Origin of the sequence: Enterococcus sp. DIV1307a (genome assembly GCF_050537425.1) — a bacterium.
Lineage (GTDB): Bacteria > Bacillota > Bacilli > Lactobacillales > Enterococcaceae > Enterococcus > Enterococcus faecalis.
In genome coordinates this window covers 572,974-688,316 of the sequence record NZ_CP172914.1, presented here as the reverse complement: position 1 = coordinate 688,316, position 115,343 = coordinate 572,974, and the positions used below count along the sequence as shown (strand labels likewise).

The 115,343-nt window shown below is 37.4% G+C and carries 101 protein-coding genes (2 of these 101 only partly in view); 24 read left to right on the top strand and 77 right to left on the bottom strand.

All coding sequences use genetic code 11. The features are described 5' to 3' along the window. From IGL90_RS03295 to opp1B, 11 genes are all read right to left on the bottom strand, one after another. A protein-coding gene (locus IGL90_RS03295) for a DUF6531 domain-containing protein (protein WP_240466842.1) crosses the window boundary here: on the bottom strand, positions 1-6,085 show its 5' portion. The gene continues 3,350 nt to the left of window position 1, outside the view; only the first 6,085 of its 9,435 coding nucleotides appear in the window; it begins with the start codon at positions 6,083-6,085; its stop codon lies off the left edge, out of view. Positions 6,086-6,093: 8 nt separating this feature from the next. After that, positions 6,094-6,747 carry a hypothetical protein gene (locus IGL90_RS03290; RefSeq protein WP_239660066.1) on the bottom strand — a complete coding sequence of 218 codons (654 nt, stop codon included), beginning with the start codon at positions 6,745-6,747 and terminating at the stop codon, positions 6,094-6,096. Next, a complete protein-coding gene (locus IGL90_RS03285) occupies positions 6,710-7,390 on the bottom strand; it encodes a class B sortase (RefSeq protein WP_010819806.1) in 681 nt (226 codons plus the stop codon). The genes IGL90_RS03290 and IGL90_RS03285 overlap by 38 nt, the downstream gene beginning before the upstream one ends. Before the next feature lie 360 nt (positions 7,391-7,750). Next, a complete protein-coding gene (gene rplT, locus IGL90_RS03280; protein ID WP_002355799.1) occupies positions 7,751-8,110 on the bottom strand; it encodes a 50S ribosomal protein L20 in 360 nt (119 codons plus the stop codon). A gap of 60 nt (positions 8,111-8,170) precedes the next feature. Then, complete coding sequence (gene rpmI, locus IGL90_RS03275) at positions 8,171-8,371, bottom strand: 50S ribosomal protein L35 (RefSeq protein WP_002355798.1); 201 nt, start codon at positions 8,369-8,371, stop codon at positions 8,171-8,173. A 113-nt stretch (positions 8,372-8,484) separates the two neighbouring features. Next, positions 8,485-9,006, bottom strand: a complete 522-nt coding sequence (gene infC, locus IGL90_RS03270) for a translation initiation factor IF-3 (protein WP_002355797.1) — start codon at positions 9,004-9,006, stop codon at positions 8,485-8,487. A 399-nt stretch (positions 9,007-9,405) separates the two neighbouring features. Further along, positions 9,406-10,476 (bottom strand): RNA-guided endonuclease TnpB family protein, encoded by a 1,071-nt coding sequence (locus tag IGL90_RS03265; RefSeq protein WP_002355796.1) that lies wholly within the window; start codon positions 10,474-10,476, stop codon positions 9,406-9,408. 40 nt (positions 10,477-10,516) lie between these two features. Beyond that, the gene (gene opp1F, locus IGL90_RS03260; protein ID WP_002361357.1) at positions 10,517-11,473 is read right to left on the bottom strand and encodes an oligopeptide ABC transporter ATP-binding protein Opp1F; all 957 of its coding nucleotides are present in this window, start codon (positions 11,471-11,473) and stop codon (positions 10,517-10,519) included. Then, entirely contained in the window at positions 11,473-12,531 is a 1,059-nt protein-coding gene (gene opp1D / locus IGL90_RS03255; RefSeq protein WP_002355794.1) for an oligopeptide ABC transporter ATP-binding protein Opp1D, read from the bottom strand. The genes opp1F and opp1D overlap by 1 nt, the downstream gene beginning before the upstream one ends. Positions 12,532-12,540: 9 nt before the next feature. Beyond that, on the bottom strand, positions 12,541-13,593 hold the full coding sequence (gene opp1C, locus IGL90_RS03250; protein ID WP_002355787.1) for an oligopeptide ABC transporter permease Opp1C: 1,053 nt from the start codon (positions 13,591-13,593) through the stop codon (positions 12,541-12,543). Continuing rightward, positions 13,593-14,534 carry an oligopeptide ABC transporter permease Opp1B gene (gene opp1B / locus IGL90_RS03245; protein ID WP_002381304.1) on the bottom strand — a complete coding sequence of 314 codons (942 nt, stop codon included), beginning with the start codon at positions 14,532-14,534 and terminating at the stop codon, positions 13,593-13,595. The genes opp1C and opp1B overlap by 1 nt, the downstream gene beginning before the upstream one ends. 90 nt (positions 14,535-14,624) lie before the next feature. Here opp1B and IGL90_RS03240 point away from each other — a divergent pair, with 90 nt between their 5' ends. Continuing rightward, positions 14,625-14,975: a DUF3899 domain-containing protein gene (locus IGL90_RS03240; protein ID WP_002355784.1), complete on the top strand. Its 351-nt coding sequence runs from the start codon at positions 14,625-14,627 to the stop codon at positions 14,973-14,975. A 78-nt stretch (positions 14,976-15,053) separates the two neighbouring features. Here the strand turns inward: IGL90_RS03240 and opp1A are convergent, their stop codons facing one another. Continuing rightward, positions 15,054-16,724, bottom strand: a complete 1,671-nt coding sequence (gene opp1A, locus IGL90_RS03235) for an oligopeptide ABC transporter substrate-binding protein Opp1A (RefSeq protein ID WP_048736928.1) — start codon at positions 16,722-16,724, stop codon at positions 15,054-15,056. A gap of 243 nt (positions 16,725-16,967) precedes the next feature. Between opp1A and IGL90_RS03230 the strand changes: the two genes are divergently transcribed. The 6 genes from IGL90_RS03230 (at position 16,968) to fni (ending at position 23,018) form a co-directional block, all read left to right on the top strand. Then, a complete protein-coding gene (locus IGL90_RS03230) occupies positions 16,968-18,041 on the top strand; it encodes an FUSC family protein (RefSeq protein WP_002355782.1) in 1,074 nt (357 codons plus the stop codon). Then, positions 18,038-18,673, top strand: a complete 636-nt coding sequence (locus IGL90_RS03225) for a pentapeptide repeat-containing protein (protein ID WP_048736929.1) — start codon at positions 18,038-18,040, stop codon at positions 18,671-18,673. Before IGL90_RS03230 ends, IGL90_RS03225 begins: the two co-directional genes overlap by 4 nt. A gap of 269 nt (positions 18,674-18,942) precedes the next feature. After that, positions 18,943-19,887, top strand: coding sequence for a mevalonate kinase (gene mvk, locus IGL90_RS03220; protein WP_048736931.1), 945 nt, complete (start codon positions 18,943-18,945; stop codon positions 19,885-19,887). Then, entirely contained in the window at positions 19,887-20,882 is a 996-nt protein-coding gene (mvaD, locus tag IGL90_RS03215) for a diphosphomevalonate decarboxylase (protein ID WP_002355778.1), read from the top strand. Before mvk ends, mvaD begins: the two co-directional genes overlap by 1 nt. A 2-nt stretch (positions 20,883-20,884) precedes the next feature. Then, positions 20,885-21,991, top strand: a complete 1,107-nt coding sequence (locus IGL90_RS03210; RefSeq protein WP_002355777.1) for a phosphomevalonate kinase — start codon at positions 20,885-20,887, stop codon at positions 21,989-21,991. After that, entirely contained in the window at positions 21,975-23,018 is a 1,044-nt protein-coding gene (gene fni, locus IGL90_RS03205; protein WP_002399734.1) for a type 2 isopentenyl-diphosphate Delta-isomerase, read from the top strand. The genes IGL90_RS03210 and fni overlap by 17 nt, the downstream gene beginning before the upstream one ends. A 44-nt stretch (positions 23,019-23,062) precedes the next feature. Here the strand turns inward: fni and adhE are convergent, their stop codons facing one another. The 5 genes from adhE to IGL90_RS03180 all read right to left on the bottom strand — a co-directional run bounded on the left by adhE (position 23,063) and on the right by IGL90_RS03180 (position 29,255). After that, positions 23,063-25,660, bottom strand: coding sequence for a bifunctional acetaldehyde-CoA/alcohol dehydrogenase (gene adhE, locus IGL90_RS03200; protein WP_002388933.1), 2,598 nt, complete (start codon positions 25,658-25,660; stop codon positions 23,063-23,065). 157 nt (positions 25,661-25,817) lie between these two features. Then, positions 25,818-26,123 (bottom strand): post-transcriptional regulator, encoded by a 306-nt coding sequence (locus IGL90_RS03195; protein ID WP_048736933.1) that lies wholly within the window; start codon positions 26,121-26,123, stop codon positions 25,818-25,820. 261 nt (positions 26,124-26,384) lie between these two features. Next, positions 26,385-26,783 carry a preprotein translocase subunit YajC gene (gene yajC, locus IGL90_RS03190; RefSeq protein ID WP_025189494.1) on the bottom strand — a complete coding sequence of 133 codons (399 nt, stop codon included), beginning with the start codon at positions 26,781-26,783 and terminating at the stop codon, positions 26,385-26,387. Between the two features lie 60 nt (positions 26,784-26,843). Then, a complete protein-coding gene (tgt, locus tag IGL90_RS03185; RefSeq protein WP_048736936.1) occupies positions 26,844-27,989 on the bottom strand; it encodes a tRNA guanosine(34) transglycosylase Tgt in 1,146 nt (381 codons plus the stop codon). Positions 27,990-28,148: 159 nt separating this feature from the next. After that, positions 28,149-29,255: an iron-containing alcohol dehydrogenase family protein gene (locus IGL90_RS03180; RefSeq protein ID WP_048736938.1), complete on the bottom strand. Its 1,107-nt coding sequence runs from the start codon at positions 29,253-29,255 to the stop codon at positions 28,149-28,151. A gap of 170 nt (positions 29,256-29,425) precedes the next feature. Between IGL90_RS03180 and IGL90_RS03175 the strand changes: the two genes are divergently transcribed. Genes IGL90_RS03175 through IGL90_RS03165 form a run of 3 tightly spaced genes read left to right on the top strand, consistent with a single transcriptional unit; the run spans position 29,426 to position 32,774 of the window. After that, positions 29,426-30,889 carry an ABC transporter permease subunit gene (locus IGL90_RS03175; RefSeq protein ID WP_002355770.1) on the top strand — a complete coding sequence of 488 codons (1,464 nt, stop codon included), beginning with the start codon at positions 29,426-29,428 and terminating at the stop codon, positions 30,887-30,889. Further along, positions 30,882-31,604 carry an amino acid ABC transporter ATP-binding protein gene (locus tag IGL90_RS03170; protein WP_002355769.1) on the top strand — a complete coding sequence of 241 codons (723 nt, stop codon included), beginning with the start codon at positions 30,882-30,884 and terminating at the stop codon, positions 31,602-31,604. The genes IGL90_RS03175 and IGL90_RS03170 overlap by 8 nt, the downstream gene beginning before the upstream one ends. A 15-nt stretch (positions 31,605-31,619) precedes the next feature. Then, positions 31,620-32,774 (top strand): pyridoxal phosphate-dependent aminotransferase, encoded by a 1,155-nt coding sequence (locus IGL90_RS03165; RefSeq protein WP_048736940.1) that lies wholly within the window; start codon positions 31,620-31,622, stop codon positions 32,772-32,774. A gap of 46 nt (positions 32,775-32,820) precedes the next feature. Here IGL90_RS03165 and IGL90_RS03160 read toward each other — a convergent pair whose 3' ends face one another. From IGL90_RS03160 to IGL90_RS03085, 16 genes are all read right to left on the bottom strand, one after another. Continuing rightward, a complete protein-coding gene (locus IGL90_RS03160; RefSeq protein ID WP_002355767.1) occupies positions 32,821-33,132 on the bottom strand; it encodes a hypothetical protein in 312 nt (103 codons plus the stop codon). Positions 33,133-33,147: 15 nt separating this feature from the next. Then, on the bottom strand, positions 33,148-34,008 hold the full coding sequence (locus IGL90_RS03155) for a hypothetical protein (RefSeq protein WP_048736942.1): 861 nt from the start codon (positions 34,006-34,008) through the stop codon (positions 33,148-33,150). Continuing rightward, positions 33,998-36,064 (bottom strand): cellulose biosynthesis cyclic di-GMP-binding regulatory protein BcsB, encoded by a 2,067-nt coding sequence (locus IGL90_RS03150; RefSeq protein ID WP_048736944.1) that lies wholly within the window; start codon positions 36,062-36,064, stop codon positions 33,998-34,000. The genes IGL90_RS03155 and IGL90_RS03150 overlap by 11 nt, the downstream gene beginning before the upstream one ends. A 14-nt stretch (positions 36,065-36,078) precedes the next feature. Then, positions 36,079-37,341 (bottom strand): glycosyltransferase, encoded by a 1,263-nt coding sequence (locus tag IGL90_RS03145; RefSeq protein WP_002355764.1) that lies wholly within the window; start codon positions 37,339-37,341, stop codon positions 36,079-36,081. Beyond that, entirely contained in the window at positions 37,338-38,921 is a 1,584-nt protein-coding gene (locus IGL90_RS03140; protein WP_053084800.1) for a hypothetical protein, read from the bottom strand. Before IGL90_RS03140 ends, IGL90_RS03145 begins: the two co-directional genes overlap by 4 nt. Continuing rightward, a complete protein-coding gene (locus tag IGL90_RS03135; RefSeq protein ID WP_002385037.1) occupies positions 38,911-40,431 on the bottom strand; it encodes a membrane protein in 1,521 nt (506 codons plus the stop codon). The genes IGL90_RS03140 and IGL90_RS03135 overlap by 11 nt, the downstream gene beginning before the upstream one ends. A 13-nt stretch (positions 40,432-40,444) precedes the next feature. After that, positions 40,445-41,653, bottom strand: coding sequence for a hypothetical protein (locus IGL90_RS03130; protein WP_002390400.1), 1,209 nt, complete (start codon positions 41,651-41,653; stop codon positions 40,445-40,447). 81 nt (positions 41,654-41,734) lie between these two features. Next, positions 41,735-42,664 carry a primosomal protein DnaI gene (gene dnaI / locus IGL90_RS03125; protein WP_002364725.1) on the bottom strand — a complete coding sequence of 310 codons (930 nt, stop codon included), beginning with the start codon at positions 42,662-42,664 and terminating at the stop codon, positions 41,735-41,737. Beyond that, positions 42,664-44,073, bottom strand: a complete 1,410-nt coding sequence (locus IGL90_RS03120) for a replication initiation and membrane attachment family protein (RefSeq protein ID WP_002361340.1) — start codon at positions 44,071-44,073, stop codon at positions 42,664-42,666. The genes dnaI and IGL90_RS03120 overlap by 1 nt, the downstream gene beginning before the upstream one ends. Before the next feature lie 15 nt (positions 44,074-44,088). Beyond that, positions 44,089-44,571, bottom strand: coding sequence for a transcriptional regulator NrdR (gene nrdR, locus IGL90_RS03115; protein WP_002381296.1), 483 nt, complete (start codon positions 44,569-44,571; stop codon positions 44,089-44,091). 179 nt (positions 44,572-44,750) lie between these two features. Further along, positions 44,751-45,350 carry a dephospho-CoA kinase gene (coaE, locus tag IGL90_RS03110; protein ID WP_002385031.1) on the bottom strand — a complete coding sequence of 200 codons (600 nt, stop codon included), beginning with the start codon at positions 45,348-45,350 and terminating at the stop codon, positions 44,751-44,753. Then, on the bottom strand, positions 45,347-46,189 hold the full coding sequence (mutM, locus tag IGL90_RS03105; RefSeq protein ID WP_002355756.1) for a DNA-formamidopyrimidine glycosylase: 843 nt from the start codon (positions 46,187-46,189) through the stop codon (positions 45,347-45,349). Before mutM ends, coaE begins: the two co-directional genes overlap by 4 nt. Before the next feature lie 99 nt (positions 46,190-46,288). After that, on the bottom strand, positions 46,289-48,937 hold the full coding sequence (gene polA, locus IGL90_RS03100) for a DNA polymerase I (RefSeq protein ID WP_048736947.1): 2,649 nt from the start codon (positions 48,935-48,937) through the stop codon (positions 46,289-46,291). Between the two features lie 187 nt (positions 48,938-49,124). Then, a complete protein-coding gene (locus IGL90_RS03095) occupies positions 49,125-50,036 on the bottom strand; it encodes an aldo/keto reductase (protein ID WP_048736949.1) in 912 nt (303 codons plus the stop codon). Between the two features lie 68 nt (positions 50,037-50,104). Then, the gene (locus IGL90_RS03090; protein WP_048736951.1) at positions 50,105-51,529 is read right to left on the bottom strand and encodes a helix-turn-helix domain-containing protein; all 1,425 of its coding nucleotides are present in this window, start codon (positions 51,527-51,529) and stop codon (positions 50,105-50,107) included. Positions 51,530-51,652: 123 nt separating this feature from the next. Next, positions 51,653-53,797, bottom strand: a complete 2,145-nt coding sequence (locus IGL90_RS03085) for a heavy metal translocating P-type ATPase (protein WP_048736953.1) — start codon at positions 53,795-53,797, stop codon at positions 51,653-51,655. A 125-nt stretch (positions 53,798-53,922) separates the two neighbouring features. Here IGL90_RS03085 and IGL90_RS03080 point away from each other — a divergent pair, with 125 nt between their 5' ends. Further along, positions 53,923-54,621, top strand: a complete 699-nt coding sequence (locus tag IGL90_RS03080; RefSeq protein WP_048736955.1) for a helix-turn-helix domain-containing protein — start codon at positions 53,923-53,925, stop codon at positions 54,619-54,621. A gap of 69 nt (positions 54,622-54,690) precedes the next feature. Here IGL90_RS03080 and IGL90_RS03075 read toward each other — a convergent pair whose 3' ends face one another. Together IGL90_RS03075 and IGL90_RS03070 are read right to left on the bottom strand one after the other, a co-directional pair. Then, positions 54,691-56,697, bottom strand: a complete 2,007-nt coding sequence (locus IGL90_RS03075) for a KUP/HAK/KT family potassium transporter (RefSeq protein WP_002381294.1) — start codon at positions 56,695-56,697, stop codon at positions 54,691-54,693. A 333-nt stretch (positions 56,698-57,030) separates the two neighbouring features. Further along, a complete protein-coding gene (locus IGL90_RS03070; RefSeq protein ID WP_002355749.1) occupies positions 57,031-59,676 on the bottom strand; it encodes a calcium-translocating P-type ATPase, PMCA-type in 2,646 nt (881 codons plus the stop codon). A gap of 822 nt (positions 59,677-60,498) precedes the next feature. On the opposite strand from IGL90_RS03070, the gene IGL90_RS03065 reads away from it, so the two are divergent. Beyond that, positions 60,499-60,804, top strand: a complete 306-nt coding sequence (locus tag IGL90_RS03065) for a helix-turn-helix transcriptional regulator (RefSeq protein WP_002355748.1) — start codon at positions 60,499-60,501, stop codon at positions 60,802-60,804. Positions 60,805-61,148: 344 nt separating this feature from the next. On the opposite strand, the gene queA is transcribed toward IGL90_RS03065, so the two are convergent. After that, on the bottom strand, positions 61,149-62,180 hold the full coding sequence (gene queA, locus IGL90_RS03060) for a tRNA preQ1(34) S-adenosylmethionine ribosyltransferase-isomerase QueA (protein ID WP_002355747.1): 1,032 nt from the start codon (positions 62,178-62,180) through the stop codon (positions 61,149-61,151). A 165-nt stretch (positions 62,181-62,345) separates the two neighbouring features. Between queA and IGL90_RS03055 the strand changes: the two genes are divergently transcribed. The 6 genes from IGL90_RS03055 (at position 62,346) to IGL90_RS03030 (ending at position 67,820) form a co-directional block, all read left to right on the top strand. Next, positions 62,346-63,236 (top strand): ring-cleaving dioxygenase, encoded by an 891-nt coding sequence (locus IGL90_RS03055; RefSeq protein WP_002355746.1) that lies wholly within the window; start codon positions 62,346-62,348, stop codon positions 63,234-63,236. A gap of 626 nt (positions 63,237-63,862) precedes the next feature. Further along, positions 63,863-65,056: a betaine/proline/choline family ABC transporter ATP-binding protein gene (locus IGL90_RS03050; RefSeq protein ID WP_002355745.1), complete on the top strand. Its 1,194-nt coding sequence runs from the start codon at positions 63,863-63,865 to the stop codon at positions 65,054-65,056. 3 nt (positions 65,057-65,059) lie between these two features. Continuing rightward, positions 65,060-65,695, top strand: coding sequence for an ABC transporter permease (locus tag IGL90_RS03045; RefSeq protein ID WP_002355744.1), 636 nt, complete (start codon positions 65,060-65,062; stop codon positions 65,693-65,695). A gap of 2 nt (positions 65,696-65,697) precedes the next feature. Next, positions 65,698-66,618: an osmoprotectant ABC transporter substrate-binding protein gene (locus tag IGL90_RS03040; protein ID WP_002355743.1), complete on the top strand. Its 921-nt coding sequence runs from the start codon at positions 65,698-65,700 to the stop codon at positions 66,616-66,618. A gap of 3 nt (positions 66,619-66,621) precedes the next feature. Beyond that, entirely contained in the window at positions 66,622-67,284 is a 663-nt protein-coding gene (locus IGL90_RS03035; RefSeq protein ID WP_048736958.1) for an ABC transporter permease, read from the top strand. 71 nt (positions 67,285-67,355) lie between these two features. After that, the gene (locus tag IGL90_RS03030) at positions 67,356-67,820 is read left to right on the top strand and encodes a GNAT family N-acetyltransferase (protein WP_002361333.1); all 465 of its coding nucleotides are present in this window, start codon (positions 67,356-67,358) and stop codon (positions 67,818-67,820) included. 36 nt (positions 67,821-67,856) lie between these two features. Here the strand turns inward: IGL90_RS03030 and IGL90_RS03025 are convergent, their stop codons facing one another. The 5 genes from IGL90_RS03025 to IGL90_RS03005 all read right to left on the bottom strand — a co-directional run bounded on the left by IGL90_RS03025 (position 67,857) and on the right by IGL90_RS03005 (position 75,255). Further along, positions 67,857-69,680, bottom strand: coding sequence for an APC family permease (locus IGL90_RS03025; RefSeq protein WP_002379167.1), 1,824 nt, complete (start codon positions 69,678-69,680; stop codon positions 67,857-67,859). A 297-nt stretch (positions 69,681-69,977) separates the two neighbouring features. After that, positions 69,978-71,147, bottom strand: a complete 1,170-nt coding sequence (locus IGL90_RS03020) for a cation diffusion facilitator family transporter (protein ID WP_002386999.1) — start codon at positions 71,145-71,147, stop codon at positions 69,978-69,980. 220 nt (positions 71,148-71,367) lie between these two features. Beyond that, entirely contained in the window at positions 71,368-74,073 is a 2,706-nt protein-coding gene (locus IGL90_RS03015; RefSeq protein ID WP_082153244.1) for a YhgE/Pip domain-containing protein, read from the bottom strand. 120 nt (positions 74,074-74,193) lie between these two features. Next, positions 74,194-74,424, bottom strand: coding sequence for a hypothetical protein (locus tag IGL90_RS03010; protein ID WP_002355737.1), 231 nt, complete (start codon positions 74,422-74,424; stop codon positions 74,194-74,196). 78 nt (positions 74,425-74,502) lie between these two features. Next, positions 74,503-75,255, bottom strand: a complete 753-nt coding sequence (locus IGL90_RS03005; protein WP_002355736.1) for a tyrosine-protein phosphatase — start codon at positions 75,253-75,255, stop codon at positions 74,503-74,505. A 173-nt stretch (positions 75,256-75,428) separates the two neighbouring features. On the opposite strand from IGL90_RS03005, the gene IGL90_RS03000 reads away from it, so the two are divergent. Next, a complete protein-coding gene (locus tag IGL90_RS03000; protein WP_048736962.1) occupies positions 75,429-76,907 on the top strand; it encodes a helix-turn-helix domain-containing protein in 1,479 nt (492 codons plus the stop codon). A gap of 54 nt (positions 76,908-76,961) precedes the next feature. Here IGL90_RS03000 and lepB read toward each other — a convergent pair whose 3' ends face one another. The 7 genes from lepB to acpS form a co-directional block, all read right to left on the bottom strand. Next, positions 76,962-77,711: a signal peptidase I gene (gene lepB, locus IGL90_RS02995; RefSeq protein WP_002385011.1), complete on the bottom strand. Its 750-nt coding sequence runs from the start codon at positions 77,709-77,711 to the stop codon at positions 76,962-76,964. A 57-nt stretch (positions 77,712-77,768) separates the two neighbouring features. After that, complete coding sequence (locus IGL90_RS02990) at positions 77,769-78,095, bottom strand: hypothetical protein (RefSeq protein WP_002364740.1); 327 nt, start codon at positions 78,093-78,095, stop codon at positions 77,769-77,771. Next, positions 78,076-79,371, bottom strand: coding sequence for a hypothetical protein (locus IGL90_RS02985; protein WP_002386995.1), 1,296 nt, complete (start codon positions 79,369-79,371; stop codon positions 78,076-78,078). The genes IGL90_RS02990 and IGL90_RS02985 overlap by 20 nt, the downstream gene beginning before the upstream one ends. Positions 79,372-79,395: 24 nt before the next feature. Continuing rightward, the gene (locus IGL90_RS02980) at positions 79,396-80,091 is read right to left on the bottom strand and encodes a hypothetical protein (RefSeq protein ID WP_002378072.1); all 696 of its coding nucleotides are present in this window, start codon (positions 80,089-80,091) and stop codon (positions 79,396-79,398) included. 319 nt (positions 80,092-80,410) lie between these two features. Further along, positions 80,411-80,788: a type II toxin-antitoxin system PemK/MazF family toxin gene (locus IGL90_RS02975; RefSeq protein ID WP_002355729.1), complete on the bottom strand. Its 378-nt coding sequence runs from the start codon at positions 80,786-80,788 to the stop codon at positions 80,411-80,413. Positions 80,789-80,803: 15 nt separating this feature from the next. Further along, on the bottom strand, positions 80,804-81,919 hold the full coding sequence (gene alr, locus IGL90_RS02970; protein WP_002355728.1) for an alanine racemase: 1,116 nt from the start codon (positions 81,917-81,919) through the stop codon (positions 80,804-80,806). A 29-nt stretch (positions 81,920-81,948) separates the two neighbouring features. Beyond that, complete coding sequence (acpS, locus tag IGL90_RS02965; protein ID WP_002379159.1) at positions 81,949-82,302, bottom strand: holo-ACP synthase; 354 nt, start codon at positions 82,300-82,302, stop codon at positions 81,949-81,951. A 304-nt stretch (positions 82,303-82,606) separates the two neighbouring features. On the opposite strand from acpS, the gene IGL90_RS02960 reads away from it, so the two are divergent. Further along, on the top strand, positions 82,607-82,873 hold the full coding sequence (locus IGL90_RS02960) for a hypothetical protein (RefSeq protein WP_002379158.1): 267 nt from the start codon (positions 82,607-82,609) through the stop codon (positions 82,871-82,873). A 60-nt stretch (positions 82,874-82,933) separates the two neighbouring features. Here the strand turns inward: IGL90_RS02960 and cshA are convergent, their stop codons facing one another. From cshA to udk, 21 genes are all read right to left on the bottom strand, one after another. Further along, positions 82,934-84,481 (bottom strand): degradosome RNA helicase CshA, encoded by a 1,548-nt coding sequence (cshA, locus tag IGL90_RS02955; RefSeq protein WP_002355724.1) that lies wholly within the window; start codon positions 84,479-84,481, stop codon positions 82,934-82,936. A gap of 302 nt (positions 84,482-84,783) precedes the next feature. Continuing rightward, positions 84,784-86,157, bottom strand: a complete 1,374-nt coding sequence (locus tag IGL90_RS02950) for a UDP-N-acetylmuramoyl-tripeptide--D-alanyl-D-alanine ligase (RefSeq protein ID WP_048736965.1) — start codon at positions 86,155-86,157, stop codon at positions 84,784-84,786. 78 nt (positions 86,158-86,235) lie between these two features. Further along, entirely contained in the window at positions 86,236-87,306 is a 1,071-nt protein-coding gene (locus IGL90_RS02945) for a D-alanine--D-alanine ligase (protein ID WP_002355721.1), read from the bottom strand. A 140-nt stretch (positions 87,307-87,446) separates the two neighbouring features. Next, complete coding sequence (locus IGL90_RS02940; protein ID WP_010775653.1) at positions 87,447-87,893, bottom strand: YaiI/YqxD family protein; 447 nt, start codon at positions 87,891-87,893, stop codon at positions 87,447-87,449. After that, complete coding sequence (locus tag IGL90_RS02935; RefSeq protein ID WP_002355719.1) at positions 87,890-88,918, bottom strand: hypothetical protein; 1,029 nt, start codon at positions 88,916-88,918, stop codon at positions 87,890-87,892. Before IGL90_RS02935 ends, IGL90_RS02940 begins: the two co-directional genes overlap by 4 nt. A 93-nt stretch (positions 88,919-89,011) precedes the next feature. Continuing rightward, on the bottom strand, positions 89,012-90,022 hold the full coding sequence (locus IGL90_RS02930; RefSeq protein WP_048736967.1) for a sugar kinase: 1,011 nt from the start codon (positions 90,020-90,022) through the stop codon (positions 89,012-89,014). Positions 90,023-90,031: 9 nt separating this feature from the next. Beyond that, positions 90,032-90,775, bottom strand: a complete 744-nt coding sequence (gene dagF / locus IGL90_RS02925) for a 2-dehydro-3-deoxy-phosphogluconate aldolase (protein WP_104859283.1) — start codon at positions 90,773-90,775, stop codon at positions 90,032-90,034. Between the two features lie 3 nt (positions 90,776-90,778). Next, positions 90,779-91,885, bottom strand: a complete 1,107-nt coding sequence (locus IGL90_RS02920) for a DgaE family pyridoxal phosphate-dependent ammonia lyase (RefSeq protein ID WP_104859282.1) — start codon at positions 91,883-91,885, stop codon at positions 90,779-90,781. After that, complete coding sequence (locus tag IGL90_RS02915) at positions 91,875-92,984, bottom strand: amidohydrolase/deacetylase family metallohydrolase (protein WP_002373486.1); 1,110 nt, start codon at positions 92,982-92,984, stop codon at positions 91,875-91,877. Before IGL90_RS02915 ends, IGL90_RS02920 begins: the two co-directional genes overlap by 11 nt. Positions 92,985-92,992: 8 nt before the next feature. Next, positions 92,993-94,081, bottom strand: a complete 1,089-nt coding sequence (locus IGL90_RS02910) for a DUF871 domain-containing protein (RefSeq protein ID WP_048736770.1) — start codon at positions 94,079-94,081, stop codon at positions 92,993-92,995. An 8-nt stretch (positions 94,082-94,089) separates the two neighbouring features. Continuing rightward, positions 94,090-94,389 (bottom strand): hypothetical protein, encoded by a 300-nt coding sequence (locus IGL90_RS02905; protein ID WP_002363233.1) that lies wholly within the window; start codon positions 94,387-94,389, stop codon positions 94,090-94,092. A 25-nt stretch (positions 94,390-94,414) separates the two neighbouring features. Next, complete coding sequence (locus IGL90_RS02900) at positions 94,415-95,728, bottom strand: PTS sugar transporter subunit IIC (protein WP_002358780.1); 1,314 nt, start codon at positions 95,726-95,728, stop codon at positions 94,415-94,417. Between the two features lie 130 nt (positions 95,729-95,858). Beyond that, positions 95,859-96,554 (bottom strand): DUF4310 family protein, encoded by a 696-nt coding sequence (locus IGL90_RS02895; protein ID WP_002355710.1) that lies wholly within the window; start codon positions 96,552-96,554, stop codon positions 95,859-95,861. A gap of 19 nt (positions 96,555-96,573) precedes the next feature. Next, positions 96,574-97,353 (bottom strand): DUF4311 domain-containing protein, encoded by a 780-nt coding sequence (locus IGL90_RS02890; protein ID WP_002355709.1) that lies wholly within the window; start codon positions 97,351-97,353, stop codon positions 96,574-96,576. Between the two features lie 15 nt (positions 97,354-97,368). Beyond that, the gene (locus IGL90_RS02885; protein WP_002355708.1) at positions 97,369-97,725 is read right to left on the bottom strand and encodes a DUF4312 family protein; all 357 of its coding nucleotides are present in this window, start codon (positions 97,723-97,725) and stop codon (positions 97,369-97,371) included. Between the two features lie 30 nt (positions 97,726-97,755). Then, positions 97,756-98,112, bottom strand: coding sequence for a glycine-rich SFCGS family protein (locus IGL90_RS02880; protein ID WP_002355707.1), 357 nt, complete (start codon positions 98,110-98,112; stop codon positions 97,756-97,758). Positions 98,113-98,126: 14 nt separating this feature from the next. After that, entirely contained in the window at positions 98,127-98,450 is a 324-nt protein-coding gene (locus IGL90_RS02875) for a PRD domain-containing protein (RefSeq protein WP_002386991.1), read from the bottom strand. Continuing rightward, positions 98,416-100,335 (bottom strand): BglG family transcription antiterminator, encoded by a 1,920-nt coding sequence (locus IGL90_RS02870; RefSeq protein ID WP_010706696.1) that lies wholly within the window; start codon positions 100,333-100,335, stop codon positions 98,416-98,418. The genes IGL90_RS02875 and IGL90_RS02870 overlap by 35 nt, the downstream gene beginning before the upstream one ends. A gap of 370 nt (positions 100,336-100,705) precedes the next feature. Beyond that, positions 100,706-101,671, bottom strand: coding sequence for a Gfo/Idh/MocA family protein (locus tag IGL90_RS02865; protein ID WP_010706697.1), 966 nt, complete (start codon positions 101,669-101,671; stop codon positions 100,706-100,708). Between the two features lie 101 nt (positions 101,672-101,772). After that, positions 101,773-102,114 (bottom strand): type II toxin-antitoxin system PemK/MazF family toxin, encoded by a 342-nt coding sequence (locus IGL90_RS02860; protein WP_002355703.1) that lies wholly within the window; start codon positions 102,112-102,114, stop codon positions 101,773-101,775. Positions 102,115-102,282: 168 nt separating this feature from the next. After that, entirely contained in the window at positions 102,283-102,912 is a 630-nt protein-coding gene (gene udk / locus IGL90_RS02855) for a uridine kinase (RefSeq protein ID WP_002355702.1), read from the bottom strand. Between the two features lie 174 nt (positions 102,913-103,086). Between udk and IGL90_RS02850 the strand changes: the two genes are divergently transcribed. Next, positions 103,087-103,542 carry a GNAT family N-acetyltransferase gene (locus IGL90_RS02850; RefSeq protein ID WP_002386989.1) on the top strand — a complete coding sequence of 152 codons (456 nt, stop codon included), beginning with the start codon at positions 103,087-103,089 and terminating at the stop codon, positions 103,540-103,542. Positions 103,543-103,718: 176 nt separating this feature from the next. Here the strand turns inward: IGL90_RS02850 and IGL90_RS02845 are convergent, their stop codons facing one another. Together IGL90_RS02845 and IGL90_RS02840 are read right to left on the bottom strand one after the other, a co-directional pair. Further along, entirely contained in the window at positions 103,719-104,399 is a 681-nt protein-coding gene (locus IGL90_RS02845; protein WP_002355700.1) for a YjjG family noncanonical pyrimidine nucleotidase, read from the bottom strand. Beyond that, positions 104,396-105,178: a pseudouridine synthase gene (locus tag IGL90_RS02840; protein ID WP_002361308.1), complete on the bottom strand. Its 783-nt coding sequence runs from the start codon at positions 105,176-105,178 to the stop codon at positions 104,396-104,398. The genes IGL90_RS02845 and IGL90_RS02840 overlap by 4 nt, the downstream gene beginning before the upstream one ends. Positions 105,179-105,508: 330 nt before the next feature. On the opposite strand from IGL90_RS02840, the gene IGL90_RS02835 reads away from it, so the two are divergent. Further along, complete coding sequence (locus IGL90_RS02835; protein ID WP_002358773.1) at positions 105,509-106,117, top strand: 50S ribosomal protein L25/general stress protein Ctc; 609 nt, start codon at positions 105,509-105,511, stop codon at positions 106,115-106,117. A gap of 251 nt (positions 106,118-106,368) precedes the next feature. Then, complete coding sequence (locus IGL90_RS02830) at positions 106,369-106,692, top strand: DUF960 domain-containing protein (RefSeq protein ID WP_002355697.1); 324 nt, start codon at positions 106,369-106,371, stop codon at positions 106,690-106,692. Positions 106,693-106,760: 68 nt separating this feature from the next. Here IGL90_RS02830 and IGL90_RS02825 read toward each other — a convergent pair whose 3' ends face one another. The 4 genes from IGL90_RS02825 to IGL90_RS02810 all read right to left on the bottom strand — a co-directional run bounded on the left by IGL90_RS02825 (position 106,761) and on the right by IGL90_RS02810 (position 112,416). Next, positions 106,761-109,775 carry a polysaccharide lyase 8 family protein gene (locus IGL90_RS02825; protein ID WP_010709263.1) on the bottom strand — a complete coding sequence of 1,005 codons (3,015 nt, stop codon included), beginning with the start codon at positions 109,773-109,775 and terminating at the stop codon, positions 106,761-106,763. Between the two features lie 114 nt (positions 109,776-109,889). Continuing rightward, positions 109,890-110,690 carry a PTS system mannose/fructose/sorbose family transporter subunit IID gene (locus IGL90_RS02820; RefSeq protein WP_002383066.1) on the bottom strand — a complete coding sequence of 267 codons (801 nt, stop codon included), beginning with the start codon at positions 110,688-110,690 and terminating at the stop codon, positions 109,890-109,892. Then, positions 110,683-111,474, bottom strand: coding sequence for a PTS mannose/fructose/sorbose/N-acetylgalactosamine transporter subunit IIC (locus tag IGL90_RS02815; RefSeq protein ID WP_002358771.1), 792 nt, complete (start codon positions 111,472-111,474; stop codon positions 110,683-110,685). The genes IGL90_RS02820 and IGL90_RS02815 overlap by 8 nt, the downstream gene beginning before the upstream one ends. A 48-nt stretch (positions 111,475-111,522) precedes the next feature. Continuing rightward, positions 111,523-112,416 (bottom strand): PTS mannose/fructose/sorbose transporter subunit IIAB, encoded by an 894-nt coding sequence (locus IGL90_RS02810; RefSeq protein WP_002383065.1) that lies wholly within the window; start codon positions 112,414-112,416, stop codon positions 111,523-111,525. A 260-nt stretch (positions 112,417-112,676) separates the two neighbouring features. Here IGL90_RS02810 and IGL90_RS02805 point away from each other — a divergent pair, with 260 nt between their 5' ends. Further along, complete coding sequence (locus IGL90_RS02805; protein WP_002355690.1) at positions 112,677-113,384, top strand: GntR family transcriptional regulator; 708 nt, start codon at positions 112,677-112,679, stop codon at positions 113,382-113,384. A gap of 24 nt (positions 113,385-113,408) precedes the next feature. Here IGL90_RS02805 and IGL90_RS02800 read toward each other — a convergent pair whose 3' ends face one another. Continuing rightward, positions 113,409-115,187 carry a glycoside hydrolase family 35 protein gene (locus tag IGL90_RS02800; RefSeq protein ID WP_011109466.1) on the bottom strand — a complete coding sequence of 593 codons (1,779 nt, stop codon included), beginning with the start codon at positions 115,185-115,187 and terminating at the stop codon, positions 113,409-113,411. Between the two features lie 12 nt (positions 115,188-115,199). Next, positions 115,200-115,343, bottom strand: the 3' end of a protein-coding gene (locus IGL90_RS02795) for a glycoside hydrolase family 88 protein (protein WP_002390979.1). Its footprint extends 1,020 nt past the window's final position; only the last 144 of its 1,164 coding nucleotides appear in the window; its start codon lies beyond the right edge, outside the window; the stop codon is at positions 115,200-115,202.

Sequence of the window (115,343 nt, the reverse complement as noted above, 5' to 3'; positions counted from 1 at the left end):
TAATTTTCGTTAAGCGGTCATCTTGGTCATATTGATAAGCCGTGACTTGTCCAGCGGTATTGGTTTCGCTTGTTAAGCGATCTCCTGTATCATAGGTCTTAGAACTTTTTTGACCTAATGCGTTAATGGTTTCGGTTAGATTACCGTTTGGATCATAGTTGTAGGTTTCTTTCCGTTGACCGTTAATGGTTCGTGTCGTCAGCTGACCGACTGGATCATACTCATAAGAAGTCTTGCGTCCGGTTGGTGTAGAAACGGTTTTTAATTGATCTAAAACATCATAACTGTAGTTGGTTTTGATGCCACTTGGACTGACGGTTTGCGCTAAATTCCCTGCTTCATCATAGGTAAACGTAGTCGTTAAGTCTGCTGGATTGGTCGTTTTCAGCAAGCGCCCCGCTTTATCATAATCATAAGTTGTAACCCGTTTTGATTGATCTTCTTGTTTGATTAAATTCCCAGCAACATCATAGGTATAGCTTTGCGATAAACCTTTCGGTGCCAATTGTTGGCTTAAACGTCCTAATTTATCATAAGCGTAACTGTATTTAGCGCCGTTCGGTAAAGTCCGTTTGATGGCTTGGCCGTAAAGATTATTTTCATAAGTTGTTTTGTGGCTGTTTTCATCTGTTTCTGATAAAAGTCCGCCTGCTTGATCATAGGTATATTTACTGATACCACCAGTCGGTTTCGTGATACTAGTAACACGGTTCATTGAATCATAGGTATAGCTAGTACGATTTTCTTCGCCGCTTGTTTCAGTTAAAAGGTTGCCTAAATGATCATAAGAATACTTTTGGACAGCACCTGTGGGACTAACTTTTTCAGTTAGACGATTCAGGGGATCGTATTTCAAGGCTGTTGTATTCTTTTTTGCATCGGTATAAAGGATCAAGTTTTGATTGGCATCGTAACCGTAACTGGTTTTTTCGCCCTTTTCATCTGTGATACTCGAGACATTCCCTAAAATATCATAGGTGTAAACCATCTTCCCGCCAGCTGGATTTGTTTCTGTAACAATTTGGTTGATTGCATCATACGTATAAGCCGTGCTACGTCCTTTTGCATCGGTTGTTTCGGTTAAATTGCCATTTTCGTCATAGGTATAGGTTGACTTCTTCCCTTCGACATCCGTGGACGTCAGCAGATTGCCCATGACGTCATACGTGAATGTTTCGCTGGTTTTGTCTGCATAAACAATTTTTGTAACGTTGTTTTGTTCGTCATATTCATAGGTTGTGACTTCCCCTAAGCTGTTTGTTTCTGTCAGCCTTTCACCCGACGCATTATACGTATAGGTTTCATCTAATCCCTGGTTGTCTTTTAAATGGACCACACGATTACTTGCATCATATTCGTATTCAGTGATTAAACCGTTAGAGTGTGTTTCTTTGACTAACCGATCTAATTCATCATAGGTATTCGTTAATGTGGAACCATCAGGATTTTCAACTTTTTCTGTTTGAGCAGTCGGTGTATATGAAAGCTTGTAGACATTGCCATTTTCATCGGTAATAGCGGTCGGATAGCCTAGTCCATTATATGCATAGACCTTTTTATTACCTAAAGCATCAGTTGCGCTGGTTATCTGCTCAATTTGACTGTAGGAATACTTTGTTTGGTTGCCTAAGCCGTCTGTAACTGTTTCTGGTAAATTATGACCATTATAAGTGGTGCTGGTGGTATAGCCCGCTGCATCAGTTACACTGGCTTGGTTGCCGTTGCCATCATAGGCAATTTTGGTTTGATTGCCTAGCGGATCCGTAATTGTCGCTAAGGCGCCACCTTTTGTATAGCTATAAATAGTTTCTTTGCCACGAGCGTCGATGAACGAAAGAACGTTGCCCATTTTGTCATAGGTGTACGTACTTGTTTTTTGATTTGGATACGTGACTTTTGTTACATTTCCTAACGAATCATAGGTATAGTTTGTTGTTCTGTTATTAGTTGTTTCACTTAATTTGTTACCATTTTCATCGTAGGTATACGTGGTGACAATTCCAGCTTCGTCTGTCCGTTTAATAATCCAGCCTAAATCGTTGTATTCATTTGATACTTGGGTGCCATCAGGTTTCTCTGCTTTGACCAAATTACCCGTGTCATCATAAGTATTACTGGTCACTTGTTTCAGTGGATCGGTCATTGTGGCGATTTGATTCGTAATGTCGTCATACGTGTAAGTCGTTGTTTTTCCCGCTTCATTCGTATCACTTAGCAAACGGCCTAATGCATCTCTTTGGTAGGTTAATGTTTGGCCAGCCGCATTGGTTTCACTTAGTAAGCGTTGATGTTGATCATAGGTATAGGTTGTCGTCTGTCCTTCTGGATTGGTCATCTTAATCTGATTACCCATACCGTCATAAGCATACGTATAGCTACCACCAGTGGCATTGGTCATACTCAACTTGTTGCCAACTGCATCATAAGTGAATGTCGACGTAAAGCCGTTACCGTCTGTTTGGGCTATTACTTGACCAGCACCATCGTAGGTATAACTGGTCGTTTGTCCGTCTGGGGTCGTTTCGCTGGTTTTGCGTCCTTCACCATCATAGGTCATCGTTGTGATGCCGCCTAATGGGTTTGTCATGCTAACAGGAAGTCCGTGAGCATTATAGGTGATACTAGTCACACCCTCTAGAGGATTGATAATTTTGTCCAAAAAGGCACCCGAATAACTATAAGTCGTTTGGTTACCCTCAGAATCAGTGGTACTCGTTATACGCCCTTGTTTATCAACAGCAAAGGTCATTTTGCCTTGCTGATTGATTTGGCTAGAGAGTAAATTCCCTGCTTTGTCATACGTATATAATGTCTTGGTTCCATCAAAATCGACTTCACTAGTGATGTGATTTTTATCATCATAAGTAGCTTTTTTAACAGCGCCGTCAAAACGCGTTTTCGTCAGCTGATTCCCCTTTTTATCATAGGTGTAGCTAGAAGTTTGTCCTAGTTCGTTCGTCTCACTGATTAGACGATTCTCGGCATCATAAGCTTTGACAACACTTGTGTCATCAGGATAGCTGATTTGAGTTGTGCGGTATTGTTTGTCATAGTGATACGTTGTGACCGCACCATTGCCGTCTGTTGTAATTGTTTGTCCGTTGCTGTACACCAACGTTGACACAGCGCCTGTTCCGTCAACTTGTTTGACAACACGAGCTTCTTTATCATAGGTATTTTCAATAATTTTATTGCCATTGCCGTCATACCAAGCAGTCATTAGACCTTCTTTGTTGTATTCATAACGTGTTTTGACCCCTATCGCATCAGTAAAACCAATCAAATGTCCTTCGTTATCGTATTCATAGGCTAATTTAGCGCCGTTGGGTACCGTAATATTGCTGATATAGCCCTCTTCGTTCATGGTAATGTTGTACATGGTGCCTGTTGGATCAGTAATAGCAGTTAATTGCGCATTTTTATTGTAATCAAATTTCGTTACGTTGCCTTTTTCATCTTTTTGGCTAGTTAGCAGACCAAAATAATTAAAGGTTTTCTCTTGGTTATCATTGTCTGTGATTTGATACTCTTTCACCTTATATTTTTCTTTGCCATTGCCAAAATCGGCTTCTTTCGTTTCTTTTTCTTTGACTGTCATCGTTAAATCATAACCTGCTGGCGCAAGGTATTTGTTGCCTTCTTTTTTAAATTTCAGAATACTGCCATCTGTTCGTGTATAATAAAGGTTTTCTTTTTCATCACTAGTGACTTGTTCATTGAAAGCAAAAGACCAACCACGTCCAAAAAGACTATTGATGTCCGCTCCTTTGGAATTGTACGTTCGCGTAATTTCAAAATTGCTAGTTAAGCTAGGAATCGTAACATCCGTCCGATCTAGATAAAAATTGCCTGTATTCAAATTAATCGGTTCAAAACCGAACTCGCAATGCAGACCACGTCCCATTAATAAGCTATCAATATCTTGTTTGGTTCCATCTGAAAGCTTCGGTGGATTATATGGCTTGTTCGCATTTTTCTTGGGATTGCGAATAAACAGTGTATTATTTTGTAAAAGCAACATGTCTTGTACTCGATTGTCATAAACAATTTGAGCTAATGGTACGCCATAATAAGCAGCGATTTTAGGTAACGTATCATATTGCGTCACTTTGTAAATGACAAATTTTTCACTACTCTTTTTCCCGCTAGAACGGCCATCTTTTTTACTTTCTGCATCAATCGTGTAAACCGTATTGTGGGTTGGCGCGGTAAACGGAATCCCTGTTTGCCAATTAGAAAGTTTATCTCGGTATTTCGTGGTTCCTTTTGGAAAATAAGAGTCAAATAGACTTGAATTAGGATACTTATAAGAATAACTAGCAAACGATTGTCCAGCAAAGTCTTTGCCTTTATCACTCAAGCTATAATCCAAAATCGCACCTGGTGTTGTTAATCCGTCTGCAAAAACACCTTGAAACTGCAATTTCCCTTTTTTATCCGCTGTCATCATGGATCGTAAAGCAACGGTCGTATCTTTAATTGGATAATGGATATCAACTGGATCAGGAATCGACCAATTAATCGTTAAACTTGGGCGTTTATCAGGTGTAAAATCAAATTGTCCTGGACCACCTGTTGAATAGGTCGTATAAAAAGCTCCACCATAATCATTTTCATTGGTTGCCTGAACGACTATCCCATAATTTTTGCTCGTTCCTTGTACCCAACTATTAACCGCATCACGAATATCAAATTGATGCAGCCCATATTTGGCACTACTAATTGCTTTTTCGCCTGTTGGCTCTTGTGATAAGCCGACTGAATTATCCCATGTCAATGTATCAATATTAAAGTCTTCTGTCAGTTTATAACTAGAAAACGTCGCATTGGTTTGCGGATACTGAATGTATTGATACAAATTATAGGTAGCACTATCAATCTTTGCCTCTTTAGGAATTTTCGAAAAGTCATAATTAATTTTTGAATAAATCCTTGTCCGTCCAACATCTTTTGCATTCCCGATTCCGGTCATTTCTTGCGTAATATAGCCAACATAGCCATAGCCGCGCCCTTGATAGGTTCCATGTACTGAACTAGTGACCGTATCAATTAAATTTTCGGTAGGAACGGTTACTGTTGGATCAATCCGAACAGGATAAACACGTGCTTCATCTGCTAACCATTCTTGACTGGCGTCAACCGTTAATTCATAATGATCTTCTTGTTTCTGAAGACTAAGTGTAATGTCTTCACTTGTTTCACCAGCTTGATCCATCATTTGTGGCGCCGATAAAACAAACAGCACTTCTTTTTGACCTTTTTTCCGAATTAGGACTTGATTACTCTCTAAAAAAGCTGAATACTTTTCAGTAGAAAACTGATACACAAATTGATGTTTTTCCCGCCATTTTTCTAAAATAATTTCTTCTTTGACACCTTTATCCGTCACCGTGTACTGAACATCATCACCTTCGTCAACATTGTTATAAAGAAGCGCATTTTCTTTAACTGTCACATTTTTATAAACCTTATCCTTTGGCATTAACTCTAACGTATCCTCGCCTTTTGATACTTGAACCCCTTGATTTTGATCCATTTTATCTGGTAAAACGACTGCTACAGGACTGCTACTCGGTTTAAAAATAGTTTTATCATCTTCGTTCACCGACACCAGACTTAAATCGACAGGAACCTCAATTTCTTCTTCATTTTTATATGTTTTAACGTCACTGTTAATATAGGTGATAAAATGTGTGTCATCTACTTTATAAATCTGTTCCTGACCATTTTCTAAAATCGGCTCACCATATTTTGTTTTTAACGATTCTTCCTCTTTATTAAGCTTCTTCTCTTCGACCTCGGGCAAGTGCAGAGCATATTCTTTGTTTCCATCGTCAATTTTTTTCTTGCCATCTAATTCTGAAGGAGAAGTTTCTGTTTCTTTGAACGATGTGTCCTCTGTTTGGTTCTGGGTCTCTGGAACGACTGACTCTTGAACATTCTCTACCGTTTCTTTATAATAATTTTTTGCCTTATTTTGTTCAACAGTATCCTGAATCTCTTCCGCATAAGCGAAAGGCATACTCCCCATTAATAAATGCACCAACACAACATACTTAATAATTTTTTCTATCCTTTTTTTCAATTTTACCCCTACTCCCTTTTTTTTGATTGAAATAGCTCTTTATAAACAATTCCAATTGAAATAACTATATCTGTTAGAAACATGACTATCGGATTAATACTCGGTAAAAATATTCGTATCCCTATAGATATACTTAATAAAAAGAAAACCCCCAACAACAATTGTCTAAATAACCGATTTTTCCAACAAAATGATTCATTTAAAAAGTTTTCTAAGCAATAGTAAAGAAAAATAAACCGTGCACTTCCTTGTATATAAGTCGTTAATATCCAAATTAAACGCTTTGTCCCTTCATAGGAAATTTCTGTTGTACGGTAGAGCATTTCTCCCAATAGCCCTAGAAGAACTCCTGATAGAAGCATCACCAACAAATAATTTTTTAAAGCTCGTCGTACTTTTTTCTTTGAAGATACCTTACGATAAAATAGATAAAATAAATACAGGAAAAGACCTACGCCTAGACTTACTAATGTTACACCAATCCCATAACTAATAATTCTATTAAATGAGTCTTCTAGTCTAGAAGTAACTATTCCATTTAAAAATAAATAACTTCCCATTCCATAAAACATTACTCCTACAACATACAGAGTAAAATAAAATTTCTTTATTCCTTCCCCTAGACTACTCTTCACTTTTGTTCCGTTCCCTTTCTCTTGCATGAACAACAAACCTTCTCTCCCCATCTTTTTCATCACAAGTCGACAATATCAAAAGTTTCCCGTGCGCTTGGGCAACAGATTTACGATAATGGCCTTGTGCTTGTTTTGAATATTCCTCAATCCTTTCCTGGTAATCATTCACAGCCTTTAAATCCCCTAAATGATACGTTTCAAACAAATGCTCATCTGTAAAACGATAGGCTGCAAAAACTTCATACTCAATCACTTCTTGCTGTGTTCGAATGGTAATTCTACGATTCGTCTCAAAAAAATTTGTATCTGCAAAATTCGATAGTGTTCCAAACATCGATCCATCTCTCGTAGAATGTCCATAAATAATCGTGACAGGGTCCTTAAAATCTTTCCTATTGACTCCCTCAGTAAAAACCGCACCATAAATGGTTTCATTATGATCAACATCATGCGTAAGATAATAACTATCCTCTGTTAAATGTTGTGCTACAGGATAATGAATACTTGTACCCTCAACATCTAACTGAGCATATACATCTGAATTACTATGAAAAGCAGTTTGGCTTTTATTAACACTTAATTCTGACTTTATATTTTCTACATCTAGAAATTTCAGCCAACAGATTCCTAAAACAAAAATTAAAACAACAAGCGTTAGAAATTGTTTCAACAAATCCCTCCTAATTAGTTATAAACTTCATACATCTCCAATAAAACATTATCATATAAAATTAAAAAAATAGAAATATAATCATTTAAAATATTATCACAATATTCAAAACAATGAAATAGTAATTAACCTTTAAAAAATAAGCTATAAAACCTTTGAAATAAATAAAAATATTTATTGATTAAAATTAACATCTCCTAGTTGTTTTTATTCGATAAATAAAAACAACAAACATTAATTATAATTAATTATTTATATAATTTTATTAAAATTATTTTTAAGCATGATAATATTTGGCTATTTAAATAAAGATAAAAAAACACCCTACTCAAGGAGTAGGGTGTGAAAGATTATTTAAGCTTATTTGCTTAAAGCGTCTTTTGCTTGTTCAGCTAACGCTGTAAATGCTGCTGCATCGTTAACGGCTAAGTCAGCTAACATTTTGCGGTTGATATCAATCTCTGCCAATTTCAAACCGTGCATTAATTTAGAATAGCTTAAGCCATTCATGCGAGCTGCCGCGTTGATACGTGCAATCCATAATTTACGGAAGTCACGTTTCTTTTGACGACGGTCTCTGAATGCATAGTAATAAGAGTTCATTACTTGTTCTTTTGCTGATTTAAATAAAGTATGTTTTGATCCGTAGTAGCCTTTCGCTAACTTAAGGACTTTTTTACGACGTTTACGGGTTACTGTTCCACCTTTAACACGTGCCATGTTGAATTCCTCCTAATATCTTGTTTCTCTTGACGGTAATCTAAAAGTCACCGAGTTGTTTTATTTCATTCTTGCTAATTGTTGGCGGATACGTTTGTAATCGCCTTTTGCAACCATGCTTGCTTTACGCAATTGACGGCGTTGTTTTTTAGTTTTACCGTGGAAACGGTGAGATGTAAAGGCACGGCCACGTTTTAAGCCGCCTCCACCAGTACGTTTTACACGTTTTGCTAATCCGCGGTGTGTTTTTTGTTTTGGCATGACTAATTTTCCTCCTCAAAATCTTTGCTTCAAGTGAAAGACTCTAACAGTCACAACTGTCGAATATCCTTCTTGTAGAAATTACCAAAAGTCCGAATGCTCGGTCTCTTCGTTTACTTGTCGTTTTTCGGTGCCAGCGTTAGAAACATGCTGCGTCCGTCCATTTTCGCTTTTTGTTCCACTGTGGCGATGTCCGCAGTTTCTTCAGCTAAGCGATCAAGAACTTTCTGACCAATCTCTTTATGGGTAATGGCACGGCCTTTGAAACGGATAGAAGCTTTCACTTTGTCTCCTTTTTCTAAGAACTTACGCGCATTACGAAGTTTTGTATTGAAGTCATTTACGTCAATTGTTGGACTTAAACGAACTTCTTTGACGTTGATCACTTTTTGTTTCTTGCGAGCTTCACGCTCTTTCTTTTGTTGTTCGAAACGGAATTTTCCATAATCCATAATTCGCGCAACTGGTGGTTTCGCTCCTGGCGCTACAAGTACTAAATCCAAGTTTGCAGATTCAGCGATTTGTAATGCTTCTGCTTTGGTTTTTACACCTAATTGTTCACCATCTTGTCCGATCAAACGTAACTCGCGTGCACGAATGCCGTCGTTAACCATCATATCCTTTGCTATGGTCATTCACCTCCAAAATTTTTAAGAGAAAATCCTAACGGAAGTCTGCTTTGTTTGCTAAATGCAATAAAAAAACAGGTTCCTATCCAGAACCCGCCAACAGTCTGCCTTACTTAAAAAAATAAGGAATACTTTATCTAGCCCAGCGATATACTCAACTAAGGCGAGAAGCGGGGGCTTCTGCTTTCATTTCTCAACTTCACTAGTTTACCTTAGATTATCCTAGTTGTCAATATATTTCCTCAAAAAAAAACGAATCTAGCACTAGATTCGTTTGAACTCGTATTTTGATCATTAATAATTAGTGGACTGTCCCAATGTGACTTCCTAGAAACAAATGGTTCAACACATGGTGTACATTTTCTATCCCCTAGGCGATCCCTGTAGTCCCTACAGTTCTTCTATTTATAAGGTTTCTCGTTTAGACAAGCCACGTTCTAAGATTTTTTGGCTTCTAAGATACTCTGAATTTTCTGTACTTTCAGAAAAAGACAACTCTGTTTCGATCTCCTCTGACTCAATACAAATGAGTTCTTTGCCATACCATTGTGCTTTATACAACAGTTTAGCTAAAAATAAAGACCAAGCTAGTTCAGAACGATCATGTTTTGGCGGCCGCTCATTACTGTGATGGGCTTTTTCAATACAAATAACATCGTAACTTGAAACCAATTCCGTTGTAATTTTGTTTAAAATATCCGTCCGTTGGTTGGCTATTTTTTCGCGAATTTTTGCGACTTTTATTTTTTGTTTTTGATAATTTTTTGCTTGCGAAAGATCGACACCTTTTTCTAAAGCAATCATTTTACGCTTGTTTAATTTTCGTTCTTCTTGACGTAGTTTTTGCTTTAAATGCTTTGAACAATAGCTTTTTTCGAAGCTTTCACCATTCGAAAGCAGCGCAAATTTTTCCCTACTGCTACAAATTCCCACCATTTTTTGTTGCTTTGTTTTCGTTTCAATCGGCGCTTCACACAAAATGGAAACATAATAATTGTGACTCGCACTCATAGAAATAGTTACAGATTTTATCTCCCCCAGCGGTTGGCGGTGTACCTTCATTTTAATTAAAGATTTCAATTTAGGTACTTTCAAATAACGATTATCCAAAATTTTGACCGTGCCATGTTGATTGTTCGTAGTGTAGGAATGCACCGTTTCTTTCTTTTTCTTTTTTGGAAATCCCATCCCTTTTTCCCGATAAAAATTTTTAAAGGCTCGATCCAAATAAACTTGTGCATTTGCCAAGGCTAAACTATCAACTTCTCTGAGGACAGGGTATTGTTTCTTATATTTAGCTGGCGTTGGCATTTTAAACGTTTGTTGAGGATTTTTTCGCATCTCTTTGTAGATATCAATCCGGTCTTGTAACATTAAATTATACACCAATCGAACACAAGAAAATGTTTTTTGAATAAACTCTTCTTGTTTTGAGGTTGGATAAAGTCTGTATTTATAAGCTTTCAGAGCCTTCATCTCATAACCACCCTACCAAGATAGTTAGAAAAGAAGCTGGTTATAAACCAGCTTTTCTTTTCTTCTCTTCAATTTTTTCACGGTACATTGCAACTTCGTCTTCAGCACAATAAACATAGTGTCCATTGAGAATTTCACGGAGCTCACGATCTTTCCCATCTGCCGCTGCAGGCTGGTAAACGATCCGTTTACGTGTGCGTTCATAGTCTGGATCTGGTAATGGAATCGCAGAAAGTAAACTTTCTGTATAAGGATGAACGCCGAAATTATAGACATCATCACTTGTGCCCATTTCCAATAATTTCCCACTGTGCATTACGCCAATTCGGTCACTGATATGTTTTACCATCGATAAGTCATGTGCAATAAACAAGTAAGTTAAGCCTTGTTCTTTTTGTAAATCTTGTAATAAGTTTACTACTTGAGCTTGAATCGACACATCCAAAGCCGAAATCGGCTCATCACAGATAATGAAACGTGGATTAACCGCTAAAGCACGAGCAATCCCAATCCGTTGACGTTGCCCACCAGAAAACTCATGAGGATAACGCGTACTGTGACTTGGATTTAATCCCACCGTTTTTAAAAGTTCATTGACTTTTTCTTCCCGCTCTTTTGGTGTTTTAGCTAATCCATTGACATCGATTCCTTCAGCAATAATATCATTGACTTTCATTCTTGGATTCAATGAAGCATATGGATCTTGGAAGATCATTTGAACATCGCGGCGGAATGCTTGCATGTCCGCTTTTGATTTAATTTTGCTAATGTCTTTTCCATCGAAAAGAATTTCACCAGCAGTTGGATCATATAAACGAATGACACTGCGACCAGTTGTTGATTTTCCACTTCCTGATTCGCCAACTAATCCAAAGGTTTCGCCTTCAAAAATATGAAAACTAATGTCATCAATGGCTTTTACTTCGTCTTTACGACCAACATTGAAATACTGTTTCAAACCAGTGACTTCTAATAGGACTTTTTTCTCTTCTGCCATTAATTACTACCTCCTGGATTTTTTTGACGCTCTGCATAAATTGCCCAACGACGAACAATCTCTGCTGGAGGCGTAACTTTTGGTGCTTGTGGTGCTAATAACCACGTTGCTGCTTTGTGTGTCGGTGATACTTCAAAATAAGGTGGTTCTTTTTCTGTATCAATTTTTAAAGCAAACTCATTCCGTGGATAGAAGGCATCTCCAGTTGGTGGATCTAATAAATCTGGAGGTGAACCTGGAATCGCATAAAGTTTGTCTTCTGTTCCTTCCATCGTTGGCATTGACCCTAAAAGTCCCCAAGTATATGGATGTTGTGGATTATAGAAAATTTCTTCTGCTGTTCCCACTTCAACCAGACGTCCACCGTACATGACAGCGACACGGTCAGCCACGTTCGCTACTACCCCTAAATCATGGGTAATGAAAATAATCGAAGTGCTAATTTTTTCTTGTAAGTCTTTTAATAACTCTAAAATTTGTGCTTGGATGGTTACATCCAACGCTGTAGTTGGTTCATCTGCAATTAGAACTTCTGGATAACAAATTAAAGCAATTGCAATGACAATCCGTTGACGTTGTCCACCAGAAAATTGGTGCGGATAGTTTTTCAAACGTTTTTCAGCATTAGGAATGCCGACTAATTTTAGTAATTCTAATGCTTGCGCTAAGCCTTCTTTTTTTGAGACTTTATTATGTTTGATTAATGATTCCGCCACTTGTTTGCCAATTGGCATCGTTGGGTCTAATGAAGTCATCGGATCTTGGAAAATCATTGCGATTTCTTTACCACGAATGGCTTGCATTTGTTTTTCTGTTTTATGAACAATATCTTGCCCTTTAAACAAAATTTCCCCGTTATCAATATTGGCATTACTGCTCAACAAACGCATAATACTGCGAGTTGTAACAGATTTACCACTCCCTGATTCACCTACGATGGCTAACGTTTCACCTTTATAAAGATCAAAACTCACACCACGAATGGCGTTGACTTTACCTGCAAACGTATCAAAGGAGATTCTTAAGTCTTTAACTTCTAATACTTTTTCCATAGTCATTCACCACTCTTACTCTTTCATCTTAGGATCAAATGCGTCACGTAAACCATCAGCTAACAAGTTGAAACAAATCATGATAACTGAAAGTGTTGCCGCTGGAATCCACATTAAATATGGAAGGAAACGGAAAGTTTTGTATCCTTCGTTTAACAAGGTTCCTAAAGATGCGGTTGGTGGACGTAAGCCTAACCCAATAAAACTTAGGAACGCTTCAAAGAAAATTGCCGATGGGATACTGAACATCATTTGGACAATAATGACACTTGAGATATTCGGTAAAATATGTTTAATAGCAATTTTCCAACGAGATTCGCCCAATGTTTCTGCTGCCATGACAAACTCTTGGTCTTTTAGTTTCATGGTCTGGGCTCGCACAATCCTGGCCATTGATATCCAGTTTGTAATAACCATGGCTAAAACAATCGAAACAATCCCTGGATCAAAGACTGTTAGCATCAAGATCATAACAACTAAGTTAGGAATACCAGAAAGAACTTCTAAAATACGTTGCATCACTGTATCGACACGACCGCCGACTAACCCGGAAATCAGTCCATACGTTACCCCAATCGTAATATCTAGAATTGCCGCGATAAACGCAATTAACAAGGAAATACGTGTTCCCATAAATAAACGACTTAGGACATCACGACCTAAACCATCTGTTCCTAGATAAAAGTTTACGTTATCTGGAACGTTTGCTTGTGCATATTTATCAACTAATTGACCAGCAACTGTTGTTTTACCATTTAAACCATTCACGCTTTCCAAGCCAGGAATTCGTGGTGGTAAGTTAATGTAAGAAACATTTTGTTTCGTTGGGTTATGTGGTGAAACCCAAATGGTAATAATAGAGATAAAGATAATAACTGCTAAGAAACTCATTGAGATAACTGCAGCTTTATTCTTTTTCAAACGACGCCATGAGTCTTGTAAGAAACTTAAAGACGGTGTGGCGATACGCTCTCTTTCTTTTAGAGTTGAAGTGTTTAGAGGCTGAAACTCATCTGCCGGAATATCTTTAATCGCTTGTGGTAGATTATTTTTATTGACTGTTTCCATTAGCCTTTTGCACCTCCTGATACGCGAATTCTTGGATCAATTAAACCATAAAGTAAGTCAACAATCAGAATTACAACAACTAACATTGTTGAATACAAAATAGTTACTGCCATAATTGTTGGATAGTCGTTTGTCATAATTGATTTTACAAACTGTTCCCCAATTCCAGGGATGGCAAAAATATTTTCTACTACTAAAGAACCTGTCATTAAACCAACGGCTAAAGGTCCTAATAAGGTAATCAATGGAATTAAACTGTTTCTTAACCCGTGGCGGAATGCAACTTGCCAGCGACTCAAGCCTTTTGCTTTGGCTAATTCGACATAATCACTATGCAAGACCTCTACCATCTCGGTTCGAATAAACCTAGCCGAATCGGCCATTGGACTCATTGCCAAGGCAATAGTTGGTAAAATTGTGTAGGCAAAACCATTCCACATAGCAATTGGTAAGATTCTTAATTTCATTGCAAAAATGTATTGTAATAATACCGCGAAAACAAAGTTTGGAATAGAACGACCTAAAATGGCTAACAATGTTGCCAACGTATCTACCCAAGTATTTTGACGCATCGCTGCGATAATCCCCAATAAAATACCGACTAACGTACCAAAGATAATCGCTTGTCCTCCCAGTTGAAGGGATGGCCCAATTCGACCAGCTAATAACTTAGCAACAGGTTGGTTTTTAAATTGGAATGAAATACCAAAGTCTCCCGTTACCAGGTTCTTTAAGTAAATTCCGTATTGAACAATCACTGGTTTATCTAAGCCAGATTGTTTATTCAACATAGCGATTGTTTCTGGACTAAGTTTTTCTTGGTTGGTATAAGGCGTACCTGGTAATAATTGCATTAAGAAAAACGTAATCGTTGCGATTAACCACAAAGTGATAATCATGAAAAAGATCCGTTTAAGAAAATATTTTCCAAAACTATTCAATAATGACACCTCCGAGATTTTTTTGACTTCCTCAGTTATTTTCGTTAAAGTAATGACTAGATAGACCACAATAATAGATAGGGTGAACACATGAAAACTTTTAAATGGCCAATTATTACAGCCGTTATTTCCAGTATCGGCATTTTTCTTTACTTATTAATAAGTAAAGAACCTATCACTACCTCCTCATTATCAGATACCTTCTTTATCGTTTCGCTTTTCTTTTTAATTATCGGCATTGCTTTATGGATTATGTCCTCTGGCTTTTTCGATAACTTTCAGCGCTCAATGAAAAACGCGTTTCGTTTTAAAAAGAAAAATGAACCGAAAGAGTTTATCCCGCTTTCAGTCATTGGCGATGCACATCGCTCTTTCTGGCTAAAAACTGGGGGCATCTTACTGATTCTGTCTTTAGGCTTTCTACTATTTTACTTGGTCTAAGACAAGATAGCAAGAGGACCGTTGCCTTTTATTCCATGGCAAAGGTCCTTTTTTGTTTGCTATCGATCTTTTGTCAGGTTATTCTGAAATGTATGCCCATTTGTAGTCATACGTTGCGCCAGCAGGATGAACTGCGACATCTTTGACTTTTTCAGCACGTAAATGCGCTTCTGATTTTTGGAATAATGGTACCACACCCATGTCTCCCATAATCGTTTTCTCTGCATTTAACATATCATCCCAACGTTTTTCAGGATTTGTCGCATCTGCACTACTTGCAGCTTTCACTAACTTGTCAAACTCTGGATTGTTATAACGTCCACGGTTATATGAGTTATCTGAAGCAAATAAGTCTAAGAAACTACTTGGATCAGCATAGTCAGCACTCCAACCACCGATTACTGCATCAAAGTCGCCTTTGTTTGAACGATCTAAACGAACAGAGAATGGAACCGGACTAACCGTTACCTTCACACCATCTAAAGCATCTTGAATTGACCCTTGAACAAATTCAACTGTTTTCTTAGAAGAATCTGCATCTGAAGAAAGAATATCCATTGTTAAGGTTGAAATCCCCAATTCTTTTTTCGCTTTTTCCCAGTATTCTTTAGCTTTTTTCGTATCATATTCAATTTGACTACCTGCTTCTTTAGCAAAGTCTTTGCCGCCACTTGGGTCTTTTGCCATATCTGCTGGTACTAAACCGTTTGGCTCGATAGAACCATCCCCTAAGATTGATTCAACTAACGCTTTACGGTCGATTGAGTAAGAAATTGCTTTACGTAAGTTCGCATTTCTAAATGGTGATTTTTCATCACGTTGATTTAGTTCCATATATTGTGTTGATGCTTCTTTTTGACTAACAAAAGCTGGGTCATTGGCCATTTGTTGGGCTAATTCACCAGAAAGAACGACATCGTCTGTTTGTCCATCTTGGAACAAGTTCAACGCAGTTGGTGATTCTTTCACGACATTCACATCTACTGAGTCCAGTTTCACTGTGTCTTTATCCCAATATTGATCGTTTTTCTTGAATGACCATTTTGTATCTGTACCAGGACCATCAAAGCCGTCTAAGACGAATGGACCATTGTAGACAGCACTTTCGCTGTTTGATGCATAATTTTTACCATATTTTTCCACAATATCTTGACGTTGCGGGAAGAATGATGGGAAAGCTAATAAGTAATCAAAGTATGGTGTTGCTTTTTCTAGAGTGATTTCTAATTCTGTATCACTGACTGCTTTAATTCCTAATTCTGATTTATCTTTTTCCCCTTTAGCAATGGCATCACCATTTTTTACAGAGGCATACAGATAAGCATATTCAGAAGCTGTCGCTGGATCAACTGTTCGTTGCCATCCGTAAACATAGTCATTAGCAGTCACTGGTTTACCGTCTGACCATTTTGCATCTTTATTTAATTTAATTTTGTATGTTAGTCCATCTTCAGAAACTTCTGCTTTTTCCGCTGCACCTGCAGGTTGGACTTTGTTATCTTTGTCTAAACGATAAATTCCTTCATATACATTATTTAATGCAATAAAACTAATTCTGTCTGTTGCTAGTGATAAATCAGCTGTTGGCATTTCTTGTTGTTCTGTGACACGTAAAACTTGTTCGCCACTTGCCTTACCGCCACCAGACGCGCTTGAGCTATCTGACGTTCCGCCGCCTCCACAAGCCGTTAAAGTTGTTACGCTAAATAATGTAATCACACCGAATGTTAATGACTTTTTCAATTTCATAGTGTTGCCTCCTAAAATAATACAATCTGTATTTTCTGAAAAATCAGAATTTAATAATTATTTATTGCTATGGAATATATCTTACATTTTTCATATTAAAATTGCAAGTCAAAATGTTAACTTTTTTTAATTTTTCTTCTCTTCCTATCAGAAACCACTCTTTTTCTTCCTGTCTTTTATTGCAATTCTTTTGTCAGTTTTCTAAACATTATGGTAAATTAGGAAGTAAAGGAGTGACAAAATATGAAAAATTCTACGTTTTTAAAGGATTTGTTTGCTATCGATAAAGCAAATGACGAATTATTTCGGTTAGTTGGTGTCGCAATTTGTATGGCAATTCCATTATTAATTGGTTATTTTTCCAATAATTTACTCATTGGGACCTTTGGCTCGATGGGCATTTATACGTTTATTTATTATCAGCCGCTTCCTTTGCCCCAATTATTGCGCAGACTGAATATTGTTGGCTTTTTTATTGTTCTGGGCAACAGCTTAGGAATGCTAAGTCACCATGTACCTTGGTTGATTCCCATTACAATTGCCATCGTCGCTTTTCTTGCACGCTTACTTTTTAGATTGTATGGCATTGAGAAGCCTGGTGCTTTGTTAGTTATCATGTCAACCGCAATGGGAACAAGCAACAATTTTCCTTTACATAAGATTCCCATCATGGCCAGTTTTGTTCTTTTAGGAGTAGTGACCGGCATTATCATGGGCATTGTGCTTCATTTCATCGACAAGCGCCCCTACGTTTTTCAAAAACGGATGTCTCTTCAAGAACGACTTTATATCGATCCCGCTTCTTTATTAGATGCTTTGCATTATGCGGCCATTTTATTTTTAGCGGCTTATTTAAGCCAATCGCTTCATTTAGTCAACGCCTATTGGATGACGTTTACTTGCGCAGCCATTTTACAAGGGGAAAATTTACATTCTGTGATGCAGCGAAATGTTCAACGGATTCTAGGTACGAGTCTTGGTTTGTTGCTTTCTGCAATTTTATTAATGATTCCCTTTACACCTTTACAAACAATCGGTATCATTAGTATTCTGTATGCAGCTTTTGAAGGATTCATTAACAGAAACTATGCGATTGCCAGCTTTTTTATTACCCCGATGTCCTTATTATTATCAAATCTTGCACGACAGCAAGTCATTAGTAATCTTTTAAACTATCGATTAGTCGGGATTGTGTTAGGTAGTTTGCTTGGTTTTGCCGGCGCTTATGTTTTCACAACTGCGCTACGTTTCTATAATCGGGCCTACTCAATTGATGAAACCTTTGAAAATCAACAAGAAGAAAGAGGCGTTTTATGAAAATAACTTATCCCTTACCACCAAATTTGCCAGAACAACTTCCTCTATTAACGAACTGTCAATTAGAAGATGAGGCAATCTTAGAAAATCATTTGTATCAGCAGATTGATTTACCGAATCAAGAAGTTCGTAACTTAGTCTTTCGGGATGCTGTTTTCGATCATCTTTCATTAGCAAATGGCCAGTTTGCTTCTTTTGATTGTAGTAATGTGCGTTTTGAATCTTGCGATTTTTCTAACGTCGAATGGCTGTCTGGTAGTTTTCATCGAGTGACTTTCCTTCGTTGCAATTTGACAGGAACGAATTTTGCAGATAGCTATTTAAAAGATTGTCTATTTGAAGATTGCAAAGCCGATTATGCTTCTTTTCGTTTTGCAAATTTTAATCTTGTTCACTTTAATCAGACACGTTTAGTCGAAAGTGAATTTTTCGAGGTCACCTGGAAGAAACTCCTGCTAGAAGCTTGCGATTTAACCGAAAGTAATTGGCTAAATACTTCTTTAAAAGGATTGGATTTTTCCCAAAATACCTTTGAACGCTTGACTTTCTCACCAAACTATTTATCAGGTCTTAAAGTCACCCCTGAACAAGCCATTTATTTGGCAAGTGCCCTTGGTTTGGTGATTACCTAAGAAAATTTTAAAAAAATAGCCGAATAACTGGTTCTGTCGGTTCTTTCTTATTAAATTGTTATTAATTTTTTGGAAAAACCAACGGAACCATTTTACTTGTGCCTTATTTTTAGGTAAACTATCTTAGGTTAAGCAATCTCTTTTTTTGGAACAAGAGAAACTTTTGGAATCATTTCCTATAAATCATGAAGAGATTATGACAAACGTTCTTCTAATCCAAGAACGTCTTTTGTCCTATACTCGATTCTACTCAAAAGGAATGTCAGTGAATGAATATAAAAAAACAAGGCCTCGGTCAAGCGACGGGAAAAATCATTTTAATGGGGGAACACGCCGTTGTTTACGGCGAACCAGCAATCGCCTTTCCTTTTCAAGCGACAGAAATCACAGCCGTCTTTACCCCGGCAAAAACTATGCAGATTGATTGTGCATATTTTACAGGATTGCTTGAAGACGTGCCCCAAGAGCTAGCAAATATCAAGGAAGTTGTTCAGCAAACCTTACATTTTTTAAAGGAAGATACGTTTAAAGGCACTTTGACCTTAACAAGTACGATTCCCGCTGAACGAGGAATGGGCTCAAGCGCAGCAACCGCTGTGGCCATCGTTCGAAGCCTTTTTGATTATTTTGATTACGCTTATACATATCAAGAATTGTTTGAGCTTGTTTCCTTAAGTGAGAAAATTGCTCATGGCAATCCTAGTGGTATCGATGCCGCAGCAACAAGCGGCGCTGATCCCTTATTTTTTACTAGAGGATTTCCGCCCACACATTTCTCGATGAATTTATCTAATGCCTACTTAGTAGTAGCTGATACGGGAATTAAAGGTCAAACACGTGAAGCAGTGAAAGACATTGCGCAGCTAGCTCAAAATAATCCCACAGCAATCGCTGAAACAATGAAACAATTAGGTTCTTTTACTAAAGAAGCGAAGCAGGCAATTTTACAAGATGATAAACAAAAATTAGGTCAGCTAATGACGTTAGCGCAAGAGCAACTCCAGCAATTAACCGTCAGCAACGATATGCTGGATCGACTAGTGGCTCTCTCTCTAGAACATGGCGCTCTAGGAGCAAAATTAACCGGCGGCGGTCGCGGTGGCTGTATGATTGCCTTAACAGATAATAAAAGGACCGCACAAACCATTGCACAGACTTTAGAAGAAAATGGAGCTGTTGCTACATGGATTCAATCATTAGAGGTGAAAAAGTAATGCTTTCAGGAAAAGCACGAGCGCATACAAATATTGCTCTGATTAAATATTGGGGAAAAGCCAATGAAGAATACATTTTACCAATGAATAGTAGTTTATCATTAACATTAGATGCCTTTTACACAGAAACAACTGTGACATTTGATGCCCATTATTCAGAAGATGTATTTATTTTAGATGGTATCTTGCAAAACGAAAAACAAACAAAAAAAGTCAAAGAATTTTTGAACCTTGTTCGTCAACAAGCCGATTGTACTTGGTTTGCAAAAGTGGAAAGTCAAAATTTTGTGCCTACTGCAGCCGGTTTGGCTTCTTCAGCGAGTGGTCTAGCTGCTTTAGCTGGGGCCTGTAACGTAGCTTTAGGATTAAATCTTTCAGCAAAAGACTTATCGCGTTTAGCGCGACGTGGTTCAGGTTCTGCTTGTCGTAGTATTTTTGGTGGTTTTGCTCAATGGAACAAAGGCCACTCTGATGAAACGTCGTTTGCTGAAAATATTCCAGCCAATAATTGGGAAAACGAATTGGCCATGCTCTTTATCTTAATTAATGATGGCGAAAAAGATGTTTCCAGCCGTGATGGAATGAAACGAACAGTAGAAACTTCTAGCTTTTATCAAGGTTGGTTGGACAATGTGGAAAAAGATTTATCACAAGTTCATGAAGCAATTAAAACAAAAGACTTCCCTCGTTTAGGAGAAATCATTGAAGCCAATGGGTTAAGGATGCATGGAACCACCTTAGGCGCTGTCCCTCCATTTACTTACTGGTCCCCAGGCAGCTTACAAGCGATGGCTTTAGTTCGCCAAGCACGGGCCAAAGGAATTCCTTGCTACTTTACAATGGATGCAGGTCCGAATGTCAAGGTTTTAGTCGAAAAGAAAAACTTAGAAGCATTAAAAACATTTTTAAGTGAACATTTTTCAAAAGAGCAGTTAGTCCCAGCTTTTGCTGGTCCCGGAATTGAATTGTTTGAAACGAAAGGAATGGATAAATAAGCATGATTGAAGTTACTACGCCAGGAAAGTTATTTATTGCAGGAGAATATGCCGTTGTTGAACCTGGCCACCCTGCCATTATCGTTGCTGTGGATCAATTCGTAACTGTGACTGTCGAAGAAACAACAGATGAAGGCAGTATTCAATCTGCACAATACAGCTCGTTACCTATTCGCTGGACACGCCGAAATGGTGAGCTTGTATTAGATATTCGCGAAAATCCTTTTCATTATGTTTTAGCGGCGATTCATCTAACTGAAAAATATGCGCAAGAGCAAAACAAAGAATTGTCATTTTATCATTTAAAAGTGACGAGTGAATTAGATAGTTCAAATGGACGAAAATATGGTCTTGGTTCAAGCGGTGCGGTAACCGTTGGAACTGTCAAAGCCTTGAATATTTTTTATGACTTAGGTTTGGAAAATGAGGAAATTTTCAAATTATCAGCATTAGCTCACTTAGCCGTTCAAGGAAATGGTTCTTGTGGAGATATCGCTGCCAGCTGCTACGGGGGTTGGATTGCCTTTTCAACCTTCGATCATGATTGGGTCAATCAAAAAGTAGCCACTGAAACATTAACTGATTTGTTAGCAATGGACTGGCCTGAATTAATGATTTTTCCGTTAAAAGTACCGAAACAACTACGTTTACTAATTGGTTGGACAGGTAGCCCTGCGTCCACTTCAGACTTAGTTGATCGAGTCCATCAATCAAAAGAAGAAAAACAAGCGGCTTATGAGCAGTTCTTAATGAAAAGTCGGCTTTGTGTCGAAACAATGATTAATGGCTTTAACACAGGAAAAATTTCTGTTATTCAAAAACAAATTACTAAAAATCGCCAATTACTCGCCGAATTATCTTCACTGACTGGTGTGGTAATCGAAACAGAAGCCTTGAAAAATCTTTGTGATTTGGCTGAATCTTATACAGGAGCTGCGAAATCTTCTGGCGCTGGCGGGGGCGATTGTGGGATTGTAATTTTCCGCCAAAAATCTGGGATTTTACCATTAATGACTGCTTGGGAAAAAGACGGAATTACCCCACTGCCACTTCACGTCTATACCTATGGTCAAAAGGAGTGTAAGGAGAAGCATGAATCGAAAAGATGAACATCTATCATTAGCTAAAGCGTTCCACAAAGAAAAAAGTAATGACTTTGATCGTGTGCGTTTTGTTCACCAATCGTTTGCTGAATCCGCTGTTAACGAAGTGGATATTTCCACTTCGTTTCTTTCTTTTCAGCTTCCCCAACCTTTTTATGTCAATGCAATGACAGGTGGTAGTCAGCGTGCAAAAGAAATTAATCAGCAATTAGGCATTATTGCCAAAGAAACTGGCCTTTTAGTTGCGACAGGATCTGTCTCGGCAGCGTTAAAAGATGCTAGTTTAGCGGATACGTATCAAATTATGAGAAAAGAAAACCCAGATGGACTCATTTTTGCCAATATTGGTGCAGGCTTGGGTGTGGAAGAAGCAAAGCGAGCGCTTGATTTATTTCAAGCGAATGCCTTACAAATCCATGTAAATGTGCCCCAAGAATTGGTCATGCCTGAAGGAGATCGTGATTTCACTAATTGGCTAACCAAGATTGAAGCTATCGTACAGGCCGTAGAAGTGCCTGTCATTGTCAAAGAGGTTGGCTTTGGCATGAGCCAAGAAACCTTAGAAAAACTCACCTCTATCGGCGTTCAAGCAGCGGATGTGAGCGGCCAAGGCGGAACGAGTTTTACACAAATTGAAAATGCCCGGCGGAAGAAACGAGAACTTTCTTTCTTAGATGATTGGGGGCAATCAACGGTCATCTCTCTTCTGGAATCACAAAATTGGCAAAAGAAACTAACTATTCTTGGCTCTGGCGGTGTGCGTAACTCTCTTGATATTGTTAAAGGACTCGCTTTAGGTGCCAAAAGCATGGGAGTTGCTGGGACTATCTTAGCTTCCCTTATGAGTAAAAATGGTTTAGAAAATACCTTAGCCCTTGTACAGCAATGGCAAGAAGAAGTGAAAATGCTTTATACTCTTTTGGGAAAAAAGACGACAGAAGAATTGACGAGTACTGCACTTGTCCTCGATCCAGTTTTAGTTAATTGGTGTCATAACCGTGGCATCGACAGCACTGTTTTCGCAAAACGTTAAAGAGACCAGAACATTAATGTTCTGGTCTCTTTATTTGAGTTCTTTTATCCTACATAAGCATCTAAGATAATTTGTTTTAGTTCACTAATTAATGGTTCTTTCGGATTTGCAGTTGTACATTGGTCTTCATATGCAAGTTCTGCCATACGATCAACTGTTGTGTCTAATGTTTCTTGTGAGACACCTTGGGCTTTCAAGTTCATGTCAATTCCGACTGATTTACCTAAGTCTGCTACTGCTGTTGCTAAAGCTTCTACTAATTCTGCGGTAGTATTTCCTTTTAAGCCTAAGAATTTTGCAATGTCTGCATAATCAGTATCGGCGCGGAAGTAATCATATTTAGGGAACATTGCGTGTTTTGATGGATCTTTCGCATTGTAACGAATAATATGTGGTAATAAAATCGCATTTGTACGACCATGTGGAATGCCATATTCCCCACCAATTTTATGAGCAATAGAGTGACAAATACCTAAGAATGCATTGGCAAATGCCATCCCTGCCATGGTTGATGCATTATGCATTTTTTCACGAGATTCCATATCTGGACGTTTCACTGAATTTTCTAAATGATCGAAAACTAACTTGATTGCTTGTAAACTTAAACCACGTGTGTAATCTGAAGCCATCACGGAAACATAAGATTCAATAGCATGTGTTAAAACATCCATACCTGTATCTGCAGTGACTGAAGCTGGCACAGACATTACGAACTGTGGATCAACAATCGCTACATCTGGTGTTAACGCATAGTCTGCTAACGGATATTTCACGTGTGTTTCACTATCAGTAATAACGGCAAATGGTGTAACTTCTGAACCAGTTCCTGAAGTAGTTGGTATACAAACAAATTGTGTTTTTTCTGGTTTGGCAATTTTATATGTCCGTTTGCGGATATCTAAGAATTTTTGTTTTGCACCAAAGAACTCTGTATCTGGGTGTTCATAGAACATCCACATGCCTTTCGCCGCGTCCATTGCAGAACCGCCACCCAAGGCAATCACTGTATCTGGTTGGAAATCAACCATCATTTTGGTACCTGCATAAACAGTATTTGTTGATGGGTTTGGTTCAACATCAGAAAATACTTCGATTTTCACATCATTTTTACGTTTTTGTAGCTCTTTACGTACGATATCTGCATAGCCAAATTGAACCATACCTGGGTCACAAACTAACATGACACGTTCAACATTTTCCATTTTTTGTAGATATTGTAAAGAATTTTTTTCAAAGAAAATTTTTGGAGGTAATTTAAACCATTGCATATTATTTCTCCGTTTCGCTACCGTTTTAATATTAATTAAGTTAATGGCTGATACGTTTTTAGAAACAGAGTTTTTCCCGTATGAACCACAACCAAGTGTTAAGGATGGAATCATTTCGTTATAAATGTTACCGATACCGCCTTCTGCTGATGGAGTATTCACTAAAATACGACAAGCTTTCATACGTAAACCAAAAGCAACTTGTAACTCTTCATCTTCTGTATGAATTACTGCTGTATGTCCTAAACCACCTAAGTTTAACATCGCTTCACATAGTTCAAAAGCATGCTCTGCATTGTTTGATTTCATCATTGCTAAAACTGGCGATAATTTTTCTCTTGATAATGGATATTCTGGACCTGCACCTTCTAATTCAGCGACTAAAATTTTTGTGCCTTTTGGTACGCTAATTCCTGCTAATTCAGCAATTTTTTCTGCAGAGTTACCGACAATCGCTGGATTTACTGCGTATTTGCCTTCATTCATCACTGCATCTTCTAGTTTTTGTAATTCATTCGGTTTCACGAAGTAAACATTGTGTGCTTCAAACTCAGCTTTGACAGAAGCATAAATTTCTTTATCCACAATGACCGCTTGCTCAGAAGCACAAATCATTCCATTATCAAATGATTTTGAAACAATTAAATCATTAACCGCACGTTTTACTTTAGCCGTTTTTTCAATATAAGCTGGTACGTTCCCAGGACCAACGCCTAGTGCTGGTTTACCTGTTGAGTACGCAGATTTTACCATGCCTGCGCCACCAGTTGCTAAAACAATGGCAATCCCTGGATGATTCATCAAAGCAGATGTTGCATCAATCGATGGTTGTTCAATCCATTGAATACAATTTTCTGGTGCACCTGCTGCAATCGCCGCATCCCGTACAATACGTGCCGCTTCTGCCGAACATTTTTGTGCGCTAGGATGGAAAGCAAAAACAATTGGATTTCTTGTTTTTAAGGCAATTAGTGATTTAAAAATAGTTGTTGACGTTGGGTTCGTTGTTGGTGTGACCCCACATACCACGCCAACTGGCTCAGCAATTTCCATTAAGCCGGTTTGTTCGTCTTTGTTAATTACACCCACTGTTTTATCATGTTTAATATTATTCCAAATGTATTCAGATGCATACATATTTTTGATTGCTTTATCTTCATAGATTCCACGGCCAGTTTCTTCGACAGCCATTTTTGCTAAAGGCATATGTTGGTCTAACGCCGCCATCGCCATTTGATGGACAATGTGATCTACTTGTTCTTGTGTAAAATCTTCCATTGCTTTTAAAGCGACATTCGCTTTTGTTGCTAATTCATCAATCATTGATGAAACATCAACTGTTTCTGTCTTTTCTTTTTTTACTGTTTTAACCATGTTCATCCTCCTAAGAGTTTCATTTTAAAAAAACTTTGTTAACTATTTCACATTCACATCATACAACATAAAATGAATCTTGTAAATAGTTTTTGTGATATTTTTCACAACTATTTATAATTTTTTTTATCTCAAAAAAAAAGACCTATTCTTTTTTCTAGAATAAGTCTTCAATATCATGCCAGTCCCTTAAAGGATTTTTTGATGTCTGTGCCAATAATTGTTGATAGTCAAAAAATTCATTCGGCTTAACCTTCTGAATGTCTTTGCGACAGTCTTTGACAGATAACTGGGTTTGTTTTTTCCAACGATAGGTGAGTAAATAAGTCAATAAATCTTCTTCGTTGATGGAAGAATAACCTAGTTCACGAAAATTTTGGCACTTCTTTTTAATACTTTTATTGAGCATTTTTTGTTGTAACCAACTTAATTTTTCCTTTGTCATGGGCTCTTCTCCTTCCAACCAAGCGAAAGATTGCTCACTTTTTAACTATCTTTCAACACTATAAAAAGGAACCTTTTTTGTAAACTTAATAGTTAAAAAGGACTTAGGGCGTAAGTCAAAATGACCTACCTTCCTAGTCCTACATTTTAAGATAAACGACACGAGCGGAATAGGAATTATCTCTTCTTATTGGCTTTCTCGTGTGACTACTGGTCACAGTTTCGCCTTTGAAAAGCCTGTTCCGCTCTCTTTAACCATTAAATAAATCAGTTGATTCGTTTAGTCTTTCTTTTCTTTTGAAGGATCTGATGTTTCAGGAACTTCAGTTACTTCTTCTGTGACTGTCTCTTCAACTTCTGTGACTGGTACACTAGTTACTGCTGAATCATTTGTAACAGCAGTTCCAGGTGTTACAGTTCGAATTGCTGCACGGTCAAATTCTAAGACAATACCTTCGCAATCGATTAAAACTGTTTTTTCGTTGATTTCACTTAAAACACCATGTAAACCACCAATTGTGACAACACTATCGCCAATTTTCATTGCGTTTAGTTGTTTTTGACGTTCTTGCTGTTGTTTCTTTTGAGAACGTGTCATGAAAAACATCATTCCTCCTAAAAGGACTAATGTAAAAATCATTGTAAATCCGCCACCCATTTGTTTCACCTCACTCTGCATTATTCACACTACTAACTGTATCAAAAAAATGCTTGAAGAACTAGTTTTTTCCTCTAATTTTTAGAAACTTTTTGCATTCGCTTTATTAAAGCCATATTCTTCAAAAAACGCTTGTCGGAATTCTAATAAATTGTCGTCCATAATTGCTTGACGGACGTTTTTCATTAAGTCTAACAAGAAGTATAAATTATGATACGATGTTAAACGGATTCCGAATGTTTCATCACATTTAATCAAATGACGAATATAGGCCCGCGTATAATTACGACAAACATAACAATCACATTTTTCATCAAGCGGACGAAAATCTCTTGCATATTGGGCATTTTTAACAACCAAGCGACCTTGTGAAGTCATACAAGTACCATTGCGCGCAATACGTGTTGGTAGCACACAATCAAACATGTCAATCCCACGAATCACTCCATCAATTAATGAATCAGGGGCACCCACACCCATTAAGTAACGTGGTTTATTTTCAGGAATTAACGGTGTCGTAAAGTCTAAGACTCGGTTCATTTCTTCCTTAGACTCACCAACAGATAAGCCACCAATCGAATAGCCAGGAAAATCCATACTCACTAAATCTTTGGCACTTTGACGACGTAAATCTTCAAATCCCGCACCTTGAACAATACCGAATAATCCCTGTCTATCAGGATTCGCATGGGCTTTTAAGCCACGCTCAGCCCAACGAGAAGTCCGTTCAATCGAGCGTTTGACATACTCATAGCTTTCATCAAATGGTGGACATTCATCAAAGCTCATCATAATATCTGATCCTAATTTATTTTGAATATTGATCGCTTTTTCTGGAGAAAGGAACATTTTTGAACCATTTAAATGATTTCTAAAATGCACACCTTCTTCTTCGATTTTCCGCATATCACTTAATGAGAAGACTTGGAAGCCACCTGAATCAGTTAAAATAGGTTGATCCCAGTTCATAAATTTGTGTAAACCGCCTGCTTCTTCGACTAAATCTTCACCTGGGCGTAACCATAAATGGTAAGTATTACTTAAAATAACACCGGCACCCATTTCTTTTAATTCTTCTGGTGAGATTGTTTTAACTGTCGCAAGTGTACCTACCGGCATAAACATTGGTGTTGGAAATGTGCCGTGAGGAGTAATTAATTCACCTAAACGCGCACCTGTGTGTTTATCTTTTTTGATTAAACGATAACGAATGGCTGGTTCCGTCATTCATTTCCCTACTTTCTACTATAATTTGTCCTCCCATCATCATACTTTTTTTTTATTGAATTTGCAAGGATTTCTCAAGGTTTCTTTTTTCAAAAAAGGATCCTTAAAAAAACAGCAACTAGTTCAAATAATTCAAATGAGCTAGTTGCTGTTTGGCACTTATTTTGTCGCTGTATATTTTTCTAAATCTTGCATCGCTGTTTTCACAATTTCAGGGGTAATTTTTTGTTTCATATAATGAATCGTTTCGCCTTCTATACAAGCACGTTCTGCTACTTCTTGATACTCGGCTTCAGTTAAGTCCATGTCCATTTCTTTTAAAGAAATAGGCAAACCTAGTTGGTGATAGAAAGGAATCAATTCAGCGATTTCTTGCCATTTCTCTTCAATGGCTAATTGAACAAACACACCATACGCCACTTTGTTTCCATGCAATTGTCGATGGCTAGCTGGCAGCAAAGTTAGTGCATCATGAATGGAATGGGCACCTGCTGTCCGACCATAATCATCGCCAAAGCCACCCACCATTCCACCAATAATTAAATTTGTTTCGATGACATCAATAAACGATTGATTTAATTGTTGCTCTTCCATCGCTTTTAAAGCATTGATACTTTCATTTAACAAAATATCGCGGCATTTTTCCGCGGCAAAATGAGAAACTTGAATAGGTAACACTTGGACGTCTAACTGCGAAATAATCGCATCTGCTTCGTACCATTTAGCTAATGTATCCCCAATACCTGCCACCATTAAGGACCGAGGCGAATGCAATAACACTCTTGGTTCTACCAACACCAAAGCGTTTGCTTGCGGAAAAACGTCATATCGTTCCATTACTCCATCTTCTCGATACATTACACTCAATGGCGTGCACGGTGCACAAGTAGCTGCTAAAGTGGGCAAAATAATTACCGGTAACGCCATTTTGTGTGCTAAGGCTTTGCCCAAGTCGGCCACTTTTCCTCCACCAACAGCGACGATGGCCTCTAAATGATTGTCCAGCACTTGCGCTTCTAACTCTTGCACACGTTGATCTGTACAAACACCTCCATAGTTTTCAAAAACAGCTGTTACTTTTTGAAACGTCGGAAAATACGGTTTTGCCGCTTGCCATGACTCAGTCCCGTGTAAAATGAATACACGATGAATATTTCTGCATAATAGTTGTCCTTCTAATAATTCCCACGAACCAATTTCGCAAAGATACTCTTGTGGTGTCCCTCTCACAATTAATGATTGTTCCATCTTGAAAATCCCCTTCATTTTTGACTTTTGAATTTTTTTTTGAAAAAGTTGTATTTTTTCAACTCTACTACTTTTCCTTTTACATATTCTATGATATGATAAACCACATCATAACACAATAAATTTTTATACATTTATTCGCTTTTTTTGAATATTTATAAAAATAATACAAAAAGGAGTTTACGCAAATGACCAAATGTAAAAAATGGCTACAGACGATTTTACCAATTTTATTCTTGTTGCTCTCATTATTACCTATTAAAGAAACTTTTGCAGCCGAAAACGATCCAGTCTATGACAAAATCATCCAAAAGGGAGAACTAGTTGTCGGCTTATCCGCAGACTATGCCCCTTATGAATTTCATGCAAAAGTAGATGGTGAAGATAAAATTGTCGGTTTTGATATTTCTATTGCTCAAAAAATTGCCGACGATTTAGGCGTTAAATTAAAAATCGAAGAACTAGGCTTTGATGCTCTGTTAGGGGCCTTAAAAACTGGCAAGATTGACATGGTCATCTCTGGCATGTCGCCAACGCCTGAACGATTAAAAGAAGTAGCTTTTTCTCAACCATATATGAACGTTCAACAAAGAGTCATTGTTCGGAAAGAAGACAAAGATAAATTTCATTCCACTAAAGATTTCGAAGGCGTTCGTGCAGGTGCCCAAAAGCAAACGACACAAGAAGAATTAATTAAAACCGAATTAACCGGTGCTGTCCCTACTTCTCTTCAAAAAATTCCAGATTTAATTATGAATCTAAAAAATAATAAATTAGATGCAGTCGTTATGGAAGAACCGGTTGGCGAAGCCTATGTTTCTCAAAATGAGGATTTAGCTTTTGCTGATGTTACCTTTGAAAAAGGCTCAAAAGATACTGCCGTTGCTTTTCCTAAAGATGCGCCCGTTTTGACGGAGAAAGTAAATGCCTCTATTAAACAAATTAATGATCAAAAATTAATGGACGGTTATAAAAAAGAAGCCAATCAATTAATGTTCCAAAAAGATCAAAGCTTTTTACAAAAGTATGGAAAGTTCTATCTTAACGGTGCAGGCTATACCATTTTCCTAGCTTTCATTGGTGTTTTGTTTGGTGCCATTTTAGGGGCATTACTTGCCTTAATGAAGTTAGCCAATTCCAAAATTTTACGTGGCATTGCCATTGCTTATATTGAATATGTTCGTGGCACTCCTTTGCTTGTTCAAATTTTTATTGTCTATTTCGGGACAGGCGTTCTTGGTTTAGACTTATCAAAAGTAGCAGCTGGTTGTATTGCTCTTTCTTTAAACAGTGGTGCATATGTAGCAGAAATTATTCGTGCGGGTATTCAGGCAGTTAATAAAGGACAATTGGAAGCTGCTCGTTCCTTGGGAATGAATCAAAACCAAGCAATGCGATACATCATTTTCCCACAAGCTATTAAAAATATTTTACCAGCGTTAGGCAATGAATTTGTTACAGTAATTAAAGAATCTTCCGTTGTTTCAGTCATTGGTGTTTCGGAACTAATTTTCCAAGCTGGCAACGTTCAAGGAGCAAGTTTTAAACCCTTCCTACCTTACTTAATTGTATCGTTGATTTATTTCGTCCTAACCTTTACTATCTCACGTCTATTAGGTGTTGCTGAAAGGAGAATGAGTACTAGTGATTAACATTAAAAACTTACAGAAAACATTCGGAAAAAATGAAGTACTTAAAGGAATTGACTTAGAAATTGAAGCTGGTGAAGTTGTCGTAATTATTGGCCCTTCTGGCAGTGGTAAAAGTACTTTTTTACGTTGCTTGAACTTATTAGAAACACCAACTGGTGGCAGCGTTGAATTTGAAGGAAAAAATTTATTAGATAAAAATACCAACATTGATCAACTTCGTCAAAAAATGGGAATGGTATTCCAAAATTTCAATCTTTTCCCGCATAAAAATGTCTTGGAAAACTTAACGATTAGTCCTGTTAAAGTAAAAAAAGAAGCCGCTGCCGAAGCCACAGAACATGCTCTTTCTTTACTGGAACAAGTTGGTTTATCAGATAAAAAAGAAAATTATCCCGCTCAACTTTCTGGTGGGCAACAACAACGGGTAGCGATTGCTCGTGCTTTAGCCATGCGCCCTGACGTGATGCTGTTCGATGAACCAACTTCTGCCTTAGACCCTGAAATGGTGGGCGAAGTGCTATCCGTTATGAAAAATTTAGCTATTGAAGGGATGACAATGGTAGTGGTTACCCATGAAATGGGCTTCGCAAAAGAAGTCGCGGACCGTGTCATTTTTATGGATGCAGGAATTATTCAAGAAGAAGGCACACCTGAAGAAATTTTTGATGCGCCACAAAACCCAAGAACACAAGATTTTCTAAGAAAAGTTTTATAAAAAGGAGCACCTGGTATGGATCGCAAGAATATCGCAACACGTTACCAACAACCTACTGAAAATTTACTCATGGATATTGCAACATTGGCGAAAAAGACCCCAAATTTAATCGATTTATCGATTGGTGACCCTGACTTAATTACCGATGAGCGGATTATCGAACAAGCAGCTAACGATGCCAAAAATGGGCATACAAAATATACCGCTTCTGATGGTAGCGAGGCATTCATTGAGGCGGTCATTCAGTTTTATCAGTCACATTATCAATTATCCTTTCAACCGAATCAAGTCCGGGCCACAGTTGGCGCTCTGCACGGAATGTACCTTGCCTTACAAGTGATTCTAAATCCTGGAGATGAAGTGATTATTCATGAACCTTACTTCTCTCCTTATAAAGACCAAGTCCTTTTAGCAAATGGTCTTCCTGTCTTTTTACCGACTTATGAAGAAGATGGTTTCCAAATTGATGTAGCTCTTTTGAAAGAAAAAATCACGCCTAAAACCAAAGCGATTATTCTAAATTCACCGAATAACCCGACAGGCGCTGTTTTCTCTGAAGAAACTTTCAGAGAAATCGCACAGGTAGCGATTGAACACAATTTATACATTCTTTCAGATGAAGTTTATGAAGCCTTTTGTTTCCAAGAAACGTTTACTCCCATGGCTACGTTTGCTCCAGAAAATACTATCACTTTTGGTAGCTTTTCAAAAGCCTTTGCAATGACTGGTTGGCGTATTGGTTATATGATTGCCCCAGACTATATTAACGAAGTAGCCAAATTAATTAATGAAGGCGTTACGTATTCTGCGCCTACGTTGTCACAGCAAGCAGGAATCTATGCGTTACAACATTTTGACGAATTTGTAGACCCAATCGTTGAAGTGTTCCAAACACGTTTAGAGTATGTGGCCCAACGAGTAGCAAAGATTCCTTTCCTTTCGCTTCATCCAGTCAAAGGAAGTATTTACGCCTTCATTAATATTCAAAAAACTGGACTAACTTCCGTTCCTTTTGTGGAAAAGCTTTTAAAAGAGACACAGGTATTAGTGATTCCTGGAAAAGCATTTGGTGAAACAACGGGCGATGAGTACATTCGTTTAGCCGCAACACAAAATTTAGATTTATTAAAGGAAGCGTTCGATCGAATTGAAAGAATGACCTTTGAATAAAAAAGCTTCTGCATTAGCTAATAATCATAGCTAATGCAGAAGCTTTTTAGATTTCTTCTATCAATTCAATCGCTTGCCCACCAACATGCGGTGGAATCGACATAGTCATCGGCGGCAAGCCCACGACTGTGAAACGGACTTTGGTCCCTTTTTTCAAGTGAGACAGTGGGATACTTTCCTCTAACTGTTCAACAAGTATGTTTAAAATTACCCCATGAGAAAATAAGGGAACAATGGATTCTGGATCACTTTCTGCTTGGATATTTTCTAAATGTAATCGCATTGACAATGGCTGCGTCTCATTTAACACACCAGCCTCTGCTAATTTCCCTGTAAAAACAGCAAGTTTTTCAGTCATTTGTTTGCCTCCTTTTTAAACATCATATTGAAGAGAATTAATTCCATCCCCTAAAAATTCTGAAGCGTTGTTAAATTCGGCAGGATCATATTTGGTATAGGAAACTTGTAATGTCAAAGTAATATTTCTTAAGGTTTCAGAATGGGCAAATTTCTCTTGAGCTTGTTGTTTGAATTCTTTTCTAGTAGTGTATCCGTCATCCCCATCGCGGAAAATTAATAACGCCCAAGTCGGCGGTGTGCCGTCGATAAAGTATGGTAAGAAGCGATCATCTGTTGTCTCTTTAATCGCCGCTGTCACGATTTGTAGCAATTCATTCTTTTGTTCAGGACTTAATAAGTTACGAATACTTTCCCAATAGGCCACTCGAATCACGACTAAATATAACGGCGCTTCATAACGTGTAGAAATATCAGAAAATAAATCAAATCCTTCTTCGTACATTTTTGCTGTTCTTAAATTAGTTACTGCATCTAACGCATTTAACTGAGAAGTTTCTTTACGTAAACGAATATTTTCTTCTTGAATCATACGAATTTGATAAGTCACTGCATAGATTGTTAAACAGTAGAGTGGCGGCATGATTAGCCAAAATAATGAGCCATAGCTAAACAAATCATGATAGACATACTGATATACAACATAAGTCAATTGTAGAAAAATAAATATAAGCGAAAATGTTAACCCCGCTGTAATTCCTACAAAATAGGTAACGATAATTAAGATAACTGAAATTAATAGACAACTTAAGTCCACAAAGAAATCATTCGTTCCTAAGGCCATAAAGATGGTTGTGCCGACAACCAAAACAATTCCTACCAACAAAGTTAAATCCAAAAGTAAGGTCACTCGTTTTTGATTCACTCTATTCCCCACCTTTCAAATTCTTCTTCACGATGAAGAACGCACTTAATCCAATAATGATCATACCAATTAAGAAGACAAATAGATAAATCATTAATTTATGATTATTGACAATTCGTTTACCTAATGATTCGTTGCTAACGTTGCTTACACGTTTTTTGAAACGATAATCATAGCGACGATAGTTCGGATCAACCACAATGGCATCTCCTTTGTACATAGAAGCATTCTTCTCTGTATTCACTTGTGTAGAGGCTAAAAAGACACCTTGTGATTTAGCTCCTGTTAAGATTAACGCCGCGGCTTTCGCATTATATGGAGAAAACATTAGCTGCGCCGTACCGATTTGTTTACCATAATCTTTTTCGATACTCAGTTTCTCGTTTGAAACAAAACGTGTGAAGTCCTTATCATAATGGAAATATAACTGATCGTTTAACTTACGAATCATCGGATTATCCTTAGGCGTACCAAAAATAATCAAGTTATGATTTTCTAATGCCGCATTTTTAGGCGCTTTTTTATAATACGTAATCTCACCGACATTACTTTCGGCATAATTACCAATTAAGTTAAATAAATTGGTCAACACTTTAAAATAGTTATCGTCCATTTTTTCTGGTAATAAAATCGCTAAATCAGCAAAAGAACGGCTTCTGATAAAAATGTTCGGATAGTTGTTAAATAATATGTCATTCAGTTCTTCTGTTTGAATAAACGCATTCGAATTATTTTCAATAAAGGCCCATGGAGTCTGACCATTTCGTAAAACTTCTGGTGATTTAACATTCAAATCAAAAGCGACTTTTAAAACAAAACTATCAGCAATTTCTAAGTTCTTTGGAAATTCGAGATTTAATTCATCACCGTTCGCACGAGTAGCGGTTAATTTCTTGCTGCCAATTGGTTTATCATTGGCATAGACCGTCACTAAAGAAGAATCAAAATCTAAGTTTTCAGCGTATTTAAAATGTAAATGCACGCGACTTCCATTGGCATTGTTTCGATCCACTGGTAAATTGACAAAGTACGTTTGTTCTTGGTGATAGGCCCCTTCTAGCTTGTCCCCCGTTGAGGTTAATGGATAATTTCCATCAAATTCTAAAGTTGAACTAAACGTATCGGTATTCTCATCAACTGTTGTCTCTTCTTTATCTGTTTGGGTCATTAATTCATAGTTGGCTAAATAACGTCCCGCACGAACAAGTAAGTCCTCATCTTTAGAAGTAGCTACTAAAACATGCTTATCTGGTTGATTGAAAAATTTTAAGACAGCCTGGTCCTCCACACGTTTGCTATCAATTTGACTTTTATACTGATCTGGTAATTTATCATAGCTGGCAATAATCAACTGATAGGGTGCTGACTGTTCTTTGTTCAAAGAAGCCATTGGCAACAATTCTTCTGAGGTAGTAATCAAACGAGCAGCACCAGCTAACGCATGGGTCGCTGCAGCTAATTCTTTTTCCGATGCATTTTCTGGTGTCAAAATAACACTGTGTTTATTCGCAATCGTGTCTGCTCCTACAAAATGATTATAAAAAGAATGAATTGTATTCTCTGGTAGTTGTAAATCGTATTGGAAGTTTACGTTAGATCCTTCATACATCGTTAACCAATTTGCCGGAGTTTCAATTAAATTATACATGTCGTTTCCTGCCTGATTAATAATTTGGCCCTCAACAGTCAATGTATTTGTCTCTTTAATCAGTTCCAAAGGGATTTCAATCGTCTTTTGTTGAATACCAGTCGTATTTTCAGGACGCCAAGAATAAAACTTCACACCATTAACTGCCACAGTTAAATCTGAGGTCTGATTATTTTTTAATTGTGTGATTTGGTAGGTCATATTGAATGATGCTTTTTTTACGTCCCAATAATCAATTTTTGTAAAATACATGGTGCTACGGACAGAAGTACCTGTTAAAGAGATTGTTTTATTTTGAAAAGGTTGTGTAAAGGTATGGTTGTCTTGTTCTTTGTTTTCGGCGTATACGGTCGGACTTGCGACACCAATCAGAATTGCCAGAAAGAACAACCCTATTAAAGTGACTGTTTTTTGTTTCATTGCACGTTTCCTCCTTATTTAAATCGTTCAGTTTTGTACCATTTTGTTTGTGTTTGTTTATGAAAAACATTTTCTTTAATATACATCACCATGCCATAAGCGGCGACTACTAGCCACATCTGACTGTATGTAATATACATCAAGGCAATAATTAAGATATTCTCTAAAGTCATTTCGCCTTTTTCGGTCGTAATACTGACAAAAGTACTGAAAATAAATAACAAAATCGCTAACAACCATAAGGAATTGCTAAATCCTTGTAGGGTCGTTGTTAAGTAACCAGACATTGATAAAACTAACATGATGTCTGACAAAACGAGCGATGTCATTAAGAGAAAATAAATGGACAAGAAATATAAAATATCAAAACGGATCCGACTCGCTTTAGGATTAAACAATAATTTAGCATTTTTAACAATGACATAAATATTGCCTTTGACCCATCGCGTCCGTTGTCGGAACCAAACTGACAAAGTTTGTGGCTCTTGCTCCCACGTCACTGCTTTTGGTTGAAACTTAATTTTATAGCCCATCATATAGATGCGAAAACTGATTTCTGTATCTTCGGCTAACGCTTTGTCATCCCAGCCGCCAATGGCTTCAATAATACTACGACGAACAATGAAATTTGTGCCAGGAATCGTGCATAACTTAAATAATTGAAAACGACCGGCTTGTGCCATCCATTGAAAGGCAAGTGTTTCGATATTAATAAAACGTGTCAACAAGCTTGCATTGCGATTTCTCGTTCTAAATTTACCAATAACCGCGCCGTATTCCTCACTAGCGATTAACTCTCCAACTAAATAACGGAGTGCATTCGGTTCAGGTGTATTGTCCGCATCATAAATGGCAATCACGTCCCCCTTGGCTTGCTTGAAACCAATGTTTAAGGCATTAGACTTACCTTTCCCACCTGTTATATTGTCTGTATTAATAATCTGCAAATTTCGATTAACCGCCTTTTTTTGGACATTCGCTAAAAGCTCAGCACTATTATCACTTGAGTTGTCATTAATCACAATAATTTCATAGCGATCTTGCGGATAATTAAAATTCAATAACGCTTCAACTGTCCGCACAATGACAATTCCTTCATTATGGGCCGGCACCATAATTGAAACAAACGGCGCGTCTTCGTCCTCTACAGGTGGCGGTGCGACAGGATCTGTTTTTAAATAATAAACATAGCCAAAAATAACTAAGAGAATATTTACAATTAGTAGACTCCAAATAATGATAGTTGCTGTTAACATTACAATGTCAGCAATGGTCATTTGTCTTCCTCCTTATTAATATATTTCGACCGATAATTCTTTCGTCCAATCATAAACAAAATAATCAGGATGATTAAAGTCAGCGTGACAACGCCAATCAAAATATTGTTTGTGATACTGAAAAAGAATGAAAATAACCCTGTAAATCGTTGTTTTTCAACTGTTGAGGCCCCTGTATCAGCCAAACCATTGACAATTTGATTGTTTAAGAAGAACCGATTATTCCGAAATTCGATTTTCTGCGTTTGTGTTTGAACAGTGAAATGTTGATCCGCTTCTGAAACACTAAACACTATTGGTGCTTCCTTGACTTCTTGAATTAGATGATCCACTTCTTTTTTAGAATTTGGAAATGAAAAACTAATGGTGGTCGGCATTGGAAATCGATAGTCATTCGGATTATCTTTATCCGTCCATTCAATCCCCGATAAATAATCATACGGTAAATCAAACAAAGCATTCTTATAAGTGATTGATTCTCCCGTTTGGTTCCGATAAAAAACGCGTTCAATCGGCGGATTTTCTCTTAGAATCACTGTATCACTAATTGCTAGACCATCCTCTTGGTATTGAAGGTCTTGATTCCAGTATCCTGGAGCAGAAATGCCTACTGGATAGACATGTCTGTCGACCAATAAACTAATCTGCTGCTCCATCAATTGTTTCAAGGCACGTTGGTCATTTAAATCAACATTGTTAACGACCGGTGTTTCTAAGAAAATGACCCCCGTCGAAGCAAACGCACGTAACGCATTCGTAAATAGTTTATAAGGTAAAATCGTATTGTTTTGTGAAACGCTCGTACTGGATAAAATATAAGGATACGTGGTTTTAACTAATTCTTCTTGCAAATAGGTTGCCACAGACATATCTCTTAACGGGTTAAAATCAGAAATCGTCAAAAACGGCCGTGACATTTTTTCACTTTCCAGCCATTGACTAATTACGTCCAAGCTTTCTAAAAAAACAGCGCCTTTGCGTTCAAACATTGGGAGAAAAGCATGCCCATTCTCAATTACACCAAATGGATATTCTTCTGGTGCTAATTCTTGTGTTTTTAATCGGCCAACCGTCTGACCTTGCGTATTTTCCAGCACAACTGATTGATCTTGAAAAGGCAATACTTGAGAAAAGCGGTTTTTTTCATCTTCTAACCGATATTGACGATGACTTAATTCTTTCCACGTACCGCTAAAATATTGTTTTTCATCGTCACGCATGTTTCGACCAATGTGTAATTGTTTGCCTTTAAAATGAACTCGATCTGCTAGAAAATCAGAGGCAATAACGCCGGCTTGTTCAGGCCAATTCACCATAGAAATCAAACTGTCATAGCCATCATTTAGCAATTTGCCAGGTACATAATCTGATACCGCCACACTCTGAACTTCTACTCCAAAACTCGTCAACACTCGTTGTAAAGCATCCACATCATTTTCTTTTTTCCCAGCAATATTCAAGCTGTCATAGACAAGTAAGACATGTTTACTTGGTGCAGCCAGCGCCGGTTTGGCAAAGCCACAAAAAACGAAAAAGAGTAAGAAACACACCCAGCCAATAAGATATTGTTTATTTTTCAATTCCCTCTACCTCCCCAATGACTTGTGGTGTTGTATCTTGCCACATTCGTTTACCAATAACATCAGAAACAATTTGTAACAAGAGAAAATCTAAAAATACTGAGACTAAAAACAAATGACGTACTAAGTCACTATCCCCATCAATAATAATTGTTGAAATGAAAACAACTAATAAATTAAGATAAATCCCTGTCATTAAAAAGAAGCGAAAAACTAATCTGGGTTCGTTTCTCTTGAGTCCTCTGTATAAACCAACGCCATATAAACCAAACAGAATCACGCCTAATAATAGATAGAAAGCAAAGTTTTTAGGGAAAAAACTGGCTTTAATACGGTTATACACCATAAAAAATTTAGATTGTTCCAGCGGTGCACGCCCCGTCGTTTTCTCAAAATTCCCAACATTATTAGGCTTTACTAAGTAAACATTTGGGACCGCTGAATTCAGTCCTTGCCATAATTCAGATGGATAATTTAAATAATTCAATAACACCCATCCAAAACTCGTTTTATCAAAAAAATCTTTTTTCATTTGTTCAGAAGTTGGTGACACGGGACTGTATTCTTCAAAGTAGGAACGTCCCTTTTGTAACCCATATTGCGGGTTGATTCCGCCCTCTGACATCCGTTTATCTGGAACCTTACTATCCTTCATTACACCGCGCGTCATACTGTGGTAGACATCACGTTCATAGATATCGTTAGGAACGATAAAAGCTGCTAACGTTGTAAAACCAATCAGTGCAATTAAAAAGGCCGTCATTGACAATCGTTGATAACGTTGTGACAAGTAGACAAAAAATCCTAATCCAGCAATAATTACACCAATAATCAGCAAATATTCTTGGCGTGTTGTTCCTATTAAAAGTACTACTGCTTGTGCCAAGATAACTAAAACTATTCTTCTGAGCCAAGTTCGTGGTTTCGTCACCCGATAAAAATAGACTGAAAATGCTAAGACACTCACAGAAAGTAAAAAACTCGTCGCTTCAGTATAAAAGGAATTAAAATAAATCGTATAGGAGGTATCCCCCAAGATGAAAATAACCAACAAAGAGATAAGATAACTTTTTTTCAAAGATACGCCTTCGGTTAAGCCTCGTACCAGAATATAAATTGACACTAAAAAACAACTAAGATAAACGAAACCTAAGAAACGAATATCGAAAAGTGTTTGACTATAAAAAAGTTTATTAAGCCAAATGGCAATGGTGATGAAAAATTGTTGAGTGGAAACAAAGTGCGTCGTTGTTTCATTAAAATAACGCATAATTGAAAAGTCCTTAACAAAATAGGCCACATTGTCGTAGCTATCACCATTGACACGATAAAGACTATTTGAATTTAACACACGAAAATACTCGCCATTATCTCCCAAGCCATTAATCGGATAAACAAATAACAAAATGCTTGTCACTAACCCAATCCCTAAAACGGCCAAAAGACTTGGAGAAATATAACGACTCAACCATTCAAAAGCCGAGTTCATGTATTTTTTGATCTTTTCCATGCTTTCACCTCATCTAGAAATCATAGGCCAAAAGAGCCATTAAGTTATTATAGGAATAGACTTGTTTCGTAACTTTATCACCAAACCCTCCATAAATCGGGCTGCTTGAATCCATAATTTGAAAATTATTAAGTACTGTAATTGCCGCACGATACAACTCTTTGTCATTTTCGGCAACACCAATTAAAGCCGCTATCGCATAACTGGCTGCAGATTGATTTTTATCCACAGGCGATCCATTTAAATCATACGAGTTAAAAAGCGTTCCTTGCTGAACTTGTTTTCGCACAAAATCAATACTAGTCTGCTTCGCCATACCCACTTCACTTAAATGGACAATCGTTAATAAAGATTCAATAATATTAAGTGTTCCGTTGTTTTCGTATTTATTTGTTTGATGATTAAACTTCGTTTGATAAAGAGGTAAATCATCAGAAATATAGCCATCGTCTATTAATTGGTAATGATACTGCAAGTAGTCTGCTGAAATCCCAAATTCTTTGTATAGATAACCCAGCGTAATTAAGTCAATATAAAACAAAGAAGTTTCTGAAGACTGTTGTTTTGATTTACTATCGTAAAAATCAATTAGAATATTATCTTTCATAGAGGTTTCCATAAAACTCTTGCCTAATTTTTTAATTTCTTGATCGTACTGATCTGTTTTAAAATGCCCCCCTGCTTCAATTAATGAACGAATGATCCGTAAATCATCAATCGAGGCATTGACATTGTATTTATTGCCTTGCTCGTCAATTCGGTAACTAAATTGGACGCCGTCGTAAAAGGTGTCTTTCGTCTGCTTGTAAAAATTATCAAAACGTCCCTGCGTATCAAAAGCTAAATTACGCAAATATAGACCCGAAGACTCACTTAGCAACTCATGTCCTGTGGCGACATCTTTGCGTTCAGCATCTGGTAAATAGTTGGTTAAAAAACCGCCGTCTGTTTTGAGCCGGGTTTCAATAAAAAACTTCAACAAATCTTTGCGTTCAGCTGTTTCTTTTGTGTGAAATTCATGTTTTGTTAAAAAATGTTGTTTGTCTGTCGACATTAAGCGTTGAATTTTTGGATTCACTTTTTCCACCTCTACTTTATAGGATTTTTCTCTAAACAAAAGAAAATATCCTCCCAGAAGCACCACGAATACCCCAATAAAAATCCAAAGTTTTCTCTTCATTGTTACGCCTCTTTTCCTCACTTCTTTATTGTCAGTGTACACAAAAGTACTTGTTTTTGCGAAACTTACGCTACCTCTTCAAACGCAAGAAAAAAAGCAATCCATAAAAATAAAAGGATTGCTTTAACCGTTTCGTCGATCATTTCCTGTCATCGTAATCTCTTTTGACAGATAACGCACACGTTCCATAATTCGTCTGGCTTTTAGCGGCTCTTGTTCTCCTCGTTGCGTCACGGTTAAATGCTCTTCTAAAGCTTTTAAATCTAGATTGGAAGAGAAAAAAGTAACTAATTGTTCTTGCATTCGGTATTGCAAGATTACGCTTAAAACGTCGTCACGAATCCAACTAGTCATGGATTCCGCACCAATGTCATCAATCATTAATATAGGGGATTTTTTTACTGCATCGAGCTTTTCACCAACTTGATCGCGACCAATGGCTTGCTTCATTTCTACTGTAAATGTTGGAAAATGAACAATTGTCGTAGTAAATCCACGTTCTGCTAAAGCATTAGCCATCGCACCTAATAAGAAAGATTTTCCTACACCGAAGGGGCCTTGTAAATAGAGCCCTTTATGAAATTCTTTTGGTGTCGCAGGATATTCTCTTAAAAATTGCATTGCTTCTGCTAACGCTTTGGCTCGACCTTGAGAAGATGGATCGAAATCTCGTAAATTTGCTTCTCGGACATCTTTTGGCATGTCCATTGCCCTTACTCGATTACGAATTTCTTCTTCCTTCTGACGGGCGATTAAATCAGCCGTTGGGACATACGTTACATCAATGTAATGAAAGTTCAACATTAATCTTGGCTCATAGCCGGGGGCAATCATTGCCGGATCGTTTAATTGAAATTTCTTTTTTTCTTGAACAAATTCATACAGCTTAGCATAACTTTTACGAATATCTTCATCGCTTAAACGCTCTCGGTTTGCTTGTATAAAGGCTTGAACATCTTGATCTTTCAATACTTCGTTAACCAGCTCTTCATATCGTTCATTGATGTCACGCTTCTGGATAATTTTTGACATTTCTTTTCCTACGTCTTCCATCATTGGTCACCTCCTTGGTTTAAAAATTCTTGAATTTGTCGATCTAACTCGGCTTGTTCTTCTGGGGAAAGTTTTGTTTCATCGTTTGGCTGATCTGCCCATTCTGGCAATCGCTCTTGTCGAACAGTTTGGCGTTTCCCTGAATAATTTTGTTGTCGCTGTTTTTGTTTGGTTTGGCTTTGTTTTGCCAATTCTCTGACATGTTCAATTGCTTTTTCTGGTGAATGAATGCCACTTTGTCCCCATTCATTCGCAATTCGATTCACATACTCCGCTTTTAAAGTCGGTTGTTGTTGAATATTGTAAACATAGTTAATCAAAATATTAATCACACTAGTCGGTAAGCCTGATTTAGCAACCAAATATTTCACTAATGAACGTTCTTGTGGTGTCGTATAGCCACCTCGACTATTTTTTAAAGCTTCTAAATATTGAATAGGCGGATTCTTTTCACTATCCATAATCATTTGGATATCCAGTTCAGAAAAACCATTCATTTTTAATGCGTTATATCGATACGTTTGTTGCTCTTCCACCGTCAATTGTGCTTGCTTGTTTGTCACTACGTTTGTTGGTTGTGGTTTTTTATCAGGATCAAACGCTTGATGAATCGTTCGCACTAATTCCTTAGGCAAAATTCGACTTGTATAATAGTCAAATGATTTCGAAGCAAAGTCTACCATATCTAACTCATTGATGCCATATAATTGATGAAAAACATAGACTTCTTCTTGAAAACTAGCCTCATCTTCAGGCAATTGTAAACCTAAGCGGTGCAAACCTTCCACAAAATAGTGCCAATCAAAAGAATCCGTTGATACAGAAATTTTCTTCGATTTTTCTTGTTGAGAAAAAGTTTCTTGAATCGTTGTCAATCGGTTCGCTTCGGAAACAATTTGTTCTTCTTTAAAGGCATAAACCTCTTGAAAGCTAGCGGAAACATTTTGATAGCCCTCTGTTTTAGTAGGATGCGGTTGGAACTTTTGCACTAATTGATCAAATTTCCGTTGTCCAACCCGATTAAATAACACTAAAGCTAACACTTCATCTTTAAAAAAACGAGCGGCTGTTTCAGGTGCTTTTAAATAATATAAATAACAATCTCCTAATTCCCGATCTGTTTTTTTATACGTTTCTAGCAACCCAATGCCCTCTAATTTGTAGCAAGCTTCTTCTAATTGTTGGCAACTCAAGTCCAGCAAACTAATTAAATCTGCATGAAACAGCGAGCCATCCTCCTCTGAGTCTGTTGTTTCAGATAACAAAAGCCAATATAAACTAAACGCATTGGCGCCGACAATTGGTTGATATAAAAAGGTTAAAACCTCTTTCTCTTGATCAGAAAGCGGTGAATCAATAACCGCTTGAAAAATATTTTTTGGTTGGATTCTTTGCCGATTTCCTTTCAAAGAAAGACCTCCTTTTTAATTTTCTGAGTCAGGAGAAGAAGATTTTGCTTTGTCGACAATGTCCTGTAACTCTTTCAAAAACACGCTCATATCTTTGAATTGTCGATAAACACTCGCAAAGCGGATGTAGGCAATTTCATCTAGATTGACTAAATCTTCCATCACATATTCACCGATAAGCGTTGTAGAGACTTCATTTTCCCCTAAACTACGCACTCGATTTTCAACATTATCGACAATTTGAACCATTTGTTCCATAGCAACGGGTCTTTTTTCCGCAGAGCGAATGAGCCCACGCAAAATTTTATCACGATTAAATTCTTCACGATCCCCATTTTTCTTGATTACAAGTAATGGCGCCGCTTCAATTCTTTCAAATGTAGTGAACCGATAACTGCAATTTTCACATTCACGACGACGGCGAATTGCACGTCCATCATCTGCTTGACGGCTATCAATAACACGGGAATTATTATGATGACATCTTGGACAACGCATAACGTTCACCTCTTCTATTCTGTATAATTTTTGTTGCCTATATTATAACATGAAATTGCGCTATTACTAGGTCTTTAGAACTGGTTCTTAGTTGAATCTTTGCCATTCTTTAATAAAAACAAAGACTTTCACTGTTTTTTCTGAAATTTTCAAAACATTTTACGCCATTTAAAAAATATTCACTTCTTTCCAGTTTGTTCCTCTAGCCACTTCTTCACTTGTTGTTCCGTTTCTTCTCTAGTTCCTTGATTATCAAACACGATATCTGCTCGTTCTTTTTTCATTTCAATCGGCCATTGGCTAGCAATTCGTTGTTGCGCTTCTTCTTCTGTTAATTGGTTTCGGGCCATCAGACGCTCTTTTTGAATCTTTTCTGGTACATATACCACAGCAACTTGATCCATAATCGCCTCATAATGAGCTTCATAAAGCAGAGGAATATCAACAATAACAAGGGCGGCTTTCTTTTTAGCTTCTTCAATTTGACGTAAAATTTCTTTTCTTAAAAAAGGTTTCAGCGTTTCATTTAACAGCTCTCTTTTTTGAGGACTAGCGAAAATTAATTGTCCTAACTTTTTCCGATCCAATTCACCAGTTGTTAATACTATTTCTGGTCCGAAAGTTTCAACGATTGCGGCTAAGGCTGGTTGCCCTTTTGCAACAATTTCGCGGGCGATAATGTCGCCGTCAACAATTGGATAACCCGCTTTTTTAAAAAGAGCAACAACCGTACTTTTACCTGTCGCAATCCCTCCTGTAATGCCTAAAACTTTTGTCATTTCAATCGACGACCTTTCAATTGTTGGCATTGTGGACAATAATGCGTACCACGTTGTGCCACTTTTGTTTTAACAATTGGCGTACCACAACGATTGCAAGGTAAGCCTGTTTGCCCATAGACATTCAACGCTACTTGAAAAGTCCCTGCTTCTCCTAACGCGTTTAGATAGGTTCGGATGGTGGTTCCACCTGCTTCAACAGCGCGTGCCAAGACGTCAATGATTGCTTGATACAACGTAGCAACTTCCGCAGGTTTTAAGGAATCTGCTGGTTGTTCTGGATGGATTTGCGCTTGCCAAAGTGCTTCATCTACATAAATATTCCCCAAGCCCGTCACTAGCTTTTGATCTAACAGCAATGGCTTAATTGCCTTATGATGCTTTTTCAAGCCTTGTTGAAAAGTAGCTAATTGGAAAACGTCTGGTGTTGGCTCTGGGCCCAAAGCTAAAATCCCTTTATATTGATGACCTTGATTCTTAGGAACCAATGTCATACGGCCAAATTTCCGTACATCTAAATAACGTAATTGCGTGCCATCTGTAAAAGTAAACATTACATGGGTATGTTTGGCAATTTCATCATCAGCCTGATGAAACTCATATTTTCCTTCCATCCGTAAGTGAGAAATCATATCATTATCAGACAATTTAAAAATCAGAAATTTTCCTCTTCGCTCAATCCCTTCAATCGTTTGACCAGCTAATTGACCTTGAAATACATCAACTTCTGGTGATTCAATAATTCTTGGCCAAAAAACAATGACTTCTTGAATGGTTTTTCCTACAACAAGTTTTTCAAGTCCTTTTCGCACTGTTTCTACTTCTGGTAATTCTGGCATTATTTTTGCTCCTTTATATAAAGAGGTCTGAACGCTTAGATATCAACGTCCAGATCCTACTTATCCTTATTTTATTCATCGTTCTTAATGGGTAAGCTATTATTTTGCTTCATACCATGTTTTTCCCCAACTGCTATCGGTGATAAGTGGCACATGTAAGGAAACTGCGTGCTCCATCACTTCTTTGACGAGTTGATTTAATTGTTCTAATTCTGATTCTGGTACTTCAAAAACTAATTCATCGTGCACTTGTAATAACATTGTCGCTTGTAATTTTTCTTCTTTTAAACGACGCGCCATTTCAATCATCGCAATTTTTAAAATATCTGCGGCACTTCCCTGAATCGGTGTATTAATCGCTGTACGTTCAGCGAACGAACGTAGATTAAAGTTTCTTGAATTAATATCACTTAAATAACGACGGCGATGATACAATGTTTCCACATAGCCTTTGTCTTTGGCATCGCGGACAATCTCTTCCATGTACTGTTTCACGCCTGGATATTTTTCAAAATAGGTGTCAATATATTGTTGCGCTTGCTTTCTAGTAATGCCTAAGTTTTGGGACAAGCCATAATCACTGATACCATAGACAATTCCAAAATTCACCGCTTTAGCTTGACGACGCATGTTAGGTGTGACATCTTCTGCTTTTTCAACACCGAAAACTCGCATTGCAGTGCTGGCATGGATATCTTGCCCTTCCACAAACGCTTCTTTTAAATGCTCATCATTAGAAATATGCGCGAGCACACGTAACTCAATTTGAGAGTAATCAGAAGAGAAAATCAACCAATTATCCTCTCTTGGTACGAAGGCTTCTCTAATTTTTCGGCCTTCTTCTAAACGGATAGGAATGTTTTGTAAATTAGGATCTACTGAGCTTAATCGTCCTGTTTGTGTCAGTGTTTGTACATACCGAGTATGAATTTTATTATCTGGCTGAATTACTTTTAAGAGTCCTTCAACATAGGTCGATTGAATTTTGGCAATTTGACGATAAGTTAAAATATCGGCCACAATTGGTGCTTGTTCTTTTAGTTGTTCTAAAACATCTACCGCTGTTGAATAGCCAGTTTTCGTCTTTTTGATCACAGGTAAGCCCATTTTTTCAAATAAAATAACGCCTAATTGTTTAGGTGAGTTCAAGTTAAATTCTTCGCCAGCTTCTGCATAGATTTTTTCTTCGATTTCTTTCAGACGTTCTGAAAATTCTACTTGCATTTCTTTTAAGCGCGTGGCATCAACACGGATACCAGTTATTTCCATATCGCCTAAAATACGAGAAAGTGGTAATTCCATTTTATAGAATAAATCAGCTTGATTTTTTTCTGTTAATTCGCTATCTAATTTGCTTGTTAAAAATTGAATTGCTTTAATCTTACGTGCTAAATGACCAAAGAAAACTTCTTCGTCCTCTGGCAAGCCTTTTTTGGCCCCTTTTCCATAAATGGCTTCATCAGATTGAATCGCATCATATCCGTAATGTTGTGCTACACCTTCAATATCCGCGTTATTGTCATTGGTATCAAGTAAATAAGCAGCCAATAAAACATCAAAGGCAATCCCTGTCATTTTTCCTACATAGCGATTTAGTGCAACGTACGTCCGTTTTGCATCGTAGACATTTTTTTTACGTGTCTCATCCATCAACCAGTCGATAAATGGCTGACTTTCAAAAACAGCTAAATTATTCGTGGTATAAATCTTCTTGTTGTTGCCCCAAGCAAGGCCGACAATCGGTGACGTATGATAGTTATCTTCCATCATCTCAACATAAAGAGCCATATCGTCTGTAAACATTTCATTGGTTAACTGATCTTCGACTACTTCAAATAAAATATCTTCCATTTCAACAGGTTCTTCTGTAATGTCCAACTTAGCTAAAAATTGTTTAAAGTCCATTTCTTTATAAAAAGGAACCAATTTTTCTAAGTCTTTCCCTTCATATGCCAAGTCTTCCACATTGACTTCGACTGGTGCATTGACTTCAATTGTCGCTAAACGTTTAGAAAGAAAGGCTTGCTCTTTATCATTAATCAAGTTTTCTTTCATTTTGCTTTTTTTCATTTCATCGATATTCTCATAAACCCCTTCAACTGAGCCATATTGTTTTAACAGCTTAATCGCGGTTTTCTCACCGATTTTCGTTACACCTGGAATGTTATCCGACGTGTCGCCAGCCAACCCTTTCATATCAATAATTTGCTTAGGCGTTAATCCATCATATTTTTCAGCAATATGCTCAGGTGTATATGATTCAATATCGCTAACTCCTTTAACAGTGATATCTACTTTGACAGTGTCCGTCGCTAATTGTGTCAAATCTCGGTCCCCTGATAACACAACAACATCAAATTCATCTTTATCAACTTTGTTGGCTAATGTACCAATAATATCATCTGCTTCATAGTTAGGTAGTTCATAATATTTTACGCCTAAACCTTCTAAAAGTTCACGAATATACGGCATTTGTTCTTTAAATTCCCCCGGTGTTTTTGAACGTCCGGCTTTATATTCTGAATAAAATTCTGTTCTGAATGTGGTTTTCCCTGCATCAAAAGCGACTAAAACATGAGTAGGCATTTCTTTTTGCATTACATTTTCAAACATATTGTTAAACGCATAAATAGCATTTGTATGCAAGCCGTTCTTATTTTTGAATCGTTCTAATGAGTTATGTAGCGCAAAAAATGCACGAAAGGCTACACTGTTTCCATCAACGAGTAATAATTTTTTTTTGGTCATTTTTTTCCCCTCATCTTTAGCAAACTAGTTTCCTTTCTATTTTAACAAAAAACTACAGAATTTGCAGTAGACGGCGATTGCAGAATGAAAGAAAAAGGTATTTGACATAGTTCCTTAGTGACAACTATATCAAATACCAAAATCAATCAGCAATACACGCTGGATCTTCACAAGTATGAGAATCTTTTTACGGCAAAACATTTCCCGCTGCACGATAAATATCGTACCAATCTTCGCGACTAATCACAATGTCTGCTGCTTTAGCAATTTCTTCAATTCTACCAAGATTCATACTTCCTGCGATGACTTGCATATTAGCAGGGTGGCGCAGAATCCAGCTGCTGGCTAAACCAGTTGGCGTTGTTTGATATTTTTCAGCCAATTCGCTTAATTTTTGATTTAACTCAGGGAATTTTTCATTTCCAATAAAGACACCTTCAAAATAACCATATTGGTACGGCGACCATGCTTGAATAGTCATTTGTTTCAACCGTGAATAATCTAAAATACCATGATCATAATCAATGCTTCCTGATATTTCCATATTTGTTTGTAAGCCTTGATCCACCATGCCAGTATGCTTGATGCCAAATTGTAATTGATTGGCTAATAACGGTTGTTTAACAGCTGTTTTTAAAAGTTCAATTTGTCCTGGCGTTTGGTTACTTACACCAAAATAGCGAACTTTTCCTTGTTTTTCTAATAAATGAAAAGCTTCAGCTACTTCTTCTGGTTCCACTAAAGTATCTGGACGATGCAACAATAATGCATCGACTGAATCTACACCTAAACGCTGTAAACTCCCTTCGACCGCTTCTAAAATATGTGCTTTTGAAAAGTCAAAAAAGCCTTGACGAATCCCACATTTCGTTTGTATAAAAATATCTTCACGACGAATGGTACTTTCTTTTAAAGACTTACCAAAAATGGTTTCGCAGTCGCCGCCACCATAAATGTCGGCGTGATCAAAAAATGTAATGCCATGATCATAAGCAGTTTCAATTACCTGTTGAGGATTTTCAGCACTATTTAAGCGCATACATCCTAAGATAACCGAAGAAACTGTTTCGTCACTTGTACCAAATTGCAGTTGTTTCATTTTAATATCCTCCTCATCCATTCCTCTTACTTCTTCATTTTAACACTATTTAGACAAAATTGGACTTCTTACGATAGATTCGCTTCGACTTTTTCAAAAAAAGCAGGAGATAATTCCTCTGGCAAATAAACCACTGTCTTAGAAGAAAGCGCTACGTTCATCTGAAACAAATGATTGACAATTAAGAGGTGTGCTTGGTGAAGTTGATACGTTGGTTTTCCATGAATAATTGTAATATTCTTTTTTTCACTGAAATAGCTTTTTATAGATTGCCCCAACGCTCGTTCCTTTTCTGGAGGAAAGTCCGTCAATAGGCAAATAATATATTTTTTTTCATATAAAATCGGGTTAAATAAATCTAGGATGTGATAAAAATAGCAACTCGTCAATTCCCTTTCTTTTACTGAAGTAAAGACTGGATATAGGCGCTTTAAAAGCCTAATTAGTTTTTGTAATCTGTGCCAGGTTTGTTGATAACGAGCAGCGAGTGTTTGTTCCTGTTTATGAGCTGGCAACCATGCTTGTCCGTCTAATAAACTATTCATATGCGTACTTAAAAATCGACATAAATGAATTTCTTGATAATTAAAATGATGTTGTGTAAAATTTCTCCTAATTTCTTTCATAATAAAAATAGCTGTTTTTAAGCATAAACTTTCTATTTTCATTTGCTCATGAATAAAATACTTTCGCGCTCTCTTGCCAAAACAACCACCAAAATGTGCTTCAAGAATCACAAATAACGCTTTTTGTTCTTTAAGAGACATAAAAGAAGTGCTCAACACTTCCACACGAAATAAATAAAAAAAAGCACTTGTTTGTTGAAATAAATTAGCATTTGGTACTGAAATTTCATGCCCGCCTCGGTATCGTTTCTCCCAAATATAAATTAGCCAACTAAGATGATTCTGTTGGGCCACATTTAAATCCAACTCAAAAAAGGTAATGATTTTCCGAGTCATTTCTCTGTTTTCTTCCAGACAGCTTTCTTGAAAAAACAAATAAAAACAAAGGATTAACTGTCGAATTTGCCATTCATTGCCAGTTAAATCGTAATGTTTTTGACGTACAATAATATCAAAATTAACTAGCCAACGTCGAATATTAGAAAGTTTCTTCCGAAGAGTTGATTCCTGTAATCCCAATACCTGGGTCAATTGTGCATAATTGATTCGCTCTTCAATTAGACAACGTAAAATATAAAATTCGGGAATAAAATAACAAAATTTTTGTCTAAATCGAGCCAAGCCACAAACGCATAATTCACGATATTTTACAATTCCTTTGGTCGTTGTATAAATCTTACAAAGCCCTTCTATCTTAAACGTTTCCTGCTTTTTTTCAAAACGTTGAATGTAACAATGGATGGTTTTGTCGCTCACCTTTAGTTTTTCTGCAGCCATCAAAACAGAAAATGTCTGCTCTTGTTGCAGTAAATCCAACAATTCCAACATATTTTTATGTTCAAAAGACAATAATTCCTTGAAATCCATATATCGTCCCCTTTCACTCCCTTGTTATAAGAATACGTCAAATAAGGCAAAAATTTTTTTAAGAAGAAAAAAATAGAGAACAAAAAGTATTGATTACTTTCCGCTCTCTACAATTATATCGAATTATTTTTTTGAAATATGCAGTGTCATAGCATTTGCTGCTACAATAATTGTACTTAATGACATCAAGACAGCACCTACAGCTGGATTTAAAACAATCCCAATTGGTGCAAGAACCCCAGCCGCTAAAGGAATGGCGACAATATTGTACCCAGCTCCCCACCAAAGATTTTGGATCATTTTACGTCGTGTTTGTTTGGCTAAATCTAAGAACCTTAAAATATCTTTAGGATCACTATCCGTCAGTACAACATCTGCCGAATCAATTGCTACATCTGTACCAGCGCCTATCGCAATGCCGATTGAAGCACGGGCTAAACTTGGTGCATCATTAATACCGTCTCCTACCATCATGACCTGATGCCCCTCAGTAAGATACTGTTGCACAATTTTTTCTTTATCTTCTGGTAAGAGCTCTGCGTAGTATTCCTTCATCCCTAAATAATTAGCAACTGCACTGGCAGCTGTTTGATTATCCCCTGTTAACATGACTGGCGTAATTCCTTGCGCTTGTAACTCTGCAATAAATGTTTTAGCTTCTGGTTTGACTTTATCTCCTAAAGCAAGCAGTGCGACTAATTGACCAGCGATGATTAAATAGCTCAAGGTGTTTCCTTGCTCTTGATAGTTTGTTTTAATTGTTTCATCGAAGGTTAACTGTAACCGTGCAACTTCTTTTTCATTGACTATTTTGACTTCTTGGTTTTGAACAGTAGCAACCAGTCCTACGCCTGATAAAGCTTGCAGATTATGGGCTTCATAAGGTTGAACGGCTTGTTTATTTAAATAATTCATGATCCCAATTGCCAACGGATGGTTTGCATTTTTTTCTAATGCTCCAATATATTTAAGTGCTTCTTCTCTAGTGAATTGCTTACTCATTAATTCTAAGCCAGTAACTGTAAATTGTCCTTCTGTTAAAGTACCAGTTTTATCCAGCAACACATATTCAACCTTATTGGCTTGTTCTAATGCGTTCCGATTTTTTAAAAGTAAGCCATTTTTAGCAGCAATGGAGGTACTTCTAGCAATCACTAAAGGAATTGCTAAGCCTAACGCATGGGGACAGGCAATAATAAAAACTGTAACCATTCGTTCAAATGCTAGCGATAAATCTTTCGTCGCCATTAACCAACCGATAAATGCTAACACACCTACGAATAAGGCAATATAGAATAACCACTTGGCTACACGGTCTGAAATGGATTCTAGTTTTGATTTTTCCGATTGCGCTTGTTTAACCATCTCCATAACTTTTGACAGGTAACTATTTTCACCCGTGCCAGTTACCGAAATTTCAATCATTCCGTTGCCATTGACTGCTCCACCAATCACGGAGTCGCCAATGTTTTTTTCTACTGTTTTTGATTCCCCTGTAACCATCGATTCGTCGACTGTTGTGCTTCCTTTCAAAATTTTACCATCTGTCGGAATTTTATCTCCCGAACGAACAATCAAGCGATCGCCTTCTTGGACATCTTGCAAAGGAATTTCTTCTTCCCCATGTTCAGTCATTCGCTTGACTGTGTCAGGCAACAGTTCAGCCATTTTTTTCAAGGCATCACCAGCATTAGAAATAGCATTCATTTCAATCCAATGACCTAAAAGCATAATAACAATCAGAGTGGCTAATTCCCAGAAAAAGTCCATCACGTGGGCCTGATTCGTAAAATGATTCATGTAAAACGCATATAAGCTGTAAAAATATGATACCGAAATCCCCATCGCAATTAACGTCATCATTGCTGGACTCTTTTGCTGTAATTCCATTTTAGCGCCACTTAAAAATGGTTGTCCACCATAAAAAAATAGCACTGTTGCTAAAATTAAGACCAACCAATCAGAACCTGGAAAAGTAAATTGAAAAGGTAATTGAAAACCCATCATTGGAGAAAGAACAATAATCGGAATAGCTAAAATCAATGACAGCCAGAATTTTTGTTTAAAATTCCCCATATGCATTGAATGATCCATTCCCTTCATTCCTTCATGTTGGTGTGACATAGCCATTTGTTCATGCGCCATATCATGATTCATGTGATTCATTTTATCGTGGGACATTGTTGGCTGTTTTTCCTGGTGTTGTTCATGATTATGTTTTGCTGACATATGATCCCTTCTCTTCTTAAGTATTTTCATCTTAAGCATAGCACAAGATGAAAATTGTTAGAAATAATTACTTTTTTTAGTTTAGAAAAAAAAAGAGCCGAATTTTGCGTATGTATATTTTAAGAACACCTTATCCTCATATTTATTACAAAAGGAGTGTTTCAATGAAAATTACTACAAAGCAAGTCGGGGCGCGCATGCGTGAAGCTCGAAAAAAGAAGAAGTACACTTTACGTTATTTAGCCAATAAAATTGGTTTATCTAGTGGAAGTACAATTAGTAACTGGGAATTAGGTTTGAATTTACCCAATAAACGATACTTAAAAAAAATCGCTAAAGCCTGTGACACAACAGTAGATTGGCTACTTTATGGTGATTTCGATCGATTTGTGCGCCAGCTATTAAAAGAAAATTTTCAAAATAAACAACTGCTAAAACCACCTTTTTTTACTCAGTTGATGGTACGTTTATCTGAAGAACAGCTATCCTATCACGATTCCTTAAAAATTATGATTCAAGCGCAAAAGTTACAGCAGTCCTTTTATGCTTTTCCTTTAACAGTAGAAGCCCCCTCTCATTCCCAAGAGAGTATTTCTATTTATGAACCAACAACTGCAGAAGAACAGTCTGACCAATCTTATTATCATCCGTTTATTTTGTCAGAACTCCATGAATTATTTACACATTCTCAAAATCCAGAATTGGATTATTCTCTGATTATCGCTTTTCTTCCTTTGTTAAAAGTAGATCAATTAACTGAACCTCAAAAAGAAGTCTTACTGGCCATCTTTAAGCGGATGAATTCCTTTAAAGACCAAACGTTTTTAAATGAATTCTTTGTGGAATTACAGTATTTACTCTGATTCTACAAAAAAGATTGAGCCATGTATCTCAAGGACTTAGGCTCAATCTTTTAGTTAAATTTTTTCTATTTATGAACGATTCTTTCGTTCGACTAAGTGCGTTTTCCGTTGTGGGCCAATGATTAAAGGAACGGATTCATATTTGACTTCACTGTATTCCAAGCCAAACCAACTTTCAGGAGAGGTAGTTAAGTTTTTGATAGCTAATTTTGCCTGCATAATTTGTCGATCCCATTTTTTCAGTTCAGAAACGTTAGATAATTCTTCTTGAATTAATACAAATTGGAAATCGCCAACTTCTCTTCCTGGCGTTAATGAATAACGTTGTGGCTGTTTTGGCAAGCGGCCTGTTTTCATCAAGTCATGAACAATTTGTCTTAAATATACATTCACTTCTTGAGAAATATGGAAGCCTAAATATAGCTGAACTTGCACAATAAAATCAGTCCCTAACATATCAACAGAATACTCTTGAGTAAAGGGTTCATCTGTTACCTGAACATTAACAAACCAATAAACATTCGCTCGTTTTGGCTGTTTGTCCAAAATCGAATAAATAATATTACGATTAATTTCGCCGTCCACTCGATCGGAGGTTAAAAAGACCACGTTGGTTTGATACATAGGTACAGATGTATCTTCTTTCAAAGCTTTAAGTTGTGGTACATATTTTTCCAACGACACTTGTTCCGCCGTCGCTTCCTTAATCTCGTTGCCGCGTTCCCAAATAATCATGATGCATAACAAGAAGACTGCCATTCCCACAGCAACATATCCACCATGGAAAAACTTCGCAGCACTTGAAAAGAAAAAGACAACTTCAATGGCAGCAAAGAACAAGGAAATTAGATACGCAGACCAAGCTGGAATTTTATCCAAAAGATAAAACAACAATAAAATGGTCGTCATTAACATCGTAATCGTAATCGATAGACCATACGCAGCTTCCATGTGTGTCGATGTTCTAAAAGCCAGCACGATTGCTGAACAAGCTAACCACAAAATTAAATTTACCGCTGGAATATACATTTGACCGATATTGCTCCCAGGATAAATAATTTTAAGTCTTGGTAATAACTTCAATTTAATCGCTTCAGAAACTAAGGTATACGAACCTGATATTAACGCTTGTGAAGCAATCACTGCGGCGATTGTTGCAAAAACAACGCCAAATACGAGAATACCTCGTGGAATCATTTGGAAAAATGGGTTAATTTCAGCTAATGCTTGCATTTCAGGGTTTTCTTTGACCGTTAACAACCACGCAGCTTGACCTAAATAATTAAGAATCAAACAAATCTTAATATACGGCCAGCTAATGCGGATATTCATTTTTCCTACATGCCCTAAATCAGAATATAAAGCTTCAGCACCAGTTGTAGCCAAGAAAATATTCCCTAAAATAAATAGACCTAATTTATTTTCTGGACTGACTAGTAATTGCAAAGCATAATATGGATTTAATGCACGAATAACCGTCCAATCTTGGCTAAAATTCATTAAACCAATGATGCCTAAAAAAGTAAACCACAAGAACATAATCGGTCCAAAAGCTTTCCCGACCAATTCTGTTCCAAATCGTTGAACAGAAAAAAGAATTAAAATAATCGTCAACGTAATAACCACTATAATCGTTTGGTCATTGCCAAAACGTTCAAAAAATGCCGGAATCCCCCGTAAGCCTTCAATCGCTGTCGTCACTGTCACAGCTGGGGTCAAAACGCCATCAGCCAGTAAAGCGGCGCCGCCAATCATTGCGGGAATAATCAAATACTTACTTTTTTTACGAACCAATGTATAAAGAGAGAAAATCCCACCTTCTCCATGGTTATCAGCATTTAAAGCAATAACAACATATTTAATCGTGGTTAAGATAGTCAATGTCCAAAAAATTAATGAGACCGAACCTAAAATAAACGATTCAGAAACCCGTGCCAAGCCACCATTATCTCCTACAATGGCTTTCATTACATATAAAGGGCTCGTTCCAATATCTCCATAGACAACGCCCATGGCAACTAAGATCCCTGCCATCGTAAATTTCCGACGATCAAACCCCTCTGCTTTGTGTAACACAATACTTTCCTCCTACAAAAGAAATGACTTCGTTTAGTTTAACCAACAGCTCCATAAAAACTTTTAAAACTCTTTATTATATAACGTTTTATATATCTTTTTCATTAGTCAAAAAGCGCTTTTTGACTAACGATGCTACTCACTATAATACGTTTTAAATCGTTTAGCAAGTCTTTTTATTAGAGAATATTCATCTTAGATAAGAAACCCACCTATTTTGAAAAAAGGAAAATCAAAAATAAGTGGGGCAGCAGTCGAAACGACTGCTGCCCCACTTGCTAACTATTAAGATAATTTTCTGAACAAAAGTAGCTTCTTTTATTCCTGTTAAATTTAAATCACTTCTTCTTCCTCTTCAACTTCAGAGAAATGGAACTTAATCATTTCATTGACGAAAATTGGCACAAAGGATAGGAAAATTGCTAACATCCAATGATTTAAACTAATATGCACTAATCCAAATAGTTCTTGTGTGAATGGTAATAAAGCAATGGTTGTGGTAATTAGTAATGCTAAAACGACCATTTCAAAGAGCGACTTGTTGCTTGATAATTTTACACGGAAAACAGAGTTCGCACTACGAACATTAAAGACATGTAAGATAGAGGAATAAGCTAAAATTAAAAATGCCACTGTTTGTCCAACTTCATAGCTGTTTGAAACATAGGCTGAAACACCTGGTACAAAGGCACCTAGGTAAAAACCAAACAAAGTAATGACTGTGAACACTGCTGCATTAATCCCAATCTTTTGCCATAAGCCTCGTGCAAAAATCCCTTCATTTTTAGGAATTGGTGCCTCATCCATAATTCCTTTTTCCGCTGGTTCTTTCCCTAATGCAAAACCAGGTAACCCATCTGCGACCACGTTAACAAACAACAGTTGAACCGCAGTAAATGGCGCACCCCAACCAAGTAACATGGCAATTAAAACAATAAAAATCTCAGAAATATTACAGCTTAACAAGAAGTTAATGGCTTTACGAATATTTCGGTACACGGCACGTCCTTGCGCCACTGCATCAACAATAGTTGCAAAGTTATCGTCCGTCAAAATCATATCTGAAGCGCCTTGGGCCACATCTGTTCCAGTAATCCCCATTGCGCAACCGACATCACTAGCTTTCAAGGCTGGCGCATCATTCACGCCATCTCCGGTCATTGCTACAACAGCGCCAGAACGTTGCCATGATTGAACAATTCGAATTTTATCTTCAGGGGTTACACGTGCATAAACGGATAAATCTTTAACACGTTTATCTAATTCTTCATCACTCATTTTTTTCAGTTCTGAACCAGATAAGGCTTCACTTTTATCTTTTAAAATTCCTAATTCTTTAGCAATTGCACTGGCTGTTACCACGTGATCACCAGTAATCATGACTGTTTTAATTCCAGCTTTTTTCGCACGAGCAATGGCGCCCTTACTTTCTGGACGTGGTGGATCAATCATGCCAATTAAGCCTAACAAGCGAAGATTTTTTTCTAAAGCCTCCGATGTAATTTCCTTGGGTGGTTCATCATATACGGCATAACCGACAGCAATAACTCGTAACGCTCGTTTTCCGAAACGATCATTAACAATAGCCGCTTGATCGACATCTCCGAAACCAAAACGAGGTAGTAACACATCAAAGGCTCCTTTAGTAATTGAGATGTACTTTTTCCCCCATTGATGGACCGTAGTCATCATTTTTCGTTCTGAATCAAAGGGAATTTCACCAATACGAGGATATTTTTCTTCAAGTTCTTCTTTAGTATGATAATTTTCTTCGACAGCACGAACAATTGCCGCTTCTGTCGGATTCCCTGTAACAGTTAGTTCATCGCCTTCTTTTTCCACAATGACATCTGTACATAAAGCAGCCATTTTCAATACTTCCATGGCTTCATCGGTCATGGCATCTTCCGTATCCGTTACTTCATCACCACGATGCCATACTCGGCGGACGCGCATTTTATTTTGTGTCAGTGTTCCTGTCTTATCAGAACAGATAACATTCGCAGTTCCTAGCGTTTCTACTGCTGGCAATCGACGAATAATCGCATGTTTCTTAGCCATTTTTTGAACACCATATGCTAAGGTTAACGTTACAATCACGGTTAGTGTTTCTGGTACAGCTGCCACCGCTAAGGAAACGGCTGTCATAAACATTTCAAGAAGCGGTTCTCCTTGCAGTTCACCAATAATGAAAACAATTGCTGCAGCCCCTAAGGCTAACAAACTAATACGTTTGCCTAATTGATTCAAGCGTTTTTGTAATGGTGTTTTTTGCTGATCGCTGTTATTCAGTAACCCAGCAATTTTACCCATTTCTGTATTCATTCCTGTTGCAGTTACTACTGCTCGTCCGCGGCCATTCACAACGGTACAGCCTTTGAAAATCATATTTATTTGATCTCCTAAGCCATCATCGTCATGCCCCACGTATGTAGGATCTTTTTCAACAGGTTCACTTTCACCTGTTAGTGCTGACTCTTCTACGCGCATTTGAGAAGCTTGAATAAGTCGTGCATCGGCTGTAATCATTGAACCAGCTTCAAGAACTAGAACATCTCCTACTACTAGTTCTTCAGCATCGACTTCGATTACCTTGCCATCTCGTAAGACTGCACTACTTTGCTTGTTCATGTCTTGTAAAGCCGCCAGAGATTTTTCAGCATTTCCTTCTTGAACAATGGCTAAAACAGCATTGATAATCACAATTGCAATAATTAAGATTCCTTCAAAATATTCGCCATGTTCTGTTACGATTGCTGTATAAAACGAAATTGCCGCAGCAACTAATAAAATAATCGTTGTAAAATCAGATAAACTGTGAATAAATTTCTTTAACACAGAATCCTTCTTAGCCTCTTCAAATTGATTGCGGCCATTTTCTTTCAGCCGTTGTTGGGCCTCTTGTTGTGTTAAACCAGTTTCAGTATTGACTGAAACTTCTTTTGTGACAGTATCGACAGATTGCTTGTAAGCTTCCATCCTATTCCCCCTCTAATTTTTTCTTCCTATATAATAGTGTCTCTATTAAATATAACATGATTTTTTTTGAACACGCAACTTTTTTCATCTTTGGCTTAGCGTTCTCTCATATGTCCAGAAAAAACTGGTATTTTCGTTGTTGCTACAGCAATGTTTCTATTTGATTATGGGAATTTTATGAAAAAAGAAACGAATTCAGCCAAAAAGCAATGGACATTTTTTTCATTTTGTCTGATAAAAAAATAGTTTATTTCTATATATTCAACACAAAAACAACAAAAAATACAATGTTATTTGGTTCGCATGATTATTTATTTTACATGTTATAAAATAACCAGAAAAATATTATATTTAATCTTATTAATAAGTGTTATAATTTGCAAACGCTTCCAAAAAGTGCTATTCTTTAAGTGTAAGGAGGACATGCAAATCAATTGGTTGAAGATTTTCTCAGTAGATAAAAATCGGTAAACTCAAAGTTGTTAGAATTGCAAGATTCACCTGTAAACAATACGTGTAGAGTAATTGTTAGTGATAACTCGTATCGGAAAATAGGGAAAGGTTATAGAAGGATGGAGTTTCTATAAAGCATTTACCCTATCTGTTATCACCTAACGCAAGTTATCCACCATCCAAGCGTCGAAACTGTATGAAAACAAGGTTTTAGTTTCACCACATCACGTTCACCTTTTGCTTTACATGTATCGCGAAATGTAAACACTTATTCAACCAATTGATGTCTTCCCGTTAACAAGGCCGAGCTTAAATTTAAGCTCGGTTTTTTCTTTTAGGCAATAAAATATATTTGTATCAAATAATCATATGTGTTATATTCAAGGTGCACATTCTATTTTATCTTCTTTTAAAGGAGGGAATGCTATGCGAAAAAAGAAAAAATCTTCGTTTGAAAGTTCAATTCATGTTTATCGTGCTATGGCTCGTATGACCCAGCAAGATTTGGCCAATCGAGTCGGTGTCTCTCGACAAACAATTATTCAACTGGAACGAAACAAGTACAATCCTTCATTACTTCTTGCGCATGACATCGCGAACGTCTTTGGCGTAACCATTGATGATGTGTTCACCTTCAAAGAAACACTGAATGACGATGTAGAACAAGAAGCCTAAACAGTATAAGCTGTACTTAACAAGACAATTTTTCTGATTGTACTTGGAGTTGCCGAGGTACAACTTAGTACCGGCAATACGAAGAAAGCATTTCTTCGTATTGTTGTTTCAATAATTAATCTTTTCTTACATAAAAAAAGAACGGCGCAACCGTGGTTGCGTCGTTCTTTTTATTCTAAGATTGTCTACTAAGCATTTTTGCTCTAGTAGCGTTTTGGTTTCTAACTTTATTATTTACAGGGGAAGAAAAAATAAAGCACACCTTTACTGTGATTCCAAAAATCACGTGTTTATCATAATATATTTTTGTTTCAATCCCAAGTATTCTGCTCACAAAGTGTCGCTTATTTAATAAACATTGCATCGCCAAAACTAAAGAAACGATATTTTTCCTCAATAGCATGTTGATAAGCAGCCAATGTTAAGTCTTTTCCTGCAAAAGCACTCACAAGCATCACTAACGTAGACTTTGGTAAATGGAAGTTCGTTGAAAAAGCCTCTACGACTTTAAATTGATACCCTGGTGTGATAAAAATATCGGTCCAGCCACTGTCAGCCTGGATTTCACCATTAAATTTTGTGCCAATTGTTTCCAACGTACGAATAGAAGTTGTTCCAACGGCAACAATCCGACCGCCTGCTTGGCGCACTTCATTTAATTGCTTAGCCGCTTCTTCAGTTAAACGATAGAATTCGCTATGCATATGATGTTCTTCTATATTATCAACGCTCACGGGACGGAATGTTCCTAAACCGACATGTAAAGTTAAATAAACGAGATGAACACCTTTTGCTTTGATCTCTTCTAATAGTTCTTTTGTAAAATGCAAACCCGCTGTTGGTGCTGCAGCTGAACCATTTTCTTCAGCATAAACCGTTTGATAACGATCTGGGTCATCTAGACGTTCTTTGATATATGGCGGCAATGGCATTTCTCCTAACGATTCTAAAATTTCTAAGAAAATACCATCATATTTAAATTCAATGATTCGACCACCATGTTCCAACTCTTCTTTAACCACCGCTTTTAGGCGACCATCGCCAAATTGAATTTCCGTGCCGACTTTTGCACGTTTCGCGGGTTTAATCAAGGTTTCCCATGTATCGCCTTCTGTATTTGTTAAAAGTAAAACTTCCAAATGACCGCCTGTTTCAGGTTTTTCTCCATATAAACGGGCCGGCAGTACCCGTGTATTATTCATGACTAATGCATCCCCAGGCTGTAATTCATCAAGAATATCATGGAAATGTTTATCCTCCATGTCCCCTGTTTCTTTATTTACAACTAATAATCGTGAACTAGCGCGATCTTTTAGTGGGGTTTGAGCAATTAATTCTTCTGGTAAATCAAAATCAAAATCTTCTGTACTTAGCATTTCCGTCACTCTTTCTACTAGTTTTTATCTTGGTTATTCTAACACTTTTTCTTGTTTCTGGCTATGTCAGCCTTCTGAATCAAACTAAATAGTTGTCAAAAAATGTCAGAAGCACTATACTTACTTTAAGTAAGTATACATAGTTATTTAGAGGAGGAACTCAAAATGCATGCTCAATTTCATCATGTTTCACTATTAGCGCGTCATGGTCAAGAAAATCAATCATTCTATACAAAATTGTTAGGCTTACGTTTTGTCAAAAATACCGTAAATCAAGACAACAATCGCATGCCTCATTATTTTTATGGCGATTATCAAGGCACACCGGGAAGCTTAGTAACTTTTTTTATCGTGCCCTTATTAGGCAACCGCTATGAAGAAAAAAATTATTTAGCCACGATTGGCTTAAAAATTCCCCAAAACAGCCTTTCCTTTTGGGAACAACGTTTAACAGAAAACAAAATTCCATTTAATAAAAAAGAAAAGAGCCTCCATTTCAGTGATCCAGATGATACGCATATTATCCTGACAGAAGTTCCTGAAAATCCATTAAAAGAAACACTCGTTGTTTCTAACGACATTCCAGCAGCGGTTCAAATTATCGGTTTAGCCTCTACTGAATTTCATGTGCCAGATTCTGAAAAAACCTTGGCCTTTTTTGAAACATTTCTTGGTTGGCAAGCAGTTGGCAATACGATTATTTTAAGTGAGACGGAAAGCTTTTCTGTTCATCAAACAACGTCGGATAAAACAAGCCGAATGGGGCGTGGCAGTATGGATCATATTGCTTTTTCTGTGGCTGATGATGAAGCATTACAAGAACTACACACGCGCGCTTTAGCACAAGGCTGGGAAATTGAAATGTATGTAAGTCGTGGATATTTTAAAAGTTTATACATTCGTGAACCAGGCGGGAATCGGGTTGAATTTGCTACTTTGACTCCTGGCTTTACATTGGATGAGCCTCTGGAACATTTAGGGGAAACATTGGCTTTACCGCCTTTTTTAGAACCAAAACGGACTGCAATCGAAGCCAACCTCTACAAAGACATGTAACCAACGCTTTAGAAAACAACGGAAGACGGACGTAATAATCGGTGACAAAATTACGTCCGTCTCTCTTCCCCTATGTTTGAATGTTTGAACAAGAGAATAAAAAATGACCTTCAGATTTTTCTGAACGTCATTGCACATTCCATAAAAAGCATCCTTCGTTCTTCCACTTCTTACTTCTTAAAAAAACTGGTAATTTTTTCAAAAATTCAGTAAAATAAAAGTGATCAATGGTTTCCATTGATTGAACGGGCAACTTGATGGTCCACTTGCACAGGTGACTATTCAAGGCTTCGTGATTTAGTTGCCGCTAAATCATGAAGCGCCTTTTTTTATTTTATTCCCTTGTTCTCTTTCCATTCTAATGAAAAACTCAGCTCCCGTCAACTTGCTACAAAGGACACTTTTCTTTGTTATAGCGGCTTTTCCCCCTTCTCAGAACACTCTTTTTAACATCTTGTTTCGTTCAGACAACTTTTACTAAACAATAGTTGTCTTTTCTTTTTTTTAGAACGAATTAAAAAAATTTTACCGCCTTCTTTTTCCCATTAAAAATAGATTACATTTGTCGAAATCGCATTTTTATAGCATACTAGTAATAAGATACATTTTCAAAATATTTAGTTGAGGTGAGTAAGTTGATAGAATTTCAGCATGTATCAAAATTTTATAAAGGCGGAAAAGTCGCCGTTGATGACATTAATTTGTCTTTCGATAAAGGTGAATTTATCTGCTTCATCGGAACAAGTGGTAGTGGAAAAACAACATCAATGCGGATGCTTAACCGCATGACCGACCCTTCAAAAGGAAAAATTTTAATTGATGGCCAAGATATTCAAAAAATCAATCCTGTAGAGCTACGTCGCCAAATTGGCTATGTCATTCAAAATATCGGCTTGATGCCTCACATGACCATTCGTGAAAATATCGTTTTAGTGCCTAAATTATTAAAAGTACCTGTGGAAGAACGCAATAAGATAGCCGAAAAAATGATTGATTTGGTTGAGTTACCACGAGAAATGTTGGACCGCTATCCCAATGAACTTTCTGGGGGACAACAACAAAGAATCGGCGTTGTGCGGGCTTTAGCTGCCAATCAAGATATTATTCTAATGGATGAACCTTTTGGTGCTTTAGATCCTATCACCCGTGATTCATTACAAGATTTAGTGAAAGATTTGCAAGAACGTTTAGGAAAAACTATTGTCTTTGTTACCCATGATATGGATGAAGCGTTGAAATTAGCAAATAAAATTGCCATTATGAGCGAAGGCAAAGTAATTCAATTTGACACACCAGATAATATCTTACGTCATCCAGCCAATGAATTTGTAGAAGAACTCATCGGAGAAGATCGCCTATTACAAGCCAAACCTGATTTCACCACTGTTGATGAAGTCATGTTAAATTCAGCTATTACTATCACGCCGGAAAAATCTTTACAAGAAGCGATTAAATTGATGCGTGAAAAACGGGTTGATACCTTATTAGTTGTTGATAATTCCCATGTGCTTAAAGGCTTTATCGATGTTGAAACATTAGATCAGCAACGTGGCAAAGCTTCTAGTGTCGGTGATATCTTGAATAAAGATGTCTTCTTTGTTCAAAAAACCGCTCTTTTACGTGATGCTTTACAAAGAATCTTAAAACGCGGCTTAAAATATGTGCCAGTCGTTGATGAACAAAAACGAGTGGTGGGCATCTTAACACGTGCTTCCCTTGTTGACATTGTTTATGATGTTATCTGGGGCGATGAAACAACGATTAGTGAAGCTGTAGAAGCAAAACAAAGCGAGTCCGAAACTGATAAAGAGGAGGCGTAAGCAATGAGTAGCTTCTTTCAAGAATATGGATCAGAAATGATTTCAAAAAGTATTGAACATATTTATATTTCATTCTTTGCACTTTTATTAGGGGTCGCTATCGCTGTGCCCGTTGGCGTTTGGTTAACACGTTTGCCCAAAGTAGCCAATATTGTCATTGGTTTAACAAGTGCCTTACAAACGGTTCCTTCGTTGGCTTTATTAGCTTTGATGATTCCAATTTTTGGTGTCGGCAAAACACCCGCTATTATCGCGCTATTCATCTATTCCCTTCTACCTATTTTAAGAAACACGTATATCGGAATGAAAAATGTCGATGAAAATTACCGAGATGTTGCTAAAGGTATGGGCATGACCAATTTACAGTCTATTTTTAGTGTTGAATTACCCATTGCCATGCCAACAATTATGGCCGGCATTCGTTTAGCTGCTGTCTATGTCATTGCTTGGGCTACACTGGCTTCTTATATTGGTGCAGGTGGTCTTGGTGATATGATTTTCAGTGGATTAAATAACTATCAGCCAGAATTAATCTTTGGCGGGACTATTCCGGTAACTATTTTAGCGCTTTTAGCAGATGTTCTTCTTGGATTATTAGAAAATCGTTTAACGCCAAAAGCTTTAAGGGAGGGCGAATAATGATGAAAAAGAAACTCAAGTTAAGCTTACTCTTCTTAAGCAGTTTACTTTTATTGGCAGGTTGTTCTTTACCTGGTCTCGCTTCAACTTCTGATGATAACACTGTTGCCATTACAGGTGGGATTACTTCAGAAGCGCAGATTTTAGGGAGCATTGTAGCGGATATGGTGGAGCATTACACAGATAAAAAAACAAATGTGATTAACAACTTAGCCACTACTACCATCAATCACCAAGCAATGTTAAACGGAGATGCCTCAATTTCTGCAGCTCGTTATACTGGTACTGACGTGACTACTACGCTTGGCTTACCAGCGGAAAAAGACCCTAAAAAAGCGTTCAATCTAGTTCAATCAGAATTTGAAAAACGTTATCAACAAACTTGGTTCCCTTCATATGGTTTTGAAAATACTTATGTATTCTTAGTTACAAAAGAAACGGCTGAGAAATACAATTTAAAAACAGTCAGTGATTTAGGGAAAGTCGCAGACAAATTAGTTGCTGGTGTCGATACTGCGTGGATCACACGTGAAGGCGACGGTTATGAAGGCTTTAAAAAGGAATACAACTTCCAATTTAAATCTATTTTACCAATGCAAATTGGCTTGGTGTACGATGCAGTCAACGCTGGAAAAATGGACGTCATCTTAGGTTACTCAACAGATGGCCGGATTGGTAGTTACGATTTAGTCATGTTAAAAGATGACAAGCGCTTCTTCCCGCCTTATGATGCCGCTCCTGTGGTTAGTGACAAATTATTAAAAGAAACGCCGGAAATTAAAGATGTCTTAAATCGCTTAGATGGTAAAATTTCTACCAAAAAAATGCAAGAATTGAACTATCAAGCAGATAATGATTTAATTGAACCTGCTGTCGTAGCCGAACGTTTCTTAAAAGAAAATAACTATTTTGAGGGGGAGTAACAGATGAATAATATGAATTTATTCCAACAATTTATCTACTATTTCCAACAAAATGGCGGCTACGTCTTCCAACAATTTTTACGTCACTTTTTAATTTCGATTTATGGCGTAATCTTTGCTGCAATTGTCGGGATTCCTATTGGGATTATGATTTCACGTAAACGTAGCTTAGCCAACTGGATTATCCGTTTAGCGAACACTATCCAAACAGTACCAGCTTTGGCAATGCTTTCGATTTTAATGTTGGGAATGGGCTTAGGCGTCAACACGGTGGTTGTAACGGTCTTCCTTTATTCTCTCCTACCAATCATCAAGAATACGTACACTGGCATGATTCAAGTGGATCGCAATATTTTAGATGTTGGTAAAGGAATGGGTATGACAAAAGTACAACTTCTTTATATGGTCGAGTTACCTTTATCTGTTTCAGTAATCATGGCAGGTATTCGAAATGCGTTAGTCGTCGCAATCGGGATTACTGCGATTGGTGCTTTCGTTGGTGCTGGTGGTTTAGGGGATATTATTATTCGTGGAACCAATGCCACAGATGGTGCTTCTATCATTTTAGTCGGTGCCTTACCAACGGCCTTTATGGCGATTATCACAGATTGGGTTCTAGGGATTATTGAACGGCGTTTAGACCCAGCTAGCAAACATTCCAATTAATAAAAAATACAGAGCAGATCCAACATTGTTTCTTTTCAATGGGATCTGTTTTTTTATCTAGGAGATCAATAATGTCTAACTATACTATTATCGATTTAAACCAACAACCACACTTAATTCCGTCAGCTGCTCAATGGTTTAGCCAAAAGTGGCAAATCCCCGCTGAAGCGTATCAAGCAAGTATGCAGGAAATGCTAACTAGCGAAAACCACGTACCACATTGGTGGGTCTGCTTGAATAAACAGCAGGACATCGTTGCAGGCGTGGGCGTAATTGATAATGACTTCCACAATCGTGCAGACCTTACGCCAAACCTTTGTGCATTGTATGTCGAACCAACATTTCGTCACCAAGGCTTAGCAGGAATTCTTTTAACAACAGTTGGTGATTTTCTAGCTAATTCTGGATTTAAAAAGCTTTATTTGCTCACAGACCATACTACTTTTTATGAAAGATATGACTGGGAATTTTTGACAATGGTAACCACCGAAGAGCAGTCTTGCGCTAGAATTTATCAAAAACAATTACGTCAATAAAAAAATCTGCCATCAAAAGATGGCAGATTTTTTTATTTATTTTTTCAAGTGATAACTATAGGTAGCCACGATGATATTTTCCCGCCACGCTAGACGAATCCGCAAGCGTAAACTTGTTTGGTTATGCAAAATATTTTGCCAACGTTTATTTGGTACAAATTGTGGCACTAAAACCGTTGTACTGTAGTTATGCTTCGTGGCATTTTTACTAACCAAATCAACATAACGTAAGATAGGATTTTGCAGTGAACGATACGAAGAATGGACAATTGATAGACGAACGTCCGGGAAGTGTTTTTTAAACTCTTCCTGAATTTCTTTTTCCTTCTCAACATTTTCATCCATTGAGACATGCATGGCAACGACATAATCGCCAATGGAACGCGCATAATTCAAGGCGCCGACATTTGCCTTGGTTACGTTCCCTACTAAAACAATAACTGTATTCCCGTCAAACTCATGTAACTGTGCCCCATCTTCTAAACGTAGCTGTTCCGCCACATTTTTATAGTGAGTATTGACCCGATAAAATGCATAAATCAACACTGGCATAATAATAAAGAACGGCCAGATGTCCCCTAATCGATAAATAAACAAAATGGCGATAATCGCGAAAGAGATAAAGGCGCCGACAATATTAGCAATTGATTTTGGCAACCAATTTTTAGTTTCTTTTCGCCATTTTACAACCATCCCCGATTGAGACAAAGCAAACGGAATAAACACACCAATTGAATACAATGGGATTAAACGTTCTGTGGAACCTTGGAAAATCAATAATAAAACAATCGAACCAGCAGCTAAAGTTAAAATACCATTTGAATAGCCTAAACGGTCGCCACGATCCATATACATATGCGGCATAAACTTATCTTTGGCTAAGTTATAAGCCAAAACTGGAAAGGCTGAGAATCCTGTGTTAGCGGCAACCGCTAAAATTAAGGCTGTCGCAAACTGTAATAAATAATATAAAATATTTTGACCAAAGACCGCTTTCCCAATTTGTGAAAGAACTGTCACTTCTTCTTTGGGCACAATCCCATACCAATAGTTAATAAATGTAATCCCCACGAAGAAGAACCCTAAAATCGTTGCCATTAACGCTAACGTCCCAGCAGCATTTTTTGCTCGTGGTTTCTTAAAGAATGGCACTGCATTACTGATTGCTTCGACCCCTGTTAAGGAAGAAGAACCAGATGAAAACGCCCGTAAAACTAAAGCAATAGAAATTCCTGGAACCACGGCTCCTGGTAAAGCTGTCGCATTCAATGGCTGTGCGCCAGTCACAATTTTAAATAGCCCAACAACAATCAGTAATGTAATAATTGCGATAAAACTATACACTGGCAACATTAAGAACGAAGCAGATTCTCGCAGGCCTCTCAAGTTCATTAAGGTAATCAATATCACAATCCCAATAGAAATTGCTACTTGATGACCATATAACGCCGGAATCGCCGATATAATCGCCTCTGCGCCCGCTGAAACTGAAACGGCTACTGTTAGCATATAATCGACTAACAACGAACCACCAGCCAATAAACCGGCATTTCTGCCGAGGTTTTCACTACTAACAACGTATGCGCCGCCGCCATGCGGATACGCATGAATAATTTGTCGGTACGACAATGTTAAAGAAATAAGTAAAATAATAACAAATGCAGCAATTGGTAATGAATACCAAATCGCAGCCGCCGACAAAGTAACCAGAACCACCACTATTTGTTCTGTACCATACGCAATGGATGAAAGTGCATCAGAAGATAACAACGCAAGCGCTGCAAATCTGCTTAATTTATGTTCATCATTTTCGGCTGATTTCAATGGTTTCCCAATGAACAGTCGTTTTAAATCCGCCATTTTTTTCTACTCCTTTTCTCTAGAGTGACCCGCTCACTTTTTTCATTATTTTTTATCAAACAAATCCATATGCTACGCTTCTCACAATGAAAAGTCAATTGATTTTTGTTACTGAAAAAGATAAAAAAATCACCATCTTTTTTTAATCAGACACTCATTTAAAGTCCCCCGCTTCCTTTATCTTATCAAGAGAATCCAGATAACAAAAGGATTTGCATTCTCTAAACAAAAAAGCGAGAGCTAAAAGTCTATTTGACCTTTTGGCTCTCGCTTAAAAACTTAGTTAATTATTCCCTTTTATTGTAACAAGTACGTATGATCGAAGGTAATTTCCACTTTATAACGACCAATTTTTTCATAAACTTGCCGTTGAATTTCCACACCCAGTTCAAATTCAGATAATTTTGATTCTGTAGGTAAAACCAAGTCGAACAAAATCTTCGGTTCTTCGCCATGGGTAACTAAGCGGATATCATGGACTTTTAAAGACGCATCAAAAGAACGAATAATCTTTTTGATTGTTTGATGAACAAATTGTTGTGTTGGGTCATACAAATTCACTGGATCAATATGACAAACAAGGTTAACATCTAATTCTTCTTTAAACTTCGCTTCAATCGCATCGATTGTCTGATGGGCTTTATTTAAATCCCAGCGATCATCAATTTCAATGTGAACAGACGCAAACGTTTGGCTGGGACCATAATTATGAATCAGTAAATCGTGATACCCTACAATTGTTTCCATTTTTGATAAGACATTTTTCATTTCATCAATTTCTGTTTGGCTCGGACGCATGCCCATCAACTCATTAATAAATTCGCGAATTAACTGCAAGCCACTATAAATAATATATGCAGCAATTAAAAAACCAATATATCCATCAATTCGCAAACCAGTGACGCCTTCAATAAATGCAGAAATCAAAACAGCTAATGTAGTATAAACATCATTAAAGCTATCCTTAGCAGAAGCAACTAATGCTTGAGAATCAATTTTTGCTGATACTTTTTTGTAAAACAGCCCTTGCCAAATTTTAATCCCAATTGACAAAGCTAAAACAGCAAATAAAATGGGGGTCACCTTGATTGATTCTGGATGCAGGATACGATCAACGGAGGTCGTTAGAAACTCAAACCCAATAAACGTAATCACTAATGATACAAGCATTCCACTAATATATTCAAAACGTTCATGGCCATAGGGATGTTCTTTATCCGCTGGCTTACCAGCAATATAAAAACCGACTAATGTTAAAACTGAAGAAATAGTATCGGACAAGCTATTAATGGCATCTGCCATGATTGAAACACTACCTGAAAGCAAGCCAATCATAAATTTACTAACGAATAAAAATAAATTAGAAACAAGCCCAATCCGCCCGGCAAAAGCACCGAATGCTGTTCGTTTTTCCAATTTACGACGTTCAATTTTTTTCTCATATCGTTGAAGCAATGCTTGAATCATTTTACAACCCCTACCCACTTTTTATTTCTTAAAAAAATACTATAAAACCTTTTTATACATTTGTACACAAAAAACCTCACTTTCTGAGGGAGATTTTATTATTTAGCATTGCCAAAAAGTCAAAAGCAAGAGCCCCCAAAACTTCTTTGTTAGGGTTGCCTTGAAAATAAAGAAAAACAAAAAGCCGAAAACGCTAGAGATGTTTTCAGCTTTTTGTTTTTTAATGGAATAAATGGCTCTTTTGTGCTAAAGCCGCAAATTTTTTCGATCTGTGTTCCAGATGTGGATAAAGAATTGCGCCGCCAATACTAAAGACGACTGAAATCCCCACCATAATCCAAATGGCAAACCAAGCATTTGGCCAGTAAATGCCTCCTGCTGATTCCCTTAGCAAGTTCACGGCATGCGTAAACGGCAAGAACGGATTAATCATTTGGAAGAATTTACCTGAGACTTGAATTGGGTAGTTCCCACCCCCACCAGAGATGGATAGTACCAAGATTATTATCGCAATTCCTTTCCCTACATTGCCAAAGAGAGCAACGAGCACATAAACCATTATCATAAACGTAATGGCAATCAATACCGCAAACCAGACACTATACGCTGGATTACGAACATCTACGCCTAACGCAAAGTAATTACCTAAGGTTACAATCAGTGCTTGACCAATCCCCATGACAATGAAGGTAAACATCCGTGCTGAAAATTGTTCCCGTTTAGAAAAGCGTTTTTTATCTTTTCCTTCAAGATAAACATCTGTTGTCGCAACACTTGAGAATAACACAGCGCCAACCCATAAACACAAAGCTGTATAGAATGGCGTACTTGCCGAACCATTATTAGCAATCGGATAAACAGCATGTTCTTTGACTTCAACTGGTTGTGTAAAGAAGTCACTTTCTTTATTGGCATCTAATTTTAGTAATTTAAGAATTTCACCTAAATCAACTTCTTTTTCACCTTTACGGATTGCATTCGCTGCTTTGTGTAATCCTGTTTTGATATTTGGCCAATCATTAATAATCAGCTCGTTGGCTTTGTCTAAGGCCGCTTCAACATCTGGCATTTTCTCATTGACTGTTTTCAAGGTATTCGTTAAATCTTTTCGGATACCTGGATAGTCATTTTGCATAAAGGCTGCCGCTTTGCTGACTTTGTCTTGAATGACTGGTAAATCGTTTTTATACAAATCAGCACCACGATTAATGCCATTGACAATGGTTTCCATATTGCCATTCAACATCGTATTCGCATCATGAATTTCTTGTTTAATTGCCGGCATTTCGGCTTGATATTTTTCTAATAAAGAAATCGCATTAGTGACCGTTTGACTTGTTGAGCTCAATAAACCTTCAAAGTCAATTTGTTGCGCTTTGTTTAGTTGACCTTGAGCGTTTTGGATGGTACTAATTAGTTTGTTTAAAATGGTTGAAACGGTATTACTAATTCCGTTTACATCAACACTACCCACAATCTTAGAAATATTAGTTGCCATTGCGTCAATCTCATTTAAATAATTTTGTACTCCAGAGATATCACCCGCTTGGACTAAAGCATTTAATTGATTCAAGCGATTGCTAAAATCTGTTAATAAATCATTTACATGGCTTAATTGAGCAATCGCACCATCTAAGTCATGATTACCAGCATTTTCTTGGAGTTGTTTCATAAACGCAATAATGTCGTTAATTGCTTGCTGTTGCCGTTGGATATTAGTTGTGAAATCTTGTACTACTTCATTAATATGTTGTTTTTCTTCTGGCGTTAACTGTCCATCATCTAACGCTTGACGAATAGTCGCGACTACAGAAGTTGTTGTTGTAGCAACTTGCTGGATAGATTTCAAAGTCACTTCAACGCTATTCGTAATGCTTGGTAACGCCTCTTGCAATTTATTGGCGCCATCTAATGTAACATTCCCTAAATCATTGGCTTGATCACCTAGTTTACGAATATCTGGTAACGCCGTTTGGACTTGTTGAATGATTTCTAATCCTTGTTTTGCTTCTTGGATTCCTTCGCTCATTGTTTGTTCCACAGAAGCAAAGTCTTCATCAATCATAGCAATTTGTCGGCCAGCGTTTTGAATTTCTGGAATTTTTTCTTGTAACGTCAAAATAACACTAGCTTGTTCTTTGATGCTTGGCATTTTACCATTTAGCTCAACAATCTTCTCTCCTAAAGCATCAACTTCAGGTAAATATTTCATCGCATCGTTGGCTTTCGCTAATTTTTCTTTTAGCTCAGGCATCTTACCATGTAAGTCTGTGACTTGTTTTGCATACGTATCAATGGTTCCAATGTTGGCATCTGTATCTAAAATCATGCTCTTAACTTTTTGAATGCTGACCATGTTTTTATCAATATCATAGCCAATATCATTGAATGTTTTGATTAACGTACTACTTGCCGTTTTGATGAATTCTTCCGAAATTTGTGACTGAATGGAAGAAGCGCCTTTTGACGTAATTTTCGGCGCAATTGCATTAATTTTTTCGTTAATTGAGTATTCAATTTTAGGTTTATTGATATCACCAGAAGTAAAACTTAGCAAATCTTTGGAAAAATCTTTAGGTAAATAAATCCCGGCAAAATATTTTCCTGATTGGACCCCTTTGTCTAATTCCTTTTTCGAATCAACAAAACGCCAACCCAATTGCTTGTTTTTCTTCAAGTTTTTCAAGACTTCATCACCAATATTGACCGATTTATCTTGAAAAGTTGCTGTTTGGTCATCACTATAGACCGCTATTGGTAACTCTCCTGTATTTGAATACGGATCCCATAGTGCTTTAATGTTAAACCATGCATATAATGATGGAATAATCATTAAGGCAACAATCAAAAATGTTGCTACTGGGTTTTTAAAAATTCTTTTCCAATCTAAAATAAATAGTTCCCATGTATTTTTTATATGTTTCATAAAATCACCTGCTTTTTTTTGTGCCTGAATAACTTTAGCATAAAATACAAGAGAATAACAAACAAAAGCTTGAATGTTACGACACATTTTTAAAATGTCGTAAGTTCAAGCTAAGATTGTTTATTTCATATTTTTAGAAAATTCCGAAACGACTTGTTTAACTTCATCAATGGCTTCTGGTTTTAAATAAGCCAAAAGTTTTGGTGCTTTTGTCATCAAGTACATTTTATCTAATTTGCCTGTTTGTTGGCGTTCAAACATTTCTGCAAGTAGCGCTTGCATTTTTTCTTTTTTATCTTCTTTTGTTCGATCTAGTATGAACGTTAAGAATTGTTCTTGTCCTTCTTTCATTCCCTATCCCTCCTTACAAACAGATTCTTTTCTATTATAAAACTTCTTTTTTAGAAAGGATAGTCCTTTTTTTAGGATCTATGATTTTGTGTACAGACTTAGCATGTCTTTTTTGGCGGATAAAGGTAAGCCGAGTCCCTCTTTTAAATAGCCCTCTACCGAACCAAATTCTTTTTCAATCGCCTGTAAAGCGGTCGCTAAGTACTCTTTTTTCACATAAAGTAGCGTTTCTAATTGTTGAATTTCTGCTGGAGGCGTTCCATTTGCTTGATATTGCGCAATAATTTGCTCGTTAGCGGTTTTTCTTTGCTCATTCGTCTTTAAATAATCTTCTAAAATATAAGAATGTTCCACACCTAAAGCACTTAATATCAAGGCTGCGCCGATTCCTGTTCGATCTTTTCCTGCGAAACAATGAAATAAAATAGCTTCCTGTGGATAACTTAAAAAGTTTTCAAAAAATGTTTGGTAACCTTTGCGCCCCGAATTGGAAAGAACCATTTCTTTATAAGCCATGTCCATTGCTTCATCGGGTGAACCAACCGTTTTAAGCATTCCTTCTAATGAAGCAGTCTGCGCCTGAATATCGGCCAAAATATCTATATGTAGATAGTTGGTTCCTTGAATTGAATCATCTGGTCGTTCTTGCGTTTCCGCTGCACTTCTAAAATCATAGATTCGTTTAATTTGATAGTCCTCTACCAGTTTCTGTTGATCCGCTTGTGCAACATTGACGAGTTCACCACTCCGAAAAAAATGCCCTGTCTTGACAACTGTGCCTTGTTGCGTTGGAAATCCTCCAATATCTCTAAAGTTCACCACGCTGTTCATGTTCTATCGCTCCTTCATTTTAATTATTTTGTTATCATTTAAATACTTTGTTTTTTCTTTTTATTTCTTTTTCTCAACGATAATAAAAAACACCTCAAAAAACAATCTTTTTATCAGTTGTTTATTGCCATTTTATCATAGATACAGTATTCTTAAAAGAGAGGTGAGTAACGATGCTAAAACGAGATTTTTTAGAAAAGCCTTATGATTATATGAATGATATTTTATTGTTCCTATATAATAATAAAGGTCAAGCGACACGAAATGAATTAGTAGATTTTTTCAATATTAGTTTACCAACATTGAATGAGTATCTTTCTTTTTTAGAGCAATTTTTGAAAGAAGAGCAACTTCAAGAAAACCTCACCTTAACAGTATTAGGTGACACTCTATATCTAAATAAAGCGCCTACCTTTTCCATGAAAGCAATGATCATGTTGTTCTTAGATAAATCTATTAAGTTTCACATGGTCCAGCAACTCTTCCATAAAAATGAAATAAATGGCGGGTATTTCCAACAGAATTATGCCATTAGCTCTGCTACCTATTATCGAAAAATTGTTGAATTAAATGACTTACTCAATGAGTTTAATTTACGTATCAAACGAGGAAAACTTGTCGGCGAAGAAAAACAAATTCGCTTTTTCTTTTTTAATTTTTTCTGGTTTATCTTTGAAGAAAAAACAGATTTAGAAAAAGAACTGGCCAATCAATACCTAGGATTAATCGAGATATTACAAGAAATCCCCAGAATTACCTTTGACCATACAGAAATTCTCCAAATTAAACTTTGGATGAAAATTTCTTTTCGTCGCATGGTTTTAGAACCCCTGCCAACGATTAGTCCACATGATGTCCAACTCGATCGACCTTTATTTGAAGAAATTAATTTATCTATACATACATATATGAAAAGAATCGACCGTCCATATACAATCAACGAAGCCTATATGTTTTATGACTTTTTTTGTTCCATGCATAATTATTCTGCGAATGCTGCTTTCGCCTTTCGTTTAGCAAAACAACAACGAATTGAAAAAACGTATCTTAACGAAATGAACCGGGTCATTTTAACGTACCTTAAAGCACGTGGTTATTTATCCCATTACGTACTGCCTATTCGGCTACTTTATATTGAAAATTTACTTTTCCAATTACATGCGCAACTCTATTATTTTTCAGGATTTATTTTACCCTTTGATTATTGGACGATTCAGTCACTTTTGAAAGTCTTACGTCATCCTTTTAGTGAAAGTGAAGTTTACGAATTAGTGGAAATCGCTACAACGAACTTTGCCACAAAAGCCACTACTTCTAAGTACCAAAATCAATTTACTGAAATTAATTATACGCTTATTTTGAATCACATTGCTGAATTAAATGAAAAAAAAATAACCATTGGCGTTTATCACTCACTGAGCAGTGCTTATAGCGAGTTGGTAGCACAAAAAATACAACAGAGTATCGCTGGAAAATATCCGCTGAAAATTGAGCCTTACAACGCAGAAAACCATTATGATTTGCTTTTAATGAATACCAATAATGAACAGCTCGTTGCCCAGTATGACCATTACTATATTTTTTCAGATATTAGTAATCGTTACGATCTACAATCAATTGAAAAAATCATTCAATTGTTATTTGGCAAATAATCTCTAATAAAAAAAGCTTAAGTGCCCTACTCTCAGATGGCTGACTTAAGCTTTTTATTTTACTTTCCCTATTTCCTTAAACGGCGCCATTTTAAATACCACGATTCCTTCAATCGCTTGTATCTCGACAAAGCCGAACGTACGACTATCACTTGAATGCGTACGATTGTCCCCTAAGACAAAGTAATGACCAGCTGGAATCTTCTGAAACAGGCGAAGTTGGGCTGCCGCTTCTTCTGATAAGTCAAAACGACTGGCATTCTCAGGCAGTGCCTCATTATCGCTTGCTATAGGTTCTTCTGAAAGATAAAGTTTTCCCTCGTTTACCCAAATTCGATCACCAGGAACCCCGATGATTCGCTTGACGTACGTACCTTTGCTAGCTAGCGGTGCTTTAAATGCAATCACATCGTACCTTGCTACTTGCTTCGTCCGTTGTACTAAGACTCGTTCCCCTGCGTTAAGTGTCGGCTTCATGGATTGCCCAGCAATTGGGTAGCTAGATGTCTTTAACACAAAAAAGAACACAAAAATGGCGAAAAGAATAGCTGGCATAAAAAATTTAACGACTTGGACGCGTTGTTTCTTTTGGTAGGCTTGCCGCTTTTTTTTAATCTCTTCAGCGGTCATTTTTCTTTTCGGTCCTCTTATTGATTGATGGTTATCTGTTTGCTCAAGCAAATATTCCATTGCTGTGTTAGCCTTTTGCTTTTTTAGCTGATATGTCGCAGGCAACTTTTGCTTCAAGAAGGCGCGCTTAATGTGGCGAATTGTTCGCATAACGGGCTTTATCCATTCTTCCATCGTTTTCTTAAAAGGAAAAGCTTCTTAAATAAACTTTTCCTTTCTTGCTCCTTTTTTCTATTTAACTAATTGCGTTCCTTTTTTTATATAACTACTACGTAACTGGTTTTCCTTCATAAACTGATTCAATGGTTTCTGCGCATCTTGTGCCAGCTCCCAAATACTTTGATTTGCTTCTACAAGATATTCGCTCTTCTCTGTTACTATGTTTTTCCTGATAAGCGGTTGCCTTAGCGACTGCTCTTCCTTTGAGACAGCAGCAGCCTGTAATCTTTCTGCGGAGCTACTTAATGTAACAGCTAAAAAAAGGACCCCAAGACAATGTAGTTTCCTTGCTCCCGTTAACTTTTTACTGACCATTTTATTAATAGTTATCTTGTTCAAGACGTGTCAGTTTAGTTAAGCGTTCCTCTAATTCGCGATAAATCTCAAGTACTTCTACTTTTGATGCTTCGACTTCATTCGAAATACTTTTCGCTCGGTTACCAATATTTAACATTTCTAATTCTGCAGAATTGATTAGATGTTTTGCTTCTACTTTCGCTTCATTAACAATCCGATTGGCTTCTTTTTTGGCAGAAACCATCACTTCGCCAATTTCTTGTTGCGATTTTAAAGCCTCTTCTTGTAATTGCTGATTTTTCATTAATAAATCGTTAATTTGCTGTTTTGCGCGTAGCAGTTCTGTTAACTGCTCACTACTCGGTTCAATATTTTTTGAAACGGCTTGTAGTGTCTTCAATTCTTTTTGAACTTGTTCTAAATTGTCTTCTTTGGCCTCTACTTCTTTTCTTAGAGCAGCTAATTCTCCTTCGTAAACTTGCTTTTCAGCAAGATGTTTGTCATTGACACCTTGTAGTCGACCTAGTTTTACTTCTGCTTCATTTTTTTGCTGTAAACTATTTTGAAGCTCATTCTTTAACTCCTCCATGCGCTGTTTCACAATCACTTCTTGTTGGACAGCCTCTTGTAAGGTTTGTTTTTCGGCTTCTACTTTTTGTAATTGTACAGTTAGTTTTTCAATTTGTTCCTGCAATGCTTGTTGAGTCGTTGTGCTTTCTTCTAATTCTGTCGTTAACGTTTCTACTTGCTTTTCCATTCCTGTAATATCTCCTTTTTTCTCCAACTTTCCTTTTTCTTCTGCTAACTGGTTGTGTAATGTCTGGATATGTTGTTGCTGTTCAGCCGATTCTTTTTCTAATTCTGCCACTTGCTGCGTTAATTCACTTTCTAAACGTTCCATTTGATTATGTACAGTGGTTAATTGTTTTTCTGCATTTTGCAGATTTGTTTGAAGAGTGGTAGCCTCTGTCGTGGTTTCACTGTTCGTTTCCAGTTGCTCTTCCAATTCAAAAATTTCATGTTCCTTTTGATTTAGTGTTTCAAGTAATGCCTGATTTTTTTCTTCTAACGCTTGTTTTTCCGTTTCTTGTTGGTTCTTTAATTGCTCATTTTCTTCTTGAAGTTTTTTAAAGGCTGTTTCTTTTTTCTGATAGTAGGTGAGCCTTTCTCTTAACGTCGCCATTTCTTTTTCCTGTTGTTCTGGTTTGATTCCGCTAATTATTTTTTCTGGTTCGAATCCTGGCTGAAAAAAGACTTCTTTTTCAAGCGTATCATCCGAAATATCTTTAATTTTTTTGATTAAACGTCTTTTTGTCATTTATATGTCCTTTCTCTCGTCCTTTTAACTAATCACGACAGGCTCCAAATTTGTTTCCAACGTCTCACGAGCATACGTATCAATGGATTTGACAAGGGTTTGCTCTTGATCTCGATAAGTAAAATTAAAATCAATCATGGTAATTTCTTTAACTGAATTCAACGCTGCAATAAGTGCTACAATATTGTCTTGGCCTGTTTGAAATTCATGGTAACTTAAGCCAACTGAAAAAACAGACAGTGTCAAGGTTTGTGTTTTTTCACTTCTAATCATTGTGATACTCGTCTCTCCGAGGTAAGGACGCCATTCACGCGCTAATTGTAATTCATAATTAGTCAAGACAGCGGCCGATTCTGCCGAAACAGCTTGCTTCCAGGGAAACTGATTTAAGGCTGTTTTTTTAATCGCTTGTTTTTTTATTTTGTCACCTTGAGTAGCTTGGCCCTGTGCCAAACGCTCGATCCGTTGTTCCATGCGGATATTTCGTTGATTTAATTGATAATATGTATAAACAATTCCTAACAATAATACGCTAAGTAGACAAACACTAAACAATAAATAAATCATTAAACGACTATTTTTCTGATACTTATAGAAATTTATTTTCCTCTTTAATGTCCGGTCCTCTGAATCCAGTTTTTCGACAAGTAATCGCAAATACAATTGATAGCTTACAAATAAAAATAAGCAACTACTCATTAAAAGTACAACAATCATCATACAAATATAATCTCCTTTATGTCATCGCTCGACAATCAAAACTTGTAAAATCACCTGTTACGCTCTTTAAAAACTCTATATAGTATTGATTGTAACATTCCGTTTGAGCCTTGCCAACAACTTTATTTAAAATACAGTGATAAAATTTTATATTTTATATTTATATTTTAATTTTTAAAATATAAAACAAAAAAAAGAGAGATGCCACTTGGCCATCTCTCTCGCTTTTACTCAAACTATGTTTAGCGAACCGAACTAGATCAGTCGCTTTTTAAAAAATCCAATTAGTCTTTGTTGATTTCATAGTAGCTATCGTTCTTTATGTAGCTGAATTTGCTTTTGCTGGGGCTGAATCGCTACTAAGTCCAACACTGATGCCTAAGGCACGATCAACTTCTTCCATAATATCAAGTCTCAAATGACAAACTTTTTCTTTCAAGCGGCCCTTATCGATTGTTCGAATCTGCTCTAAAAGAATCACTGAATCTTTTTCAATGCCTGTTTCATCAGAATTAATCCCGATATGTGTTGGCAATTTTGGCTTTGCCATTTTGGCTGTGATCGCCGCAACGATAATCGTTGGGCTAAAATGATTACCTAAGTTATTTTGGACAACAAGGACAGGTCTGACGCCACCTTGTTCCGAGCCCACTACTGGGGAAAGGTCTGCAAAATAAATATCTCCGCGTTTGACCATAGTGGAACCTCCTATCTAGTTATATTCTCTGGGGATTCTTTGTGAGAAAGTACATGCAACTTCATAATGAATGGTTTCTAATTTTTCGGCTACCATTTGTAACGTATTTTCTTCATTGCCATCTTTTCCAACTAATGTAACGACTGAGCCGACAGGAACTTCTTCTGCTAAACGAATCATACATTGATCCATACACACTCGTCCGACGATTTCGCAACGCTTACCATTCACGAGCACTGTAAATCCTTGGAGATGACGCAACCAGCCATCTGCATAGCCGATTGGCACTGTCCCAATCCATTCTTCAGCTTCAGTTACGTAGGTTTCGCCATAGCCAATCCCTTCACCAGCCGCTAAGCGTTTTACATGGATGAGTTCACTGGTCAACCGTAAGGCCGGCTTTAACGCATAGCTTGGGGCCAGCTTATTACCTGAAGGGTTCAATCCATACATGGCTACCCCATAGCGAATCATGTTTCCTGGCACATCAGGATGCCATAACGCTGTCGCACTATTGCTAACATGGACATACCGAGGTAACTCTTCTAAAACTGCTAGAACAGCCTTAAAACGCCCTGCTTGTTTTTCAAAATAGCTTGTATCGATTTCATCAGCTGTTGAAAAATGAGTAAAAATCCCTTCCCATAAAAATTCTTTGTGGGATTGAACAAACCGCACTGCTTGCTTAGTCTCTTCCGGGGTTAAAAAACCAATCCGTCCCATGCCAGTATCGACTTTTAAGTGAACACGTAATGGCGTGTTACTCTCAGGCGTTAGTTGTTGAAGAGCAGCTTCTAACCATTCTTGTGTAGCTACCGTTACAGACAAATCATATTGAATCAACAAAGGCACATAAGCTAAGTCTACCACACTCAAAATTAAAATGGGGTCCTGAACACCTGCTTCTCTCAATTCAATTGCTTCATCCAATAAGGCGACACAAAAACCTGTCGCGCCACCTTTTTTCGCCGCTTTGGCGGATTCTACGGCGCCATGCCCATAGCCGTTCGCTTTTACAACCGCAAATAAAGCGGTTCCTTCTGGCAAACGTTGACATTCCTTTTGGACATTTTCAGTAATTGCTTGCGTATCGATATGTAACCGTGTAGGACGATGCCATCCAACGACCATTGTACATCCTTCTTTCTTCGTTGCTTCTATTATTCGCTTTCTAAAACAATTTGTGCAATCGCCATAGTTTCTGTGTGCGTAATCGAGACAAACACTTTACCATTATGGGGCGAGTTTGCTACGTATGGTGCACCTGTTTTTTCAGTCAGCACCTCAATATCTTGTAAACCAACCTTGCCAATCCCTGTGCCCCATGCTTTAGAAAACGCTTCTTTACAAGCAAAACGACCAGCTAAAAATTCTATTTGACGTTTTGTAGATAACTTTTCAAAAAGGGTCAATTCGTTAGGTGTTAAAACCCGTTGAATAAACGATCCTTGTTTTTCAACAATCGGTTTTATCCGACTTAATTCTACTGCGTCAATACCAATTCCCTTTATCATTTTCCGCCTTACTTCCTATTTAATATAGTTACTCCGAATTACCTTTCATTTTAACAAAATTTCAAAATTTTTCCACTGATTCGCTAAAAAAATAAAGAATGTTTTACAAGATCCTCACACAAATTGAAGTACCATACGTTTTCTTCCTATTTACATTTTTATAAAATTTTTCTGAATTTTTATAAAAGTAAGACAACAACTAAGAAGTATCGGAAAAAAATCAGGAAACTAAGCGGATGTTCTGATATTTTATAGCAAATTTTGGCTACTTATGGGAGAATAAAAAGAAAAAGGAGAAAAATGTATGACTTTAACTTCTCGGCAAAAAAAGTTACTTCGTTGCGCCCTATTTATTTTTACTTTGTTGCTCTACATATTTCCAATCTTCTTTAAAAATCCCAGCCTATTTTTTCTCTTGCAACTGGTTTGGATTCTAACCATTCATTTGCTACAACAAAAACTGAAGCTTTTCAATCTAACTTCCCCGTTGAAAACTTGGATAATTTTGGCGTTTTTCTTTTTCTATATCATTTTGATGCCTTTTTTACTTTTTTTAAGTTTTTCTATTTAACGATTATCTACCAAAAAAGAGCGAGTGTTCCGTTCATAGACGGAACACTCGCTCTTTTGATTATTTGGCGTTTTCGCGAATGACGAAACCACGTTTTTTATCGTTATGACGTTTGCCGCCACGTTGATCTTTATTTTTGCGGTCGCTATTTTTGTAATTACGGTCGCCATCTTTATGGTTTTTGTTGCCACGATAGCTGCCACCTTTACCATTGCCACCACGGTTGCGATTACGGTTGTTCCCACCGCCACCACCACGGCCATTTTTGTTAAAGCCTTTTTTATTTGAAGGCAATGGTCGTTCTGGGGTAATTTTTACAGGAACCGCATCTGCTGGATCTTTCGCTACTGTTTTTAATAATAACGCAGCTAAGTCTGTCGCTGAATATTTTTCTAATAACGCTTCAGCAGATTCTAGATATTTGTCTAAACCATTTTCTTCTAGATCACTTTCGATGGTTTCAACAGCTGCACTTAATTGTCCTTTAAATGCTTCTTTTTCGGTTGGTGGACGTAATGGTGTCATCCGTTTTTTCGTTAGGTTTTCGATGACATGTAAGTAACCCATTTCGTTTGGTGTTACAAACGTCACAGACATACCACCTTTACCAGCACGACCTGTCCGACCAATACGGTGAACATAACTTTCTGGATCTTGTGGAATATCGTAGTTATAGACATGGGTGACACCTGAAATATCTAACCCACGTGCTGCTACATCTGTTGCCACTAAGATATCTAAGTTACCATTTTTGAATGAACGTAAAACGCTCATCCGTTTTTGTTGTGATAGGTCGCCATGGATGCCTTCTGCTTTGTAACCACGCGCTTCTAACCCGCGGGCAAGTTCATCAACACGGCGTTTTGTCCGACCAAAGACAATGGTCAATTCTGGGGTTTGCACGTCTAGTAAACGTGTCATAATGTCAAATTTTTCAAAGTCTTTTGAACGTACATAATATTGATCAATTAAATCAGCCGTCATTTCTTTGGCTTTAATCTTCACATGTTCTGGTTGTTTCATGAATTTCACGCCAATATTCTTGATTGCTGGCGGCATAGTTGCTGAAAATAGAAGTGTTTGACGTTGTTCTGGCACTTGTGAGATGATTTTTTCAATGTCTTCCAAGAAGCCCATGTTTAACATTTCATCTGCTTCGTCTAAAACTAATGTTTCAACAGTTTCTAATTTCAAGGTACGACGATTAATATGGTCTAGTAAACGTCCTGGTGTACCTACAACGATATGTGGACGATCTTTTAGTCCACGGATTTGGCGACCGATATCAGCCCCACCGTAAACGGCTTGGACGCGAATCTTTTTATCGCGGCCTAAACGGAATAACTCTTCTTGTGTTTGGATAGCCAACTCACGGGTTGGTGCAATGACTAATCCTTGAATAACGCGGTTGTCTGCGTCAATTTTGTTAAGCATTGGTAAGCCAAAAGCAGCGGTTTTCCCTGTTCCTGTTTGTGCTTGTCCGATTACGTCTTTTCCTGCTAACGCTAACGGAATTGTTTCTGATTGAATAGGGGTTGCTTCCTCGAAGCCTGCGCGTTCTACCGCTGATAATAATTCTGGCGCTAAACCAAGTTCTTTAAATTTCAAATGATATCCTCCTAGATTTTGTTTCGGAAAGAACGATTTCTTCCTAGTTTCAGGTGTCTTCACTTTCAGTTGTTAAAAAGAAATCCATTATAGTGTGCCAACTATTTCTTCTTTCCTGATTTCACCGAAAAATTCACCTTATGGCATTAGAAAAGCCAAACGTGGTCGTTCAGCTTCACATTTATTATTAAACATAGAAATAGATCTATTTTATTTACTACGATTCAATTTTTCTCGTCATCTTCCGGCAATAGGTCATTCTATCATAGAATCCTATTTTCAGCAAGTTTTATGAAACTTATTTACTTTTCCAAAAGTGCATCGATGACTTCACGAAGTCCCATCCCGTTACTTCCCTTTAAAACCACCATATCTTCTGGCTGTAAAACTTTTTTGACAGCTTCAATCAACTCATTTTTTTCTTCTTTTTTAAAAGAATGAATGTTAGCTGGTGCATAGGTTTCTTGCAATTTATCAGCTAAATAAGCCATTTCAGAACCATATAAAAAGACTTCTTCAATCGCATCTGGGGCTAAATGCTGCGCCATTGCTTGATGCATGGCAGCAGAATCAGGACCTAATTCTAGCATGTCTCCTAAAACAGCAATTCGTTTTCCTACTTTGGACATTTTGCTAAAACTGTCCAGAACAAGACCCATAGCTGTCGGATTGGCATTGTACACGTCACTTAAAATTTCAGCACCATTCGCTGCTTTCAGCCATTCTGTCCGATTCTTTGTTAGTTTCGCTGTAGCCAACCCTTTTTGAATCTCACTATCCGTTAATTGGAAATAACGACCAATGCCAATTGCGATTAATGCATTGGTGACATTATAGGTTCCTGGCACTGGAATCGTAAACGTCATTTGTGTATCACTGATTTTGAATGAGGTTTGCTCTTTGGCTTCATTTGTGACGATTCCTTGAAGTTGACTTTCCTGGCTAAAACCAAAAGTAATCACTTGTTGCGTGACTTTTTCCACCAATGGTTCTAGCAAAGGTTCATCGCTTGGCACAAATAAACTACCGTCTTTGGCTAAACCATCTACGATTTCCATTTTTGCTTGTGCAATGCCTGCTCGTGAGCCTAAATTTTCCACATGGGCTTCGCCAATCATTGTGATGGCGGCAACTTCTGGCTGAGCCAGATTGGAAAGGAAAGAAATTTCCTGAGCATGATCCATGCCCATTTCTAAAATCAGTTTTTCTGTTTCATCAGGCATGTGTAAAATAGTATAGGGTAAGCCAATTTGATTATTGTAATTGCCTTGCGTTTTGTAAGTCACAAACTTTTCAGATAACACAGCAGCAATTAAATCTTTAGTGGTGGTTTTTCCATTACTACCAGTCACAGCGATGACATTCGGTTGCATTTTATTTAAATAATAGGTAGCTAATTTTTGCATAGCAACCAGTGGATCAGTAACATGCAAAACAGGCAATTGTTGCGGTGCATCGACTAAATCCTGTCCCCAAAAAGCGGCCTGACAGCCATTAGCCATGGCACTCTCAATAAAATGATGACCATCATTTTCACCTTGTAAAGGAACAAAGAGGTTTCCTTTCACAATTTTACGACTATCAAATTCAATGCCTGTTAAAGGAAAATCAGGCCATTGTTGCCAATCATTACTGGCTTCAACCGCTTGCGCTACTTCCCAGAAGGTTAATTTCATTATGTTTTGCTCCTCTGACACAGGGACTGGGACATGCCAAAGTCTTGTCATGTCCCAGTCTTGTGTGATTTTTTCTTCTTAGTTATTATAAAATTCTTGGCGTTGTTTAAAACGATTCAAAGCTAACTGAATCAGTTCCTCAATTAAATCACTGTATTTCAAGCCCATATTTTCCCATAGTAAAGGGTACATACTAAAGTCAGTAAAACCAGGCATGGTGTTCAATTCATTCAGGAATAATTCGTTTTTGCTTGTTAAGAAGAAATCACAGCGACTTAAGCCACTTCCATCTAACATAATATACGCTTTTTTAGCGTATTCTTGCGCTTGATGAGCTACTTCTTCTGGAACATGTGCTGGGATTTGCATTTCAATCGTGTTATTGATGTATTTTGCATCATAATCATAGAAAGCGACATCTTTCACCACTTCACCAGGTAAAGTCGTACGGACATCTTCATTTCCTAAAATGGCTACTTCAATTTCACGTGCTTCAATCCCTTGTTCAACAATTGCTCGAGCATCATAACGGAAAGCTTCTTCCAATGCTTCTTGCAATTCTTCACGATTTTCCGCTTTGCTAATTCCGACACTAGAACCCATATTGGCAGGTTTAACAAAGACTGGATAGATTAAAGAACCTTCACATTTTTCAAAGACTTCTTTTGGATTTCCTTTCCAGTCACTTCTTAAAACTGGCACGAATGGTACTTGTGGAATGCCAACAGTTTGTAAAAGATATTTCGTCATGATTTTGTCCATTGCGTTAGCACTAGCTAAGACACCTGCGCCCACATAAGGCATATTAATGGTTTCCATGAATCCTTGAATTGTTCCATCTTCACCATTTGGTCCATGTAAAACAGGGAAAACAATCGCTTCTTCTTCATAAATTTCCGAAGGACTGATTCGTTTTCCTGAAAATTCGCCTGTTTCTTCAGGTGTTTGTGCCCAAGTTAAATGTAAAACTTCTTTATTTTGTGGTCGTTCAGATAAGAGAGGGCCTTTTACCCATTGACCGTCTTTACTAATAAAGACTAACTGTACTTGATAATATTTATAATAGATTGCATTTAAAACGGAATATGCAGACAAAACAGACACATCGTGCTCTTCACTTCTGCCGCCATACAACAAAATAATCTTCAAATGCTTGTCCTCCTAGTTTCTTTCCTGTCTTTTAGAAAAAATTATTTTTCAAATTATCCTTACTTATTTTAGCATAAAACCCAGTTTCATAATAGAAGCAAATTTAGTGAAGGCAAAATTCTTTGCTTGCCTTTTCCTTGCTAAAGACTCCGTTCCACCAGCTCAATAAGGGCTTGTTTAAACGTTGTTCTATCTTTGTCTGTAAAAGGTTTAGGTCCTTTCGTTCGGCCACCTTTTCGCCGAATTTGGCCACTAAAATAGCGTTGTTCTAACAAGCCATCAATATTTTCTTTCGTATATTGATAACCCAGTTGATGTAAAACCGACACTCCTTTTGGCAAAACCAAGGAAGCTAAGCCATAATCTTGTGTAATTAAAAGATCTCCTTTTTTTATTAACTGCACAATTTTAAAATCAGCAGCATCCGCTCCTTTATCAACATACACAAAAGAGACATTTTCTGGATAATCTTTTAAGGAATAATGATCTACACTAGTAACAATCACCACATCCAAAGCTTTCTCTACAGCGACTTCAATAACCGTCTCTTTCACAGGTGAACCATCGCCATCGACAAAAATTTTCATTCATTTCCCTCGCTTCTTCCTTGCTCTAACCATTTGGGATGACGTTGAAAGTAGTGTTGTAATTCGTCAAAAACGACTTCTTTAACCACTTCATATAACTCTGTATTTCTTAAAATGGTTTTCGTTGCATCAGTGTAGCGGGGCTTTGGTATCGTAATGGCTAAAACAAAATCAAATTCTGCTAAAAAACTATCTGCTGTCACAGATAATGAGTAATGTTGTTCCTCTAAAAATTGATTAAAGGCGGCCACTACGCCATCAAGAAAACCCTCATAGTGGGTTCCACCAAGACTGGGATAATGCCCATTAACAAATGTTTTTTGCACTTGCGGTGCATGATTTTTACTCAAAATAAATTGAACAAGGGCCAATTCTGTTTGCTTGGCTTGAATAATCGGTGCAGCTTTTCTAGTTAATGGATTATCTTTTTCAAATAAATAATTACTTAAACCTTTAGGGTAATAACAAAGATTTTTTTGTTCCTCTTCTTGTGTTAAGAGAATTTTTAAGCCTGGATTCAACATGGCAATCTGTTGACATTGTTGTAAAACACGCATATAAGAAAGTGATTCTGTACCAAAAATTTGCGTATCTGGCCAAAACAAGACTTCAATTCGTTCCTGGGTTTCTTCAATAGGTAATAATAATCGTTTTTTCAATTGCCCTTGATGATAAATAAAAATAGTCCGCTGTTTTTCTTGATCGATACTGATTCCTACTTGTTTTGAGAAGGCTTGTAAAACAGATAAATACAGAAAAGGTGGTTCTAAATCGACTTGCTTTTGTTCAAAAACAAGCGGTCGTGTGGAAGATACCTGAAAAGAGATTTGTTGACGCGATAACTGTATAGCAATTTTCCCTTGATTCTTTTCAATGAAAAACTCTAATAAACCGTTAATTGTCTGAACAAGTAAATTCTCTAAGCCGACTAAGCCAGTCGTTCCAATGAACGCTTCTGGTCGTTTTTGAATCCGTTCAATAAATTCATCATTTTCTAAAACTGTTAAAAGATGTGCAACACTCATCCTGCTGCCTCCTTTGCAATCTGTTTCTTTTAATTATAATGAAAAAAAGACCAGAAGAAAAGCCACACACGACTTTTCTTCTGGTTTTCTTCTTTAACGAATTAAATCAAGATTCGGATGCTCAAGAACGTGATTCACTTGTTTGACCGTTGTCAAAGGAATATCTCCTTGAATCGTATGTGCAAGGACCCCATTGACTGTGGCAAAGATAACTGCCTTTTCTAACGACCAATTTTGGCTATAGCCATATAAAATCCCCGCCGCATAAGCATCACCAGCACCAATTCGATCAAGATTAAGAAGCGGTCTTTTTTCACTCCGTTGGTACTCATTTTGGGTATATAAATACCCACTTAAGTAGTTTTGATTTTGGGAATGACTTCTTGTTGTCCCAGCAAACCATTCCAAATTGTATTGAGACATGAAGCGCTGAATCAGTTCAGTTTCTTGTGCCTCACCTTCTAAATCTTCTCGCGGAATGAAACCTAATAGCTCGACCAAATCACGACGACTGCCAAAAACAATATCACAATAAGGTAAAATGCGTTCGTACTGTTGACGCATAAAGAGTGCGCTATTTGCTGTATTCAAACTAGGTCGATAATTAAAGTCAAAACAAACTTTCTTTTGACAGGCATGCGCCTTTTGCGCAAGTATCAAAGCAGCATCACGAGTTTTTTCAGTTAAACTTAACGAAATACCACAAATATGCACCATATCTACTTCCGCTAAAAAGGCCTCAAAATCGTAGTCCTTCGCCTCGCTGATGCCAAAAGCACTCTGATGGCGATTTTGATAAGTTACTTGTGTGGGGCGGATTCCATAACCCATTTCTGCAAAAAAACTACCAATATGATCGCCCTTTTCTCCTACCCATTGATCTGAAATTCCTAACTTCCTTAACGCTGCTTTGCCAGCTTCACCAAGACGATTGGCAGGTAATTTCGTAATCAATGCTGTTTCTAGTTGAAAATGAGCCAAATTTGCTAAGAGATTTACGCCAGTCCCTACAAAGTTCATTCTTAACTGCTCTGTTTGTTCTAACATTAGATACTCTGGCGGAGTGAAACGAAGCATGACTTCACCAAACGCAGCAATTTTCATCTTTGCCACCTACTTATTCAATGTGTTTTTCATCATGGTTAGTAACGTTTTCACGTCTTCTGTTCTAGTGTCCCCTGTTTCTTGATCGATAATTGAGCTGTAGACATGAGGAATGATTTTTTTAACGCCGGCATCCACCGCAATTTGAACAATTTCTTCAAAGTTTTCTAAATCAATGCCCCCTGTTGGCTCTAAATAAAAGTCATACTTGGCACAAGCTGCTGCTACTGCTTGGTATTCTTCTTTGTGAGCCAAGCCTTTCATCGGGAAATATTTAATGGAACTGCCTCCCATGTCTTTCAACAATTTGATGGCGGTTTCGATAGGCACTTCCGCCGCTGGCGCACCAGAGCTTAACGGACCTGTCGCTATGTTGACATAGCCAACTTTGCCTGTGGGTGAAACCAAGCCATTAATCACTGTTTCGTCTTGACCAAGTAAGGCCCGCGAAGCGCCGACACCTGTGAAGACTTGGTTCACGTGTTGCGGTTGTAGAACTTCTGATAAGCGAGCCACCATTTGACTTTGATTAGGATCGCCAGCCCCTAAGCCGACAGATAAAGCGTTGTTGGTTGCTGCTTGGTATTTTTTCATATCGTCAATGGCTGCTTCATCGGTTTCATAGTTTTTTGAAAGAACGCCTAACACAACATGCCCTTCTGCTGCTTCATAACAGGCTTGGGCATTTTCTACTGAATTGGCTAAGACGTTTAAACAAATGCGTTCTTCTAAATAATTAGGTTTTAATGACATGGCTTATTTCTCCTTTGTGTCCATAATTTCTTGTAATCGTTGCACGATTTTGTTCATTTCTTCTTGATTGACAGAACGAATGTCAAATTCAATGATGCCATTGTTGGCTTGATATTCACGCGTATAAATGGCTGGACTTTCTGCTTTTAACGCTTGGATGACTTCCTTAGCGTTTTTTCTGCCGTCCACTTTGACACTGGCGCGATAAATGTCTCGGCCAGCGCCATCTTGGACAATTTTGGCGGTTAAATCTGACAAGTTGTTGATGGCTTCAACAAACGGTTTTAAGCGCTCTTGCATCGAAGCCCCTGATTCACTGCCATGTGCCAAGTATTCTTCCACTGCTTGCGTAAAGCCCAAGATATTGTCTTTGCCAATTTTCATTGCTCGACCAATGCCTTTGCCTTGTAGGCGCACCCAGTCAATGTATTCTTTTTTCCCGACCACTAAACCGGCACTTGGCCCTTCAATTGCTTTGGCGCCGCTGTAAATCACCAAATCAGCGCCTGCTTCAGTGTATTTGAAAAGATCTTCTTCTGCTGCCGCGTCAACAATTAGCGGCACCTTGTGGCGTTGCGCCACTTTGGCCGCTTCGGCCACCGTCAGCATACTTTTTTGCACGGTATGGTGGCTTTTGATGTATAGAATGGCCGCTGTTTTTTCAGAAATCATCATTTCCACGTGTTCTGGACTGCACATGTTGGCGTAGCCAGCTTCCACCACTTGGCCGCCGCCTTGCGCTACCATAACTTCTACAGGCGTGCCGTAGTCCACGTTGTGCCCTTTAGGTAAAACAATCTCCCGCTGTTCGATTTTTTCTGTATAAGGATGATACGCGTGGTACAAGCTGCCTTTTCCAATCAAGGCAGCCACCGATTGGGCAATCCCCGCCGAAGCCGAGGAAACGATTTGTGCATCTTCTGCCTTCAACAAGTTGGCTAAAAAGGCCCCTGTTTGTACACTAAGTTCACTCATTTCAAAGAAATGTTCACCACCGAATCGTTGAGCCGCGAGGACTGCCTCCGAAACTTTGGAGACACCTAGAATGGTCATTTTGCCAGAAGCATTAATGACTTCTTTTAAGTGGAATTTTTCGTAACTAATTGTCATAGATTTGTCCTCCAATAATTGTTTTGATTGGGCGAATTTGCTCTTTGGCTACTCGTGTCAATCCATTAGAATCAGTCAATGTTTTTTCTTCTGCTTGAATCGTGAAAATCGTTAAATCAGCATCTTTACCTATTTCCAACGTGCCTTTTTGAGCTAAATGGAAATTCTCAGCAGGAGCCTTGGTTACCTTTTCAATAATTTCTGGCCAATCATAGCCGACTACACGGAGTTTTTCCATCGTTGTGGCTAAATCATAAACAGGACCATTTTCTCGGTTACGAATGTAGATATCTGTGCTAATTGATGCAGCTTTCATTCCCTCGCGCAACGCTGTTTCAGCTACGTGAAAATTGAAACTATCCGTACCATGCCCGATATCAAATACGACCCCTTTGTTGTACGCTTGCCAAGCGAAGTCTTTTATTTTATCCGTTGCTTGGTCTAAGATACCATTTTCTTTCCCATTAAAACAATGGGTTAGGACATCCCCTTTTTCCATCAAGGCTAAAATTTCATCTAAATGAGGCGGTGCTGATCCAATGTGAACCATTAAGGGAATTTCTTGGTTCTCTTGCTGAATCTGTTTGGCCAATTCTAAAGGCGTAATGCCGTTATCGCCAATAACGGTCCTACTCATACGGGCTTTAATCCCTACAACAAAATCTGGTAATTCTTGAATCGCTTTTTTGACTAAACTCGCTTGTACTTTACTTAAATCTGCGAGTTCGTCCTGAGCAACGATGCCCCATTTAGAAATATTGACTAATCCAAAAACATTTGTTTTTGCTTGTTGCGCTAAGTCATAAAATTCATGAATGTTTTCAGCACCTGTTGTCCCAGCATCAATCACTGTCGTAACACCCTTTTTGACCCCAATTTCATCTGGATAATCATAATAAAGAGCCATTTTTTCAAAACAATGAACGTGATCATCTATCCAGCCTGCGGATACATAAGTACCTGGTTCTAAGTGGATAGTTTCTTTTGCAGAACCTGAAATAGTTGCTGCAACAGCAGCTATTTTTTTCTCTTTAATTGCAATTTCAACAGGCATACCATCTACTGTCTGTCCATTTTTTATAAGTAAATCGTAGTCCATATTCTTCCCTACTTTTCTATAAATCTAAATTTTGTCCAAGGCTTAATGAATTCTAATAATACAAGTTCTTCTTCTATAATACGCCCTACTCGGTTTTTGCGTGAGTCTTGATGTGGCTCTAAAACGACTTGTAATTCATTTTTGTATTTTCCAAATGCATCATTTCCCACAACAACATCTCCAGGTTGTAGCATTGCTTGATTATCATGTGGGGGATTAGCTTCATTTTTATATTTTTTACGCACTTCTGTGGAACGAATCATCTGCTGAGTGATATCTCCACGGCGAAAATGTTGATTTTTTGTTACGATTTCTTTTTCAATTTCAGAAGTCGCTTCTGCAAAAACAATGGTCAATTCTGTTTGATAACGATTCAACTGACCCAATGCTTCTAATTCTTCGTTGGAAGCATAAGCATTTCCAATAACAACATCATCAATTAAATTTGTTGCAAATAAATGTTTAGCTTGAACAGTGACTGGTAACTGTCTATGCATTTCTAAAGTAGGTAGCCCATCATTCACATCCCAAGGACCAATTTCACCTACCTGTGATGAAATAAAAGCAGCTGTCCGAATACCTTCCTTTTTAAAGCGGATGCTACATTTTTCAAAGAAATCATACGGCAATGCAGTTCCCGCTTGTGGATAAAAGTTATGACAACCATATAAGAAAGGTCGATTCGCTTCATACGTCAAAATGTTATCAAGATAAGCAACATCATTACTCATATTCAGCTCAATAGCCACGCCGAATGGATTAAACGTCAACATGGCTTCTTTATTTCCATCAAAACCTGTATCCAATCGAATCCCATCAGCTCCTAATTCGCTGAAAAAAGTCAAATCATCATATGAAATTTCCAATTCATCAAAGATACTTGGAACGACATCTAAAATTGTTTCAAATCCTAAATTTTTCGCATAACTAATTAATTCTTTAAATTTTTTCTGAACCGCTTCTTTGCCATCGGTCACTTCTAACATACTCATAAAAATTCGAGTAAACCCACATTCGCTGGCTTTTTTTAAATACGCTTTATCTTGATTGATATCACTATGATCTGGATAAACTGATACACCTAATGCTCTTTTCATCTTCGTTCTCACACTCCGCTATTTTCAAATTTATTTCGAAATTTCCAAGCAATCACCGAGCTACACAGGATTGTTGTAGAGCCAACGAGCAATACTGGTTGATTTAGAAATCCGCCAATTATCATGGAAAGAGTAATACAAACTGCCGTAAAAACCAACGTCTTTACCAAACCAAATTGATAAACAACAGTAGGCAACTGCCCTTTTTCTATAATAATTTGACTAACGATAAAAAAGAAAATGAACCAAATAATCATCTTATACGCTCCTGACTTTCTTCTCTGACTTAGAAGGGGCAGGATATTCATATCAGAACACCCGCCCTAACATTTTTTAATTTTTTGCTGCTTGTTCAGCTGCTAATTCTTCTGCTTCTTTATCCAATTGTTGTTTTTCATAAACTTTGAAAAATGGATAGTAGATAGCCATTGTAATTAAGAAGTTAACAATCACTAATACTGCGGCCGAGAAACTCCAATTGGTACTCATCCAAGCAGCAATTGGTGCTGGAATTGCAAACGCTAAGCGTGCAGCCATCATCGGAATTATATTAGCGACTGTTAAGAAATAAGATAACGTTGTGGTAATTAACGGTGCCACGATAAACGGAATACCTAAAATAGGATTCATTACGATCGGCGTTCCGAAAATAACTGGTTCATTAATATTAAACAAGCCTGGTAAGAACGATAAACGGCCAAGACTTTTCAGATACGTTGATTTAGAAAACATCATTAAAACAACTAAAGAAAGCGTAGTTCCAGCGCCACCAATCCAGATAAACCATTGTAAAAACTGTTCTGTAAAAATATTAGGTAACTGATGAACGTTTGCGCCATTGGTAAAAGCTTCAAGGTTTTCTGCAATCGACATATCCCAGAAAGGACGAATAACTGGGCCCATAATCGCTGGACCATGAATCCCTAAAACCCAGAAGAAACAGATTAAGAAGACTGTTAGTAAGCCGCCAAATAAACTGTTACCAGCAAGGATACCTTTAAGTGGCATTAATAACGTACTCAAGAAACCATTCAAATCAAAACCAATTACGTGGCGAATAACCCAGAATAATAAAAGAATAACTGCTCCTGGAATTAACGCAATAAATGAATTTGACACTTCAGGCGGTACGCCATCTGGCATCTTAATCATAATATCTTTTTCAATAAAGAAGCGATAAATTTCAACAGATAACAGCGCTGTTACAATCGCACCAAATAAAGAAGCTGAACCTAAATTTGCTAAATTAATATAGCGCCCTGCTGTAATGACGTTGTCAACATCTTCAAAGACACGTGTTGGTGGTGCCGCTGTTACTAAAAAGGCCATTAATGCTAAAATTCCACACGTCAAAGAGTCAAGCTTATAACTTTTGGCCAATGATGAAGCAATCCCAAATGTTGCATAAAGTGCAAGTAACCCCATCGTATAGCGGGAAGGAATATCTAAAATTGCTTGATAAGGTTCAATCAATTTTGTGTATGCCTCAATTGGAATATTTTGAAAAATTGTAAAGAATGAGCCCACAATTGTTAAAGGCATCGTTGCAATTAATCCTTTTCTAATCGCTGTCATATGGCGTTGCGAACCAAATTTATTCGCAATCGGCATTAACTTAACTTCCATCCACTGTACAAAACCATTCATTTGTTAATTCCTCCGTTCAACTAATAAAAATAATAATTATTTCGCATTTATAATAACATAGTAACATTATAATGTAAACGCTTATTCTTATTCATGACAGAGAAAGTGCAAAACAAAAGGCTTTTTCTTATTATAAAGAAACCGGGAATATTGCACCAAAAATCATTGCGCCTAAAATTGCGCCCCCAGCAATTGGTTTTTTCCAAATGTAAAAACCTAAAGCTCCTAATGTGGCACCAATCCCAATAGGAATCGAAGCACCCGCCGCACTCAAAATAATTAACGGGCCTAAGAAACGTCCTGAGGCATTACCAGCACCCATCATCACATCCGCACCAAAAGTGGAATTTCCTTGATTGATAGTAAATTTCCGAATCAACACAATTACGCCGCCAACTGCTAACCCTAGTATCGCACCCGTTAAAAGGGCTAAGCCAAAGTTTTCTACAGGCGCTTTAATTCCCATGCTGAGGAAAATTGCAGGTACGCCAATCCCGATCCCCGTTAAAATTGAGCCACCTAAATCTAAAATCCCGACTAAAGAACCTTCTAAAATTCGTGCAAACAGGAAACTTGCACCAAATGCTGCGGCAGCGCCATAAGAACCACCATCTAAACCAGCTTTTAGCATCGCAACAATTGAAACTTCATTAAAGGCGCCCACACCATAAACTACATACATATGTGTTCCTGCAAAAATTGCCGCTGACATAATCCCGACTAAAATGGGAAAGCCCCAATCAGCATACCAAAAACTTTTGCCTTTTAAACCTTCTTGAATTTCTTGTTCTTGTTGTGCCCATTCATTTTTTTCTTGCTGTTCCATCTATGAGACCTCCTTTTTTCTATTTAACGGTGAAGACATTGTGTAAATTATTTAACCATTGAGGAATAGACAAGCGGAAACTTTCGATCATTTCTAAGTCGAACCCTCGGAAGAAGCCACTTAAAATAAATAATAAGATAATGGCACCAAGCATGCCGCGTGTCATTCGGGTCCACCCTAAATCATCGACACCTTTACCGATTAAGATCCCTAATACAACTCCTGGGACAGCATTGCCCATGACTAATTGAGATAATCCGCCAAATAATGTTCCCCAGAAACCCGTCCGTTTTCCTGCATCTAAAGCCGCTAGCCAGAATAAAACAGGCATCACAGTATTGATTAAAATCGTTGCTGCAGGTACCAACACCGCAACCGCTGTTACTTGTAGCGATTCTGGAATTGCTGCAGCTGTACTATTTAAGAAAGCCACAGTCGCCATTCCTACAAAGGCCCCGACAATCCCCATTTTTTTGGGATTATGCATCGTTTTAGTGACATCTTTATCCTTTACCAATAAAATTGCTGCAGCCCAGTTAGGCACAATCCGGTGGGTCACATCTTGTGTAAAGGCCCCTGCTCCGACGGCCGAAGCCCAAGCATTAAAGAAAAAACCTAAACCAAAAGAAAAGTGTGATGCTGGATCTCCTTGTGCCGCGTTCATTTCTCCTAATGTTCTAAATGCCCCTAACCCTTGCGTTTGTGGTGCATGAAACATCCGAGCAGCGCCTGCGCCAGCTGCAAAACCTAGTAAACCACCAATAAGCAATGACTTCAGCAAAATGATTACAAATTCCATTCCTTCTTCCTCCCTTTATACGCCTCTTTTTGAAAGAAACGGAACTACTACTGCGTTCGGTTCTTTAATTGTTTCCGTTAAAAAATCAACTTCTTCGACTGCAATGGCTTGGATTTCCACTTCTACAGCTAGTTCGACATGATAAATCACTCTCTTTCTAGGAAAGAAGAAGAACAGAAATTTTTCTGTATAAACTTGTTCTTTTGCCTGACGAATAGTTACTTCTTTCGGTTCAATCCGGATGAGGACCTCTGTTGTTTCTTTTAATACTTTTTTTGAAACATCATTCAATGCACTTGCAAAAGCTTCATTCTTCTTATTACCTTTTCCAGAAACAATCACGGTTTGTGTTGACCGTTTTGTGGCATCCATAATTACCGCTCCTTTCTAAGTTACTACTTTCTATGCTCCGTGTTTCTTAATAAATGCTTCAGTTACTCGTTTACCAAGTTCTTCCTGATCCATAAAACCAAATCCAAGAACAGTTTTCCCATCGTTAATTGCTGTTACCCCTTCTTCGATTGATCGCATGCCATGTCTTTCGGGATACCCGTATTTAGTAGCAGCCGTTAACGCTCCTGCACCACCACTTCCACAGAAAGAAATGCCTAAATCAGCCTTTTCTTGTTGCATCACATCTCCTAAACGCATATCAGCGCCCATTCCTGGAACAACAACCGCGCGACCACCGGCTTGCTCCACTCCTTTTGCAACATTTTGTCCTTTTCCTAAACGATCTGCGATAACTACTGTAATCATAACTTTTCCTCCTATTAATTGTTTTGTTTAGCAACTTCAAAATGAACAGCTAAAACATACCATTCATCTTCTGATAACTGACCAATTGCTTCTGTTGTTTCTTCTGCAATTTTCAACGTTTCTGGTGTTAGTTCCGTAAATAACGTCCGATCAACACCAGCTAATGTCGTTCCTTCTCTTGAACGATTCAGCATCTCATTGAGATGGTTAATCAAAATCGTCCACTGTAATTCCGTTGGTTCAATTTGTGCTTCTGCTAATCGCGCACTGGTTTGTTTGATAATCGATTGTAGCTTTTCTGGTTCAGCACTTTGTCGAATGATCTCCTGTGCTTCCATTGCTAGTTCCATCCTCTTCCTCCTTTGGTTGTTCTAAATAATTAAGTAATGCTGAAATTTCAGCATGATTGACAGGTAACTCATTTTTAGCAAATAAACATTCAATTTGCCGAATTTCTTCTTGCCTTTCATGAGATACTTCTCTATTACAAGGAATCTCTTCGTATTGTTTATTAAACGTAATCCGATGTGTCATTAATAAAACGTGAAGTAAAAAGGCTTCTTGATATTCGCTCAGTAACTTTGTTTGAAACATTCGTTTTAACTCTTCATAAATAATATACGCTTTTACTAATAAATCTTGGCTTTGTATCCGTTCATTTTTTTCAATTACATCAGATTTCGTGGAGCGAGCGGTACCTTTCCCTTGACGTTTCCCTAATAAAATTTTATCGACCTCTTCCCGAATCAAACTTAAGTCTGTGTCCGTCAACAATGGACTAACTTTAATAAATGGGTATGTCATTTCTTCAATTGGGAAAATACTCAATACCAAATCGGGCTTTTCTGCTTGAATCACTTCAGTTGCATTTAAAACAGAAGCAAATCCTGCGAGTTCAACGTTTGGTACTTCCTCTAAAATTTTTTGTTCAATTAAACTGGTCACACCTAAGCCCGTCGAGCAAACATACACAATCCTAACAACTTTAGCTTCCTGCTGTTGTCGTTCCTGAGCTGCCAAAAAATGCAACGCAATATATGCGCAGAAAGAATCGTTGACTAACAAAACAGAACGTTGAATTAATTGTTTACAGGCACTTTGAATAGCTAAAAACAACGCTGGGTGTTTTCCTTTGATTTCTTCAGAAAACGGATTGTATTCATTAATAAATAAATGTTTCTTTGTAAAACGTAAGGACAGGTGTGCAAACAAGTTCGTAAATAATTGGCGATCATTTACAAAAGGATAATTCAGCTCTTTTGAAACGCTTTCAATCACTTGCTTTGTTAATTGAACCATATCTTGCCGTTGATGGGTTCCGAATAAATCACTATAAATATAAAAATATTCATCCGCTAATAAAGGCAAGTCATACCGTTCAAACACCTCTTGTAAAAGTAAAAGTGGTACTTCGTTCCGTTGTTCAAAGCGTGTTTTTTGTGATAACACTCGGTAAGTCCCAATTGTATGTGCCATCTGCATACGTGCTGCGGCAATTGCCACTCTCAACGTAATAGATAATATTTCGGCATAATCAAATTGATTTTGATCGAGTGGATTAATTAAATTTCGCATTTTTTTCAATGCACTACGATAACAACCTTGAAACAATGTCCCTGACCCAAATTTAATTTTAGGGATTTTTTCAGCCCCTTTTGTCTTTGTCACATAGTTCATAATTTGGTAAATATCGTATTCTGTAAGTTCTTTTTGAGTGATAAATTCCATCAGTAAGCGTACATTGCTTTCTTCACCACTGATTGTAAACCCTTGCCGCGCTTGGCGAATTAAGGTTAAATCATATGCTTGCAGCAACCGTTCGACCTGTTCCAAATCACTGACAATTGTGTTTCGACTCACTAATAATTCATCTGCTAGCTGCTGTGCCGTTAAGTACCCTTTGACTGACAATAACTGAAAAATCAATACATTGACTCGTCTTTTTTGATCAGGATAGGTTTCAAATCGATCGACATCGATAATTTCATTTTTTAACAGTAAGCGTTTAGAGTCAGGTAAATCTAGCCAGATTCCCTTATTTCGTTTTGAATAAAGTGTCTCATCGTGCTGTTCAAACCAAGCACGAATATCTTCTAAATCATACTTAATTGTTCGAACGCTGACAGTAAAGCTCTCAGCTAATTCTTGCGTGGTAATACTCCCTTCCAAATCCAAAAGCATCAATAAAATATTTATCGCTCTTTTGGACAACAACACGGTCATGCCTTGTCACCTCTTTTCTTTTCCCTTTACACTTAAAACTATAGCGTTATTTTATCTGTTCCACAACACAAAAAAGTTGCACTTATAAAAGTGCAACACTTCTCTTTTCATACAAAAAAAATCCCTTAACAGTAGTAACTGTTAAGGGATACCACACTATTTATTTGCATAAATAGACAGAAACCTTCTCCACAAAAGTATTCTGTCCGACACGTTACAAATCCGGTAACTGATAGCCGTACTATCTGGTGTCGTTGTGTTTGACAATCACTAGCCGTCAAAACGGAATAGCCGAAGCTATCTGATTGAGTCAACTCGTCGCATAAAACACACTTTAACACAGAATAGTTTGGATAGCAAGTGATGGTAATTATTCGTTATCGAACCATTCTTGATAAAAACTTTCAACAATTTTAACGGTTGCTATCGTTAATTCTTTCGTCATTACTGGGCTAGTTAACTTTTTGTCTTGTAAACATTGATTCACATGATTGATTTCATACGTAAATTCACTAGTGAATTGTTCAGACCATTTGACAGTGTTGCCTTGAGCATCTGTATAATAAGCACAATCTGTTTTCCAGAAATTAGGAATAACGATTTGCCCTTTCGTCCCACAAATGGTCATTTCACTAGGTATCTTTAAACCAACATTAATAAAAATATTGCCCAGCGTCCCTTCAGCAAATTTCAAAGCTAAATTACATTGACTATCCGTCGCCCCTTGCTGATACGTTGCGGTTCCCGTAACCTCTTGAATCTCTTTCCCTAATACGTATTGTAAGTATTGTAATGGATAACTTCCTGAGCCATGAAGCGCTCCACCACCCGCTTCTCTCGAGTAAAACCAGGGAATATGATCCACATTGGGATAGGCAGTAACTGACTGAACCCATAAAATCTCTCCCAATCCCCCTTCTTGAATCGTTGCCTTTACTTTTTGGGTAATTGGTAAAAAGACAGACTTCTGAGCTTCCATTAGAAAAACCCCTTGCTCCTGTGCGATTGCAAAGAGTTCTTCTGCTTCAGCAGCATTTAATGTAAATGGTTTTTCCAGTAGGACGGGTTTTCCTTGTGATAACGCAAGCTTAGCTGCTGAGTAATGTCCTTGATTGTAGGTGGGAATATAAATAATATCAATTGTTTCATCCTTACATAACTCTTCATAACTGCCATAAGCCACCGGAATCGCTAATTCTTTAGCCATTTTTTGAGCATTCTCTAAACGCCTTGATGCAATCCCGCGCACTTCAGCTTGCGCGCTTTCTCGAAGCCCTGCTACAAATCTTGGGACAATTTGGGCAGTACTCATAATTCCATAACGAATTTTATCCATGTGATCGCCTCCTCTTTCACTATACGAGAAAAACGAATATTTGGAAACCATTTCAACAAAAAAAGAAACCGTTTCCCCAAAACGATTTCTTTATATGTAAATTAACGGATACCAACGCTAACTTTTAAAGCTTGATTGACCTGTTCCATCTCTTCACGAGAAAGTTGACAAACCTTGTGTAGCATTCGTTCTTTATCCAATGTTCGAATTTGTTCTAACAAAATAAGTGATGGCGTCCTGCACTCGTTATGGGGAATTTCGATAAGGACTTGCGTTGGTTGCAGCCGCTTGCTTACGTTACGGGTAATCGGTGCAACAATCAACGTTGGACTAAATAAGTTACCTTTGTTATTTTGAATAATCAGGACAGGTCGAATCCCACCTTGTTCAGAACCAACAACTGGTGAGAGATTCGCATAAAAAACCTCACCTCTTTTTATCATTCAGATTCCCTTCCCTCCTTTTCCTTTAAAAAATTATAGCATATTGTTTCTTGCAATATTTTCAACTTTTTAGCTATCCCTTAAAATATTTGATAAAACCACCCTTTAAAAGTCAAAAAAAGCTTAAACAGTCGACTCTGATATAGAGACGGCTATTTAAGCTGACTATTACATTTTTGTTAAAATACTATCCACTTTTGTATTAATTAAATCAATAGCGACGTGGTTTTCGCCACCTTCTGGCACAATGATATCTGCATAACGTTTCGTAGGTTCAATAAATTGGTGATACATGGGCTTGACGACTGTCAAATATTGTTCAATCACAGAATCCAACGTACGGCCACGTTCTTCCATATCACGCTTGATTCGACGAATAATACGGATGTCATCATCTGTATCCACATACACTTTAATATCCATTAAATCCCTTAAGCGGCGATCTTCTAAAATTAAAATCCCTTCAAGAATAATTACTTCTTTCGGTTCTTGTATCACCGTTTCTGTACTTCTTGTATGCGCAACGTAGTCATAAACTGGCTTTTCAATGGCTTGATAATTTAACAGTTGTTCAACATGTTGAATCAATAAATCTGTATCAAACGCAAAAGGATGATCATAATTGGTATTTAAACGTTCTTCAAAACTCAAATGGCTCTGATCTTTATAATAAGAATCCTGTTCTAACATCATAATTGAATGATCGGGAAAATTATTAAAAATCGCACGGCTAACACTGGTTTTTCCGCTTCCTGATCCGCCAGTAACACCAATGATAATTGGCTGACTATCTTTCATGTATAAACCTCTTTCTTTTCAAAAACTTCATTGTCTTTTACTATTATAATGAAAACTCTGAAGAATGCCAGACCTTTTCCAAGACTTTTCATGTGATTTTTATCTTCTTATGAAAAATCTGCCCACACTTCTTTCAATTACAGTATACTTATCAATAAAAGGAGAATCCTACCTATGATTAAAAAAGTCAAAAAAGAAGCACTTACAACGGCGCATTACGCTCTTCTTTATGAGGCAGATCCCTCAAAAAAAATGGTGGCAGATTACATTACCCGCGGCATTTGCTTTGACTATCAGACTGAAGAACTTCAAGGAATTTTAGTCCTGTTGCCGACTCACCCACGGACATTGGAAATCGTAAACATCGCTGTCTCAGAAGAAAGCCGAGGGCGGGGCATCGGGCAAGAATTATTACATTTTGCCATTGATTTTGCCAAAAAAGAAAAGTATGATTCCTTGGAGATTGGGACTGGGAGCACAGGCTTTCAACAGCTATATCTCTACCAAAAAGTCGGTTTTCGAATGACACATATTGAACCAGATTTTTTTATCCATCATTATGATGAGCCTATTATAGAAAACGGCTTGCCTTTAAAGGATATGGTTCGCTTACGGTTACATTTAAGTTAAAAAGAGGTCGGGACAGAACCGTTTAGCTCCGAGAAATAAGAAGAAATTTCCGAAAATTGCTCTTTAATTTTTGGAGAATTTCGGCTTATTTCCGAAGGAGTTGGTTCTGTTCCCGCCGTTTATCAGTTTTTGAGCGTGGAGCAAAAATCCAAAGTGATTTTTGTCCCACGCTCTTTTTAATGCCCAAGAATTGGTAACAACTCATCTAGCTGTTGAATCGTATAATTGGGTTGAATGGTTGGTGTTGCTGGAGCGGAGGTCGGATTGAGCCAAACAGTTTGAATTTTCGCTTGTTGACCTCCTTGAATATCTGAATGCAAAGAATCGCCAATAATCATTGTTTTTTCTCGACTAAAATTAGGAATCCGTTCAAAAACAAAATCAAAATACTCTTTCATCGGTTTTTGATAACCCACTTCTTCTGAAACAAAAATATCTTTAAAATAAGGCATTAATTTCGAATCTTCCAACCGACGATACTGTGTTTTTGCCACTCCGTTTGTCACAATATATAAATCATAATGGGGTGCTAATTTTTCCAAGATACGTTGACTATTGCCAAGCAAGTCATGTCCTTGACTTAAATATTCTCGGTAGTTTTCTCCCATTTTAACGCTATCAACTTCTCGATTAAACGCGTCAAACAATAAACCAAACCGTGTATCAAGGAGAACATCTTTTGTTATTTTTCCTTCTTCAAATGAACGCCATAATCCTTGATTAATTCGGTGGTATGTTGACTCGACTTCAGATGTAAATGGTACATTTTCTTCTTCAAATAAGGCATGTAGCGCCTTCTTTTCAGCCAATTTAAAATCTAACAATGTATCATCAACATCAAAAAGCAATGTTTTCATTTCCGTTCCTCTTCTCTTTTCAAATTACTCGGTAACGCTTTGCTTGTTTGTTGTTTTTCAATAAAAAAATAAGGCAATAGCAATTGTAACTCTTCTCTTGTTAATGAACGATAAGCACCTAAAGGTAATTGCGGATCTAGCCGCAACGGCCCCATAGTTTGGCGTTTTAAAGCAGTCACTTTTTTCCCCACGGATAAAAACATTTTTTTCACTTGGTGAAATTTTCCTTCTTGAATAGTCAGGAAAACATGACTCTCCGTTTCAGTCGCTGCAAGAACAGTTATTTTTGCTGGCTTACATTGAATGCCTCCTTGCAAAACAATCCCATCTTTAAATTTAGCACAATCTTCTGCAGAGACCAAACCATTGACTTTCACTTCATAACATTTCGCTACTTCTTTATTTGGCCGAATTAATTGATACCCTAATTGTCCATTATCTGTTAATAGAAGTAACCCTTCCGTATCGCCATCGAGTCTGCCCACTGGATAAAGACCAGGGCGTCTGTCTTGTGGCGCAATCAAATCAATAACTGTTTTTTTAGATGCATCTGAGACAGCGCTAACCACACCTTTTGGCTTATTCAACATATAGTACACATGGGTCTTATGCGAAATTAATTGTCCTTTTACTTTAATCATTTGTAATTGCGCATCGACATTTTGGCTTTCATTTAAAGTCACGATGCCATCCACAGTGACCTGCTTGCCTTTGATTAATCGTTTCACCGTTTTGCGTGATCCAAACTGAAGTTCTTCTAGTAATTTATCTAATCGCATTGTTCAGCTCCATTCTGGTATAAGTATAGTGGAATCCGTTAAAGATGAAAAGTGGAAAAAGGTAATTCCTTGACGTATAAAAATATAAGTGTTACGGTTAATAAGTAAAGTAAATAAAGGTTTCTCAAAAACAGCGTAATGACCTGGGAGAGAACAACGATAACAATGAACCATTCCCATGAGTGTTGCCTGGCAATATTTGTGGGGATTTTTTGATTATTGTTAGCATTTTTCTAGACAAGAACAACTGAAAAAAGAGTTTCTTTTTTCCATTATGTTTTGTTTCTGAGTTTAACCAAATCACTCATTATTTCAAGGAGGAATTAGGTTATGTCAGTACAATTAGAAGTTAAAGAAAGAGCTATCCGTCCACGTTCACTAAGAAATCAGCTACGTCACGAAGGGAAAGTACCTGCCATTGTTTACGGTTACCAAATTGAAAGTACACCAATCTATTTTGAAGAAAAAGACTTATCAAAAATTTTACGCGAACATGGTGCTAACACCGTTATTAAAATGACAGTTGATGGCAAAAACATCAACACATTAATGTCGAAAGCACAGTTAGATACCTTTACTGGTCAAATGCTTCATGTTGAATTCTTATCTGTAAATATGAAAGAAACAACAGAAGTCGAAGCAGAAGTTCAATTAATTGGTGAATCTGCAGGTGTGAAAGCTGGGGGTACCTTAGCTCAAAACTTGTACACTGTTTTAGTGGCAGCCACACCAGACAAATTGCCAGAATCAATTGAAGTAGATATTACAAACTTAGAAATTGGTGATGCTCTTACAATCGCTGATTTACCTGAACACAAAGACTATGAAATTTTAACTGATCCAGAAGAACAACTAGTTGCTATTGTTGAAGCACAAACTGCTCCTGAAGAAGAAGAAGGAACAGCTGCTGAAACGACTGAACCAGAATTAGCCGAATAAAGAGTACACTTTTGTTCAGCTGATTCTCTTAAGTTTTAGAAATGGGATGTACGTTGAAACAACGTACGTCCCATTTTCTTTTTACTGCATGTCGTGATTTCTTCACATAAATGATGACACCTGCAAAGCTAGGAAGCTACAGAGGAATATTAAATTTTTGCTAATCTACGCAATATTTTCAAACGAAACAATTTCTTTTTTTTAAATTTGCAGTATACTAAAAGTAAGTAAACAAAAAGGAGGTCATCCATATGTTTGAACGTTTTGATAGTGACCGTAGCCGCTATGCTTCATTAGGTGTTGTTTCTAGCTTACCTAGTGGCTTAATTGATAGTATTTGGTTGATTATTGACTTAAATCTAAAAGGGGTTATCCCTTTAAACGACTTACTTCACTTTGATTTGTTGAACAATAATGGCAAAGTGACTGTCCATTTTTCTCAAGAAAATAGTTCAGTAGAAATGGCCATCGACTTACCATTTAGTTATTCTACGGCATATCCGTCGCGAATTTTTGCTTTTGATGATGGCCATCGTGAAACGATTTTATTACCTGCAGAAATGTTAGAATCTTAAATAATTTCAACAAAGTAGCCTCAAATTCCGATTAAACTGGAATTTGAGGCTACTTTAATTTCTTTTAGTTATTCTACAATAATTTGTTTACTACTTCCTGCAGCATTTTCAAAATTAATAGTAAAGGTTTCTGTTGCATCATCATAAGTGATTCCGTCACTTTGACTAATTACTGTGCTGTAATCTTTTGGTATTTTTAAAGTCAGTGTCTTAGTTGTTTGTGTGGGATCAGAGAAAGTATACGTTTTTTGGTGTTGTTGTGTCTTTCTCATTAAAGAAATAGCTTTATTTGAGGTAATCCCTGCTATTGTACCGCCAGTTTCTGACCAAATGTTAACCCCAAGATAGCCTTCTTCTTCTTGCTTAACTGCTTGAATTTCTTCTGTATTTGAGAGAACTTCTACTGTTTTTTTGGCAGCATATGTTTTTAAATCAGTTTCATCGATTCCTGGTAAAACTACATAAGCATAATGCTCGTTCGTTGGGTGTTGACCATGTTGAATCGTAAATGTTCGATAATCACCTACATATTCTTTATCACTTGGAAATGCTTCATTAATTGCTTTATAGGTTCCTTTTCTAGTTTCACTTTTAACATTTACCGTTGTTTCTTCTGGAAAATAATAACCCATATTAGCATTGGAATGATCCGACTTTAGTAATAACCATTGTTTTTTACTCGTTTCATTTTTCTCATGAATCTCCCCAATATTTGATAGCACTTGATACTGATACGCATCATTTAACAAACGATTATCAACAACTGTCTCAATCGAAGCTTCTGTATCCCCTTTAATTCCTGCGCCTAATGCGATAATTTGCCCATTTAATACAAACCAAGATTTTTTAGCTTGTAGGTTCATAGGTAAAAGTTTCCCATTATTTTTGGTCCCGTCTTTATTAAGAGCCATCCCTACTACTGCCTGATTGTCTGACGTTACTCCACCAACCCATTGCTCTTTCGATGTGATTGTTGTAAATGCTGAAACTTCATCTGCCAAAGAAATGGTATCTACCGTTGTTCCTGGTAGTCGATAGGGATCTACAGTTGGCCAATAGCTGGAATTAAATTGAACCTCGTCATCATTATATACGTACATCATTCCGTCACCAGTGTGCCAGCCACGTTTATTTTCTTTATTCCCTGCTTCAAAAGATGCAGTGCGCTTTGAATACAAGCCTAGCCCAAACATATAACTAGGTGTGCGTTGGACAAATCGATCCATCGAAGCATAAAGTTTCGTGCCTGTAAAAGGAAGTTGCCCTCCCGTAATTTCTGGATTAGTTAAAAGTTGCATAGTCATCTGTAAATCATTAAAATCACGAGCATTTGTCAAATAATAATCTGGGTTCTCCTTCATCCAATATTTAACGGCTTCTTGAAATTTCTTTTGATAATTATTAGGGGCAAATTTAGCCACAATTAATAAATTATACATGGTAGTTGAGCCGTAGCCTGTTTTTCCAACTGCTGGGGCTCTTGAGATGGAACGGCCATTCACGGTTGGTAGCATTTCACCTTTATAAATCAAAGGAAGAAAGGCACGATCAACATTTTCAACAAATTCTGTCACAAGAGTTGCATCCATTTGAAAAGATGAATCTGCTGTAATGGCCAAAATTTGTCCAACCCCTTTCACCAAAACATTGCCATACGAACCTGTATAAGGAATGTTATTGTGCTGGATAAAAGAACCATCTTGGTAAAAACCATCACCTTTTGTGACTAATTTAAATACATCGACGATACTACTGGATGCTTGGTTAATTTTCCCGCTATCCTTTTGTAAAATTCCTAACCCCAAAACAGTTAAAGCTAAGTCCGTTCGGTTCGCTCCTGATGTCACAAAATTTGGGATAAAAGCTAAATCCACAAACGTTCCTTGTGGTTTTGTATACAACTGTTTAAACGGATCTGGGACATAACTGCTCAGCGCATTTGTATAGATTTGTTGCTTTTCTGGAGAAACTTTATCCTCTAAAATCATTAGAATATTAAGAAACTTCTGTGGCACACCAATTTGCCAGTCCCACCAATTTCCATGGTACTTTTTCCCATCATATCCTTTTTGCGTTACCATAAAATCTAAGCCATCAATAATGGTTGCTGCCAATTTGTCATCTTGGTAAAGCGTACTCCCCTTCGTTCCATAGGCTAACGCTAATTTTTGCAATTTGGTAAATTGAGTCGTTAAATCAGCCGATGGCGTATTGCCAGGCTCTAGTGGCCATAAATAGCTGCGGTTCGGCTCTTTATTCATCGTTTGATCGAGTTCTGTTGCTTCATTGGAGATTTTTTGGACGTAGTCTACAAGCGCTTGGTTAGTTGAATCATATTCTTTTGAAACAAGCTGATTTCGCCATTTTTCTTTTAATTCTCGGTATTCTGCAGATGAATCGATAACAGGAATGCTACCAACGGGGCCACTTTTCATAGAAATGATATTCAGCTTTGATAGATTACCAAATAGTCTAATTCCTACAGCACCCATCCAGTCATCATTAATGGACGTACCATCAGGATAATGAACCTCTTCATTTTCATAAAATAATTGATCATTCAGGAATGTTTGAATTTTTTTCCCATCATAGCGAACTAGCAGTTTATATTGTTGACCACTTAGTAATGTTGGTCCCGGAATATTAGTTAGCCATTTACCGCCTGGTTGTCCTAACTGCCAGCGACCGTCACGATTATAAGCAAAAGATTGCCATTGACTCGTCTTTTGTTTATCTCCGCGAAAAACCAATCCGAAGTTACTTTGCCCTTCATATAAAAAGGTTAGTTCAAGATCTCCTGAAGATTGTTCGCGTGCATCAAGATTGATAGAGACAGATTCGAGGTTTGTCCCTTGCTTCGTGTTTGCGATCCATAAACCAGCAGAATCATTCTTTTTTTCTGCTGTTCCTACCAAATCTTGCCAATGCCCAACTTGATTGGGGAAATCTGAAATGTAAGAGGGTTGCTCAATCGTTTGGCTCGCTTCGTTTTCTTCTGCAAAAGTAAGGGTGGTTCCCATAAATCCACTCGTCAAAGCAGTAAACAGTCCGACCAGCATTACCCATATTTTCCTGTTTTTCATTCTTTCTCCTCCTAAAAAATTATCGTAAAACGCTTACATCCGAATTAGAGAAAAAGAGTGAAGAAAAATACTTTCTACACTCTCCGACTCTCTGAAAATCACTTAATATACTTTTTACGCCAAAATACCAAAGGCACTCAAAACAATCGATAAAATTAAAATAATCCAAATCACTCGTGTGGAATTTAGTTTCTTTTGACCTAACATCCAATAAGTCAAAAGAACAAGTAAGATTGGAACTAAGGAAGGCAAAATCGCATCTAACGTATCTTGAATAACTAATTCGACCCCGTTCTTTTTATAAACAAAAGGAACTGTCGCCTTGATAACTGAAGGAATTAAGGCACCAATCACAGTCACACCAAGAACAGTTGCTGCATTCGTAAAGGCAGATAACTTGTCTTTTAAGGTCGTCACTAGTTTGACCCCTTGCTTATAACCAAGTGGTAAGAGCGCGGCCCGACCAAACAATAGTGCAATATTTGCAATAATCCAAATAACACAGCCAACCACCGAACCATTTTGAGCCAGTGTCCCTGCAACAGAGCCGAAAATCGTCCCCCAAATAACGTGGAATAAAGAGTCCCCAACGCCTGCCAAAGAACCCATCAGAGCTGTTTTTAGCGCAATAATTGTTTCTTTCGCTTTATAGCCATCTTGCTCTTCAATCGCAACATCAATCCCCATAATTAAATTCCCAAAAATAGCATTGGTGTTAAAAAATTGATTGTGTGTGCGCATCATATCTTGAAATTGTGCTTCATCATGACCATAGAATTTTTTTAAAACAGGTAAGATGCCGTATAAATATCCTGAACTCATCATACGTTCATAGTTCCAGTTTAATTGGCTTCCTAAAATATAACGCCAGCTAATTGCATTTAATTCTTTTTTTGTCAGTTTATGCTTACTCATCGCCGTCATATCCTCCTTCAAAATCACCATTTCCTGTTGTTGCTTGTGTCGTGCTTTTTGCCCCATCACGTTTAAATACAAGCATCGCTGCTACCATCCCAACTATCGAAACACCTAACATTGGAACTTTTAAATAAGCCGCTAAGAAAAAGCCTAATAGTAAATAGGGGATATATTGCTTCGTTGGCAAGTAACGTAATAAAATCCCTACACCGACAACAGGTAATACTCCTCCAGCTGTTTTTAAGCCCGTCATTAGCCATTCTGGCATGTTATCGGTAATCGTTGTTACTACAGCATCCCCCGCTAATAACATTAATAAAATCGGAATGGCACGAGACAGTCCCCATAGAACAGAACCAGATAAAACTAAACGTGGAATCCGTTTTACTTGCATCTTATCAATCGCTTTATCGACACTATGAAGTAAAAAGACATTACAAAAACGGGCGACTACATCTAGTTGCAACATCAACAGAGAAACAGGAACAGCTAAACCAATGCCATACTCCGCTCCTTTTCCAGAGATTACAGCGAAAGCGGTTCCTAAAACAGCCCCTGTGAAATAATCAGGTACCGATGCTCCACCAAAAGCAGCAATTCCTAAACGCATTAATTGAAGAGTGCCGCCAACCATTAAACCAGTTTTTAAATCTCCCATAATCATTCCAGAAATCATTCCAGCAATAGCTGGTTGCGTCAACGTATTTGAAATAAGTGAGTCATTAATAGCAATAAACGCATAAATAGTAATTAAAATAATTTGATACGCTGCTAAATGCATTGAAATTTCCTCCTAAATTTAAAAATATTCTTTCTTAGTCTGACAGTTTTAGCCGCGTAATTTTTTCATAAAATCAACGACTGGATCGTTTGGAACTAATTGGGCTGTCACAGTGACGCCTTTTGAAGCGATTGTTTCAAAAATTTGTTCTTCTTCTGGTAAAACTTGAATACTTTTTGTTACTTCGCGTGCTCCTTCTTTGTAACTCATATTCCCAACATTTACAGTTTTGATAGGTCCTTGCGCTTCGATAAAGCGGAGCACATCTTTCGGATTTTTAAATAATAAAAATAAACGCTGTTTACCATATTTTCCTGATTGAATATTTTTAGCGGCAGCCTCTACTCCAAGAACAGATAAACGCATCGAAGAAGGCGCTGCCATTCTCAAAGATGATTTTTGTAAAGGATCTGTAGCCGCCTCATCATTGGCTACAATTATTCGCTGTGTACTAAGACTTGTCGACCAAATTCCCGCTACTTGTCCATGAATTAACCGTTCATCAATCCGTGTGTTTACAATATTTTCTTTTCCAGCATATTGACTATAGTTACTTAACTCTTTTTCTTTGCTGGCTTCTGAAATCTCTTGTTCCGCTTGATTCATTCCAGCCTTTACATCAACAATATTTTCTTGTGCTAAACAAACTAATTCTTTAATCGAAGCCTGTTGATTAACCACTGCTTCAATCACAACAGAGAGCGTCATCCCTGCAATAATTTCCACTCCGTCAACGTTCAAATAATTCTTAGTTGCCACGTTACATGGCGTTCCTCCTAGTAAATCAGCAATAATCAGTGTCGTACCGTTAAGGGCTTTCATTTTTTCATTTAGCTCTTTCTCAAATTGAAGATTGTCGCTATCTGGTCGTAATGAGACTGTATGCACGTGTTCTTGCCGACCAACGATCATTTCTAAGCTAACTTTGACGCCTTCAGCCATGCTACCATGACTAATTAGTACAATGTTTTCCACGAATTTCCCTCCCTAGATGTAGGTGACCCTACTTAACATGTTATGTTCTCTACGAACTTACTATAACACATACTAAGTTATCCGTAAACCTAATATCTTAATATATTGAATTTATTTTTTTGAATTCTTTAAATAAAAATTGTCTTTCCTCTTTTTCAAAGTGTTTGCTAAAGGCTAGTTAACATGTTATGCTTAATTCATTCGATTACTAGAATGGAGGCAATCGCATGTTACCTAAATATGAACAAATTAAACAAGACCTTTTACGTGAAATAAAAAATCATACCTTTATTCCTGGTGATAAATTTTATTCTGAAGCCGATATTAAACGAAAATATGCTGTTAGTTCTATCACAGCTGTCAAAGCACTGAATGAGCTGACCAGTGCAGGTTACTTGTATCGTATCCAAGGAAAAGGGACCTTTGTTTCGAAATCAAAAGTTTCTCAAAATGTAAAATTTTCTGATATCGAGTTGCATTCTTTAGACTCTGAAAAAGTTAAAGTCCTTTCAATTGAAGAAGATAATCAAGCCGAAATTTTAAAGGAATTAGGCTTACCAGCTAACGCTTCTTATTATAGAATCAAGCGTGTACGCTATTCTGAAGATACACCCTTTCTCGTACATATCACACATCTTCCCAAAAAGCTTGTTAAAGAGCCGCTCTCAAAGGACCTCACAGCTTATGCAAGTGTGTATGAACGAGTCCGTAAAGATTTTTCAGTAGACCTCTTCTCGTTGGCTTCTGTAGAAACAAATGAAATTGTCTTTCCCGAAGATGCTGAGTTATTGAATTTACTTCAATTAAGTTTTCGTGAACCCGCTGTTAAACAAGTTAAACATTCCTATCTCGCAGATGGTAGTGTTGCTGAATATATTATTAGTTATAAACATTGGAAATATTTCAAAACCAAAATAGAAGTAGAAGCCGAATAAATTTCAGCTTCTACTTCTATTTTTTTAATCTATGATTACTTGATTCGTAAATTTCAAGTACTCAATTTCAATTCCCTCTGTTTCAAAAATTACTACTTCATTTTGTCCTTGCTGTAAAAATTCTTTGGGACAATACAGCGAATGAATGGGTCCTATTTCCCAATAACGACCTAGATGATGGCCATTGACCACAACGAATCCTTTGCCGTAGCCTCGACAGTCAATATACGTGTCTGCTAGCTGTTCTAATTCAAATGTTACTTGATAAAACGAAGGCTGCAATGGATTTTTTCCAGCTGTGTAATCAATCTTGGCTAATTGCTCTTGTGAAAAAGTTAAGGGATAGTGTTGATAGCCTTGGTGAAAATGAATGTCTTGCATCACTCCACCTCGAATTCCTTTACTTTGTGTGGGATTATTTAATTTAAAGCCATAATTAACGCGACCTAAGTTTTCCACTAGGATATCTAACGCAAGTGTGTCTTTTTCAGTTTGCCCTGAAATGAGTAGCTCTTCTCCCACTGTCTCTTGATATTGGGTAGCAGCTAAATCTCCATCTACATAAATGTGTAAACGATCACTGGCCTCGACCACTTTTAGTTTATTTTCATGATGATAATTTTTTAAATCAAACGAATAAAGCAAGTAGCCATAGCCTGAGCCAGCTTCTTCCATACTTAATGGATACGTGGTGGTCTTCGGTGTCATCATTTGATCTTTTACTGCGAATAAGGATACGCTAGCAGTTACTGGAAAGCTTCCTAAATTCCCCAGTTTTTTCGTGCGTGGTTGTGCTTGCCAAACTTCTGGACATACTTCTTTAATTGCTTTTTGAACGGCATAATATTTTTCTGTTGGTTCTCCTGCTTCTGTTAATAAAGCATCATAATCATAGCTAGTGACTTGAGGTAAATCTTTTGCACCTCGCGCCGAACACCCGTTATAAAAGCCGAAATTTGTTCCTCCATGAAACATATAGAGATTTAAAGAACCCACTGCCAGCATATCTTTTACTTCTTTCGCCAAGTCGGTACCTTCCCGCTGAATCACTGGTTCGCCCCAACGATTGAACCACCCATCCCAGTATTCCATGCACATCAACGGCCATTTTTTACCATGACGAGTCATAAATTTTTTCAAAACGGCAGCATTTTCTTTCGAATGACTACCAAAATTTCCTGTCACAAAAACATCCTCTTCAATTAACGTCCCCGCATCCAAAACCTCTTCCCAAGCGCCATCAGATGTAAAAAGAGGAACCTCAATCCCCAGTTCTTCCATTATCTGCTTGGTTTGTCGCAAGTACGCTTTCTCCATGCCATAGGACCCATATTCATTTTCAACCTGCATCATGATCACTGGTCCACCTTGTGTTATCTGCAGCGGTGCTAGTTTAGGCAATAATACTTGAAAATAGTTACGAACTTTAGTCATAAAAATAGGATCTGTCGAACGTAATCGCACACCTTTTTCTTTCAAAAGCCATGCTGGTAAGCCACCAAACTCCCATTCTGCACAAATATAAGCCGAAGGACGCAGAATAACTAGTAAATTCAGTTTTTCTGCCAAGCGGACAAATGCTTCAATGTTTTTCATTCCTTCAAAATCGTATACGCCTTCTTCTGGTTCATGAATATTCCAAGGAATGTAGGTTTCTACTGTATTAGCTCCTAAAGCTTTCAGATTATAGAGGCTATCTTCCCATTGGCTAGGTGTCATTCGAAAGTAATGAATCGCCCCGCTAATAATTTTTATTGGTTGTCCATTTAATAAAAAGTCTTCTTTAATCTCAAACGTTTGCATCATTTTTCCCCTTTACCAGTATCTTTGCCATGATGGTTTTGCTAAACGCATTAAGGCTTCCATGTAAAAATAATCGCCCCATAAGTTGGGTTCATCAATCCCTTTTCCTTCTGCATGTGCGTAAACACCATGGAGTAGCAGTCCTTCATTTTCGGA

Bases quoted from the DNA above. Each gene is read 5' to 3' on its own strand.
- IGL90_RS02805 (WP_002355690.1), top strand. From the start codon at position 112,677: ATGTTACCTAAATATGAACAAATTAAACAAGACCTTTTACGTGAAATA.
- IGL90_RS03145 (WP_002355764.1), bottom strand. From the start codon at position 37,341: ATGACCATTGCTGACATTGTAATGTTAACAGCAACTATCATTATTTGG.
- IGL90_RS03090 (WP_048736951.1), bottom strand. From the start codon at position 51,529: ATGGATTTCAAGGAATTATTGTCTTTTGAACATAAAAATATGTTGGAA.
- IGL90_RS02875 (WP_002386991.1), bottom strand. From the start codon at position 98,450: ATGGAAGCACAGGAGATCATTCGACAAAGTGCTGAACCAGAAAAGCTA.
- fni (WP_002399734.1), top strand. From the start codon at position 21,975: ATGAATCGAAAAGATGAACATCTATCATTAGCTAAAGCGTTCCACAAA.
- yajC (WP_025189494.1), bottom strand. From the start codon at position 26,783: ATGCAGAGTGAGGTGAAACAAATGGGTGGCGGATTTACAATGATTTTT.
- IGL90_RS02815 (WP_002358771.1), bottom strand. From the start codon at position 111,474: ATGCATTTAGCAGCGTATCAAATTATTTTAATTACTATTTATGCGTTT.
- opp1F (WP_002361357.1), bottom strand. From the start codon at position 11,473: ATGGCAGAAGAGAAAAAAGTCCTATTAGAAGTCACTGGTTTGAAACAG.
- mvaD (WP_002355778.1), top strand. From the start codon at position 19,887: ATGCTTTCAGGAAAAGCACGAGCGCATACAAATATTGCTCTGATTAAA.
- IGL90_RS02820 (WP_002383066.1), bottom strand. From the start codon at position 110,690: ATGAGTAAGCATAAACTGACAAAAAAAGAATTAAATGCAATTAGCTGG.
- IGL90_RS02870 (WP_010706696.1), bottom strand. From the start codon at position 100,335: ATGACCGTGTTGTTGTCCAAAAGAGCGATAAATATTTTATTGATGCTT.
- adhE (WP_002388933.1), bottom strand. From the start codon at position 25,660: ATGGTTAAAACAGTAAAAAAAGAAAAGACAGAAACAGTTGATGTTTCA.
- IGL90_RS02905 (WP_002363233.1), bottom strand. From the start codon at position 94,389: ATGAATATCCTGCCCCTTCTAAGTCAGAGAAGAAAGTCAGGAGCGTAT.
- IGL90_RS02845 (WP_002355700.1), bottom strand. From the start codon at position 104,399: ATGAAAACATTGCTTTTTGATGTTGATGATACATTGTTAGATTTTAAA.
- IGL90_RS02835 (WP_002358773.1), top strand. From the start codon at position 105,509: ATGTCAGTACAATTAGAAGTTAAAGAAAGAGCTATCCGTCCACGTTCA.
- IGL90_RS02985 (WP_002386995.1), bottom strand. From the start codon at position 79,371: ATGACAAAAAGACGTTTAATCAAAAAAATTAAAGATATTTCGGATGAT.
- IGL90_RS02825 (WP_010709263.1), bottom strand. From the start codon at position 109,775: ATGAAAAACAGGAAAATATGGGTAATGCTGGTCGGACTGTTTACTGCT.
- IGL90_RS02885 (WP_002355708.1), bottom strand. From the start codon at position 97,725: ATGGATGCCACAAAACGGTCAACACAAACCGTGATTGTTTCTGGAAAA.
- coaE (WP_002385031.1), bottom strand. From the start codon at position 45,350: ATGACAAAAGTTTTAGGCATTACAGGAGGGATTGCGACAGGTAAAAGT.
- IGL90_RS03175 (WP_002355770.1), top strand. From the start codon at position 29,426: ATGACCAAATGTAAAAAATGGCTACAGACGATTTTACCAATTTTATTC.
- IGL90_RS03085 (WP_048736953.1), bottom strand. From the start codon at position 53,797: ATGCTTAAGATGAAAATACTTAAGAAGAGAAGGGATCATATGTCAGCA.
- IGL90_RS03065 (WP_002355748.1), top strand. From the start codon at position 60,499: ATGTGTTATATTCAAGGTGCACATTCTATTTTATCTTCTTTTAAAGGA.
- IGL90_RS02865 (WP_010706697.1), bottom strand. From the start codon at position 101,671: ATGGATAAAATTCGTTATGGAATTATGAGTACTGCCCAAATTGTCCCA.
- IGL90_RS02920 (WP_104859282.1), bottom strand. From the start codon at position 91,885: ATGACAATTAGTTACGAAAAATTCCACTTAAAAGAAGTCATTAATGCT.
- opp1D (WP_002355794.1), bottom strand. From the start codon at position 12,531: ATGACTATGGAAAAAGTATTAGAAGTTAAAGACTTAAGAATCTCCTTT.
- infC (WP_002355797.1), bottom strand. From the start codon at position 9,006: ATGACCATAGCAAAGGATATGATGGTTAACGACGGCATTCGTGCACGC.
- IGL90_RS02895 (WP_002355710.1), bottom strand. From the start codon at position 96,554: ATGGAACAGCAAGAAAAAAATGAATGGGCACAACAAGAACAAGAAATT.
- IGL90_RS03070 (WP_002355749.1), bottom strand. From the start codon at position 59,676: ATGGAAGCTTACAAGCAATCTGTCGATACTGTCACAAAAGAAGTTTCA.
- polA (WP_048736947.1), bottom strand. From the start codon at position 48,937: ATGACCAAAAAAAAATTATTACTCGTTGATGGAAACAGTGTAGCCTTT.
- IGL90_RS03265 (WP_002355796.1), bottom strand. From the start codon at position 10,476: ATGAAGGCTCTGAAAGCTTATAAATACAGACTTTATCCAACCTCAAAA.
- IGL90_RS03030 (WP_002361333.1), top strand. From the start codon at position 67,356: ATGTCTAACTATACTATTATCGATTTAAACCAACAACCACACTTAATT.
- rpmI (WP_002355798.1), bottom strand. From the start codon at position 8,371: ATGCCAAAACAAAAAACACACCGCGGATTAGCAAAACGTGTAAAACGT.
- opp1A (WP_048736928.1), bottom strand. From the start codon at position 16,724: ATGAAATTGAAAAAGTCATTAACATTCGGTGTGATTACATTATTTAGC.
- IGL90_RS03000 (WP_048736962.1), top strand. From the start codon at position 75,429: ATGCTAAAACGAGATTTTTTAGAAAAGCCTTATGATTATATGAATGAT.
- udk (WP_002355702.1), bottom strand. From the start codon at position 102,912: ATGAAAGATAGTCAGCCAATTATCATTGGTGTTACTGGCGGATCAGGA.
- IGL90_RS03210 (WP_002355777.1), top strand. From the start codon at position 20,885: ATGATTGAAGTTACTACGCCAGGAAAGTTATTTATTGCAGGAGAATAT.
- alr (WP_002355728.1), bottom strand. From the start codon at position 81,919: ATGGTCGTTGGATGGCATCGTCCTACACGGTTACATATCGATACGCAA.
- IGL90_RS02930 (WP_048736967.1), bottom strand. From the start codon at position 90,022: ATGAAAATTGCTGCGTTTGGTGAAGTCATGCTTCGTTTCACTCCGCCA.
- queA (WP_002355747.1), bottom strand. From the start codon at position 62,180: ATGCTAAGTACAGAAGATTTTGATTTTGATTTACCAGAAGAATTAATT.
- IGL90_RS03230 (WP_002355782.1), top strand. From the start codon at position 16,968: ATGAAAAATTCTACGTTTTTAAAGGATTTGTTTGCTATCGATAAAGCA.
- IGL90_RS02860 (WP_002355703.1), bottom strand. From the start codon at position 102,114: ATGATAAAAAGAGGTGAGGTTTTTTATGCGAATCTCTCACCAGTTGTT.
- IGL90_RS02830 (WP_002355697.1), top strand. From the start codon at position 106,369: ATGTTTGAACGTTTTGATAGTGACCGTAGCCGCTATGCTTCATTAGGT.
- IGL90_RS02975 (WP_002355729.1), bottom strand. From the start codon at position 80,788: ATGGTCAAACGCGGAGATATTTATTTTGCAGACCTTTCCCCAGTAGTG.
- IGL90_RS02850 (WP_002386989.1), top strand. From the start codon at position 103,087: ATGATTAAAAAAGTCAAAAAAGAAGCACTTACAACGGCGCATTACGCT.
- IGL90_RS02900 (WP_002358780.1), bottom strand. From the start codon at position 95,728: ATGAATGGTTTTGTACAGTGGATGGAAGTTAAGTTAATGCCGATTGCG.
- IGL90_RS03165 (WP_048736940.1), top strand. From the start codon at position 31,620: ATGGATCGCAAGAATATCGCAACACGTTACCAACAACCTACTGAAAAT.
- IGL90_RS02800 (WP_011109466.1), bottom strand. From the start codon at position 115,187: ATGCAAACGTTTGAGATTAAAGAAGACTTTTTATTAAATGGACAACCA.
- nrdR (WP_002381296.1), bottom strand. From the start codon at position 44,571: ATGCGTTGTCCAAGATGTCATCATAATAATTCCCGTGTTATTGATAGC.
- IGL90_RS03095 (WP_048736949.1), bottom strand. From the start codon at position 50,036: ATGAAACAACTGCAATTTGGTACAAGTGACGAAACAGTTTCTTCGGTT.
- IGL90_RS03055 (WP_002355746.1), top strand. From the start codon at position 62,346: ATGCATGCTCAATTTCATCATGTTTCACTATTAGCGCGTCATGGTCAA.
- IGL90_RS03290 (WP_239660066.1), bottom strand. From the start codon at position 6,747: ATGCAAGAGAAAGGGAACGGAACAAAAGTGAAGAGTAGTCTAGGGGAA.
- opp1C (WP_002355787.1), bottom strand. From the start codon at position 13,593: ATGGAAACAGTCAATAAAAATAATCTACCACAAGCGATTAAAGATATT.
- dnaI (WP_002364725.1), bottom strand. From the start codon at position 42,664: ATGGAAGACGTAGGAAAAGAAATGTCAAAAATTATCCAGAAGCGTGAC.
- rplT (WP_002355799.1), bottom strand. From the start codon at position 8,110: ATGGCACGTGTTAAAGGTGGAACAGTAACCCGTAAACGTCGTAAAAAA.
- IGL90_RS02890 (WP_002355709.1), bottom strand. From the start codon at position 97,353: ATGGAATTTGTAATCATTTTGCTGAAGTCATTGCTTATTGGTGGTTTA.
- IGL90_RS02940 (WP_010775653.1), bottom strand. From the start codon at position 87,893: ATGAAAATTTTTGTCGATGGCGATGGTTCACCTGTGAAAGAGACGGTT.
- IGL90_RS02960 (WP_002379158.1), top strand. From the start codon at position 82,607: ATGACTTTAACTTCTCGGCAAAAAAAGTTACTTCGTTGCGCCCTATTT.
- IGL90_RS03150 (WP_048736944.1), bottom strand. From the start codon at position 36,064: ATGAAACAAAAAACAGTCACTTTAATAGGGTTGTTCTTTCTGGCAATT.
- IGL90_RS03025 (WP_002379167.1), bottom strand. From the start codon at position 69,680: ATGGCGGATTTAAAACGACTGTTCATTGGGAAACCATTGAAATCAGCC.
- IGL90_RS03225 (WP_048736929.1), top strand. From the start codon at position 18,038: ATGAAAATAACTTATCCCTTACCACCAAATTTGCCAGAACAACTTCCT.
- IGL90_RS02910 (WP_048736770.1), bottom strand. From the start codon at position 94,081: ATGAAAAGAGCATTAGGTGTATCAGTTTATCCAGATCATAGTGATATC.
- IGL90_RS02980 (WP_002378072.1), bottom strand. From the start codon at position 80,091: ATGATGATTGTTGTACTTTTAATGAGTAGTTGCTTATTTTTATTTGTA.
- acpS (WP_002379159.1), bottom strand. From the start codon at position 82,302: ATGATAAAGGGAATTGGTATTGACGCAGTAGAATTAAGTCGGATAAAA.
- IGL90_RS02880 (WP_002355707.1), bottom strand. From the start codon at position 98,112: ATGATTACAGTAGTTATCGCAGATCGTTTAGGAAAAGGACAAAATGTT.
- IGL90_RS02810 (WP_002383065.1), bottom strand. From the start codon at position 112,416: ATGGCTGAAGGCGTCAAAGTTAGCTTAGAAATGATCGTTGGTCGGCAA.
- IGL90_RS03005 (WP_002355736.1), bottom strand. From the start codon at position 75,255: ATGAACAGCGTGGTGAACTTTAGAGATATTGGAGGATTTCCAACGCAA.
- IGL90_RS03045 (WP_002355744.1), top strand. From the start codon at position 65,060: ATGAGTAGCTTCTTTCAAGAATATGGATCAGAAATGATTTCAAAAAGT.
- IGL90_RS02950 (WP_048736965.1), bottom strand. From the start codon at position 86,157: ATGAAATTAACCTTCTGGGAAGTAGCGCAAGCGGTTGAAGCCAGTAAT.
- IGL90_RS03135 (WP_002385037.1), bottom strand. From the start codon at position 40,431: ATGGAAAAGATCAAAAAATACATGAACTCGGCTTTTGAATGGTTGAGT.
- IGL90_RS02840 (WP_002361308.1), bottom strand. From the start codon at position 105,178: ATGCGATTAGATAAATTACTAGAAGAACTTCAGTTTGGATCACGCAAA.
- IGL90_RS03160 (WP_002355767.1), bottom strand. From the start codon at position 33,132: ATGACTGAAAAACTTGCTGTTTTTACAGGGAAATTAGCAGAGGCTGGT.
- IGL90_RS03020 (WP_002386999.1), bottom strand. From the start codon at position 71,147: ATGATTCAAGCATTGCTTCAACGATATGAGAAAAAAATTGAACGTCGT.
- IGL90_RS03040 (WP_002355743.1), top strand. From the start codon at position 65,698: ATGAAAAAGAAACTCAAGTTAAGCTTACTCTTCTTAAGCAGTTTACTT.
- mvk (WP_048736931.1), top strand. From the start codon at position 18,943: ATGAATATAAAAAAACAAGGCCTCGGTCAAGCGACGGGAAAAATCATT.
- IGL90_RS03035 (WP_048736958.1), top strand. From the start codon at position 66,622: ATGAATAATATGAATTTATTCCAACAATTTATCTACTATTTCCAACAA.
- IGL90_RS03080 (WP_048736955.1), top strand. From the start codon at position 53,923: ATGAAAATTACTACAAAGCAAGTCGGGGCGCGCATGCGTGAAGCTCGA.
- IGL90_RS03015 (WP_082153244.1), bottom strand. From the start codon at position 74,073: ATGAAACATATAAAAAATACATGGGAACTATTTATTTTAGATTGGAAA.
- IGL90_RS03180 (WP_048736938.1), bottom strand. From the start codon at position 29,255: ATGAAGGGGATTTTCAAGATGGAACAATCATTAATTGTGAGAGGGACA.
- lepB (WP_002385011.1), bottom strand. From the start codon at position 77,711: ATGGAAGAATGGATAAAGCCCGTTATGCGAACAATTCGCCACATTAAG.
- mutM (WP_002355756.1), bottom strand. From the start codon at position 46,189: ATGCCAGAATTACCAGAAGTAGAAACAGTGCGAAAAGGACTTGAAAAA.
- IGL90_RS03240 (WP_002355784.1), top strand. From the start codon at position 14,625: ATGAAAACTTTTAAATGGCCAATTATTACAGCCGTTATTTCCAGTATC.
- dagF (WP_104859283.1), bottom strand. From the start codon at position 90,775: ATGTCATTAAAACCTAATTATTTAGAAGAACGCATTTGTTTAAACGTC.
- IGL90_RS02915 (WP_002373486.1), bottom strand. From the start codon at position 92,984: ATGGACTACGATTTACTTATAAAAAATGGACAGACAGTAGATGGTATG.
- tgt (WP_048736936.1), bottom strand. From the start codon at position 27,989: ATGACGGAACCAGCCATTCGTTATCGTTTAATCAAAAAAGATAAACAC.
- IGL90_RS02935 (WP_002355719.1), bottom strand. From the start codon at position 88,918: ATGAGTGTTGCACATCTTTTAACAGTTTTAGAAAATGATGAATTTATT.
- IGL90_RS03010 (WP_002355737.1), bottom strand. From the start codon at position 74,424: ATGAAAGAAGGACAAGAACAATTCTTAACGTTCATACTAGATCGAACA.